This window comes from Streptomyces sp. NPDC003379 (assembly GCF_053589195.1).
Window position 1 is genome coordinate 1 of the sequence record NZ_JBSFRK010000028.1, and the last position, 104,613, is coordinate 104,613.

The following is a 104,613-nucleotide window of genomic DNA, read 5'->3' on the forward strand; positions in this document are numbered from 1 at the left end:
CCCCTCCCCGCCCCCGCGGGCCCCCCCCGCCCCGGGCGCGGGGGCCCCCCACTTGCGGCGGGCGCCCCCCGGCCGCCCCCCCCCCACAGCAGTGGGGGGAGTTCAGGTGATCACCTGAACTCCCCCCACTTGTGGTGTGTGCGACGGCCCGGCTGGGTCACCCGGTCGTGCCGTCGGGCAGGATCCGGCGGAAACCGGCGTACGAGACGAGTGCCTCGGGCAGTTCGACCGAACCGTCCGGCCGGGCGCCCTGCTCCAGGAGCGCGGCCACCGTGCGGCCGATGGGCAGCGCCGAGCCGTTGAGGGTCGCCGCGTGCTCCTTGCGGCCGTCCGCGGTGCGGTGGCGGATGCCGGCGCGGCGGGCCTGGAAGGTGCCGCAGTCGGAGACGGAGGAGATCTCGCGGTAGGAGCCGCTGCCCGGCAGCCACACCTCGATGTCGTACGTCGTCCGGGCCGAGAAGCCGAGATCGCCCGCGGGCAACCGCACGACCCGGTAGGAGAGTTCCAGACGCCGCAGGCACTCCTCGGCGTGCCCGAGCATGAGTTCCAGCTGCGCGGGCGCGTCCTCGGGCGCGCAGACGCGGACCAGCTCCACCTTCTCGAACTGGTGAAGGCGCAGGATGCCCCGGGTGTCCCTGCCGTACGCCCCCGCCTCGGCGCGGAAGCACGGGGTGCGCGACGTGAACGCGTACGGCATCTGGCGGGCGTCCAGGGTCTGCTGGGCGAGCAGGTTGGTCAGCGGGACCTCGGCGGTGGGGATCAGGAACAGTTCGCGGTCGCCGACCTGGGTGGCGAACAGGTCCTCCTCGAACTTGGGGAGCTGGCCGGTGCCGGTCATGGTGTCGCGGTTGACGAGGAACGGCACGGAGTGCTCGGTGTAGCCGTGCTCGCCGGTGTGCAGGTCGAGGAAGAAGTCGGCGAGCGCGCGCTCCAGGCGGGCCCCGGGGCCGCGGCTCACGGTGAAGCGGGCGCCGGAGAGGCGGGCCGCGGCCTTGCCGTCGAAGATGCCGAGCCGTTCGCCGATGTCGGCGTGGTGGCGGGCGTCGGACGCCTCGCACGGGGGCGGGCCGCCGCGGCGCACCTCCACGGCCTCCTTCTCGGAGTCGCCGTCCGGCACCGTGTCGAGGGGGATGTTGGGGATGGCGAGGACGAGGTCGGCGAGTCTCTTGCCCGCTTCCTTGGCGGTGGCCTCGGCCCGCTGGACCTCCGTGCGCAGTGCGCGGGCCGCCTCCTTGTCCTGCTCGGAGGGCGGTCCTGGCCGGCGGTCGCGGGCCGCGCGGTTCATCTCGGTGCGCAGCCGGGTCACCTCGGCCTGGGCGTCGGCGCGGCCGCGGTGGGCCTCGTCGAGTGCGGCCACGTCGAGGTCGTAGCGGCGGCGGGCGAGGCGCCGCACCGCGTCGGGCCCGGACGCGATCAGTTCGCGCGGATCGTGCATGGCTTCTCCTGGGGTCGGGGCTGCGGTGGAGGGAGTAAAGGGGGATGAAGGGGGCTGGGAAGCGCCGAGCCGCCCCCCTGGCGGGGGGCGGCTGCGGCTCCCTGCCGGGGCAGGGGTCGGGGGAGGGATGGGAGCGGGTCCGCTCCGGTGTTCACGCGGGGGCGAGGGCCAGGACGGTGTTCTGTCCGCCGAACCCGCAGGAATTGCTGAGCGCCAGATCGATGGGCATGGAGGTCGCCGAGTACGCGAGCTTGATGTCGACGTCCCGGTCCGGCATGACCAGGTTGGCGACGGGCGGCACCAGTTCGTGCTCGATGCTCAGCAGCGTGAACGCCGCCTCCACCGCGCCCGCCGCCCCCAGGAGATGCCCGGTCACGCCCTTGGTCGAGGTGACCAGCGGATCCCCCTGGAGGGTCCGTTTGATCATCCTCGCCTCGGCGACGTCGTTGAGCGGCGTCGAGGTGCCGTGGGCGTTCACGTGCTGGACGTCGTCCGGGTCCGCCCCGGCGTCGGCGAGGGCCGCGCGGACCGCCGCCTCCACTCCGGCGCCGTCGGGATGCGGCGACGTCATGTGATGGGCGTCAGCGGTGGCGCCGTAGCCGATGATCCGGCCGTGCTGATGCGCCCCGCGGGCCCGGGCGTCCTCGACGCGTTCCATGACGAGGATCCCGGCGCCCTCACCCGCGACGAAGCCGTCCCGGTCGGCGTCGAAGGGACGCGAGGCGACCGTCGGGTCGTCCTCGCGCCGGGACAGGGCGCCCATCTGCGCGAACCCGGCCATCACCAGCGGAGTGATCATGGCCTCGCTGCCGCCCGCCAGGACGACGTCACAGCGGCCGAGGGCGAGCAGGTCCCGGGCCGTGCCGATGGCCGTCGCCCCGGAGGCGCAGGCCGTGGCCACCACCAGGTTGGGACCCGTCGCCCCGAACTCGATGGCCGTCTGACCGGCCAGCATGTTCGGCAGCTGCATGGGCAGCAGCAGCGGCGAGACCCGGTCGGCGCCCTTCTCCCGCAGCACGTGGTGCTGTTCCTCGACCGTGCCGGGACCACCGTCCGCGCAGCCCAGCACCACCCCGACCCGGGCACCGTCCCAGGTCAGCGGGTCGAGCCCGGCGTCCGCGATGGCTTCGCGGGCCGCGACCAGGGCGAACTGGACGAACCGGTCCAGGCGGAGGGCCCGGCGGGCCGTCAGCAGCGCTTCGGGGTCGAAGCCGGGCACACGGCAGGAGATCCGCACCGGGTTGTCCGCCAGTACGGGATCGAACGCCGCGCCCGACCGGCCCTCGCAGACCGCCGCCCAGCTCGGCCCGACCCCGATACCGCCCGGGGTGACGAGGCCGAGCCCGGTGACAGCGATGTCGATGCCGGCCATCAGACCTTCGCGCTCCTCGTCTCCATGAGCGCCACCATGTCGGCCACCGTCTCGGCCTCCAGGAGGTCGTCGTCGCTGACGTCTATGTCCAGTTCGGACTTGAGCAGCAGCGACAGCTCCACCACGGCGAGCGAGTCCAGCTCGATGTCGTCCCTGGTGGCCTCCGGAGTGATGGCCTCGGGGGACACCTTGAGCTTGTTGGACAGGATTTCCTTGAGCTGCTCCAGCATGACGTTCCCTTTCGGAAGGCGTACGCCCTGTGCGGCGTACGGGTCTTGAGGAGGTACCGCCCGGCGCCGGTGGGCGTCAGACGGACTGCACTTCGGGCCAGACGAGCGTCGCGGCCCCCCAGGAGAGCCCGCCGCCGAACGCGGTGAGCAGCACCCGGTGCCCGGCCGTGAGCCGGCCGTCGGCGGCGGACTGGGACAGGAGCAGCGGAAGCGAGGCGGCCCCGGTGTTGCCGACCTGCTCGATGTTGCTGAGCTGCCGCTCGGCGGGGATGCCGAGCCGTTCCGCGACGGAGTCGAGGATGCGGGCGTTCGCCTGGTGGGCCGCGAACCGGTCCACGTCCGCCAGCCGCCAGCCGGACAGCTCCGCCGCCTCCCGCGAGGTGGCGGTCATCCGCTCCACCGCGTGCCGGTAGGTGTCGCGGCCGAGCATCCGGAAGTACTGGTCGCCGGGCTCGGGCACGGTGCCCGACGAACGCTGCCGGGAGCCGCCGGCCGGCACCTCGATGAGGTGGCTCAGCTCGCCGTCGCTGCCGAGGACCAGCGGGCCCACCGCGCCCGGCTCACCGGCGTCCCCGGCTCGCAGGACCACGGCGCCCGCGCCGTCCGCGAAGATCACCGCGGTGGTGCGGTCCTCGGGGTTGACGATGGTGGTGAACGCGTCGGCCGCCACGAGGAGCACCCGCTCGGCCATCCCCGAGGCGATCAGCCCCGACGCGGTGGCGAGCCCGTAGAGGAACCCGGAGCAGACGGCGGCCACGTCGAACGCCGCCACCTGCCCGAGCCCCAGCCGGGCGGCCACCGTCGGCGCGGTCGCCGGGCACGGCTGGTCCGGAGTGGTGGTGGCCAGGACGACGGCGTCCACCTGTTCGGTGTCCGCCGACTTCAGCGCGCGCAGACCGGCCTCCACCGCCAGGTCGGAGGTGGCGGTGCCGGGCGAGACCACGTAGCGCTCGGCGATTCCGGTGCGGGAGCGTATCCACGCGTCGGAGGTGTCGAGGCGCCGCGAGAGCTCGTCGTTGGTCACCAGGTTCGGCGGCACGTAACCGCCGATGCCGCAGATCACCGCCGACCGGCCGAGTGGCCGGGCCGCGCCGCTCATGCGCCCGGCTCCGCGCCGCTGAGGACCTCGACGGGCAGCCCCATGTACGCCATGCGGGACTCGGCCATCTCATCCGTCCACTGCTCGGCCATGTCGTAGCGCTGCTCCGGGGTGGTGTCGAGCATCCTTACGCCGGGCCAGATCTCGTAGTCGCCGATTCGGTCGGCGTGGTCGGCCATGCCCTTCTGGAACAGCTCCTCGCGGTGGATGACGAACTCCCGGTCGGGGATCTCGTCCCAGAGCTTCACCCCGGCCCGCAGGATCTCCATGAGGCGCGGGCGGTACTCGGGGTGGGCGACGACGTGGTCGCGCAGGATGGTGCTTGCCACCGTCAGATGGCGGATCTCGTCGATGGCGGTGCCCCGCGAGATCTCCCCGGTGGCGGGGGACAGCGGGGTCCACTTGCGCTCGCTCAGCTCGGCGGCCGGGGCGAGCACGCCCTCGATGACGATGGCGAACACGGCGACGCCGCCGGCGAAGTCGGCCTGGTCGCGGACGATGTCGAGGGTGAAGTCGACGACCGGGTCCAGGACCCGCTCACGGTAGTCCGCGGCCATCTCGTCGATGTCCTTGAGGAGGGTGCCCGCGGGGTGTCCCAGCTCCACCAGGTGGTTGCGGAAGACGCGGGCGTGCCGTGCCTCGTCGATGAGCTGGGTGGCGTAGAACTCCATCTCGGGCACGCCCGGGGCGAGCGCCACATAGTGGCCGAGCAGCCGTGTGGCGATCTCCTCGGACAGGCCGCGGAAGCCGAACTCCAGGACCAGCGCGTCGCGCAGCGGCCCCGGCGCCTTCAGGAAGTCGGGGACCGTCGCGTCCGCGTGGTGCCCGGTCTCGCCGCGGTCGCGCAGGGTGCCCTGGGCGACGGAGGTGAACCAGTAGGCGAGGTCGCAGTCGTCGGGTCCGAGGGTGAGTTCCTTCGCGCCGTCGAGCAGGCCGGGCGCCTTGTCCCAGTCGGCCTCGGGGGCCACAGAACCGGTCATGATGCCGATGTCTCCTTCGTGGTGCGGGCGGGATGCAGGGCGCCTGCGACGAGGTCGCCCGCGTAGCTGAACAGCGGGGGCCGGCTGTCGGCGGTGGCGCGTACGACGTAGCCGAGCAGCACCTCGCCGTCGCCCGCCCGGTGCGAGGAGTGGACCCGGCACGAGTAGTGGGCGAGCGCTCCGGTCAGGCGGGGCGCGCCGGCGTACGAGTCGGCCGTCCAGGACGTGCCGGCGAACTGGGCGCTGCCGTCGGGCCGCGAGCTGTCCGCGAACCACCGCGCCAGTTCGCCCTGTCCGCCGTCCAGTACGTTGACGACGAAGCGCCCCTCGGCCGCGGCGAGCCGCGCGAACGACGAGCCGGGCCGCAGGGCGACCCCGATGAGCAGCGGCTCGCGCGAGACCAGCGTGACCGTGCTCGCCGTGGTGCCGTGCAGCTGCCCGGCGTGGCCGACGGTCAGCACCGACACGGGCGACGCCAGGTGATACAGCGCCCGGCGGCGCTCCGCGGGGTCCTGGCGCACCGGGCGGCGCAGCGTGGTGAGGGTGCTCATCGCAGGGCCTCCTCACGTGAACGGGCCGCCGGGACGGGCAGTTCGACGATGTGGCCGACCGGCTCCGGGTCCTGGGTGTGACCGACCGGCTTGGGGTGGGCGAGCCCGAGGTCGTCCAGGAGCCGCAGATAGCCGCTCTGGCGCACCGGCTCGAAGGGCAGCGCGAAGGACTTCATGAAGTTGCCGAAGAGGCCGCGGTCGCCGAAGAGATGGAAGGGCAGCACGAGCAGCGCCCACTCGGGACCGATCAGCCAGCACCAGGCCGCGGCCACCGCGGCCTGCGTGATGAGGCTGTGCATCACGTTGTAGAGGACGTAGTACACCTTGGAGATCGGCTTCCCGCCGCTGCGCTTGAAGGCGATCGCGCCGGGGATGTAGCCGATCAGGTCGATGTAGAGGAAGAGCGCGACCGCCGGGATCCAGCGGATCTCGCCGATGTGGGCGATGAGCAGCCCGGTGGAGACCGCGAAGCCCACCAGGTACTCGGCGCGGTGCAGGGAGAACGTCTTCGGCGTCTCGAAGGGATTGGCCTGGTCCATGGTCAGCTCCTGGCAGGGGTCTCAGGCGCCGACGGCGGCGGGCTGCGACAGTTCCATGCCGCCCGCGATCCGCGTGCTCGGGAAGAGACCGGTCAGCGCCCAGGCGACGGTCTCCTTGATGACCCGCTCGGCGATCGGGTCGAGGATGCCCTCCAGGCTCGGGATGCCGAAGTCGAAGTCACCGTCGAAGCGCACCGCGACGTCGTCGCCGTCCTGCGTCAGGGACCACACGCCGACGAAGGAGTCGAAGTCGCCGTCGGACTGCTCGAAGCGGATCACGCCCTGCTCCGGCAGGAAGACGTCGTCCTCGGTCCAGCGCAGCAGACCGCTGCGGAAGTGCAGTTCCCAGCTGGAGCTGCACTTCTCGGCGGGCAGCGTGGCGTGCACCGTGGTGGAGTTCACGTGAGGGGCCAGGTCCGGGTACTTCTCCCAGCGCATCACGGAGTCGAAGACCGTGGAGACCTGCTCCGCGGGGACCACTGCTTCCAGTTCTACGTGCCGCACGATCAGTTACCGCCTTCCGGCATGGTGGCCGCGCCGCGCACGAGGTCGCGGGTGGCCAGGTCGAAGGAGTTGAGGAGGAACTCCACATCGGTGTCGCTGAGGATGGCGGGCGGCGTGAACCGCACCACCGAGCTGCCATTCATGGAGTGGTTGGCGACCACGCCGTGGTTGAAGAGCTCGATCAGCAGCTCGCCGGCGAGACCCGCCTCGACGAGCTCCACGCCGATGAGCAGGCCCTGGCCGCGCACGTCGACGACGAGTTCGGGGATGTTGCGGTACGCGATCTCGGCGATCCGCGGCAGCAGCGCGGCGCCCAGGTCGGTGGCCCGGGTGACCAGGCGCTCCTCCTTCATGGCCCGCACGGCGCCGCGCACCGCGGCCATCAGGAGGGGCTGCCCGGAGAAGGTCGAGGTGTGGACGTAGGGGTCCTTGTCGAAGGGCCGGAACGCCTTGCGGGTGGCGATCGCCGCGGAGACCGGCAGCACACCGCCGCCGAGCGCCTTGCCGGCGAGCAGCACGTCGGGCTGTACGCCCTCGATGTCGGCGCCCCACCACTCGCCGAGGCGGCCGAAGCCGGACTGCACCTCGTCGAGGATCAGGAACCCGTCGTGCTCGCGGACCAGTTCCTCGACCCGCTTCAGATAGCCCTTGGGCGGGATGATGACGCCGCCCTCGCCCTGGACGGGCTCCAGGATGACGCAGACCTCGCCGGGGTGGGCGGCCAGCTCGGCCTCCAGGGCGTCGGTGTCACCGAACGGCAGGTGCTGGAAGTCGGGGATCAGCGGCCGGAACGGCTTCTGGTAGACCTCCTTCGCGGTGGCGGACAGGGCGCCGAGCGTCTTGCCGTGGTAGCCGCCCCGCATGGAGATCGTCCGCTTGAAGCCGCCCGCGCGGGCCAGCTTCAGGCCGGTCTCCACGGCCTCGGCGCCGGACAGCGAGAAGTGCACGCGGTCCAGGCCCTGGGGCATGACGGAGACCAGGGCCTCGGCGGCGCGGGCCACTGTCGGTTCGAGGAGGATGCGGGTGGCGGTGGGGTGCGTGCGGAGCTGGCGCTCCACCTCCTCCATCACGATGGGGTGGCGGGCGCCCATGATGAACACGCCGTAGCCGCCGGTGTTGAGGAAGCGCTCGCCGTCGCTGGTGGTGAGCCAGGCGCCTTCGGAGGCCACCTCCATGTGGCTGCCGAAGAGTTCGGCGAGGGTGGCCCTGCCCTTGCTCAGGTGGGCGCGGTACAGGCCGAGGACCTCCGCCTCGGTGTCGGCCGCGGAGGCCGCGGAGGCCGCGGGCGCGGGGGTTTCCTGCGTTATGGTCACGGATCTCTCACTCCAAAGGAACGGGTGCGGGCGGGGCGGCGGTCAGGCGAGGACCAGCGGTCCGCCGTCGAAGTAGCGCAGGAGCGGCTCGGCGGCGGCGCCCCGGCCGGGCGGGTGGAAGGCGAGCGCCGTGGAGGCGGCCGCCGCGAGGGCGTGGTCGGAGCCGCGGATGAAGTCCAGGCCGCCGAGGAGCTCCAGGGAGCGCGAGGTGATGCGGGGCAGCGCGTTCTGCACGGCGTAGCGGGCGACGAGCACCCGGGCCACCGACGCCTCGTCGCCCGGCTCGGGGCCGATCGCGCGGGCCACGCCCTCGAGCAGCGCCACGGCGGCCTCCAGCTCGACCGCGAGGGCGGCCCGCTCCTGGACGTTGCCGCGCTCCCGCTCCTGGACCTGCTCGACCAGGGCGGCCGCGCTTCCCAGGTAGCCGGCGGTGATGAGCATCTCGAACCAGACGAATCCGGCCGTCTGCAGATCGTCCAGGCGGCGCGGATCGTCGGCCCCGGCGCGTACGACCATGTCCTTCGGTACGAAGACGTCCTCCAGGCGCACCTCGTCGCTCTCGGCGCCGGCCAGCAGTTCGTTGCCCCAGAAGGGGCGGACGGTCAGGCCGGGCGCGTCGGAGGGCACCAGGGCGAGCGCCAGTTCGGGGTCGCCCTCCAGGCCGTGGATGGCGATGCTCGCGGTGAGCAGGCTCATCGAACGGGAGAGGCTGCACGGCTTCTTGGCGCCGGACAGCAGATAGCCGCCCTCGACCGGGCGGGCGGTCACCGCGGGGGTGAGGATGTTCTGCTCGGTGCGGCCCTCGGCCCAGCCGGAGGCCATCACCTGCTGGTCCGGGACGGCCCGGCGCAGCAGATCGGTCTGCGCGTCGGTGAGCCGGCCCTTCTCGACGGCCAGCGAGTAGAGCATGGCGACGGTAAAGTGGTGCATGGACACGGCCGCGACGAGGGAGGGCGACAGGGAGCCGAGGGCCAGCTGGGTGTGGAGGGCGTCCAGCGGCCCCGCGCCGTGCCCGCCGAACCTCTCGGGTATCAGCAGGCCGACCCCGCCGTGGATGCGGAAGAGGTCGATGATCGGGCTGCCGGGCTTCTCCCGTTCGGTGTAGGGGATCTGCTCCAGCTCCTTGAGCAGACCGGGGTGGTAGCGCTCGCAGACGGCCCGAGCGGCATCGAGGGAACGCACGTCAGAACCTCCGAAGGAGAGGGGGCGGAATGGGTCAGTCGTCGAAGGCGCCGAAAACCGCCTGGTAGGGGCTGACGTCGCGCGCGATGCTGACGCCCTGCACGTGGGAGGTCTTGAGCATCGGGTAGTTGGCCTCGCCGAAGGCGCCGCCGGTACGGCCGGTGCCGCCGTGGCTCGGCAGGTACGGCAGGAAGCCGATGTGGGAGTCGTTGACCTTCAGCAGGCCGCCGTTGACGACGCGGCGCACGAAGGTGTCGATGACGTGGTCGGAGCGCGACCACAGGGAGTTGCGCAGCCCGTACTCGTTGGAGTTGACGAACCTGAGGAAGTCCTCCAGGAGCGCGTCGTCGTTGTCGGCCTCCGGCACGATGACGGGGATCAGCGGGAAGAACGTCTCCTCGCGTACGACGTCGTAGGTGCGGGCCCGGTCCAGGCCGTCGACGCGTACGACGGTCGGCTGGAGGAAGACACCGGTCTCCGAAGGGGTGCCGTCGAGTTCCGTGCGGTTGCCGCCGGTGACCAGCTCGGCGCCGTTGTCCAGGGCCTGGCGCAGCAGCCGGAAGAAGCGCTCGCTGCGGCGCACCGGGGAGAGCAGGACGTCCTCCTCCTCGGGGAAGCCCGGCTTGATGGCCTTGACCTGCTCCTTGACCTCGGCGATGAGGGCGTCCGCGACCGCCGGGTGGGCCAGTACGTAGTTGGGCACCATGCAGATCTGGCCGGAGCCGAAGAACGACTCGGTGATGGCCTCGGCCGCCCACTTCACGTCGGCGTCCTTCCACACCACGATGCCGTCGTTGCCGGCCAGTTCGAGGATGGGCTTCTTGCCGTTGGCCACGCAGGCCTGCTCGAAGCGCAGGCCCTCCTGGCTGCCGCCGATGTAGAAGATGTCGTTGATCAGCGGGTCGGTGACCCAGCGGTCCATGGTCTGCTTGGGGTTGCTGCACACCGCGTTCAGGACACCCGGCGGGGCGTCGAACTCCTCCAGGAGCGGCGCGACGATGTCCCGCAGCAGCCACATGGTGGACAGCGCGATGCTGCGCGGCGCCCGGACCACGACGGCGTTGCCGGCCATCAGGGCGAGCACGGAGAGCGCGGCGCTGGGCAGCGGGGCGTTCTGCGGCGGGTTGAAGGCGACCACGCCGTCCGGCTGGCGCTGGAGGATCAGCTTGCGGCCGCCGTACTCCTTCTCGACGCGCATCTGCTTCGTGTACCAGCGCAGGCTGCCGGGGGCGTAGATCTGGAGCAGGCAGCTCAGCTCCCAGCGGGCCAGCTTCACCGGGTGGGATTCGGCGACCAGCATTTCCAGGAACTCGTCCTGGTGCTTGATGAGTTCCTCGCGGAAGCGGGTGCCGAGGCGCATCCGCCGCTCCTGCGGGACGGCCGCCCAGTCCGGCGCCGCGGCGGCGGCGGCCTGCGTGGCCAGGTCGATGGCGGAGTCGTCGGCGATCGCGCACCGTCCCACCACATAGGGGTGGTTGGCCGCGTCGGATTCGGGGTCCTGCTCCAGTGTGCGCTTGAGGCTCACACTGGTGAAGACGTCTTCCAGCAGGGAACGCCCGCTGACGGTGTAGACCCACCCGTCACCCGCGACGTCCTTGCCCGCGATATAGAGGTCGTAGCTCTTGAGTCCGGAGCGTGCCGGAGCACTTTCCTCCTGTATGGCGCCGCGCAGCATTATCAGCCTTTCGGGGTGGGGGTTCTCCGAGTGGATTCCGATCTGGCGATCTGGTGAGCTCTTGTTTCGAAGCATCTCGATCGTGGCAGTCCGATCTGACCCGGCGCTGACGCCGTACTGATCGCCGGTTCCGAACTGATTGAGCCAACCCCCGAAGCGATGCGCGAAAGGGGGACTGAGTGGCGGGCCCAAGTGGTACGCGCGCGACGTCAGTGGGGCGTCAGCCGCCGTTGCTTACATGGCTCCATGTCTCCCGTACACATGACACTTCAGCAATTCAGGGAACTGCCCCGGCCAGAACTCGCCGAAGAAATGGAGCAGCTCCTCGTGGCCAAGTTCCGGGCGAGTCTGCTCATGGACGAGACCGAGGACCTGCCGCTCGACATCAGCTACTTCGACCTCGGTCTCACCTCGCTGAAGCTCACCGAGATGAGGCAGACCCTGGAGGGAATCCTCGACCTCTCCATCAACGCGAACGTGCTCTTCAACGAGCCCACGGTCGGCCGGCTCCTCGACTATCTCGTCGACGCGGTCAGTGATTCCTCGCACGCGACAGCCGGCGCGACACCCGGCACCAACTGATCCACCAGGTCCCGGAGAGAAGGAGACTCGGAATGCCGCACGAGGAATCAGAGAACAATCAGGTGTCCGGCCGGGCGCCCGAACCGATCGCGATCGTCGGCGTCGGCCTGCGATTCCCCGGCGGCAGCAATTCGCTCGACGAATTCGACGCCTTCCTGCGTGAGGGACGCTCCGGCATCGGCCCCATTCCGGGTGACCGTTGGGACGTCGAAGCGTTCACCCCGCAGAGCCCGGACGACAAGGGAAAGATTCACACGACGTCCGGTGGATTCCTCGACCGCATCGACCGTTTCGACGCGGCCTTCTTCAACATCTCCCCGAAGGAAGCCCAGTACATGGACCCCCAGCAGCGCATGCTGCTGGAGACCGCCTGGCAGGCCCTGGAGCACGCCAACATCGACCCGGCGCCGCTGCGCCGCGGCAACGGCGGCGTCTACATCGGCGCCAGCTCCATCGACTACGCCCTCGAACTGGACTCCCTGCCGTACGAGGACCTCGACGGGCTGCTCGCCTCCGGGATCACCATGTTCCCGCTGTCGGGGCGGCTCTCGTACTTCCTCGGCTGGCGCGGCCCGAGCATGAGCATCGACACCGCCTGCTCGTCGTCCCTGGCCGCCCTGCACGTCGCCGTCCAGGGGCTGCGCGCCGGCGAGACCGACATCGCGCTGTGCGGCGGCGTCAACGCCCTGCACCACCCGCGCATCCCGGTGATGTTCTCCAACGCGCAGATGCTGTCCCCCGACGGCCAGTGCAAGACCTTCGACGAGTCCGCCGACGGGTACGCCCGCGCGGAGGGCTGCGGCATCGTCGTACTCAAGAGGCTCTCGGACGCCACCCGCGACGGCGACACGGTTCTCGCCCTGGTCAGGGGCACCGCCGTCGGCCAGGACGGCGACAGTGCCGGCCTGACGGTGCCCAACGGACCGGCGCAGGAGAAGGTGATCCGCTCCGCGCTCGCCGCCGCCGCGCTCGCGCCCGAGGACATCCAGTACGTGGAGGCGCACGGCACCGGCACCCCGCTGGGCGACCCCATCGAGTTCGGCGCCATCGGCGACACCTTCGCCGACTCGCACACCAAGAGCGACCCGCTGCTCGTCGGCTCCGTGAAGACCAACCTCGGCCACATGGAGCCCGCGTCCGGCATCGTCGGCGTCATCAAGGCCGTCCTCCAGATCAGGTCCGCCACGATCTACCCGCACCTCAACCTGGACACCCCCTCGGGCCGCATCCCCTGGGACCTGTACCCGGTGCGGGTGCCCACCGCGTGCGAGCCGTGGAAGGCGCCGGTCCGGCGCGCGGTCGTCAACAGCTTCGGGTTCGCGGGCACGATCGGCGCGGTCGTCCTGGAGCAGCCTCCGACGGCGGTGGCACGGGACAGCGCGCCGGGTGAGGCGCCCGCGACGCCCATGTTCACGCTCTCCGCCAAGACCGCCGCCGCCCTGCGCGAACAGGTGGAGAGCTACCGTCAGTTGCTGGCCGGGGCCCCGGACCTGCCGGTCGACGAGCTCTGCTACACCGGCAACGTCTCGCGCACCCACCACCCGTACCGCGTCGCGGGCCCCGTCACCGACCGCGCCGCGCTCACCAAGCTCCTGGACAAGGCCGCCGACCACGACCACCAGGGCCCGGCCGGTGTCCGCAAGGTCGCGTTCATGTTCAGCGGCCAGGGCTCGCAGTACGCGGGCATGGGCGCCCACCTGTACGAGCGCTTCCCGGTCTTCCGCCGCCACGTCGACGCCTGCGACGGGCTGTTCTCGGCCCACCTCGGGCGCTCCATACGCGATCTGGTCATCGGCACCGCCGACGACCCCGAGGCGATCGACCGCACCGAGTACACCCAGCCCGCCCTGTTCACCCTGGAGTACGCGCTCGCCCAGCTCTGGATGGACTGGGGCGTGCGCCCGAACGTGCTCATCGGACACAGCATCGGCGAGGCCGCCGCCGCCGCGGTCGCGGGCCTGTTCAGCCTCCCGGACGCCGTGACGCTCGTCGCCGCCCGCGCCCGGCTCATGCAGGCCGTGCGCTCCGAGGGCGGCATGGCCGCCGTCGCCGCCCCCGCCGAGGACGTCCTGCCGCTCCTCGAACCCCACGCCGACCTGGCGCTCGCCGCCGCCAACGCGCCCGACCAGTGCGTGATCTCGGGCGGCGCGCAGGCGCTCGCGCAGGTCACCGAGCAGCTGCTCGCCCAGGGGCTGCGCGTCGACCAGCTGGCCGTGTCGCACGCCTTCCACTCGCCGCTCATGGCCGAGGTGTACGACGACTTCCGCGCCGCCCTGTCCGGCATCACCTTCCACGAGCCGGCCATCAGCCTCATCTCCAACGTCACCGGCAAGCTCGCCCGGTTCGCCGAGATCGGCACCCCCGACTACTGGGTGCGGCACATCGGCGAGCCGGTGCAGTTCCTGGCGGGCATCCGCGCCGTGGCCCGGCGCGGGCGCCACGCCCTCGTCGAGATCGGCCCCTCCACCGCGCTGACCGCCCTCGCCCAGCGCTCGCTGCCCGTCGCCGACCACCTGTGGCTGGCCAGCCTGCGGCGGCGCGACCGCGGCGGCGACACCACGCTGCGGGCGCTCGCGGAGTACTACACGGCGGGCCTGCCGGTCTCCTGGGCCGGCTACCACGAGGGCCGCGCCGTCCCGGCCAAGACGGCACTGCCCACCTACGCATTCCAGCGCAAGCGCTACTGGCTGCCCTCCGTCACCCCGCGCAGGGGCGGCGCGCAGGGCGGGACGGCGCACCACCCGCTGCTCGGCACCGAGGTGCAAGTGGAGGGTCACGTACGTGAGTTCGCGGCCGAGTTCACCGTCGAGGAGCTGGGCGCGCTCGCCGACTTCGCCGACGGCGACCGTACGACGCTGCCCGCCGGCGCCTACGTCGACCTGCTGCTCGCGCTCCAGGACGCCGTCCACGGCCACACCCGCGCCGCCGTCCAGGAGCTGCGGCTGCTCGAACCCCTCACCCTGACGGCCGAGACCCCGCTCACCCTGACCACCCGGCTGCGGCCGCGCGCGGACGGCGGCGCCGAGGTGACCGTCCTGACCGTCGCCGAGAAGGAGGGTGACGAGAAGGACGGTGACGAGAAGCGCGGCGAGCGGGTGCACGCGACCGCCGTGCTCGCCGCCGGGCAGGACCAGGACGAGCCGCGGCTCACCGGGCTCGCCATGGAACCCGCCACCCTGGAGAGCGACGCCGAGGACCTCTACACCGACCTCGCCGCGGTGGGCCGCCCGCACGGACCGCGCGCCCGCGCCCTGCTGAGCGCCGGCCGCCACCAGGACGGCGTGTTCACCGGCGAGTTGAGCTGCCGGGGCACCACCGCCGTCGAGCAGGTGCCCGCCGAGCTGATCGAGGCCGCGCTGGAGGCGGCCGTCGCCCTCGACCCCGAGGGCCCGGTGTTCCTCCCCCGGGAGATCACGTCCGTACGTCACTTCAAGAAGCCCCGCGGCGAGCGGCTGAGCGTCGTCGCCCGCGTCGGCACGGAACAGGACCGGCGCCTCGCCGACATCCTGGTCCTGGAGAACGGCACGCCCGTCCTCGAACTCGGCGGCGTCACCCTCACCCGCCCCGAAGACCCGTCCGGACAGCGGCAGTTCCTGCACCGCCCGGAGTGGGTGCGCCGCGCCCTGCCCGCCGTCGCGTCGGGCACGGGGCCCCGGCACGTGCTGCTCCTCGGCCGTCCCGAAGGCGCCGGTATCACCGAGGGCGCCGCTGCCTCCGCCGACGGCGGTCTGCGCGTCACGCCCGTCACGGACCCCACCGCGCTCAAGGCCGCCCTGGAGGACACCTCCGTCACCGACGTCTGCTGGAACTGGCAGCCGCTGCCCGGCACCATGTCCGCCGAGCTGCTGCGCACCGAGTGCGAGCACAACTACCGCGAGCTGCTCGGCCTGCTGACCGTCCTCGACGCCGCAGCCCAGCAGCGGCCGCCCCGCCTCTGGCTGGTCACCGAGGGCGCCCAGCGGCTGCCCGGCGACCGGCCCGGCAGCGGCGCCCACCTCGGCTCCGCCACCCTGTGGGGCTTCGGCAGGGTGCTGCTCACCGAGTCGCCCCAGTACCGCGCGACGCTGGTCGACGTCGAGCCCGGCGGCGACCTGTCGGCGCTGCTCGACGAGTTCCGCGCCGAGGCGCCCGGCGAGTACCAGGTCGCCCTCCGCGCGGGCCGGCGCCACGTCCGCAGGCTGCTGCCCGGCGACTCCACCCGCACCTGGCCCGGCGGCTTCGCCCTGCGCACCCCGGACTCCGGCGACCTCTCCGACCTCTCCCTCGCACCCGTCGAGGACCGCGCCCCCGCGGCCGGCGAGGTCCAGGTGCGGGTCGTCTCGGTCGCCGTCACCGCCGCGGACGCCCAGGCGGCCCTGGACGGCGAACAGTCCGGCGGCGCCGGTCCCGTGCTCGGTTCGCTGGCCGCGGGAACGGTCATCGCGGCCGGTGCCGAGGCCGCGTTCACCGCGGGCGACGAGGTCTGCGTACGCCATGACGGCGCCCTGCGCGCCACCCTCACCGTCCCCGCCGCCGAGGTGACACTCGCCCCCGGCGCGGCGAGCGGCAAGGGGCGGGCCGGGGCCACGGCCTTCCGGCTCGAAGAGATCGGCGAGGCGCTGCGCACCGCGGCCTCCGGTTCCCGCGCCGAGGTCTGGGTGGACGTGCCCGGCGGCCCGGACACCGAGCCCGCGCCTGCCCGCGTCCGCCCGGACCGCACCTACCTCGTCACCGGCGGTCTCGGCGGCCTCGGCCTGGTCACCGCCCGCAAGCTGGTCTCGCTCGGCGCCCGCCACCTGACCCTGGTCAGCCGCGGCGGACGGGCCGCCGAAGAGGCCGCGCCGGTGCTCGCCGAACTGTCCGAGCGGGCGGAGGTCACCGTCGTACGGGCCGATGTGAGCAGCGCCGACGACGTGCGGCGCCTGGCCGAGGAGCTGGCGGCGGGACCCCGCCCTGTCGGCGGTGTCGTCCACGCGGCCGGCTCCTTCGACAAGAAGCTGATCGCCGAGCTGACCTGGGAGTCCATCGACGCCCAGCTGGCCCCGAAGGCGTACGGCGGCTGGCTGCTGCACGAGGCCGCGGAGGAGTTCTTCCCCGACCTCGACTTCTTCGTGACGTACTCCTCGATCGCCGCCGTCCTCGGCGGCGCCACGCAGGGCCACTACGCCGCCGCGAGCGCGGGCCTCGACAGCCTCGCCGAGTGGCGTGGTGTCCAGGGCCTGCCCGGCCTCTCCGTCAACTGGGGCGCCTGGGCCAGGGTCGGCATGTCCGCCCGGCTCGACGAGCAGCTGGCCCAGGAGATCGACCGCAGCGGCGTCCGCTTCTTCTCGCCCACCAGGGCGCTGGACACCCTGGCGCGGCTCTGGCAGCGGCCCGGCAGCCGCCGGGTGGTGGGCGAGTTCGACTGGGCGCGCTATGTGGTGGGCGGCGCCGTGGACGACGCGTTCTACGACCGGCTCGCCCGCCACGACCAGGGCGGCGCGGACGGCACAGGGCTCGACCTCGCCGCGCTGGCCGCCCTGCCGAAGCCGGACCGTACGGCCCTGATCGGCGCGGCCGTGCGCGAGAAGGTCGCCGCCGCCCTGCACATGGACGCCGAGGACGACCTCGACCCGAACGCCGAGTTCGTCTCGCTCGGCCTGGACTCGCTGATGGCCCAGACCGTCAAGGGCGGCCTGGAGACGCTGTTCCGGCTGCCGCTGCCCGCCTCGCTGACCTTCGACCACCCGACGGTGCGCAGGCTCACCGAGTTCCTCGACGGACGTCTGGCCCCGGCCACGCAGCAGCACCCCTGACATCTACTCACCCTCACGACACCCACCGACGATGTCCCATGCAGCGGGGAGAACACAGTGAGCGAGCACACCACCGGAGACTGGACGCTGAACCGCACGTCCAGAGCCCACGCCGGGGGCCGGGCGGAGCACGCGGCGATCATCTGCGAGGGCCGCACCACCACGTACGGGAAGCTGCACCGGGACAGCAACCGCGCGGCCCACGCCCTGCGCGACGCGGGGCTCGGGCACGGTGACCGCGTCGCCTACCTGGGCCGCGAGTCGGAGAACTACTACCTCACGATCCTCGCCTGCGCGAAGGCCGGCGCCGTCCTGGTCCCGGTCAACTGGCGCCTCACGCAGGGCGAGGTGGACCACATCCTGCGCGACTCGGGCGCCGTGCTCCTCTTCGTGGACGACGAGTTCTGGGACACCGCGGAACGCGTCAGGCCGCAGCTCCCCGGACTGCGTACGGTCGTCCGCGTCGACGGCACCGACAGCGAGGGCGAACCGGCGCGCGGCACCGGCCTGCCCGCCTGGTACGCCAGCCACCCCGACACCGACCTGGAGCCGGGCACAGGCCCCGACGACGCGGTGGTGCAGATCTACACCAGCGGCACCACCGGGCTCCCCAAGGGCGCGGTCCTCGCCCACCGCAGCTTCTTCACGCTGCCCGCCGCGATGCGCGAGCACGGCGCCGACTGGCTCGACTGGCTGCCGGACGACATCAGCCTCATCTCGCTGCCGGGCTTCGGCATCGCGGGCATCGGCTGGTTCATGCACACCTTCAACGCCGGTGCGACGAGCGTGGTCATGCCGCAGTTCATCCCGCAGGAGGCGGTGCGGCTGACGCGGGAGCACGGGGTCACCATCACCTTCGCGGCGCCCGCCATGCTCCAGATGATGATGGCCGAACGCGGCGCGGGACCGGCCGCGTTCACCTCACTGCGCAAGATCGCCTACGGCGCGGCGCCGATGTCCGAGACGCTGCTCGAACGCTGCCTGGAAGTCTTCGGCTGCGAGTTCGCGCAGATCTACGCCAGTACGGAGACCGGCAGCGTCGCGGTCTGCCTGCCACCCGAGGCGCACCGCCCCGGCACCGGGCTCCTGAAGTCGGTCGGCAGGCCCTGCCCCGGCAACGAGGTGAAGGTCATCGGCCCGGACGGCGAGACGCTGCCGCCCGGCGAGACCGGCCAGATCTGCATCCGCACCCCCTCCAGGATGCTCGGCTACTGGAACCTCCCCGAGGCCACCGAGCGCACGGTCGTGGGGGAGTGGCTGCACATGGGCGACGCCGGCTACCTCGACGAGGACGGCTATGTGTATCTGCGCGACCGCATGAACGACACGATCATCGTGGCCGGACAGAACATCTACCCCGCCGAGGTCGAGAAGGCGCTCGCCGCCCACCCGGCCGTCGCCGACGCCGCCGTCGTCGGACTGCCCGACCCGCACTGGGGGGAGGCGGTGCACGCCGTCGTCGTCCTGCGGCCCGGGGCCACCGTCAAACCCCGCGAGCTGCTCGTCGCGCTCCGCGGCCACCTCGCCGACTACAAGATCCCGAGCGTCTTCCACTTCGCCGACGACCTGCCGCGCAACCCCTCGGGGAAGATCCTGCGCCGCGCCGTACGGGACCGGCTGACCGCCGAGGCACCCCCGTCGGCCGAGCGCCTCACCCTCCCCGTGCAGCGCCGCACTTCGGCGCGGGCGGCCTCGCTGCCGCCCCAGCGACAGCACGCCTGACGCACCCCCGACGGCCTCCGCCGCACCCACCCCGCACCTCAGCCAGACGAAACGGAGTACCCCATGCAGTCCTTCGCCGGGCCCCTGCGTATCGGCATCCTGTTACCCACCCGGGAGCAGGCCATCAACGGCGCCTACGCGGCCGCCCCGCTCCTCGACTTCGCCCGGCGGGCCGAGGCGCTCGGCTTTGACTCGCTGTGGGCGGGCGACTCGCTGACCGCCAGGCCGCGCCTGGACCCGCTGGTGGTGCTCTCCGCGGCCGCCGCCGCCACCGAGCGCATCACCGTCGGCACGGCGGCGTTCACCCCCGCCCTGCGCCACCCGCTGATCGGCGCCAACATGATCGCGAGCCTGGACCACGTGGCCGCCGACCGGTTGGTCCTCGGGCTCGGCTCCGGATTCCCGATGCCCGAGACCGAGGAGGAGTTCGCCTCCGTGGGGGCGTCGTTCGCCGGCCGGGTGGGGCGGCTCGATGAGATCGCCGCGCTGTGGCGCACCGCCTGGAACTCCGGCGAAGAGGGGCGACCGTCCGACTTCGAGGGGAAGTTCTGGCAGGCCGAACGGCTTCAGAGGCTGCCGAAGCCGGCCTCGCCCGGCGGCCCGCCGCTCTGGCTGGCCGGCAGCGACACCCCGAAGGTGCTCGCCAGGGTCGCCGAGAAGTACGACGGCTGGCTGCCGTTCCTGCCCGACGCCGAGGCGTACGGCAGGGCCCGCGCCCGTATCGCCGAACTCGCCGAGGCGGCGGGCCGCGCCCCGGACGCGGTCACGCCCGCGCTGTACGCGACGGTCACCGTCAACCGCGACAGCGCGGCCGCCAAGGCCGAGCTGGAGCACTACATCGAGCACTACTACGGGCGCTCCCTGGAGCAGATGTCGTCCATCCAGGCCTACGGCTGGGGGAGCGCCGAGAGCTGCGCCGAGTGGCTGGGCGCCTATGTGCGCGCCGGCGCCCGTCACCTCGTCATCCGCGTCGGATCGCTCGACCCGGAGCCGCAGCTGAAGGAGATCGCCGAGGTGCTGCTGCCCGCGGTACGCGCCATCGGGCAGCAGACAACCGTTGGGAGTACACAGTCGTGACCAGTGCCACCGCCACCGCCGCCCTGGGCCAGGAGATGTCCGCCGCGGGCGAGTGGTTCCACCCGGCGCAGCCGTCCGAGGACGCCTCCGTACGGCTGTTCATGCTCCCGCACGCGGGCAGCGGCGCCATCATCTACCGCGACTGGGAGCGGCTGCTTCCCGGCGACATCGCCCCGCAGGCGGTGACCCTGCCGGGCCGCCACAACCGCCGCGAGGAGATGAGTTACGAGGACTGGGACCCGCTGCTCGACGCGCTCCACGAGGCCGTCGTCGACGACCTGGACGAGCGGCCGTTCGCGCTCTTCGGGCACTGCCTCGGCGCGCAGCTGGCGTTCCGCCTCACCATCCGCATGGAGGCGGAGAGCGGCCCCTCACCCGTCCTCGTCGGCATGTCAGGCTGGTCGCCCGAGGGCTTCTTCCAGCCCACGGAGGAGCAGAGCCGGATGCCGGACGCCGAAATGGTCGAGTGGATCAAGAAGCTGGGTTCGTTCCCCGCCGAGGTCTACGACAACCCGGAGATGCTCGCCCTCGTCGTCCCCGCGCTCCGCGCCGACCTGCGCGTCGCCGCGCAGTACGTCGACGACGGCGCGGGCACCGCCTGCCCCCTGGTCTCCTACGGCGGCAAGTCCGACCCGCTCATGGAGAGCCCGGACGCCATGTCGCACTGGGCCGGGCGCAGCCCTCAGTACCTGGGCCACAGCGAGTACCCGGGCGGCCACTTCTACATCGACAGCCACGCGGAGGCCGTCACCATGCACTTCGCCCAGCGGCTGCGGCGGCTTGTGGGCCGGTCATGACCACAGAAGCGGACGTCACGGCGCTGCCGGACACGACCACGGAGCTGTCGGGCACGACCACGGCACCGCCGGGCACGACCACGGCGCCACCCGATGAGGCCACGGCGGCCAAGCCCTCCTACGGGGCGCTCCTGGTCGTCCTGGCCGGTCTCTTCATCACCAACCTCGACTTCTTCATCGTCAATGTGGCGATCCCGTCGCTGCAGAAGAACATGCATGCCACCTCGGCGGACATCCAGCTCATCGCCGTCACCTTCACCATCGGCCTGTCCGCCCTGCTGATCACCGGCGGTCGGCTCGGCGACATCTACGGACGGCGCCGCGTCTACTCGATCGGCGTGCTGCTCTTCACGCTCGCCTCGCTGGCCTGCGGAATCGCCCAGAACATGGGCGAGCTGATCATCGCCCGCGGTGTCCAGGGCGCGGCCGCCGCACTGGTCATCCCGCAGGTGCTCGGCATCCTGACGACCACGTACTCGGGCAAGCACCGGGCCGTCGCGTTCAACGCGTACGGCGTGGCGCTCGGCGCGGCCGCCGTCTTCGGGCAGCTGATCGGCGGGCTGCTGATCAAGGCCGATGTGTTCGGCATGGACTGGCGCACCATCTTCCTCATCAACGTGCCGATCGGCCTGATCGTCCTCGCGCTCACCCCGAAGCTGGTCCCGGAGTCGAAGTCGGAGGGCCGCACCGGGCTCGACCTGGCCGGCGTCCTGCTGGTCACCGCCGGGCTCACCGCCGTCGTACTGCCGCTGGTCATCGGCCGCGAGGAGGGCTGGCCCGTCTGGACGTGGCTGTGCATGGCGGCCGCCGTGCCGCTGCTCGCCGCCTTCTGGTTCAGCCAGCGGCGGCTCGCGGCGGGCGCCAAGTCGCCGCTGGTCAACCCGTCCCTGTTCCGTGACCGCGCGTTCGGCGTCGGGTCCGTCACCATCCTCGTCTACTTCTCGGTGATGGCCTCGTTCTTCCTGGTCCTCGCGCTCTACCTCCAGCAGGGGCACGGGACTTCGGCCCTGAAGTCGGGGCTGCTCTTCGTACCGCTGGGTCTCGGGTTCTTCGTCGCCTCCGCCATGGCGCCCAAGTTCGCCGCCAAGCTGGGACGGCAGGCGCTCGCGCTGGGCGCCCTGGTGGTGGCCGCGGGCGACATCGCCTTCGCGCAGACCGCCTCCCAGCTCGGCACCACGGGCTCGGTCGGCTGGTGCATCCCCGCGATGGTGGTCTGCGGCTTCGGCATGGGCATGGTGGTCGCCCCGCTCACCTCGCTGGTCCTGGAGGGGGTGGCGCCCGAGCACGCGGCGGCGGCCTCCGGGGTGTTCTCCACCGGGCAGGAGATGGGCAACGCCCTGGGCATCGCGGTCATCGGCGTGGTCTTCTTCGACCAGGTCGGCGAGCATCCGTCCGCGCAGGGCTACACCGACGGGTTCGGGTTCAGCCTGTACGTCCAGGCCGGCATCTGCGTACTGGTCGCGGTCCTGGTGCAGTTCCTGCCGCGCAAGGCCGACAAGGTCTGAACAGGGGCCCGACACCGGGCAGTCCACACGGCGGGTGCCCCGGAGCTTTTCGCTCCGGGGCACCCGCCGTTCGCGTGTCGTGAGGGCGTGAGGGCGCGTATTACGGAGACGTTTCCCGGTCCCGCCACGGCAGGGTCGAGATCCGGCCATGAGGATCAGCAGGGCGTCAGAGGAGCATCAGGGCTTTCGGCCAGCATGACGGAAAGGAATCAGCCACAACTCAGGGGGAAATGTCATGACGGTCACTCCTGTCATGCCCGGGATCCAGGAGCGGCTCGCCGCCTGGCCCATGCCGCGCACCTGCCCATACGCGCCACCGGACGCCTACGCCGAACTCCGTGGGGGCGCACCCGTCAAGGTCCGTATCAGGACAGGCGAGGCTTGGCTTGTCACGCGCTACGCGGACGTCCGCGCGGTCCTGACCGACCCGCGTTTCAGCTCGGACGACACCCGGCCCGGATTCCCCGTTCGTATACAACTGCCGCCCGCGCCCCGGGTCATGTCCTTCACGCGCATGGACGGCCCGGAGCACGGACGGCTGCGCCGCATGGCGATGACCGAGTTCACCGCCCGCCGCACCCGCGCGCTGCGGCCCTCGGTGGAGCTCCTGGTGGACCGCCTCGTCGACGAGCTGGAGCGGGGGCCCCGCCCGGCCGACCTGGTGGCGCGCTTCTCCGTCCGGCTGCCCTCCCTGGTGATCGCCCGCATGCTGGGCGTCCCGGAGGCGGACGAGTGCGACTTCACCGAACTGAGCCAGGCCGTCCTCTCGCAGGACGCCACGCCCGAGGAGATCTACGCGGCCTTCGTCGAGATGACGCGGTACCTGGACGAGCTGATCGAGCGCAAGCGCCGCGACCCCCAGGAGGACCTGCTCAGCCGCCTCGTCACGCAGTACGTGGCGACGGACGAGCTCTCCCACGACGACCTGGTGGCGATGGCCCGGCTCTTCCTGGTGGCCGGCCACGAGACCACCGCCCACCAGATCGGCCTCAGCGTGCTCAGCCTGCTGCGCGAGCCGGAGCAGCTGGCGCGGCTGCGCCGCGACCCGGACCTGTTCGCCCCGGCCGTAGAGGAGCTGCTGCGCTACTGGTCCATCACCCAGGACAACCAGGTCCGCGTCGCCGTCGACGACGCGGAGATCGGCGGCGCCCGCGTCGCGAAGGGCGACGGCGTGATCCTGGCCTACCCGAGCGCCAACCACGACGAGACGGTCTTCCCCGACGGCGACCGCCTCGACCTGGAGCGCGACGCGAGCCGGCACATCGCCTTCGGCCACGGCCCGCACCTGTGTCCGGGCGCCTCGCTGGCCCGCATGGAGCTGGAGGTCGCCCTGCGCGCCCTGGTGGGCCGCTTCCCCGGCCTGCGTGTGGCGGACGTCCCCGGGGCGGTCTCGTTCCGCGAGAACACGATCAACTACGGGCTGAACTCCCTGCTCGTGACCTGGTGAGTCGCCTGGTGAGCCACCTGGAAGCCGCCTGGTGGGGCACCTCGCAGGGCGCCTGGTGAGGCCGTCAGCGGTGCGTCAGATCCGTATCAGCACCCGGTGAAAGAGTCCTTCGCAGGTGCTACCAGATCAAGGAGTACGCCCGACATGGCCGACAGCAGCGACGCCGCGGGCCCCACCAGGGCCCTGGTCATAGCCAATCCCGCATCCGGCAGTCACAGCCCCGAACTGGTGCGCGCGGTCCACGAGTTGTGCTCCGCCCACCTGTCCCACACCGAGCTCCACCTCACCACCGCCCAGGGGGACGCGACCGTCTTCGTACGCGGCGCCCTGGAGCGGCCCGAGGGGGCGCCGGACCTCGTCGTGGCCATCGGAGGCGACGGCACCGTCCGCGAGGTGGTGCAGGGCATGGGCGGGACCGCCGGACGGGCCGCGCTCATGGTGGTGCCAGGCGGCACGGGGAACTCGGGGTACAAGATGCTCTGGGGCGAGCGTCCCTGGACCGAGTCCCTCAAGGCGGTGCTCGCCGACTCCGGGGCCGGCGGCAGCGCCCGGCTGCGCCGTCTGGACCTGGCGCGGCTCGCCGAGACCCGCAACTTCGTCTACCTGGGCGCGTGCAGCGGTGTGATCGCCGACGCGCTGATCACCGCGAAGGACATCCCGCTGAGCGGACGCGAGCTGTACGTCCGCGCGTTCACCGAGACCGCCGAGCGCTACGTCCCGTACCCGGGCCGGGTCGTCGTCGACGGGCGGGTGGTGCACGAGGGCCCGACCGTCCTCGCCAACGTGGGGGGCGGCCGCCACCGGGGCGGCCGGTACCTGGTCCTGCCCGACTCGCTGCTCGACGACGGACTGCTGGACGTCTGCGTCATCGGCGACGGCGTCGCCGCCGCCGAGGTGCCCGGACTGACCCTCGACGCGGCGCACATGGGCCATCCGGCGACCGTGTACGCCCGCGGCCGCACGATCACCGTCGAGCGCACCGACGGCGGGCGGCTGCCCCTGGAGCACGACGGTGAGTACCAGCACACCATCGGCTCCTCGGCCACCTTCGAGGTGCTCCCCGGAGCGCTCCCCGCCTGGGCGCCGACGGACCCCGTCTGAGCGCCCGCCCCTGACCGATTCGACCGTACGACCTGTGCCACCCGCACGACCCTCTCGACCAAGGAGACCTCATGAGCGACCTCAGCAACACCGTCACCCGCTACCTCGCCATCTGGAACGAGGCCGACGCCGACAAGCGCGCCGCGGCGATCACCGAGCTGTTCACCGCGGACGCCCCGTACATCGACCCGCTCGCCGCGGTCGAGGGCCACGAGGGCATCGGCGCGGTCATCGCGGGCGCCCGCGACCAGTTCAAGGGCCTCAGCTTCGAACTGATCGGCACGGTGGACACCCACCACAACATCGCCCGCTTCCAGTGGGGCCTGGTGACCGAGCCCGGCGGCGAGCCGATCGCCATCGGCTTCGACGTCGCGGTCACCGCCGACGACGGCCGGATCAAGGGCGTCTACGGCTTCCTCGACAAGGTCCCCGGGGCCTGATCTCCCCGTGGCGGCGGTACGTCATCGGCGTACCGCCGCCACGGCACTCATCGCCCGGCAGCGAAACCGTCCGGGCCCGCACAGGAAAGGCAGGGTGCGTCACATGGCGGCAGTCCTCGCCGAACGGGTGGCCCGGACGCTGTGCGAGCAGTGGGAGCCACCCCGCCAGGCTGCGCCCCGCGCCGCCACGGACACACCGCTGCGCGAACTCTCCCGGTGGGCGGCGCGGCTGCGCCCCCAGGACATCCCCTGCCGGGTCCTGAAGCTCGCCGCGAGCCAGGTCCTCTCGCAGATCGCATCCATCAGGGCGGGCCTCGCCCACCCGCTGGGCCGCAAGCTCGTCGCCGCCTTCGGCCACCCCATGCAGCGCGACCCGAGCGCCGCGGCGGGCGTCTTCGCCGCCCTCGGCTCCTGGCTCAACCTCGACGACACCGCGTACGCCGGTCACCTCTCCAACTCGACCGTCGCGGTGCCCCTCGCCTTCGCGTACGCCCGCAAGCTCGACGGGCTCTCCCTGCTGACCGCCGTCGTGGCGGCCAACGAGTGCGCGGCACGCATCACCGCGTCGGCGACCCTCGGCCCGCTGCGCGGACAGAGCGCCGTGCACACCCACCTCGCGGGCGCGGTGGCCGGGCGGCTGCACTGCGACCGCGCTCCGGCCGCGGAGTGGGAGAACGCCCTCGGCCTGGCCTTCGCCATGCCCAACTGGCCGCTGATGCGCGCCTTCCTGGCCAGCGACGCCCGGCTGTTCAACACCTTCACACCCGTACGCACCGCCATGGACGCCTGTGACGCGGCCGCCGCCGGGCTGCGCGGCGCCCCCGACATCATCGAGCACGAGGACGGCTTCCTGGCCCGCTTCGCGACCGTGCCGCTGCCCCAGGCGGTGGCCAAGGGCCTCGGCAGCCGCTGGCACACCGACACCCTGTCCTTCAAGATGCACCCGGGCGGCCCCGGCATCGACGCCGCGGTGGACTGCGCCACGGAGATCCACCGGGAGCTGGGCCCCATACGCCCGCAGGACGTGGCGGAGATCGTCGTGGAGGCGTCGCTCTACACGCTCTTCGCGGGCGAGCGCGCGGCCCAGTACGTGAACGGCCCCGGGTCACCGCTCGGCGCCCTCGTCCTCGACGTGCCCTACCCGGTCGCCACCACGCTGCTGACCGGGGAGTTCTCGGTGGACGACTTCTCCTCGCCGCGCCTCGACGACCCCGACCGCTGGGCGCTGGCCCGCCGCGTGCGCCTGGAGCACGACACGGGCATGACCCGCGAACTCTTCCTCTCGGACGCGCCGTTCGGTGAGGCCGTGCGTGAGGCGGGCCCGCTGGCCGCGCCCTGGCTGCGCGGCTTCGGCGGCGACGAACTGGTGGACCTGGTCGGCAGCGTCGGCGCGGCCGGCGAAGACTTCACCCGCTCGACGAAGGCGACCGGCGCCCGGGTCACCGTACGGCTGACCGATGGTCGTACGGTGACGCGCGGCCGGCTCATCCCGGTCGGCGCGGCGGGACCCGACACGCGCTCGCGGCACTCGGAGATGGTGCGCGAGAAGTTCCTCGCCGTCGGCGGTGCGCACCAGGTGGCGGACACCGTGGGCGCGCTGCACCGCATGCGGCCGCGCGGGGTGCGCCGCTGGATCGAGGCGGCCTTCCTCGACTGACCGCCCCGTCGGTCAGGGCACCGCCCGGTACGCGGGCAGGAAGACGTCGACGATCTCCTGCACGCGCTCGATGACGTCCTGGCGGTTCGCCTGCACCCAGGAGATGTGCTGGGCGCCGAAGAGCGCGGCCCGCAGCACGCGGGCCAGCGCGGCCGGGTCGGCGGTCTCCAGCGTCCCCGCCTTCCGGCAGTTCTCCAGAAGCTCGGTGAGCAGGTCGGTGAAGCCGACGTAGGGGATCGGCATGTCGGCCTTGATGTACGGGCGTTCGATCTGGAGCCGGGAGCCGGCCTTGATGAAGTCGTCGTCACGGAAGCCGCGGGCCACCGCCATCAGGACGTTCACCACCGTCTCCGGCGAGGACTGGTCGCCGTCCAGGACGGGGGCGATGATCTCGTTCAGCCGCCGGTAGAACTCGTGCGCCACGGTGGCGGCGATCGCCTCCTTGTTGGCGAAGTGGAAGTACACGGCCCCCTTGGTCAGCTCCGCCTTGTCGGCGACGTCCTTGATGGTCACGGCGGGGAAGCCGGTCTCGGCGAAGACCGAGGCCGCCGCGTCGAGGATCGTCCTGCGGGTGTGGAGCGCCCGCTCCTGCTTGAGGTGCGAGGTGTCATCGGCCGAGGTGCCGGTCTGGAGAGGGGACAGCGGTGCCTTGCGTTCGTTGCTCATGGCTTCCATATCGTGCTCGGTCGATCTGATCGGATCGGGGAGTGCGCGCTGGTCCAGCGGGGGGTGTGGCCTATGAGGTGCGCTTTCGGCTACCAGTGCGCCAACTGGTCTTTTTGTATGGGTAGTTGATGGTGACCGAACATGGTTTCAACCCTTGAAATATACCTTCTCGCAGGTATATTAATTCCCACGCCGCAAGGCTTCACACGTCTGTTCTCTGGCAAGAGTTCGTCCTGATTTGGGGGAAGCGTTGTCTCAGAAGTCGGTCGTGCTCATCGATAGTTCCAGAAACCGGGATGCCGGATCAATGGCTCTCACGCCACCTGGCCTCACGTTTCTCAGACCCGTCCCGCGCGAGCTGGTGCACCGCAGCTCGATCGCGGAGGTCTTCGTCACGGACGGCTGTCGTGTAAGCGACAGCCGTTTCTCGATCGCGGCCCAGTGGCCGCGTGACCATGCGCTCTACCACCCCGACCAGCAGGGCATCAGCGATCCGATGCTGTTCGCGGAGACCATCCGCCAGGCCCTCCTCTACGTGGCCCACGAGTACTGCGAGGTGCCGCTCGGGCACCGGTTCGTCGGACGTGACCTGTCCTTCGACATCACCGATCCGGCCGCGCTGCGTGTCGGCGGCGCCCCCGTCCCCGTGGTCCTCGACGCGGAGTGGACCTGGGAGGAGGGCCGTCCCAGGGGGGCGCGGCTCGACGTACGGATGCTCGTGGACGGCAAGCCCTGCGGCATCGGCACGCTGCGGGTCTACGTCATGGACGACAGGCGCTACGGCCTGCTGCGCCGGCTGGCATGGGGCGGCGACGCCCCGCCGGTCCGGGCCGTGGTCCGCGAACCCACCGCGCCGCTCGTGCCGCCGCGCCGCGTGGGGCGGCTGCGCTGGAAGGACTGCGTCCTGGAGCGCTGCTGGCCGGACGGGGACTGGCGGCTGCGCCTCGACCGCGACCACGCGGTGCTCTTCGACCACCCCACCGACCATGTGCCGCTCATGGTCCTGATGGAGGGCTTCCGCCAGCTGGGCCACCTCTGTGTGCACGAGAGAATCGAGGAGCCGCTCGGCGACCGGGCGTTCGCGCTGGTCGGCGCCCAGGTGGAGTGCGCGGCCTTCGCGGAGCTGGACGCGCCGATCAATCTCCTGGTGGAGCAGAGCGTGCCCGGCGCCACGCCGGCGGACGCCTTCCGGCTGCGCGTCGCGGCTCTCCAGGGAGACACCCTGCTGGCCAGGACCGATATGACATGGGCGGGCGTCGGCCCGCGCGACGAGCCACAGCCGGCGGGGCGCCGGCCCGAGCTGGCCTCACTGACCGGGCTTGCCCCGTAGGGCGTGGGCCAGGACGTTCCACATGGCGGCCACCCGGCTGCCCGACTCCGGCCGTTCGGTGGCCGAGCCCATCCAGAACACACCGAAGAACGCGGCCACAAGCAGGTCGGCCACGGCCTTGGCGGACGCCGAGGGCTCCCAGTGCCCCTCCTGTTGCACCTCGCCCACCAGTCGCCGCACGACGGAGTGGGTCTCCTCCAGCAGGCCGGCGGTGACCCCTGAGGCCTGAGCGGTCTCCAGCGTCAGCCGCAGCGCGGCGCGGGCGCGCACATCGCCCTGGAAGAGCTCTCCCAGAGTGAGCATGAGGCTCCGCAGCCGGTCGAGCGCCGGACCGGTGGAGGTCTTCGCCTCACCGAGGGGGAGTTCGACCGCGGCGGCCAGGTGGGTGGAGAGTACGGCGGCCAGCTCCTCCTTGTTGGAGAAGTGGCCGTAGAGGGCGCCCTTCGTCAGGCCGATCTGGTCGGCGATCTTCTGCAGGTTGGTGTTCGCGTAGCCGTATCGCGCGAACTCATAGGCGGCGGCGTCCAGGACGGCGTCGTATGTGCGCAAGGCCCGTGCTTGCTTCGGCAAGGTGCACACCTCCTTCACTGGGGATCGAACGGCGAGGGACCGACGGCGCTAAAGATACGTTCAAGAACGAATTCTAATCGGCCCTAGGGGTGTATGCCACAGATGATTCAGTCACAGAGTTCAGCAGCGGGACATCGGCGCGCCGACGGCCCCGTGCTGCCGCCCGCCGCGGTGGCGAGCGCGGCCAGGTCCGCGGCCGTCCACGCCGGCGGCGCCGAGCGGGAGCGACGGCTGCACGAGGAGACGGCGGGGCTGCTGACCCGCGCGGGATTCGCCCGGCACTTCGTGCCGCGGGCCTGGGGCGGCACGGAAGGCACCTTCGGCGCCCTCCTGGACGCGGCCGCCACGGTCGGCGCGGGCTGCGCGTCGGCAGCGTGGTGCGGCACGCTGTGGGCCGCCCACGGAAGATTCGCCGCCTACCTGCCCCCCGACGGCCAGCGCGACCTCTGGGCGGCCTCACCCGACACGCGGATCACCGCCGTGATGACGGCATCGGGCGAGGCCGTACCCACCCCGGACGGCTGGCTGCTGAGCGGCACGTGGGCGTATGCCAGCGGGGTGGATTTCGCGGACTGGCTGCTGCTTACGTCTATGGAACCGGGCGGGTCTGCTGAAACGGCTGGGCCTGCCGAACTCGCCGGGTCTGCCGGGTCTGTTGGGTCTGCCGGACCCACCGCACCCGTCAGGCCGGCCGGTCCCGCCGCCGAGCAGCCCGAGCAAGGGGCACCCGGCGAACCGGGCGGTGGTCGATGCCGGGTGTTCGCCGTGCCGCGTGCGCAGGTGGCCGTCCTCGATACCTGGCGGGCCGAGGGGATGCGCGGTACCGGTAGCCATACCGTCGTCGTCGAGTCCGTCGCCGTGCCCCGGCACCGCTCCTTTCTCATGGCCGACCTGACCGCCGGTACCCCCGGCCCCGGCCGGGCCAGGTGCCACACCGTCCCCGCCCAGCTCGGCGGCGGCCTCCTCTTCTGCGCCCCCGCACTCGGCGCCGCCCGCCACGCCCTGGAGGCGTGGTCGCAGTGGGCGGCGCGCCGCGCACGTGACCTCCCCGACTCCGCCGCCCTGCGACTGCACAGGGTCCTCGCTCTCTCGTCGGACGAGATCGAGGCCGCCCAACTCCTGCTGCGCGACGCCGCCCAGCGCGCCGACGCCGACGCCTGGACCGCGCGGGACGTCGCGCGGAACCGGCGCATCGCGGCCTCGGTCGTCGGGCTGCTGGCCCGCGCGGTCGAGCGGCTCCACCGCACCGACGTCCGGCCGGACCCGACGGCGGATCCGGGCCCGGACGTCGTCGAACGGTGCCGCCGCGACGTACGCGCGGTGGCGGGCCACCGGATGCTGCGCAGGGAGCAGGCGGCGGTGGACTACGCCCGCAGCGTGTTCTCGGAACTGTCCGAACTCCCCGAACTCTCCGAACTGCCCGCCCTGTCGCAAGTCCCCGCCCCCGTCCCGGCCCGGGACCTGGCCCTGGAGGCACCCCATGCCGACGTCTGAACGCCGCACCAGTACCGGTACCGCGACCCGTCCCCGTCTGGTCTTCTCCGATGTCGACGAGACGCTGATCACCTGCAAGAGCCTCTTGGACTTCCTCGGCTACTACATGGCGGGCCGATACGGCTCCGAGGGAGCGCTCCGCGCGGCCCGTGTCCGCGAGGACCTCGGCGCGAGGACGGCCGCGGGCCTGCCCCGCTCGGAGGCCAACCGAGCCTACTACCGGGCCTGGCGGGGCGAGCCGGTGGCGGCGGTCGAGGAGTGGGCCCGCCGCTGGTTCACCGAACGCAGCGCCGCCGAGGGCTTCTACGTACGCGGTGTCGCCGCGGAGCTGCGCAGGCACCGGGCCGAGGGCGCGAGCATCGCCCTGGTCTCGGGCTCGTTCAGGCCGCTCCTGGAACCGCTGGCCGAGGCGGTCGGCGCCGAGCACGTGCTCTGCGCACGCCTGGAACGGTGCGGCCGGGTCTACACCGGCGCACTCCTCGGCGCCCCGGTCATCGGCGACGAGAAGCGCCGCCTGGTCCGCGAACTGCTCGACCGGTACGAGCACATCGACCCGGCGGACTGCTACGGCTACGGCGACGACCCGTCCGACCTGCCGATGCTGTCGGAGGTGGGGCACGCGGTGATGGTGGGGGCGGTGACGCGCGGATAGGGCTTCGGGGTGCGGACCGACGGGTCTCGCGACTCGGCCCACCACCGGGCGCCCACGCCGAGGTGCCGACCCGCTGCGCCGCGTCGGTCCTCTGCGCCGCGTCGGTCCTCGCCTCGGCCCGCCGCATCTCGGGACCAGGAACTCGCCGTCCGCGACGGCCGCGCGCAGCACCGCCCCCGCCTTGCCCTCCGTACCGGCGTCAGCGATCGCGATGAGGACCGCGAGACCGATGGCGTTGCCCTGCTCCTGGGGCGCGACGCCGCTGCGAGCACAACTGCGGCAGTATCCTCACCGGCGTCTCCAAGCCGACGCTCACCCACCACTGGCGGGTCCTGCGCGACAGCGGCGTCATCCGGCAGCGCCCCTCGGGCCGCGAGAACCTGCTGTCGCTCCGCCGCGACGACCTCGACGCCCGCTACCCCGGGCTCCTCGACTCGATCCTCTCGGCGGCCCGCACGGACGAGGTCTCGGAGAGCTGACACCGCTGAAGGGACCGTCAGCTCACGTCACGGTCAGGCCCAGGTGAGGCGTTGCCCGCCGGGGGACCGGGACCGATATGCAGCCGTGCGCCGTGCCGCCCCTCGTCGAGGTGGGGCAGATTCCCGAGCGGCATCACACCGCCACCGCCTCCGCCAGCCCCGTCTTCGCCCCCGCCCCGCACAGCGGGACCACCGCCGTCCGCTCACCCAGCGCCCCGTCCCGCACGGCCGCCCAGCAGGCCACGCCCGTCGACTCGACGTACAGGCCACGCGCCGCCAGATCCAGTTGGGCCGCCGCGATCTGTTCCTCCGTGACCGTGAAGAAGGCGCCGCCGGAATCACGTACGGCCCGCAGGATCTGGCGCGCGCGGGGCGGGCGCGGGATCGCGATGCCCTCCGCCGCGGTGGCCGCCGCCCCCGTGGCCGCCGACGGCATCTCGCCGACCAGGTCGTCCGCGCCGGCCCGCCAGGCCTCGGCGAGCGGGGCGACCGCCGCGGACTGCACCGCGTACAGCGCGGGCGCCTTCGCGATGAGCCCCGCCGCGTGCAGTTCGCGTACCGCGAGCGCCGCGCCGAGCAGCAGCGTTCCGTTGCCGACGGGCACGACCAGGGCATCGGGGAGTCGGCCGCCGAGGTCCTCCCAGAGTTCGTGGACGTAGGTCTTGGTGCCCTGGAGGAAGTAGGGGTTGTGGACGTGCGAGGCATAGAACGTGCCGGGCGCGTCGGCGGCGGCACGGGCCGCTCGCGCCGCCGACTCCCGGTCGCCGTCGACGACTTCGAGCCGCGCCCCGTGCGCGCCGATCTGCGCCAGCTTCTTCGGCGAGGTCCCGGCGGGCACGTACACGGTGCAGGGGAGCCCGGCCCGCGCGCAGTACGCGGCGACGGCCGTACCCGCGTTGCCACTGCTGTCGGCGATGACGCGGTCCGGGCCGAGGCGCTGCGCGAGGGCGGCGAGCATGACCGCGCCGCGGTCCTTGAAGGAGAGCGTCGGCATCAGGAAGTCGAGCTTGGCGCAGATTCCCCCCGTCAGCTCCACGAGGGGCGTCCGGCCCTCGCCGAGCGAGATCGCGGGAGCGGTCAGCGGCAGGCACTCCGCGTACCGCCACAGTGAGTTGACGCGTGCCGCGAGGGACTTGAGGGGCGCCGGCGTGGGGGAGAAGTCCAGGTCGAGAGGCCCGCGGCAGACGGGACAGGCCCATTCGAGCGAGTCCGCGGCCACGCGGGTCCCGTCGACGGGGCAGAAGCGGCCCGGCAGAGCGGTCGGGGCGGGCGTGGCGGGGGTGGCAGGCGTGGCGGTCATGCGCGCAGGTTAATGCCGTGACCGGGACGGTTCGCGTAGGTGCGTGGTCCACGACCGGGAGGTCGACACCACGCATTCGGAGTCCCTGGACCGCGCCGGGGCTGTCGCCGCGCACGCGGAGTCGCTGGACCGTGTCGGGGCCGTCGCCGCGCACGTCGTATGACCGCCGCGGTCCTGGCACACAGCGTTCCGCTCTCAACCAGCCGTATACCGGCCGTATTTGATGGCGTATCACGTTACCCGTGAGGCAACTGGTGGTGATGGTTCATGAAGGGCGCATGGCAGGCGTGTCATGTCCTGTCGTGACCCTTGTGAGATTCCTATGGATCCGCCAATCTTTCGTCCCGACGGAGGCCGGATCGATTGACATGCCCCTGGCGGGCGCCGCGCCTCCGCGCGTGTGGGCACCACAAAGCACCAATCCCCCACCAGCGCACCACCTATTGAGGAGGACCCCTCAGATGGCAGTGATGCGTCATACCCGCCGAAGACTGGCCGGGATCAGCGCGACAGCGGTCGCGGCCCTCGCCCTCGGCGTCGTCTCCGCCCTCCCGGCCACCGCCGACGCGCGGCAGGCGGAAGGCACGATCGAGAACGCCGGCGCCCCCGGCACGATCAAGAACAGCTACATCGTGAGCCTCGACAAGAACGGCCCGAAGGCCCGCTCCGCCGAGGGCAAGGCCCTCGCCAAGGAGTACGGCGCCAAGATCGAGCGGACCTACGACAAGGCCCTCAACGGCTACGCGGTCGAGCTCACGGAGGCCGAGGCGAAGAAGTTCGCCGCGGACCCGGCGGTCGACGCGGTCGTCCAGAACCGGACGTTCACCGCCTCCGCGACCCAGAACAACCCGCCCTCCTGGGGTCTGGACCGCATCGACCAGAAGACCCTGCCGCTGGACCAGAAGTACACCTACCCGGACTCCGCGGGCGAGGGCGTCACGGCGTACGTCATCGACACCGGCGTCCGCATCACCCACAGCGACTTCGGCGGCCGCGCCTCCTACGGCTATGACGCCATCGACAACGACAACACCGCGCAGGACGGCCACGGCCACGGCACGCACGTCGCCGGCACGGTCGCGGGAACCCTGCACGGCGTCGCCAAGAAGGCCAAGATCGTCGGCGTCCGCGTCCTGAACAACCAGGGCTCGGGCACCACCGCCCAGGTCGTCGCGGGCATCGACTGGGTGACCAAGAACGCGGTCAAGCCCGCCGTCGCCAACATGTCGCTCGGCGGCGGCGCCGACACCGCGCTCGACACGGCCGTACGCAACTCCATCGCGTCCGGCATCACCTACGCGGTCGCGGCGGGCAACGAGTCCACCAACGCCTCGACCAAGTCCCCCGCGCGCGTGACCGAGGCCATCACCGTCGGTGCCACGACCAGCACCGACGCCAAGGCCAGCTACTCGAACTTCGGCAGCGTCCTCGACCTCTTCGCGCCGGGCTCCGCGATCACCTCGACGTGGAACTCCAGCGACTCGGCGACCAACAGCATCTCCGGTACGTCGATGGCGTCCCCGCACGTGGCGGGCGCGGCCGCGATCTACGTGGGCCAGAACCCCTCGGCGACTCCGGCGCAGGTCTCCACCGCGCTGGTCAACGCCTCCTCGACCGGCGTCGTCACCAGCCCCGGCACCGGCTCGCCCAACCGCCTGCTGAACGTGACGGGCGGCACCACGAACCCGCCGGGCCCGAAGTTCACCAACGACACGGACTACGCGATCGCGGACAACGCCACGGCCGAGTCCGCGGTGACCGTGACCGGCGTCCCGGGCAACGCGCCCTCGGCGCTGAGTGTGCCGGTGACCATCCAGCACACGTACATCGGCGACCTCCAGGTCCAGCTGATCGCGCCCGACGGCACGGCCTACACCCTCAAGGGCTACGGCACCGGCGGCAGTTCGGACAACATCAACACCACGTACACCGTGAACGCCTCCTCGGAGACGGCCAACGGCACGTGGAAGCTGCGGGTCAGCGACAACGCGGCGCAGGACACCGGGAAGATCGACACGTGGAGCCTGCAGTTCTAGTTCTGATCCAGTCCTGATCCAGTCCTGATCCAGTTTGATTCAGTTCTGATCCGGTTGTGATCCGCGGTCCCTCGTGAGCGCGTGACTCAGCACCCCTCGTCCTCGCGGTACGGCTCCGGGTCGGTGACCCGGCCGGTCTGCCGCGGGGATGGGGCGGTGCCGACTGCGGCTCCGGGGTTTTTGTCCGTTTCTGTGATAGTTCTTCGGTGTGACGTCCGTCGTGCCACCGCCCGTCGTGGCCCGGGTCCTGCTCCTCGCCGCCGGGCTCCTGAACGCGGCGCTCGCCGTTCTGGTCGCCGCCCCGCTGCCGCGCGTTCCGCTCCTCGTGCTCGTCGCGGCCGCCATCACCTCCTGGGGACTCGTGCTCGTGGCGCCGGGGCTGCTCGGCATCGTCGCCGCCGTGTTCGCCGCCCACCGTCACCCCTGGTGCGCCGGGCTCACGCTGCTCGCCTCCTTCGCGGCCCTCGTCTACGGAGTGATGCCGTACGCCGCCGCGTACGGCACGGCCGCGCGGCATGGCCAACGGGTCTCCCTCGCAAGCTATTTCGACGGTGTCAACTACACCAAGGCGCCCGACCTCGCCCGCACCGTCACGTACGCGCGCGTGGGCGGTGGTCATGGGGCGCACCCCGGGCGGTCGCAGCCTCGCCCCCACCCTCACTCCCAGCCTCGGGCGCGGTCGCAGCCGCAGACGTTGGAGCTGGACCTGTGGGCCCTGCCGAAGCGACCCGGGGTGCGGCACCCCGCCGTCGTCTGGGTGCACGGCGGCGGCTGGAACAAAGGCCACCGCAGTCAGACCCCCGAGTGGAACAGGTGGTTCAACGCGCGCGGCTGGTCCGTCTTCGACATCGACTACCGCCTCGCGCCCCGGGCCACCCAGCTCGACCAGATCGGTGACGTGAAGTGCGCGATCGGCTGGGTCAGACGCCACGCGCGCGTGTACGGCGTCGACCCCGACCGCCTTCTCCTCGCGGGCAGTTCGGCCGGCGGCAACCTCGCGCTCTCCGCCGCCTACACCGACGGTGACAGCCGCGTCCCGGCGTCCTGCGCGGCGCGTGACACCTCCGTCTCCGGGGTCGTCTCGCTCTACGGGCCCACCGACATGCGGCGCCTGATCGCCGGCACCGCGCTGCGCGGCGACCCCATGATCCCGCGCCTGATGGGCGGTTCGGCGGCCACCGCACCGGCCCGCTACCGCCTGGGCTCGCCCGTGCGCATGGCCCGGGGCGACGTGCCCCCGACGCTGCTGCTGCACGGCGGCGCGGACCGCGCGGTGCCCGTGGCGCAGGCGCGCGAGCTGGCGCGGCGCCTGAAGGGATCCGGGGCTCAGGTGGTGTACGTCGAACTGCCGTGGGCCGACCACTGCTTCGACGTGAACTGGGGCGGCTGGGGCAGCCAGATCGCCCGCACGGCGACCGGACGTTTCCTGAGCGCGCTCGATCGTTCGCCATATCCGGGTAAGAGCGCCGCGTAAAGACCTGCGAGGGTAGAAATCATCACTTCGAGTGATTCCTTGGCCTTGGGTTGCAGTCGGCAACCCGCGGTTGCCAGGCTGTTGCTGTCTGTCAACCTGATGGGAGTGGCCAGTGACTTTCGGTGAGCAGCCGGCGTATCTGCGCGTCGCGGGTGATCTCCGCAAGAAGATCGTCGACGGTTCGCTGCCGCCGCACACCCGGCTCCCCTCGCAGGCCAGGATCCGCGAGGAGTACGGCGTCTCGGACACCGTCGCCCTGGAGGCCCGCAAGGTTCTGATGGCCGAAGGGCTGGTGGAGGGCCGCTCCGGTTCCGGTACGTATGTACGCGAGCGCCCCGTCCCCCGCAAGATCGCCCGCACGGGGTACCGCGCGGCGAACGGCGGCTCGACCCCCTTCCGCCAGGAGCAGGCCGCCGACGGCGCGCGCGGCACCTGGGAGTCCCGCAGCGAGCAGGCCGAGGCGAGCGCCGCGATCGCCGAGCGGCTCGACATCCGCGTCGGCGACCGCGTGATGTGCACCAAGTACGTCTTCCGGGACGCCGGGGAGATCATGATGCTCTCCACCTCCTGGGAACCTCTCGCCGTCACGGGCCGTACGCCCGTGATGCTCCCCGAGGAAGGCCCGCTGGGGGGCTGCGGGGTGGTGGAGCGGATGGCCGCCATCGACGTGGTCGTGGACAACGTCGCGGAGGAGGTCGGCGCCCGCCCCGGCCTCGCGGAGGAGCTGACGGCGCTCGGCGGCGTTCCCGGCCATGTGGTCCTCGTCGTCCAGCGGACGTACTACGCCTCGGGCCGCCCGGTCGAGACGGCCGACGTCGTCGTCCCCGCCGACCGGTACCGGGTCGCGTACCACCTGCCGGTGAAGTGAGGGCGGCGGCCCGCCACGTCACGACGGCGGCGTGCTCCAGCTCGGTCGCGCTGAGGGGCGGTACCTCCCGCTCCTGAGCGCGCGGTCGGCCGAGCGCCGCCCGCACGGCGCGCAGGGGGCGCGGCGTCGTGGCCGATTGCGTACCCTTCAGCGCCCCCGGGCGCGTATCTCTTTGTGCAAACTCGTATCCGGTGAGTAAAGGTCGGGCGTAGGCTCGGGCATATGCGGATTGCGGTTTCCTTAGTGATCGAGGCGTGGCGCGCGCCGGGGGCGGCGAGCGGAGGGGCGCGATGAACGACGGGACGGTGGTGCTGCCCTGGCTCGTCATACGGCAGGACGACAACGGCAACCGCTATCGCGTGGGCCGGTTCGCGACGAAGGCAGAGGCCCAGAAGATCGCGGACAGCCTCGACGACCGCGGGCACAAGCAGTTGTACTGGATCGAGAAGCTGAACCAGAACGGCGGCGGGCGCTGACGCCCCTGAGTGACCTCAGGCCGTGCGGCGATCCGGATCCGGCGCGCGGACCCGGGTGTGGTGGTCCAGCAGGCGGGTGAGCAGTCGCACGAGCTGGTCGCGTTCCGCCGGGCTCAGCGGTTCCAGTAGTTCGTCGTGGAGTTCGTCCAGGGCCTTGTCGAGGCGGCGCAGGTGGCGGCGGCCTCGGGGAGAGATCGTGACGACGTTGCGGCGCCGGTCGTCGGGATCGGGCGCCCGTTCGATGAGGTCGCGCTCGGCCAGTTCGTTGAGTACGCCGACCATGTCACTGCGGTAGATGCCGGTGCGCCCGCTCAGCGCGCTCTGGCTGCCCGGCCCGAAATCCTGCAGTGAGGCGAGTACGGCGTAGTGCCACTTGCGGGCGTCGGCCCGGGCCAGCCCTTCGGTGATCAGCCGGTCCGACCGGGTGGTCAGCTGCGACAGCAGTCGGCTCACCCGGCGACGCAGCCTGTCGGGCGTCTTGAGCGCGCCGTGGCCAGGCGTGTCGGGCACGTCCTTCGTGTTCTCCGTGCTCTCCGTGCTCTCCGTGTTCTCGGTGTCCGCGGCTCCCGTTCCGGTCATGGCGCCATCCTATTCCGTTGCGTTAGTACGACTAACGATGTACGGTCGCTCGCGCCGATGACGTTAGTACGACGAACGAACGTTTATCGGTGACTCCAAGGAAGGAAGCTCTTGTCCACCAAGACCAAGACCCTGCAGGTCCCCACCCCTGACGGCCGGGCCGACGCCTTCGCCGCGTTTCCCGACCGTGGCGAGCGGCACCCGGGCGTGCTGATGTACCCGGACGCCTTCGGTATCCGGCCCGCGCTGCGCGAGATGGCGAGCGAACTGGCCGGGCACGGCTACTACGTACTCGTACCCAACTTCTTCTACCGGCACGGCCCCGCGCCGGTGATCGAACTTCCCGAGCACATCGGAGAAGAGGCCCGGACCGCGGCCATCGCCCAGCTGATGCCCTGGATCGAGGAGCACACCGCCGAACGCGCTCTGGCCGACGCCGACGCGTATCTCGGCTACCTCGCCGCCCAGCCCGAGGTCGCCGCCGGACCGGTCGCGGTGACCGGCTACTGCATAGGTGGCCTCCTGGCGACGCGCACCGCCGCGGCCCACCCCGGCCGGGTGGCCGCCCTCGCCGCGTTCCACGGCCCCGTGGGCGCCGACGGGCCCGAGAGCCTGCGCCGCCTCACCGCGGAGGTCCACTTCGGCCACGCCGAAACGGACCTGACGCCCGAGGGGCTGGGTGAGCTCAACCAGGCCCTGGACGCCGCGGGTGTCACCTACACCTCCGAGATCTACCCCGACACCGTCCACGGCTTCACCATGTCCGACACGGACGCGTTCAGCCCCGCCGCGCTCCAGCACCACTGGAACCGCCTGCTCCCGCTCCTGGCTCGCACTTTGACCAGCGACAGCTGAGGCGCCTCCTACGCCGTTCGTGCCACAGGGCGCCCCATTGCGCGGTAAAGGCGCCGGGATATCGGGTATGTGCCCATTAACCACCCGAAACCGGACAGGTTCAGCCCTCTGGTCTGGAAGTGATCGGCGTGATCGAGACCGAAGGCGACTGCGCCGAGTGGGACTTTCCCGCGGACCCAGGCGCCGTCCGCACCGCCCGCTCCGTCGTGCGCGCGCAGCTCGGCGACTGGGGTCTCATGCCCCTCGGTGACATCACCGCGTTGCTCGTCAGCGAGCTGGTCACCAACTCGCTGCGGCACGCCTCCGGCCCCATCGGCGTACGCCTCGTACGCCCTCTCGACCCCCTGGGGAGCCTGCTGGTGGAGGTGTCCGACCCGCTGCCCGACCCGCCCCTGGCCCGCATGGCCGCCCTCGACGACGAGGGCGGACGCGGCCTCCAACTGGTGGCCCGCTCCTCGCGGCGCTGGGGAACGCGGCCGGGCCGCACGGGCAGGACGGGGAAGACGGTGTGGTTCGAGCTGGCGCTGCCGGGTTAGAAGACTGGCAGTGTGCCAAGGGCGTCGCACAAGAGTGGCACGGGCCAAAAAGCGTCGAGTCCGTGCTGTGATCGTGAACGCCGTGTGGGGCCGGTCCGTAGTGCTGGATACTGCGGTCAGCCGTACGCGGCGACCGGTGCCGGACGCGGTGAGCTGGAGGGGACGGTTCGCGTGAGCGAGATACCAGCGAAGGCGACGGAGCCCGAGGGTCCGTCGCGCGACGCGCAGACCAAGTGGCCGCCGGGCGACCGGGCGGTCGGCGGATCGACCGGTGGCGCGGGGTTTGACGGGCGGACTGGTGGCGCGATGGGTGACGGACGGACCGGTGACCCGCCGACCGGCGGGCCGACCGGTGGCGTGAGGGGCGATGGGCCGACCGGTGGCACGGCGGGTGACGGGCGGGCCGGTGGCGCAACGGGTGAAGGACGGGCTGGTGGCGCGGCGGGTGCCGGGCCGGGCGGTGGCGCGGCGGGCGATGGATCGATCGGTGGCGCACGGCCGGGCGGTGGTGCGCCGGGTGCCGGGCTGAGCAGTGGCGCGGTGGGTGACGGGCGGGCCGGTGGCGCGACGGGTGAAGGACGGGCTGGTGACGCCACGGGGGCGGGTCCGGGCGGTGACGCACCGGGCGACGGGCGGGCTCGTGGCACGACGGGTGCCGGACGGGCTGGTGGGGCGTCGGGTGCCGGGCCGGGCGGTGGCGCGTCGGGTGCCGGGCTGAGCAGTGGCACGACGGGTGCCGGGCGGACCGGTGATGCCACGGGCGACGGGCGGGCCGGTGGCGGGGCGGGCCGTGGGTGGATCGGTGGCGGGGCGGGGCATGGGTCCGCAGGTGGGCCGGTTGGTGGGGGTGTCGTTGACGAGACCTGGCAGAGCAGTCCGCCCGGGTCGATTTATGACTACATCAAGGTCGCCTCGTTCTCGATCGGGCCCGACGGTCTCGTCGACCAGTGGAGCGTACGGGCCGAGCGGCTGTTCGGCGTGGCCGCGCGGGACGCCGTCGGCAAGGACCCCATCGAGGCCTTCGTACCGCCCGAGCTGCGCGCCGGCGGCCACCGCAAGATGGCGGAGATCCTCGACGGACGGGAGTGGACGGGCGTCGTCCCCTTCCGTGTGCCCGACGAGGCCGGCGCGGGCGGCATCGGCATGGAGGGCATCGCCGAGGTCTACGTCATGCCGACCGGCACGGAGGACGGCGAACGGGCCGCGGTCTGCATCGTCGTGGACATCCGCGCGCTCCGGCAGATCGAGACGGACCTCGCCGCCTCGCAGGCCATTTTCGGCCAATCTCCCTTCGGCTTCCTGCTGTTCGGCACGGACCTGAGGGTCCAGCGCGCCAACCGCCGCTTCGTCGACGTCTTCGGCGGCGGCGACGAGGACCACCGCGGCCGCACCGTCCACGACTACCTGCCCCGCCACGAGGCCGACCGCATGGCCGCCGCCCTGAAGCGGGTCCTGGAGACCGGCGACTCGGTGACGGACATGCAGATCGTCGGCCCCGCACCCGGCAGCACCGAACGCAGGCACTGGTCGATCAACCTCTACCGCGTGCACAGCGGCTCCGGCCGCCCCATCGGCGTCGCGGGCCTCGGCACCGACGTCACCCGGCGGCACGCCGCCGCCCGCGAGGCCGCCCACGCCCGCCGCAACCTCGCCCTCCTGAACGAGGCGGGCGCCCGCATAGGAAACTCCCTCGACCTGGAGACGACCGCCAGAGAGCTCCTGGACGTCACCGTCCCCGGCTTCTGCGACCTCGCCTCCGTCGACCTGTACCAAGGGCTCCTCGACGGCGACGAGGCGCCGCCCGGCCTCGCCGACGGCAGCGCGGAACTGCGCCGCGTGGCCTTCGCGAGCGCCGTCGCCGACGCCCCGTTCCCGCCGGGCACCGCCCCCGTCGACGTCGGCGCCGTGCACCGCTTCGCGTTCACCTCGCCCTGCGCCGACGCCCTGCGCGCCGCCCGTCCCCGGCTGACCACCGCCGAGCACGACGGGTCCGCGAGCCGCCTCACCGGCGGCCTCATCCAGTCGACGCTCGCCGTGCCGATGGTCGCCCACGACACGGTGGTCGGCCTCGCCCAGTTCTCCCGTACGAAGGGCAGCGAACCCTTCGGCGAGCGCGACCGGGCGCTCGCCGTCGAACTGGCCGCGCGCGCCGCCGTCTGCATCGACAACGCCCGCCTCTACCGCCGCGAGCACGAGCGCGCGCTGATACTGCAACGGTCCCTGCTGCCGCCCGGCGACCCCGAGGCGTCCGGCCTCGACATCGCCTGCCGCTATCTGCCGGGCAACGCCGCCACCGAGGTCGGCGGCGACTGGTTCGACGTCATCGAACTGCCGGGCCACCGCACCGCCCTCGTCGTCGGCGACGTCATGGGGCGGGGCCTGCGCGCCGCCGTCGCCATGGGGGAGCTGCGCACCGCCGTGCGCACCCTGGCGCTCCTCGACACGGAGCCCGCCGAGGTCCTCTCCGCCCTCGACGAGATCGCCCGCGGCCTCGGCAACCCCGCGGGGCCGCAGCAGAGCACCCGCGCGGCCCGCAAGGCGGCGGACGCCGACCTCAGCGAGGTCTACCTCGCCACCTGCGTCTACGCCGTCTACGACGCCGTCACCCGGCGCTGCACCATCGCCAACGCCGGACACCTGCCGCCCGTCCTCGTCGAACCGGGCGAACCAGCGCTCATGCTCGACGTGCCCCCGGGCATGCCGCTCGGCGTCGGCGGCGAGCCCTTCGAGGACGTCGAGGTCGAACTCCCCGAGGGCGCCCTCCTCGCGCTCTACACCGACGGCCTCGTCGAATCCCGCGACCACCCTCTCGACGAGGGCCTGAACGCGCTCGTACGCGCCCTCAACGACGCCCCTCCCGCCCTGGAGGACGTCTGCGACCACATCCTGAACACCCTCGACACCCACCACGGCGAGGACGACATCGCGCTCCTCACGGCACGCGTCGAGGGCCTGCCCGCCGAGCACGTCGGCGACTGGACGCTGCCGCGCGACCTCAAGTCGGTGGGCCGTGCCCGCGAACTGGCCTGTGACCAACTGCGCTCCTGGGACCTGGAGCGGCTCTGCGACACGGCGGAACTGCTGGTCAGCGAGCTGGTCACCAACGCCCTGCGGTACGGCGAGGGAGAGATCAGACTCCGTCTGCTGCTCGACCGCACGCTGGTCTGCGAGGTCTGGGACGGCGGCTTCGTCCAGCCGCGCCGGCGCCGGGCGCGCGACACCGACGAGGGCGGGCGCGGGCTCCAGCTGGTCGGCCTGCTCAGCGCCGGGTGGGGCTCGCGCAGGACACCGCAGGGCAAGACGGTGTGGTTCGAACTGCCGCTGCCCGACGGGGAGAGCGAGCCGATGGACGCGGCGGAGGCACTGCTCAGCCTCTTCTGACGCCCGTCGGTCCGCTGACCCCCGGCGGGCTCACCTGAACCGCTGCTACGGGGCTTTCAGAGCCTGCCGCCTCCGCCGGCCGCCACCGCGCGGAACTTCCGGGAGCGCCGAAGGGATTGCCGTAGCCCCGCACGTCGCGTTCGGCGAGCTGGTGCTCCTGCCGGGCCAGGGGGTCCGCCCACTGGGCCTCGGCGAGCGCGGCCGTGGCTTCGTCCTCCGGGGCCGCCTCCGCCTGGTCCAGGTGGCGCCGGGCCTCCGCCGGCCACGTCCTGGCCTCGCCGGCGACGGCGCCGCGGTGCGTGGTGACGTAGTCCGTGGCCGTGCCGACGGCGCTGCGCGCGGTGAGCAGGGCCGGGCGAGCAGGTCGCGGGAGCGCCGGTCGCTGACCTCGCGCTCCCGGGCGCACGCCAACGCCGCGTCGAGCGCCGCGTCGGCCTCCGCCACACGGCGCGGGGCCGCGACGGCGCGGGGCCGCGATCGGATCGTGGGGCCCGGCGGCCGCCCGGCCCCGCACCTCGGCGATCACCGTCTCCGCACGCGTGACACGGCCAGGCGCCGTTCGGCCCGCGCGCAGCGCGCGACGATCTCGTCCAGCATGCGGCGCCGGGTCGGTTCGTCCTCGGGGAAGGCGTCGTCCAGCTCCTGCCGCAGCAGGAACGCCGCGGCCAGTTCCGACTGCGCGTACGCGAGCGCCTCACCGAACGGCTTGGCCGCGTCCTCGCCGAACCGGGCGGTCGCGAAGCCGAGTTCCTCGGTGCTGGTGCGGATCGCGTCGTCGGTCTCGACGAGCAGCAGACGGGCCTGCTTGTCGAGCTCGGGCAGCGGGGTGAGGTCCTTGCCCGCGCGTGCGCCTGCGCGTGCGCCCGTGCCTGCGCCCATGCCCCCGCCCCGGCCGCCGCCCGGTGTCGTACGCGTAGTGAACCGCTTCTTCCGCCGCCTGTACGCGACCGCCGCGGCGACCACGACCGCGCCCGCCGCCAGCACGGGCAGCACCAGATCACCGGCGACCGAGTCACCGTCGCCGCCGGGGTCGGCCGGGCCGGGGGTGATGGAGGGGGGCCGCGCGTCGCCGGGCCGCGGGTCGCTGTCCATGGAGTAGGCGAACTGCCGGTCGTGCGTGGCCACGGCGAGCAGCAAGTCTTCCAGGCCGAGCCCGTTGCGCCCGGCGGTGGCGTCCGCCCGGTCGGTGATCTGGCCGGTGCGGGAGAGCGTGACGGGGTCCTCGGCGAAGGCGGGCGGCGCGGGAGACAGCAGCGGAGCACAGGCGAGCAACACGGCCACGGCGACCGTGGCTGCCCGCGAGGCTCTGGACGGGGGCGGCGTCACATTCCGGAGCGTATGGCCCCATTCGGGGTGCCGCGACCGGGGAGTGACCGAACCCGGCGGCGTCAGGACGTCACGGCGTCACGGCGTCACGGCGTACTCGTGAACGAGCGGCGGTAGGAGCGGGGCGGCACCCCGCGGCGGCGCACGAACTGTTCGCGCAGGACGGCCGCGCTTCCGTATCCGACGCGGTGGGCGATCTCCTCGACCGGCAGGTCCGTGGTCTCCAGGAGCTCCTCGGCGCCGCTCAGCCGCAGGTTCCGCAGCCAGGCGTGGGGAGTGGTGCCGGTCGCCGCGGTGAAGCGGCGGGCGAAGGAGCGTTTGCTCATCATGGCGCGCCGGGCCAGCTCCGCGACGGGAAGCGGCTCGTGGAGGTTCTCGCGGGCCCACGCGAGCACCTCCACGAGCCGCTCGTCGCGGCTGTCCTCGGGGGCGGGGGCGGCCAGGTACTGCGCCTGCCCGCCGTCGCGGTGGGAGGGCAGCACCACGTCCCGCGCGACCGCGTTGGCCATCGCCGCTCCGTGCTCCCGGCGCAGCAGGTGCAGACAGAGGTCGAAGCCCGCGGCGGCTCCCGCGCCCGTGACGACGCGTCCTTCGTCGATGTAGAGGGCGTCCGGTTCGACGGTGACGTCCGGGTGGCGGCGGGCGAGCAGCTCGGCGAACCGCCAGTGTGTCGTGGCCCGTCGGCCGTCGAGCAGTCCGGCGGCGGCGAGCGCGAAAGCGCCGACGCAGTGCGCCGCGACCAGTGCGCCGCGCTCGTGCGCGGCCGACAGCGCTTCGAGCACGGCGGCGGGTGGCGGCGTGCGGAAGTCCGCCCAGGGCAGGGCGATCACCAGATCGGCGGAGGCGAGCCGGTCAAGGCCGTGCGTGACGGTGAGCGGTACGCCGACGTCGGTGGCGACCGGGCCGGGCCGGTCGGCGCAGAGGACGAGGTCGAAACCTGGCGCTGCCTCGCCGTGCCGAGCGAAGACCTCGGTGACGATGCCGACGGCGAGCAGGCCGACGCCGGGCGGGGTGTAGGCGGCGACGGTCATGAAGGGAGGCACATGCGACACACGCGCAGTGTGGCACTGACGTGTGGCACTGACGCGTGTTGGCGAGCGTGAGCGTGGCACCAATCCTGCGATCAGCGGCAGCTGTGCCACTCGTGGACGATCCGCCCACCCGGAAAGATCAAAGCCATGACAGACGCACCGCTCGGCCGCAGCGCCGTATACACGATCCTGACCACCGGTTACGTCGGCTCCACCGGCCCCGGAGTCGCCGCAACCGTCTCCTACGTGGCCGACGCCGGCCGGCATGTGATCTTCGACCCGGGCATGGTGGCGAGCCGTGACCACATCCTCGCGCCGCTCGCGGAGTTGGGGCTCGGCCCCGACGACATCACGGACGTGGTGCTCAGCCACCACCACCCGGACAACACCATGAACGTGGGCCTGTTCGGACGGGCCCGGGTGCACGACCACAAGGTGGAGTACCTCGGCGATCAGTGGCGGAACCGCGACGCGGAGGGGTACGAACTCACCCCGTCGCTCCGGCTGATCCGCACCCCGGGCCACAGCTTCGAGGACATCACGCTGCTGGCGGGCACGGACGCGGGCGTGGTGGCCTTCGCGGGCGACCTGTGGTGGCACGCGGACGGCCCGGTGGACGACCCGGTGGCCCCCGACCGCGAGGTGCTGCGCGCCTCCCGGCTCCGGGTGATAGCCGCGGCGGACCTGATCGTGCCGGGTCACGGCGGCCCGTTCAGGCCCGACGGGACCACGCCACGCTAGCCGCCCTGACGGACCACCAGGAAGCGGAGCCGCAGCGCGTGGCGTACGGCGACACGGCAGCGGACGAATCCCGGTTCCGCCGCGTCCATCACGCCTGGGAAACCCGCGAGGACGAACTCCTGGACGCCCTGACCGAGGGCACGCTCTGCGTCAGCTCCAAGCTCCAGCAAGCCGCCCTTCTCCGGCGCCCCCAGCGTGGAGTTGCCCGCACGCCGCCCGTGAGCCTGGCCGAGGCAGGTGCGCACCTCGGCCCGTACCGGGCCCGGGGCGGAGGCGAGGAGCGCGGCGCGACACCCCTCGGAGGCGGGCCCGCCACCCCGCCACCGTCGCGAAAATCAGCTCCGACATCGCGGCAGCACCCGGTGGGGACACGGCGGCGTCCGCGGAACGGCAGGGCAGCGCGTGCAACCGCCGCAGCAACCGCCCGATCAGCATCCCGGCCTCCGCCGCAGACACCGCGCCCCGCGTCGCCGCCTCGCCCGTCCGGACCTCCGGGACGGGATATCCCCTCTCCCAGAGCTACGTCATCACGGCGGCCTCACCCGAGACGTCACCCCCGCCCCCACGCCAACAACCCCGGCAGCTCCGCCGTCCTGTCGTTGTCGCTGGGGCGCAGGCCGGTCTTGGTGCGGTTCTTCCAGGTCATCATGACGAGCGGGGTGTCGCCCTTGCCGATGGTCACCTTCGAGCCCGCGTAGCGCTCGCCGGAGGCCGTCTTCTCGCGCAGGGCGGCGGCGGTGGTCTCGGCCGCCTTCTTCGACGCGGTCCGCGCGCAGAGCCTCTCCGAGGAGGAGGTGCCGTCCTTGCCGAGCCGTCCGCCGATCGCGAAAAGCACGGCGTCCGCGTCCTCCCGCTTCGAATGGAACGTCGCTTCGTACACGTCACCGAGGCAGTCGGCGACCGCCGCGTACGCCTTGTCGTCGCGCAGGGACGTGCCGGGCGCGGAGAGGCCGAGCCTGACGTCCGAACGGTTGGTGACACGGACCGAGTCGGAGACCTCGTAGGTCCCCGCTTCACCGCCCTTCTTGAAGCGGGTGCCTCCCTCCGTGTCCGCCGCCTTGTAGCCCTGCTTCCTCATCGCGCGCCCGACCGCGTCCGCGTCGAACTCGCCGGTCAGCAGCGAACTCCGGCCGACCAGCACGGACGCCCGCACATCTTTCTCGTCGAACCCCCAGTCCGCGCGGATGTTCCCGCCCGTGTAGCCGCTCTGCATGACTTCGAGGATGCCGAAGCCCTCCAGGCCGCGGTAGAGCGACGGGTCCTTGGCGAGGAGCCGGCGCACGGTCCGCACGTCCCGGTACGTGACCGCCTGGTCGGCGGCCGAGGCCGGGACCGCGTCGAGCGCACGCTCCAGCCCGGTGCCTTCGCCGCCCTCACCGTCACCGTCACCGCCGGGCAGGGAGCAGCCGGCCACGCCCACGCTCAGCGCGCCGGTGAGCAGCACGGCCACGCAGGGACGGACGGTGCGGGAAATTCGCATGCGCGGCAGTGTGGCACAGGGGCCCGGGCGCCCGGCGGGCGGCGCGGGAGCGGAATTCCCACCCCGGACCGAGGGCCCATGCGCGCGCCCCGCGAACCTCGCCCCACGAACCTCGCCCCGCAGACCTCACCCCGCGAACTCCACCTCCGGATACCGCTTCGAAGGCCCCGTCAGCAGTCCGTCGTCCTCCCCCTTCAGCCACCGGTCGAAGAACGAGACCACGTAGGCCCGCTGAGCCGCCACCGCCCGCGCCGGGACGACCGTGCCTATGTGCTCCTCGACGGTCGCTCGGTCCACCCCGGCCCCTGGCAGCAGCGCGGTCAGGTCGGTGTACGTCTGGTGCCGCGAGCCCCGCAGCGTGAGGTTCCGCTTCCAGCCGGTGCTGTGGGACCAGAACGCGCGCCAGGACGGCTCGGTCGTGCGGTCGCTGCCCTCCCGGCCCATGAGCAGGAACGGGCGGTCCAGGCCGTGCCGCGCGACCGGCATCAGGTTGGTGCCGTTCGGCTCGGGGTTGAACTCCAGCGTGCCGTCCAGGTCGATGCCCGCCTTGACCCTACGGTCCTCGTACATCGTCTGCGCGGCGGCGATCCCGCCCGCGGAGTGGCCGAACATGCCCACCCGCCGCCGGTCGACCACCGCGGACAGGCCGTGCGGGAGCGAGCCGAGGCGGTCGAGGACGAACCTGGAGTCGGCGACCCGGACGTCCAGCGTCTTCTTGAGCAGGGCGGACATGGTGCCGTTCCGCTGCGCCTCGGCGAGCGCCTCGCGCAGTGGCCCGTCGTCCTTGACCGAGCCGTCGGGGAACTGCACTCCGGGGTTCTCATAGGTGTGGTCGACGGTCACCACGACATAGCCGCGGCTCGCCATCTCCTCGACCAGCGCCGTGCTCCACGTGCGCGGGTCGCCCGCCCCCGCCGCGTACACCAGCACGGGGCGCCGCCCACCGCGGGTGTCGGCCGGGGCTCCCTCCCGGGCGTGTGTCCGCAGGGCCGCGAAGTCGAGGGCGCCCTCCGGGATGCCGTGCGGCGAGGTGGCGCCCCAGCGGGCGGCGGCGCCCGGCGCCATGTAGCGAGCCCGGGGGTGTCCCCCGCCGGAGCCGGATCCGGGAGTGTGCGCGGCCGGGTACCAGATGCTGATCATCAGCTCCCGGTACGGCTGCGAAGGCACCCACGGGTCGTGCCGCGACCGGTCGACGAGCCGGGCCGACACGGTCCCCGTCGCGTACGGCCCGGTGGGCGCGGGCAGGCGGGCGGCGGCGCCGGTTGCGGGCGCCGCCGGGGCCGCAGCCGCGGGCGCGGGCAGGGACAGCGTGGCCGTCGCGAGCCCCGCGGCCGCGAGCCCGACGAGCGAACGACGGGTCAGGGAAGCACGAGAAGTCATGCCTCCATGCTGATCGTCACCGCCCCTTCGCGACCATGGGGGAAACCACGGAAATCCCGGCTGGGGGATTACCCCCACAATTCCCGGGGCTGTCTACTCCGCCCGCCGCCGGATCTTGTTCCCCAGCCACACCAACGGGTCGTACTTCCGGTCAACGGCCCGCTCCTTCAACGGAATCAGCGCATTGTCCGTGATCTTGATCCCCTCGGGGCACACCTCCGTACAGCACTTGGTGATGTTGCAGTAGCCGAGCCCGTGCTCGTCCTGCGCGGTCCGCTTGCGGTCGAGGCCGGTCTCCGCCGCCGCGTCCAGCGGATGCATGTCCAGCTCGGCGACCCGCATCAAGAAGCGCGGCCCGGCGAACGCCCCCTTGTTCTCCTCGTGGTCGCGCACCACATGGCACGTGTCCTGGCACAGGAAGCACTCGATGCACTTGCGGAACTCCTGCGGCCGGTCCACGTCGGCCTGCTGCATGCGGTATTCGCCGGGCCCCAGCTCCGCGGGCGGAACGAAGGAGGGGACCTCGCGCGCCTTCGTGTAGTTGAAGCCGACGTCCGTCACCAGGTCCCGCACCACGGGAAAGGCCCGCAGCGGCGTCACCGTGATGACCTCGTCGCGCTCGAAGACCGACATGCGCGTCATGCACATCAGCCGCGGACGGCCGTTGATCTCCGCCGAGCACGAACCGCACTTGCCCGCCTTGCAGTTCCACCGCACCGCGAGGTCCGGCGCCTGGGTGGCCTGGAGGCGGTGGACGATGTCGAGGACGACCTCGCCCTCGTTGACCTCGACCTTGAAGTCCTCCAGGTCACCACCGTCCGGATCCCCGCGCCAGACCTTGAATCGCGCGTCGTACGAACTCACTCGTACAGCTCCTCTTCAGCCAGGTACTTGACCAACTCCTCCTTCTCGAAGAGGGCGAGCAGGTCCGGGCGGATGGGCTCGGTCGTCACGCGGACGAGGTCGATCTGACCGCGTACGGGATCGGTGGCGGCCAGACCGCCGGTCGGGTCGACGAGCCGGCAGAGCAGATTGGCGCGCCGCCACTCGCGGCTCATCGCCGGATGGTCCTCACGGGTGTGGCCGCCGCGGCTCTCCGTGCGCTCCAGGGCGGCCCGCGCGACGCACTCGCTGACCAGCAGCATGTTGCGCAGGTCGAGCGCGAGGTGCCAGCCGGGGTTGAACTGGCGGTGCCCCTCGACCCCGGCCCGCCGCGCCCGCACCCGCAGTTCGGCGAGCTTCTCCAGGGCCTGCTCCATCTCGGCCTCGCGGCGGATGATGCCGACCAGGTCGTTCATGGTCTGCTGGAGTTCCTGATGGAGGGTGTACGGATTCTCCGGCGTCGCCCCGTCCTCGGGGCCCTCCGCGCTGAACGGCCGCAGCGCCTCGGCCGCCGCGGTGTCCACCTGCACCTCGTCCACCGCGGGCCTGCTGTCGGCGGCGAGCCCGGCGGCGTACCGCGCCGCGTGCAGCCCCGCGCGCCGCCCGAAGACGAGCAGGTCGGACAGGGAGTTGCCGCCCAGCCGGTTGGAGCCGTGCATGCCGCCCGCGACCTCGCCCGCGGCGTACAGCCCCGGCACGCGGTGTGCGGCGGCGGTGTCGGAGTCGACCGCGATGCCGCCCATCACGTAGTGACAGGTGGGCCCGACCTCCATCGCCTCGGCGGTGATGTCGACGTCCGCCAGCTCCTTGAACTGGTGGTACATGGACGGCAGCCGCCGCTTGATGACCTCGGCGGGCATGCGCGTCGACACGTCCAGGAAGACACCGCCGTGGGGCGAGCCGCGGCCCGCCTTCACCTCGGAGTTGATGGCCCGCGCGACCTCGTCACGGGGGAGCAGCTCGGGGGGACGGCGGTTGTGGTCCGGGTCGTCGTACCAGCGGTCGCCCTCCTCCTCCGACTGCGCGTACTTCTCCTTGAAGACGTCGGGGACGTAGTCGAACATGAACCGCTTGCCCTCGGAGTTCCTGAGGACCCCGCCGTCGCCGCGCACGGACTCGGTGACGAGGATGCCCTTGACCGACGGGGGCCAGACCATGCCCGTCGGGTGGAACTGCACGAACTCCATGTTCAGCAGGGGCGATCCGGCGAGCAGCGCGAGCGCGTGGCCGTCGCCCGTGTACTCCCACGAGTTCGACGTCACCTTGAAGGACTTGCCGATGCCGCCCGTCGCGAGGACCACGCTCGGCGCCTGAAGGACGAAGAAGCGGCCCGACTCGCGGTCGTAGCAGAACGTCCCGCTGACCCGGTCCCCGTCCTTCAGTACGCGCGTGACCGTGCACTCCTGGAAGACCTTCAGCCGCGCCTCGTAGTCCCCGAACTCGCGGAAGTCGTCCTGCTGCAGCGAGACGATCTTCTGCTGGAGCGTGCGGATCAGTTCGAGGCCGGTGCGGTCGCCGACGTGCGCGAGGCGCGGGTACTCGTGTCCGCCGAAGTTGCGCTGGGAGATCCGTCCGTCCGGCGTACGGTCGAACAGGGCGCCCCACGTCTCCAGCTCCCAGACCCGGTCCGGCGCTTCGCGGGCGTGTAGTTCGGCCATCCGCCACTGGTTGAGGAACTTGCCGCCGCGCAGGGTGTCACGGAAGTGGACCTGCCAGTTGTCGCCGGAGTTCACATTGCCCATGGAGGCCGCGATGCCGCCCTCGGCCATCACCGTATGGGCCTTGCCGAACAGCGACTTGCAGATCACGGCCGTACGAGCGCCCTGCTCACGCGCCTCGATCGCGGCCCGCAGACCGGCGCCCCCGGCCCCCACCACGACGACGTCCCACTGCTGTCGCTCCACTTGAGACATCAGAACAACCTCGGATCGTCGAAGGCGCCGGACGCGATCAGATACACGTAGAAGTCGGCGAGCGCGACGCTCACCAACGACGCCCAGGCGAGGAGCATGTGCCGTGCGTTCAGTTTTCCGACCCACTGCCACATGCGGTAGCGGACCGGATGCTTGGAGAAGTGCTTGAGCTTTCCGCCGACGATGTGCCGACAGGAGTGGCAGGAGAGCGTGTACGCCCAGATCAGCACGATGTTGACGAGGAAGACCAGCGTGCCGAGGCCCATGTGGCCCCACTCGTAGTGCTCGTCGCGGAACGTCAGCACGGTGTCGTACGTGAGGATGCCCGCGACCGGCACCGCCGCGTAGAAGAAGTACCGGTGGATGTTCTGGAGCACCAGCGGGAAGCGGGTCTCACCGGTGTACTTCTTGTGCGGCTCGGCGACCGCGCAGGCGGGCGGTGACGCCCAGAAGCCGCGGTAGTAGGCCTTGCGGTAGTAGTAGCAGGTCAGCCGGAAGCCGAGCGGGAAGATCAGGACGAGCAGCGCGGGGGACAGGCCCCACCAGCTGCCGAAGACCTCCCAGTTGGGGCCCGAGCGCATGGGCGCGCAGTTGTCGGCCAGGCACGGCGAGTAGAACGGCGAGACGTAGGGCGCCTGGTAGTAATCCGCGTTCGCGAAGGCCCGCCAGGTCGAGTAGACGACGAAGGCGAGGAGCCCGGCCGCGGTCGCCGCGGGCGCCAGCCACCAGCGGTCGGTGCGCAGGTGGGCAGCGGCGATCGAGGCGCGCGTGCCGTCGCGCACGCCGCCGCCGGGGGCCGTTCCGCTCTTCGGTTGAGGTTCCGTGCCGGTGGCCAACGAGGCTCCACTCCTTCGTCCTCGGGTACCTCGGGTCGGTCGTGCGTGAGGGGTCGGCGGGGCGGTGGGTCAGGGGGCGCGGCGGTCCCGGCCGCCCAGGCCCTCGTCGTCGATGTCCCCGGCGTTCGTCCACAGCGAGCTGTCGTACGGCGTGTCGGGAATGGTCACGAGGTCGGTCCTGCGCGGCTCCTCGCGGGGAGCCGGTGGCGTGGACGTGGCGCGCAGCAGGGCGACGCTCTCGCGAAGCCGGTCGGTGTCGGTGCGCACCCGGCGTACGTCGACGCCCGCCACCTGGTCACCGGCCTGTTGCTCCAGCCTGCCGACGGTGCGGACCAAGTCGTCGACGCAGCGCTGTACGGCCGCCAATTCATCGTGCAGAGCCATGACTTGCCCTCACTTCGGGGTGTGCGGTGGCAACGCTCATGCGCCTGCGAGTGTCGCGCGCCACATCCCGGCTTGTGAAGAGATCTGCGTCGATTGACGGATCAGGGGCGGTGAATGCGCCGGAACACGCGCCTATCGCGCCGATCTCGACCACCGCCGACCGGCCCGGCCCATTGGGCCGCACGAGTGGCATCCGCGCGCCTCCACGCCGTGCCTCCGCCGCGCCGCCCGTCCGGTCACCTTCAGTGGGGCCATAGATGTGATCAGCTCCATATACCGCCAAACGTGATCAAACCCGGCCCGGTCCTGGTAGCGGGCGGCCGGGCGAGCCCCGGACCCCGGAGGTACCACCCATGTCCCACGACCGCGTCAGGGTCAGATCTGTCGTGTTCCTCGCGACGGGGGTGCTGGCCCTGCCCACCCTCGCCGGATGCAGCTCGAACGACGAGGCGGACCGGCCGGCCGCGGGCCAGGACATCGCCCCCGCGGCCCGGGACATGGTCGCCGACGGCGGGACCATGAACTGGGCGATCGACACGCTGCCCGAGACCCTCAACACCTTCCAGTCCGATGCCGACGCTGGCACCTCGCGGATCGCGGGCGCGGTCCTGCCGTCCCTGTTCCGCCTCGACGCGCAAGGCAGGACGGAGCGCAACGCCGACTTCCTGGAGTCGGCGAAGATCGTCGAACGCGAGCCCCGGCAGGTCGTCCTCTACAAGCTCAACCAGCAGGCGGTCTGGAGCGACGGCCGGGAGATCGGCGCCGACGACTTCGCCGCGCAGTGGCGGGCCCTGTCCGGCAAGGACACCGCGTACTGGACGGCCAGGAACGCCGGCTACGACCGCATCGAGAAGATCGAGCGCGGCGCGAACAACCTGGAGGTGCGGGTCACCTTCGGCAAGCCGTACGCGGACTGGCGCTCCCTCTTCTCACCGCTGTACCCGAAGCAGATCATGGGCGTCCCCGACTCCTTCAACGACGGCGCCCGCCGCAAGTTGAAGGCGACCGCGGGCCCCTTCGCGCTCTCGGACATCGACCGCAAGGCCGGCGAGGTGACGCTGGTGCGCAACCCGCGCTGGTGGGGGCGCCCGGTCAAGCTCGACAAGCTGGTGCTGCGCCAGGTGACGCGCGCCGAGCGGGCCGAGGCGCTCGCCAGGGGCAGGGTCGACCTGGCCGAGATCGACGCCACGGAGGCCGGGCGGATCTCGCTCGCCGTCCGTGACAAGGGGGAGCAGGGTCCGCTGACCCACGGCCCCGGCACGCAGCTCACGCCCGCCAGGGCGCTGCGCTCCTGGGCGATCGCCAACGGCTCCGACGAGGAGGCCGCGACGGCCGAGGTCCGGGTCCGCCAGAAGACCCGCAAGGCGGTCAGGAAGTACGCGACCGAGCAGGCGGGCCTGACCGGCTACGTGGTCCGCAAGTCCCTGGAGCCCGCCTACACCCAGCTCGCCCTCAACGGCTCCGAGGGCCCGCTCGCCGACGACCGGGTGCGCCGCGCGGTGGCCCGCGCCCTGGACCGCGAGGAACTCGCCGAGGCGGTACTGAAGCCGCTCGGCCTGCCCGCGAAGCCGGTCGGCAGCCATCTGGCCCTCGCCGGGCAGGAGGCGTACGCGGACAGCAGCGGGGCCCTCGGCGAGCAGGACACCGCGGAGGCGCGGGCGCTGCTCGCGGACGCCGGATGGACGCCGGGCGGGGCCCTCAAGGAGAAGCTGAAGGACAAGAAGACGAAGACGGCGGGCGGAGAGGGCGACGCGGAGTCGGACGAGGCGGAGTCGGAGGAGTCGGAGTCGGACGACGCGGAGGAGTCCGGTTCGGGCTCCGGTTCGGGCTCCGGCTCGGGCTCGGGCTCGGGCTCGGGCTCCGGCTCGGGATCTGGGTCGGGATCCGGCTCGGGCTCGGGCTCCGGCTCGGGGTCCGGGTCGGGCTCGGGCTCCGGCTCCGGGTCCGGGTCGGGCTCCGGCTCCGGCTCCAGCTCGGGGTCCGGCTCGGGCTCGGGGTCCGGCTCGGGCTCGGGCTCCGAGTCCGGGTCGGCGCCAGACCAAGGCTCCGCACAAGGCGCGGGCCGCCGCTCCGGCCAGGGCTCCGACGACGGCACCTACATCGTCGGCCAGGACGACGGCAAGCCCGCCGACAACAGCACCCCCGTGCTCGCCCCCGCGCCCGCCGCCGCCCACCAGAAGGCCGCGCTGACCCGCCAGGCCGACGTCCTGCGGCGGCCGGGCGAGGCCGAGGCGGACAAGAGCAGGGCGGACAAGAGCAGAAAGGATCCGGCGGACCACACCGGGCAGAGCGCCGGACAGCACGGCGACCGGCAGTCCGCGGCCAGGTCGAGCTCCAGGGACCAGGCCAAGGGCGGCGCCCCGGGCGCGTACGCACCCAAGGGCACCGCCGCGCCCGCCGCCGGCGGACCGCTCGGCAAGGACGGCAAGCCCCTCACCCTGCGCTTCGTGCTGCCCTCCGGGGACGGCTCGGAGCCGCTGCGGGCGGTGGCCGACCGGATCTCGCGGATGCTGGAGAAGATCGGCGTGCGCACGGAGACGTCGAAGGTCGCCGACACCAGCTACTTCAAGGACCACATCGCGTCCGGCCAGTACGACCTCGCCCTCTACTCCTGGCCCGCCTCGGCCTTCCCGGCCACCGACGCCCGGCCGATCTTCGCCAAGCCGATCCCGGCCGCCGACGGTTCGCTGAACGTCGAGCAGAACTACACGCGCGTCGGCACCGACCACATCGACCAGCTCTTCGACCAGGCGCTGGGCGAACTCGACGAGGAGACGTCCCGCTCCCTGGTGAAGAAGGCGGACGCCCGCATCTGGGCGGAGGCGGGCTCCATCCCGCTCTACCAGCGCCCCCAGCTGATGGCGGCCCGCCCGAACCTGGCCAACGCGGGAGCCTTCGGCTTCCAGGCCCCGCACTACGAGGACATCGGCTTCCTGAGGCCGGACGTCAAGCCGTCGGGCTCGCCCTCGGCGGAGTGACGGAGGGCCCCGTCCGCGAGTGACCCACGTCGCGTCCAAGTGACGTACACCATCTCTTCACGGGACCGACGCTCAGATTCCGCTCAACTCCCTTGCCCGTCGGCCACCCCGGCGGGCAAGGTCGTACCAACCCCATTGACCTGCGGTTTCACCCCTGACACCCCTGTCCGGAACGTCCGCTCGCGGCTGCCCGCAAACCCCCCGCGGAGGCCGCCTCCGCGCGGGCCACGTAGACTGGGGTAAGGCCGTGGCGTGTTGTCTGCCCGGCAGGGCACGCGTACCGGACCGTACGCGCCGCCGTCCACGTCTTCCCGGGAGAAGCGCAGCTGTATGCCCACGCGCCATGACATTCGTAACGTCGCCATCGTCGCCCACGTCGACCACGGCAAGACCACGCTGGTCGACGCCATGCTCAAGCAGGCCGGTGCCTTCGCCGCGCACGCAGCGGAGTCGCTCGACGACCGCATGATGGACTCGAACGACCTGGAGCGTGAGAAGGGCATCACGATCCTGGCGAAGAACACCGCCGTCAAGTACCACCCGAAGGACGGCGGCGACCCCGTCACGATCAACATCATCGACACCCCCGGCCACGCCGACTTCGGTGGTGAGGTCGAGCGCGGCCTGTCGATGGTCGACGCGGTCGTGCTGCTCGTCGACGCCTCCGAGGGCCCGCTCCCGCAGACTCGCTTCGTGCTCCGCAAGGCGCTCTCCGCGAAGATGCCGGTCATCCTCTGCATCAACAAGACGGACCGCCCCGACTCCCGGATCGCCGAGGTCGTCGACGAGACGTACGACCTGTTCCTGGACCTGGACGCGGACGAGGAGCAGATCGAGTTCCCGATCGTCTACGCGACCGCGCGTGACGGCGTCGCCTCGCTGACCAAGCCGGAGGACGGCACGGTCCCGCAGGACAGCGACAGCCTGGAGCCGTTCTTCACGACGATCCTGGAGCACGTCCCCGCTCCGGAGTACGACGAGTCGGCCCCCCTCCAGGCCCACGTCACCAACCTGGACGCCGACAACTTCCTCGGCCGTATCGCGCTCTGCCGCGTCGAGCAGGGCGAGCTGCGCAAGGGCCAGACCGTCACGTGGATCAAGCGTGACGGCACCCAGCAGAGCGTCCGCATCACCGAGCTGATGATGACCGAGGCGCTCACCCGCAAGCCCGCCGAGAAGGCCGGCCCCGGTGACATCTGCGCCATCGCCGGTATCGCGGACATCATGATCGGCGAGACCCTCGCCGACCCCGAGAACCCGATCGCGCTGCCCCTGATCACGGTCGACGAGCCGGCGATCTCCATGACGATCGGTACGAACACCTCGCCGCTGGTCGGCAAGGGCGGCAAGGGCCACAAGGTCACCGCCCGCCAGGTGAAGGACCGCCTGGACAAGGAGCTGATCGGTAACGTCTCGCTCCGCGTCCTGGACACCGAGCGCCCCGACGCCTGGGAGGTGCAGGGCCGCGGTGAGCTGGCGCTCGCCATCCTCGTCGAGACCATGCGCCGGGAAGGCTTCGAGCTGACCGTCGGCAAGCCCGAGGTGGTCACCAAGGAGGTCAACGGCAAGGTCCACGAGCCGATCGAGCGCATGACGATCGACTCGCCCGAGGAGCACCTCGGCGCCATCACGCAGCTGATGGCGACCCGCAAGGGCCGCATGGAGACCATGACGAACCACGGTTCGGGCTGGATCCGCATGGAGTGGATCGTGCCGTCCCGCGGCCTCATCGGCTTCCGTACGGAGTTCCTGACGCAGACCCGCGGCACGGGCATCGCGCACTCCATCTTCGAGGGCCACGAGCCGTGGTTCGGCGAGCTGAAGACGCGTAACAACGGCTCGCTGGTCGCCGACCGCTCGGGCACGGTCACGCCGTTCGCGATGATCAACCTCCAGGAGCGCGGTGTCATCTTCACCGAGGCGGGCACCGAGGTGTACGAGGGCATGATCATCGGTGAGAACTCGCGCGCCGACGACATGGACGTGAACATCACCAAGGAGAAGAAGCTCACCAACATGCGCGCCGCGTCGGCGGACTCCACGGAGAACGTGGTCCCGCCGCGCAAGCTGTCGCTGGAGCAGTCCCTGGAGTTCTGCCGCGACGACGAGTGCATCGAGGTGACCCCGGAGACCGTGCGCATCCGCAAGGTCGTCCTGGACCAGAAGCAGCGCGGCCGCACCGCGTCGCGCGCCAAGCACAGCTGACGCCCCCTCACCGCCGGAGGGTAAACCTCCGGTGGTGCGTCAGGGACGTATGAGGCCGGTTTCCGCCGCTCCCACGGGAGTTGGGCGGAAGCCGGCCTCTCGCGTTTCCGCTGGCGGTACGGTGTGGCCACGGTCCCGCCACTGTCGCGTGAAGACGTCCGCGGCAACTCCTTTTTGACCCCGGAGCGTCCGTTATACGGACGTCACTGACCGTTAGATGTGTAACACGTCCGTTTCGCAACCATCTATCTCGGATCGGTTTGTCCGGATTTTGGAAGTTGTACGTGCCAGGTGTGATTGAACCGAGACCAAAAGGGTGTGGTCGACCGGTACCGCATGGCTAATAGTTGACCGCGTATAGCTCGGGTCAATGGGTCACGCGCTGTGGGGAGCGCCGACTCACGAGCACACTGGGGTACTGGATCTTCGCCGTCAGGGGTGTCGGCGCGATCACACGTACCCCCTCTTGTAGTGAACAGTGGACTCATGAGGAGGAACCCCATGCGTGGTGCCAAGAGCGCCAAGTGGGTCGCGATAGCCGGTGTTGTGGCGTTGACTGCCACCGCTTGTGGCGGCGGCAGCGACAGCAGCGACAACAGCAACCGCAAGGTCGACCCCAAGGGGATCGTCAGCTACGCCAACGGTGAGCCGCAGAACGCTCTGCAGCCGTCCAACACCATGGAGGCGTACGGCAGCGTTGTCATCGACGCGCTCTTCACCGGGCTTGTCCACTATGACAAGCAGGGCAACATCACCTACGAGAACGCCGAGTCGGTCACGCCCGACAAGGCGAACAAGGTGTGGACCGTCAAGCTGAAGCAGGGCTGGAAGTTCCACAACGGTGAGGCCGTCACCGCCAAGTCGTACGTGGACGCCTGGAACTGGGCGGCCGACCCGGCCAACGCCCAGCAGAACAGCTCCTGGTACCGCGACATCGTCGGCTACGACGACGTCCACCCGGAGAAGGGCAAGGCCAAGAAGAAGGCCATGTCCGGCCTGAAGGTCGTCGACGACAACACCTTCACCATCTCGCTCAAGACGGGCATCCCGTACTACGCGTACAAGCTCGTCTACAAGCCCTTCTTCCCGATGCCCTCGGCCGCGCTGAAGGACCCGAAGAAGTACGGCGAGGCCCCGGTCGGCAACGGTCCCTACAAGTTCAAGAGCTGGGACCACAAGAAGTCGATCCAGGTCACCGCCTGGTCCGGCTACCAGGGCGAGGACAAGCCCAAGAACGGCGGCATCAACTTCAAGGCGTACACGACGCCGCAGGCCGCGTACAACGACCTGCGCTCGGACAACGTCGACACGATGCCGCTGATCCCGGACAGCGAGCTCGCCAACTTCAAGCAGGACTTCGGCGACCGCGCCATCGAGCAGGACTTCTCGGCGATCAACACGGTCAACCCGGCGTTCTACAGCAAGACGTTCAAGGACATGGACGTCAAGGTCATCCAGGGCCTGTCGATGGCCATCGACCGTGACACCATCGCCAAGACCACCTTCGCGGGTACCCGCGAGTCGGCCTCCGGCTGGGTCGCCAAGGGCGTCAAGGGTTACAAGGCCGGCGCCTGTGGCGAGTACTGCAAGTTCAATCCCGAGAAGGCCAAGCAGTTCGTCAAGGACGGCGGCGGCGTTCCCGGCAACAAGCTCACCATCCAGTACAACGCCGACCAGCCGCACAAGGGCTGGGTCACGGCGGTGTGCAACTCCATCACCAAGTCGACCGGCGTGAAGTGCGTCGGCGACCCGAAGACCGACTTCCAGGCCGACACCGAGGTGCGGGACAAGAGGCAGGTCAAGGCGATGTACCGGTCGGGCTGGGTGCTCGACTACCCGTTCAACGGCAACTTCCTCGCCGACCTCTACGGGACCGGTGTCGACGGCAACAAGGGCGAGTTCTCCGACAAGAAGTTCGACGAGCTGACCAAGAAGGCCGACGCGGCCAAGACGATCGACGAGTCCGCGGAGCTGTACCAGGAGGCCGAGAGGGAGCTGCAGAACAGCTTCCCCGGCATCCCGCTCTGGTACAACAAGACGCTCTCCGCCCACTCGAAGAACGTGAAGGACGTCGTGTTCGACCAGGCCGGTGACCCCGTCCTGTCCGACATCAAGGTCTTCAAGAAGTAGTCGACGGACGCCAGTTCCCGAAGCGACGCCCGGTGACCCCGGGCGTCGCTTCGGGCGGCTCCGGATTGGACGGAGGCACCAATGGGGCGTTACGTCGCACGGCGACTGCTCCAGATGATCCCGGTTTTCATCGGGACAACCCTGCTGATCTTCATCATGGTCAACGTGCTCCCCGGCGACCCCGTGCGGGCGCTGTGGGGCGACAAGCCGCCGGACCCCGCGCAGGTCGCGCAGATCCGGCACGACCGTGGTCTGGATCTGCCGCTCTGGCAGCAGTATCTGCACTACATGGGCGGACTGCTGCAAGGGGACTTCGGCAACACCATCGCCGGTAACCGGCCGGTGCTCGACGAGATCACCCAGGCCTTCCCGGTCTCGGTACGACTGGCCTCCATGGCCTGGACGTTCGAGCTCATCGTCGGCATCACACTCGGTGTCCTCGCCGGCATCAAGCGCGGTCGGTTCGTCGACAACACCGTCACCCTCTTCACGCTCCTGGTGATCTCCGTCCCCATCTTCGTGGTCGGCCTGCTCTTCCAGCTCTTCTTCGGAAACGAACTGGGGTGGATCACACCCACGGTTCAGGACTCCGAGAACATGGGCCAGCTGATGGTGCCCGCGCTGGTGCTGGGCATGGTCGGTCTCGCCTATGTGGCCCGCCTGACCCGCACCTCGATCGCGGAGAACCGTCAGGCGGACTACATGCGCACCGCCGTCGCCAAGGGACTGCCGCGCCAGCGGATCGTCACCCGGCACCTGCTGCGCAACTCGCTGATCCCCGTGGTCACCTACCTCGGCACCGACGTCGGCACCCTGATGGGTGGCGCGGTCATCACCGAGGGCATCTTCAACGTGACGGGCGTCGGCAACCTGCTCTTCCAGGCGCTGGCCCGCCGTGAGGGCCCGGTCATCGTCGGTGTCGTCACCGTCCTGGTGCTGGTGTACCTCGCAGCCAGCCTGATCGTCGACCTGCTTTACGCGGTCCTGGACCCGAGGATCCGTTATGCCTGATCTGACCAAGACCTCGACCACGGAAGAGACCGCGGCGGCCCAGGACGAAGTCGTGGCAGGCTCCGCGGTCTCCGCCCCGGTGTCGACGGGCAAGCCGCGCAGCCTCTGGGGCGACGCGTGGCGCGAACTGCGGCGGAACCCGCTCTTCGTGATCTCGGCGATCCTGATCCTGGTCCTGCTTCTGGTGGCGGCCTTCCCGGGCCTGTTCACCGGTACGAATCCGGAGTCCGGCGACCAGGTCAACCACTTCCTGGGCAAGCCCGAACTGGGCCACTTCTTCCAGGCCGAGTGGTTCGGCTACGACAGGACGGGCCGCAGCATCTACGCGCGTGTCGTCCACGGCGCGCGCAACTCCATCCTCGTCGGCGTCGGCGTGACCCTGCTGGTCACCTTCTTCGGCGGCCTGTGCGGCATGCTCGCCGGCTACTTCGGCGGCTTCTGGGACAGCCTGATCTCGCGTCTCATCGACGTGTTCTTCGGCATCCCGTTCCTGCTCGGCGCGATGGTCGTCCTGAACTCCTTCACCGATCGGACCGTCTGGGTCGTGATGGGCGCCCTGGCCTTCCTGGGCTGGACGCAGATCGCCCGCGTGATGCGCGGCGCGGTCATCACCACCAAGCACGCCGACTATGTGGTGGCGGCGCGCGCGCTCGGGGCCGGGACGAAGCGGATCCTGTTCCGCCACATCCTGCCGAACGCGCTGGCTCCGGTGATCGTCGTGGCGACCATCTCGCTCGGTACGTACATCGTGGCCGAGTCGACGCTGTCGTACCTGGGCCTCGGCATCGGCGACGGCGCCATCTCGTGGGGCGGCGACATCTCCGACGCCACGCAGGACATCCGCAACAACCCGCACACGCTGATCTTCCCGGCAGGGATGCTGAGCATCACGGTGTTGGCGTTCATCATGATGGGTGACGCCGTACGCGAAGCCCTCGACCCGAAGCTGCGCTGAGGGAGGCGTTTAACGTGACCAGCATCGACATCAAGACAGACTCGATCCCCGCCCCCCGCTCGGGCGAGGAGAAGAGCGGCAGGCTCCTGGACGTGAAGGACCTGCACGTCGAGTTCCACACCCGGGACGGTGTGGTCAAGGCCGTCAACGGCGTCAACTACAGCGTGGACGCGGGCGAGACGCTCGCCGTCCTCGGTGAGTCGGGCTCCGGCAAGTCCGTGACGGCCCAGGCCATCATGGGCATCCTCGACATGCCGCCCGGAAAGATCCCGCAGGGCGAGATCCTCTTCCGCGGCCAGGACATGCTGAAGATGTCCGGCGAGGAGCGCAGGAAGATCCGCGGCCGCAAGATCGCGATGATCTTCCAGGACGCGCTGTCGTCCCTCAACCCCGTCCTCTCGGTGGGCTACCAGCTCGGCGAGATGTTCCGCGTGCACGAGGGGATGGGCCGCAAGCAGGCCAAGGCCAAGGCCATCGAACTGATGGACAAGGTCAAGATCCCGGCCGCCAAGGAGCGGGTGAACGACTACCCGCACCAGTTCTCCGGCGGTATGCGCCAGCGCATCATGATCGCGATGGCGCTCGCCCTGGAGCCGGACCTGATCATCGCGGACGAGCCCACCACGGCGCTCGACGTGACGGTCCAGGCCCAGGTCATGGACCTGCTCGCGGAGCTTCAGCGCGAGTACAACATGGGCCTGATCCTGATCACCCACGACCTCGGCGTCGTCGCCGACGTCGCGGACAAGATCGCGGTCATGTACGCGGGCCGCATCGTCGAGACGGCCCCCGTCCACGAGCTGTACAAGCGCCCCGCGCACCCGTACACCCGTGGCCTTCTCGACTCGATCCCGCGCCTGGACCAGAAGGGCCAGGAGCTCTACGCGATCAAGGGCCTGCCGCCCAACCTGCTCAAGATCCCCAGCGGCTGTGCGTTCAACCCGCGCTGCCCCAAGGCGCAGGACATCTGCCGCACGGAGATCCCGGCCCTGGTGCCGGTCGCCGAGCAGGACGGCGCGGAGCTGCCGGGCCGCGGCAGCGCGTGCCACTTCTGGAAGGAGACGATCCATGGCTGAGCCGAAGAAGCTCGCGCCCGAGGAGCCGCAGGACGCGATGCCGAACGTCTCCGAGGTGGAGCTGGTCGACGTCGCCACCGAGACGGAGGCCGTGGCCGCCATCGAGGCCCCGGTCGAACGCGGCGAGCCGATCCTCCAGGTCCGCAACCTGGTCAAGCATTTCCCTCTCACCCAGGGCATCCTGCTCAAGAAGCAGGTCGGCGCGGTCAAGGCGGTCGACGGCATCTCCTTCGACCTGTACCAGGGCGAGACGCTGGGCATCGTGGGCGAGTCGGGCTGCGGCAAGTCCACGGTCGCCAAGCTCCTGATGACCCTGGAGCGGGCCACCGCCGGCGAGGTCTTCTACAAGGGCCAGGACATCACCAAGCTGTCCGGGCGCGCGCTGAAGGCGGTCCGGCGCAACATCCAGATGGTGTTCCAGGACCCGTACACGTCCCTGAACCCCCGTATGACGGTGGGCGACATCATCGGGGAGCCCTTCGAGATCCACCCCGAGGTGGCCCCCAAGGGTTCGCGGCGCCAGAAGGTCCAGGACCTCCTGGACGTGGTCGGCCTCAACCCCGAGTACATCAACCGCTACCCGCACCAGTTCTCGGGCGGCCAGCGCCAGCGCATCGGCATCGCGCGCGGCCTCGCCCTCAACCCCGAGATCATCATCTGCGACGAGCCGGTCTCGGCCCTGGACGTCTCCGTCCAGGCCCAGGTCATCAACCTGATGGAGAAGCTCCAGGACGAGTTCAACCTCTCCTACCTCTTCATCGCGCACGACCTGTCGATCGTCCGGCACATCTCGGACCGCGTGGGCGTGATGTACCTCGGCAAGATGGCGGAGATCGGCTCGGACGAGCAGATCTACGAGCACCCGACGCACCCCTACACGCAGGCACTGCTCTCCGCGGTCCCCGTCCCGGACCCGGAGGCCCGCGAGGGCCGCGACCGGATCATTTTGACGGGTGACGTCCCGTCGCCCGCGAATCCCCCTTCCGGCTGCCGCTTCCGCACCCGCTGCTGGAAGGCGGAGGACAAGTGCGCCAAGGAGACCCCGCTGCTCGCCATCCCGGAGCGCTTCAAGGGGCAGGACACTCCGGCCGCGCATGAGTCGGCGTGTCACTTCGCGGAGGAGAAGAACGTCGTGCACGCGGCGTGACGTCACTGGCCTGAGTCCGGTACGAGATCGAAGGCGCCCCCTGCCGTCATGGCCGGGGGCGCCTTCGCGTGTAACAACCTGTGGTCGCCGGGCGTGTATCAGTCAGAAGCGGGCGACAGCGCACGTGGAAGAAGGCAGACGGGGGAAACACGATGGCGACGCGGTCGGAAGGCTCCGCCGAGTTCGACGCGTTCTACGCCGCGACGGCCAAGCGCCTGATCGCCACGGTCTATGCCATGACCGGGGACCTGGCGGAGGCGGAGGACGCGGTGCAGGAGGCGTACGTACGGGCCTGGCAGCGGTGGGAGCGGCTGACCGGGGAAGGGGATCCGCTGCCATGGGTGCGGACGGTGGCCTCGCGGCTGGCCATCAGCACGTGGCGCCGGACGCGGAACAGGCTGCGGGCGCAGGTGCGTCACGGGGTGGCGGCCGACGTACCGGAACTCTCGGCCGACCGGGTGGCGCTGGTCGAGGCGCTGCACCAACTGCCGTCGCAGCAGCGCCGGGCAGTGGTCCTGCACCACCTCCTGGATCTCCCGGTGGAGCAGGTCGCCCGCGAGACGGGCTCCACCAACGGCGCGGTCCGCACCCGGCTGAGCCGGGCCAGGAAGGTCCTGGGGGAGCGGCTGTCCGACACATCCGCGCCCACATCCGCGCCCACATCCGCGCCCACATCCGCACGCACTGCCGAGGGGGCGGCCAGCCATGGCTGAGGTCAAGGTCGAGGAACTGCTGGACGAGGTCACCGTACGGATGCCGAGCGGCGCGGAACTGCGGGCGCGGGGCCGCAGGCGGACGGTACGGCGACGGGCCGCGCTGGTGGCCGCGGCGGTGGCGGTCACCGGAGGGGCGCTGGCCGTGGCGGCGCTGCCCGGGGGTGGTGAGAAGGGCTCGGACGTACGCCCCGCGGCCACGCCCACGTCTACGTCCACGTCCACGGAGAACCCCTTCCTGGTGGACGGCATGGTGCGCCTGCTGCCTCCCGAGCGGATGCCGGACCACGGGAAGTGGCGGTGGACGGGCGACGAGGAGGAGACCATGGAGAACCACCCGCTGCCGAGGGTCGGGGAGAGCGACAGCTGCCCGCAGTCGTACGCCGCACGCTCGGCGCCCGATCAGACCCAGTACGGCACGGAGTACTACAGCGACAAGGGGGCCACGGCGAGGCACCGCGTCACGTCGTACGAGAGCGGGACCGTCGCGCGGCGCGAGGCCGCCCTCCTCGACGAGGCGATGACGGAGTGCGGTCTCAAGCGGCACGGCGAGGGGGCGGACGGCTACTGGTCCGGCACGACCAAGTCGTCCTCCTGGCTCAGGGTGGAGGTCGAGCGCTGGGGGAAGTGGGTCTCCGTGGTGGAGGTGGAGGCCGAGGAGTCGACGACGGAGGGGCCGTCCTCCTAGCCTATGGGGCCTATGGGGCCCTTGGGCCCGACAGGAAGAGAAGCCAGAGCCATGATCCGGTCTCCGCTCCCAGCGCCGCCGACCTTCTCCACGCCGGAGATGAACCGGCAGGCCGACAGGCCCGTCGACTCCCTTGCCGTGGCCACCGGTTAGGTCTCGTACTGGACGACACCGGCCTAAGCCTTCGGTACTTCGATGGCCGCGTCCCTTCCGGGGCGCGGCCGTTCGTCGTGCCTGTGTCTGATGCTGCCGGGTCGGCCCGCGGGCTAGCCGACGAAGGTGATCTGGATCGGTGCCACTCTCATCCTTGTATGGCAGATGAGGAGCACCACGAGGGTGCTGCTGGTCTCCAGGACTCGGATGACGCCGTCGTCGTGCCCGTACGGATGGGTGGACGCCAGGGGGCCGACTGAGCATCGACCAAGGCGGCGGCCAGCTCGATCACGCAGCGCCCTTCGAGTCGAGGTCGGCGGCTTCCCCGAGTTCGGCGGCGGATACGCGGACGAACTCGGGAGGCAGATCGCCGTGCCGCTCCACGTGGTCGCGGACTTCGACGGCTCGCTCGTAACCAGCGGTGAGCTCCTCGGCCACCTTCTGCCACTTGGCCGTGACGGAGGGGAGATCGTCTATCGGCGCCAGCTTCACCTCGGACAGGAACCGCATCCGGGTGGCCGGAGCGGGAATGGCCTCGGCGATACGCGCGATGTTCCACGGCTCGGTGGTGCTCATGTCCTGGCTCCTCGGTTCGGTACGCCGATGTGGCCTCTGTTCCTCAGCGTAGCGGCGGGCCCTCGGGCACGGCCGGGCCTGTGGACAACTCACCCGGGTGCCCCCAGCTCGAACCAGGTGGCCTTGCCCCGGCCGGGCCCGTGCCCGCAGATGCCCCAGGCGTCGGCGCCGTACGAGATGAGCCGCATGCCGCGGCCGGACTCGTCGTCCTCGGCGGGCGTCCGGCAGACGGGCAGCCCAGGAGCCTCGTCGTGGATGAGGACCCGGAGCCGGCCACTGCCGGGCCCGCCCGGCTCCGCCCACCCTGCGAAGAGGCTCACCGGGGCGGTACAGGCCTTGGCGGCGCAGGCGTTGATGGCGTTCGTGACGGCCTCTGAGGTCAACAGAACGGCGGTCTCCGACAGTTCGGTACGCCCCGCAGAGGCGAGGAGGGTACGAACGGTCTCCCGTGCGGTGCGGACCCAGACGGGGTCGGGTGGGAAGGCGAGGGTTACGTCGGTGGAGGAAGGTGGGTCGTCCATGGGGGGCTCCTTAGGAGTGCACTCCGGTGACCGAGTCCGTCAACCCCGTTGTGGGCGCGGGGCTTTCGGTCGAAGCGCCGCGTTGTCGTGTTGCCACAACCGTAGGAAAAGGTTTTCCGATCGGGCAACCATTTCTCCCTGAAGCCACTCGCGTGGGTGACTTGCGCTTCGGTTGGTGGACGGTGCGGAGCAAGGTCGGCAGACTGCCCGCAACTGTGAGGAGGAGTGCATGGCGCCACGGAGTCATCCCAGCGAACGGCAGCGACGGCTGGGAGCTGAGCTGCGCAAACTGCGCAACCAGGCCGGGCTGTCGGGAGATCAGGCGGCGGTGATCCTTGATGCCGACCGCGCCCGGATCAGTAACATCGAAGCCGGGCGGATCGATGTCTCGCGTAACCGCCTGTACAAGCTGTTGCGAGAGTACGGCTGCCCTCTGGGTCCACTCTTCGACGGGCTGATGGAGATGGCAGGGGAGCTGGGAAAGGGCTGGTGGGATGAGTACCGCGACGTTGTCGCCCCTTCCGGTATCGACCTAGCAGAACTGGAGTCGCGGTCCCATCGCATCCGCATACATGAACCCCTCTTCATCCCGGGGATGTTGCAGACCGCTGACTATGCGCATGCGGTGATCTCTTCGCTTGAGGGGGAGTCGGCGCCGGTGGACCGCTACGTGAAGTTCCGGCTCGAGCGGCAGAGGATCCTGAGGAACGGATCCGTCGGCGGCTATCACGCAGTGATCCACGAATCGACGCTGCGAGTACGAGTGGGCGGAGCCAAGACCATGCGCAAGCAACTGCTCCGCCTGATCGAGGCTGCCCGGCTACCGAACGTCACGGTGCAGATCTTCCCGTTTGAGGCTGGTGTCTACGCAGCGTTCAGTCGGCCGTTCATCCACTTCGGTGGTGCGACGGGGGAGCTCGACACGGTGTACCTGGAACACCCGTTGAGCTCCGTTTTCCTGGGGGATGGAGACCGCACGGACGAGTACGCAAGAATGTTTGAACAGCTCAGCTCGCTTGCGCTGGCCCCCGTAGATCCGGAAGCCACGCCTGAGTCCCATGAGTCGCAAGACTCGCTGAGCTTGATCCAGCACGTGATGTACAGCCTGTAGAAGGAGCCAGATGCCCCAGCTCAATTGGCAGAAGTCCTCGTTCAGCACTGGTGGCTCAGGCGAATGCGTCGAACTGGCGCCCGGCCCCGCCAACCGAATCCACCTCCGTGAGAGCGACCGTCCCGCCGAGGTCACCACCACGTCGCGCGATGCCTTGGCGGAACTTTTCGGCGCCATCAAGCGAGGCCGTATAGGGGGCGTCACGTGAGGCAACACAGATGGCAGAAGTCCTCATTCAGCACGGGTGGCGAGGGCGAATGCGTCGAGTTGGCGAGCGGCCCCACCGGTCACATACATGTCCGCGAGAGCGACCGCCCCGACGAGATCGCCACGGTGGCTTCCGGCGCCCTGTACGGACTCCTTCGCGCCCTCAAGGCGGACGGAAGCCCCGGCCTCCGTGCGTGACCTGGCCCTGCGCCCCTGGAGGGAAGAGGACGCGGCCACCGTACTGGCGGCCTTCTCCTCGCCGGAGATGGCGCGGCAGGCGGACGAGCCCGTCGGCGACGCGGAGGACGCGGCCCGTTGGATCGCCCGCCGCACGGCCGAGCGGACCGTCGGATCGGCGTACGCCTTCGCCGTGGAGGACGAGAACGGCACGGCCCTGGGCAACGCCTCGGTCGGCGCGGTGAACCGAACCCACGGCACCGGCTGGGTGTCGTACTGGACGGCGCCGGACGCGCGGGGCGGGGGCGTGGCGGCGTACGGGTGCGGGGCCGTGGCGCGTTGGGCGTTCGGCGAACTGGGGCTGTTCCGACTCGAATTGGGCCACCGCACCAACAACCCCGCCTCGTGCCGCGTGGCTCACGCAGCCGGCTTCGCGCCGGAGTGCGTACAGCGTCAGAAGCTCGTGTACGACGGGATCCGCTACGACGTAGAGCTGCACGCACGGCTGGCCTCGGACGCCAGCTCTCCGTAACGCCGGAAGTCGGCGGTCTCCACCGTCCAGGGGCCGAACGGCACCACGTCTCCAAAAATGTACGGCTCCCTGCTCCGGTATCGGCCCGCGCACGGCTCGCACGGCTCGGAGTGCACCTCGATCGTGCCGGTCCGCGGATCGACGATCAGGTAGTGGCCGATGCCCATGGCCGGATACTCGTGGGCTCATCATGACGAGGAACGGTCCGGATGCGCCGATCTCGACCTTCCAGCCTCCTTCGAGGTGCTCGGCATACGTCGTGAGCTCCTCGGCGATCGCGCGCATCTTGGCGTACTCCATGCCTTCAGCGTAGTGAGGGCGGACTTGCCCAGAGCTCACATGGGCGGTGACCGCGGTCGTACCGCGCCCGAAGGCCACTGCGCGTCGGCGTCGAGCGCGTCGAAGAGCAGGGCGTGGCGGGGCCCACCGAGTGGGGGAGTCGGACCGCGCCGGGCGTACCGGCGGTGGGATGTGCGTGTGCGCTCGTCACCGCGTGATGCTCCAGGCGTCCCCCGCCGCCCGGCCGCCGCGGAACCGGCCGCGCCCCGCTCGGGTCAAGGGGGAGGGCGGGCCGGTTCCGGGTGCGGGGTCCGGCGTCGGAGGGGGGACGGGGACCTGCCTGGGAGTGAGGGGGCGGCGGGCGGGTCAGAGGGACTTGCGGGCTGCCGGGACCGACAGTTGGGTCGAGTCCTCGGGGTAGTGGCATGCCGTCAGGTGGCCCTCGCGGTTGCCGTCGATCCGGACCAGCGGCGGGTCGTCCGTCGCGCACTTGTCCGTCGCCTTCCAGCAGCGCGTGCGGAAGCGGCAGCCGGAGGGCGGGTTGACGGGGGACGGCACGTCACCCGTGAGCAGGATGCGCTCGCGGCGCGGCACGTCGTCCGCCGTCGCCTCGGGGACGGCCGAGAGGAGCGCCTTCGTGTACGGGTGGCGAGGGTTCCCGTACAGGTCCTCGCGGTCCGCGATCTCCACGATCCGGCCCAGGTACATGACGGCGACCCGCTGCGAGAAGTGCCGGACCACCGCCAGGTCGTGGGCGATGAACAGGAACGCGATGTTCAGCTCCTTCTGGAGCTTCTGCAGCAGGTTCACCACCTGTGCCTGGATCGAGACGTCGAGCGCCGAGACCGGTTCGTCCGCCACGATCAGTTTCGGCTCCAGGGCCAGTGCCCGCGCCACCCCGATGCGCTGGCGCTGGCCGCCCGAGAACTCGTGCGGGAAGCGGTTGTAGTGCTCCGGGTTGAGGCCGACCGTTTCGAGGAGCTCGCGGACGCGGGCTTCCCTGCCGCCCGCCGGGGTGATGCCGTTGACCTCCATCGGGCCGGAGATGATCTTGCCGACCGTCTGGCGCGGGTTCAGCGACGCGTACGGGTCCTGGAAGATCATCTGGATCTCCGAGCGGACCGGCGCCAGCTGCTTGCGGGAGGCGTGTGTGATGTCCTTCCCGCGGTAGGAGATCTTCCCGTCACTCGGCTCCAGGAGGCGCGTGATCAGGCGGCCCGTCGTCGACTTGCCGCAGCCGGACTCGCCGACCAGGCCGAGGCTCTCGCCCTCGGCGACGGTGAAGTCCAGGCCGTCCACCGCCTGCACGGCGCCGATCTTCCGCTTGAACGGGAACCCGCCCATGACCGGGAAGTGTTTGGTCAGCCCGCTGACATCCAGGAGAGGAGTGGGAGTGGTGCTGCTCATTGTCGTGAAGTCCCGTCTCTTGTACGTCAGTCGGCGGCGCGCGCGCCGCGCCCGGTGTCGCCCGCCAAGTCCGCGGCGTCCGCGGCATCTGCGGTGCCCGCCAAGTCAGCGGCGGCGTCCGCGACCCCCGCGAAGTTCGCGAAGAATTCCGACCGCTGCTCGGCGCCGAGGTGGCAGGCGGCGCCCCGTCCCCCGGTCAGTTCGAGGAGCGGCTGCTCGCCCGAGCAGCGCCCGCCGCCGACCTGCTCGGTGAACGCGCACCGCGGGTGGAAGCGGCACCCGGAGGGCGGGTTGAGGAGGCTGGGCGGAGTCCCGGGGATGGGGGAGAGCGGTACGTCCACCGGGCCGTCCAGGGACGGCATCGAGCCCAGCAGGCCCCAGGTGTAGGGGTGCTGCGGGGCGCGCAGCACCTCCTTCTTCGTGCCGCGCTCCACGCACCGGCCGCCGTACATCACCAGCACGTCGTCCGCGATGTCGGCGATCACGCCTAGGTCGTGGGTGATGAAGATGATCGACGTGCCGAACTCCTGCTGGAGGTCCTTCAGGAGGTCCATGATCTGGGCCTGGACCGTCACGTCGAGCGCCGTCGTCGGCTCGTCCGCGATCAGCAGCGCCGGATTGCAGACCAGCGACATCGCGATCATCGCGCGCTGGCGCATGCCGCCGGAGAACTGGTGCGGGTAGTCGTCCACGCGCAAGTCCGGCTGGGGAATGCCGACCTTCGTCAGCATCTCGATCGACCGCGCCCGCGCCTCCTTCTTGGAGGCCCCGGTGTGCTTGCGGTACGTCTCACCGATCTGCCGGCCGATGGTGTGGTACGGCGACAGGGAGGCGAGCGCGTCCTGGAAGATCATCGCCATCTTGTTGCCGCGGAGCTTCTCCAGCTCCCGCTCGGTGGCGGTGAGAAGCTCCTGCCCGTCGAGCAGGACCTCGCCGTCGATCGCCGTGCTGTCCTTGTGGTGCAGGCCGAGGATGGCGAGGTTGGTGACGGACTTGCCGGAGCCGGACTCGCCGACGATGCCGAGGGTCTTGCCCTTCTCCAGGTCGAAGTCGAGGCCGTCCACGGCCTTGACCATGCCGTCCTCGGTGGAGAAGTGGACGCGCAGATCGCGTACGGACAGGAAGGGGGTGCTGCTCATCAGATCTCTCTTCCTGAGCCCTAGGCGAGGCGTACGCGCGGGTCGATGAGGGCGTAGACCGCGTCGACGATGATGTTGAAGACGACGATCGCCGTGGCGGCGACGAGGACGACGCCGAGCAGCATCGGCAGGTCGCTGGTGTTGACCGCCCTGACCGACAGGTCGCCGATGCCGTGCAGCGCGAACGTCTTCTCGGTGATGATCGCGCCGCCCAGGAGTACACCCAGGTCGAGGCCGAAGATCGTGACGATCGGGCCCATCGCGCCCCGCCAGGCGAAGCGGAAGAAGACCGAGCGGGCGGAGAGGCCCTTGGCGCGTGCCGTGCGGACGTAGTCCTCGCTGAGGGTCTCGACCAGCTGGGAGCGGGTCATACGGGTGTAGTTCGCCGTGAAGATCAGCGAGAGGACCATCCAGGGGATCATCAGGCCGGAGAACCAGGCGCCCGGATCCTCGCTGAAGGGTGTGTACTGCGGCCGGTTCAGCCACTGGAGCTGGTAGGTGAAGAGGTACACGGCGAAGACGCCGACGACGTAGATCTGCAGCGACGACGCGATCAGCGAGGCGGACGAGGCGATCTTGTCGAGCATCTTGCCCTGCTTGACGGCGGCCAGCATGCCGGTGCCGACACCGAAGATGACGAAGACGAAGGCCGCGCCCAGCGAGAGCGAGACGGTGGTCGGGAAGCGGTCCAGGATCGTGCCGAGGACCGGCTCGCGGTTGCGGAAGGAGTAACCGAGGCACGGCGAGGGGCAGTTGCCGAACGAGGCGTAGTCACGGCCGACGAACAGGCCCTGGAACCAGTGCCAGTACTGCACCGGCAGCGAATCGGCGATCCCCAGGTTGTGCCGCACCAGGTCCAGCGTCTCGGGGGAGCAGACCTTGCCGCAGGCGAGCCGTGCGGGGTCGCGCGGGGCGGCGTAGAAGAGGATGAAGACGAGAACGCTGATGATCAGCAGGATCACCGCGCCACCGACGATGCGGCGAAGGAGGAAGCGGAGCATGGCAGTTGGTTTTCCTGACGGATGCCGTGGGTGAGGAGGGGGCGGGGCGGACCTCCCTCAGGGAGTTCCGCCCCGCCACGAGGGCCGGTCGTCAGGCCTTGACGTACGTCTTGTAGATCAGCGTCGCGGCGAACTGCGGGTCGTGCTGGGCGCCGCCGACCTTGGAGCCGTGCAGGTAGAAGCGGCGCTGGTAGGTCTCCGGGATGATCGGCACGACCTCTTCCATGATCCGCTTGTCCAGCTCGGCCCAGGCCTTGCCGGCCTCCTTCTGGTCCGAGATGACCGCGTTCTTCTTGATCGCCTCGTTGATCCAGTCGACGTCGGTCTGCGAGATGTTGTTCTGGCCGTCGCCGATGGCCTCACCGTCGAAGAGCGGCTGGATGAGGGTGTAGGCGGTCGGCCAGTCCGGGGACCAGCCGAACCACATGACGTCGAACTTGTTGTCGATGCGCTGGGCCTGGTCGTAGTAGTCCGTCGAGTTGAGCGGCTTGATGACCGGGTCGAAGCCGGCGGCCTTGAGCGCGTTCTCGATGACGACCTTGGTCTTGTCGTACGTGGGGCGCTGCGGGAAGGCGTAGACGATCTTCTGTCCGAGCTTGCCGGCCTTCTTCAGGAGGGCCTTGGCGCGCTCGGGGTCGCCCTGCGGCTTCTTCAGCTTGCCGAAGACGTCGTACTTCTCGCGGCCGATGATGTCGGGGCTCAGGATGGTCGTCGCCAGGTCACCCGCGGACTCGCCGCCGTAGATCCGGCGGATCTGCTCCAGCGGCCAGGCGATGTTGAGCGCCTTGCGCACCTCGACGTCGGTGATGCGCTTGGTGTTGATGGCGTAGTAGTACGTGCCGGAGGACAGGCCGTTGAAGGACCGCTTCTTGACGGCCGGGGTGGTGAGCACCTTCTGCATGCGCTCGGCCGGGATCGGCTCGTAGATGGCGATCATCTGCTGGTCCTTGCCCTGGTCCGCGATGAAGCGGTCGCAGGAGTCAAGGCCCGTCGGCCCGAACTCGAATTCGAAGCTGTCAGGGTAGGCGTTGCGGATCGGGTCGGTCTTCGGGTCCCAGTGCTTGTTGCGCGTCAGCGTCAGCGACTTGTCGATGGAGCGGTGCTTGACGATGTACGGGCCACAGGAGAAGGGCGTCTTGTCGTACTTCTCCTTGGTGTCGTGCTTCACGGGCACCGGGGAGTACGAGGTCATCGCCAGGGTGAAGTTGAAGTCCGGGCGGGCTTCCTTCAGCTTGAAGGTGATCGTCTTCTTCGCCTTGTCGATGACGATCGAGTCCAGGTGGTCACCGCCGTACGGGCCCTTGTAGCCCTCGCGCCACTTGGCGCCCTTGCCGGTCAGCGCCATCTGGACGTACGAGGCACCCTCGGTGACGAAGGAGGCCCAGGAGCGCTCGAAGCCGTGGCGGACGTCCTCGACGGTCAGCTCGCTGCCGTCCTGCCACTTCAGGCCGTCCTTCAGCGTGAAGGTCCAGGTCTTGTTGCCGTCGGAGGCCTTGCCCGCGTCGGTGGCGAGGTCGCCGACGAGGGTCATGCCGCCCTTGGGGTCGATGTAGTAGCCGGTGAGGGCGCGCGCGAACAGCATGGCGACCGAGGAGTTGTACGCGAAGTAGATGCGCTGCGGGTCCATGTGCGACACGTCGTCCTCGGCGACGCCGTAGATCGTGCCGCCCTTCTGCGCGCCCGCGACCTCGGGGGCCGGGCCCTTCGAGTCGTCCGCGGTGCCGATCTTGACGTGGGCGCCCGTGTACTCGGTGGCGCCACCGTGCTTTCCTCCGTTGCCGCCTCCGGAGCCGCCGCTGCTGCACGCGGAAAGGACCATCGATCCGCCCGCCGCGACCGAGGTCGCGACGACGAAGTTTCTGCGGGAGAGAGACATGTGGCTACCAACCCTGATTGTCGAAGAAGAGGAGCGGAGGGAACGGCCCGGCACTGCCCCGTCGCAGGTGCCCGGCCCGGGGAGTGTCAGCGTTTGGTCTTCGGGTCCAGCGCGTCGCGCACCGAGTCGCCGAGGAGGTTGAAGGCGACGACGAAGATCACCATCGCGATGCCGGGGAAGGCCATGTACGTGATGTCCTGCTCGTACACCTCGGAGGCGCGCTGGATCATCACGCCCCAGTCCGGAGTGGGCTCCTGAAGGCCCACGCCCAGGAAGGCGAGACCGGCCTCCGCGGTGACGAACATCGGCAGGGCGAGCGTGGCCTGGATGAGGATCGGCGTCCACAGGTTGGGAAGCAGTTCCTTGAAGATGATCCTGGCCGGCGAGGCACCGGTCACCTTCGCGGCCTCCACGAACTCCCGCTCGCGCAGGGCCAGCACCTCACCGCGGAGCAGCCGGGCGATGGAGGCCCAGCCGAAGGCGGTCATCACCGCGATCAGGCTGGTGACCGTCAGCCAGGTCGGCGTCCTGTCCTCCGGGGCGACGACCACGGAGATCATCACGGGCCAGAAGGCGATGAAGAAGAGCGTCGAGGGGAAGGCCAGGAGGATGTCGATGACCCGGCCGATGAAGTAGTCGGTCTTGCCGCCGAGGTATCCGGCCGTGATGCCGACGGCGATGCCGATGAGCGTCACGAGGAGCGTGGTCGCCGCGGCGATCAGCAGCGAGTTGCGCATGCCGTACAGCAGGAAGGTCAGCACGTCACGGCCGAGTTGCGGCTCGATGCCGAACCAGAACTCGCTGTCGATGCCGCCGTTTGGCTTGATCGGATAGCTGAACTCGTTGAACAGGCTCGGGTCGTTCACCCCGTACGTCGTGTACGGATCCTTCCCGTACACCTTCGAAATCAGCGGCGCGCAGAGCGAGATGACGAAGAAGAAGAGCACGACGCACGCGGCGATCACGCCCGACTTGTCCCTCTTGAACCGGGTCCAGGCAAGCCGACCCGGCGAACGGCCCTCGCCGCCCCGGTTCTTGGGCGAGGAGGGGATGCCGTCGGTTTTGTCCGTCACTTCAAGCGTGGCGGCGGCGGCGGGAGTTGGCGAGGTCATGGCGCTCCAGGCCCGGAGGGGGACATCAGGTTTCCGCAGGACAAGCAGGCACCTACGGGCTAGGCGCGACTTTCGCAAGGCGTTTCCCACGCGGTCAATGAATGTTCGGTCGCCTTGATGGTCTCTTGGGGTTCTTGGTCAAGGCTTTGCGCAATAAAGGACATGACATTGCCTTGGCGTAATCAAGCGTGATGGACAAGGCGAGGCTATTTTGGGCAAGCCAGGCAATGTGTCCGATATTCGGGCGCAGCTGTCTCGAAATGCGTACGTCCGGATGGGCTCGGAGTCGACTCGGAGTGGACTCCGGGTGGGCCTGGACTCATACGGGTGGGGTAAATGTGCGGTTCATACCGCCTGAGGCGATATTTGGCGGTAAGCGAGTCGGATCACGGTGAAAGCCCGGAAGAGGAGGACTCCATGCGTGGAGCCACGCACGCCAAGTGGGCCGCATGCGCGGTGACCGTCGCCCTCGCGGCCACCGCCTGCGGCGGCGGGGGAGGCGACGGCGGTGGCGGTGGTGGCGGCGACGGCTCCGGCATCGTGAGCTCCTCGTGGGGCGACCCGCAGAACCCGCTCGAACCGGCGAACACCAACGAGGTCCAGGGCGGCAAGATCCTCGACATGATCTTCCGGGGTCTCAAGCGGTACGACCCGAAGACCGGCGAGGCCAAAGACATGATCGCCGAGTCCATCGAGACCAAGGACGCGCAGAACTTCACGGTCAGGATCAAGGACGGCTGGACGTTCAGCAACGGCGAGAAGATCACCGCCAAGTCCTTCGTGGACGCCTGGAACTACGGCGCGAACCTCAAGAACAACCAGAAGAACGCCTACTTCTTCGGCTACATCGAGGGCTACGACAAGGTCCACCCGGAGAAGGGTGACCCGAGCGCCAAGACGCTGACCGGGCTGAAGGTCGTCGACGACAGGACGTTCACCGTCAAGCTCACCCAGAAGTTCTCCACCTGGCCCGACACCCTCGGCTACCCCGCCTACGCGCCGCTGCCCAAGGCGTTCTACGACGACCACGACGCCTGGATCTCCAAGCCCGTCGGCAACGGGCCGTACACCGTGGACTCGTACACCAAGGGCTCGAAGATGTCCCTGCGGAAGTGGGACGCGTACCCGGGCGAGGACAAGGCACGCAACGGCGGTGTGGACATGATGGTCTACACCGACAACAACACCGCCTACACCAACCTGATGGCGGGCAACCTCGACCTCGTCGACGACGTGCCCGCAGCGCAGCTCAGGAACGCCAAGAGCGACCTCGGCGACCGGTACATCAACACCCCCGCGGGCATCATCCAGACCCTCGCCTTCCCCTTCTACGACAGCAAGTGGAACAAGCCCGGCATGGAGAAGGTCCGTCGGGGCCTGTCCATGGCGATCAACCGCGAGCAGATCACCGAGAAGATCTTCCAGAAGACGCGGACCCCCGCCACCGACTGGACCTCCCCGGTGCTCGGCGAGGACGGCGGCTACCAGGCCGGACTCTGCGGCGACGCCTGCGAGTACGACGCCGCCAAGGCCAGAAAGCTGGTCGAGGAAGGCGGCGGCATCCCCGGCGGGCAGCTGAAGGTCACGTACAACGCGGACACCGGCTCCCACAAGGAGTGGGTCGACGCCGTCTGCAACTCCATCAACAAGGCGCTGGAGAAGGACAAGGCCTGCGTCGGCAACCCCGTCGGCACCTTCGCGGACTTCCGCAGCAAGGCCTCCCGGCAGGAACTCGACGGGGCCTGGCGCGCGGGCTGGCAGATGGACTACCCGCTGATCCAGAACTTCCTGGAACCGAACTACTTCACCGACGCCTCGTCCAACGACGGCAAGTTCTCCGACAAGGAGTTCGACAGGCTCGTCGGTGAGGCCAACGCGGAGACCGACAACGCCAAGGCCGTCGCCAAGTTCCGGGACGCCGAGAAGATCCTCGCGAAGCAGATGCCGGCCATCCCGCTCTGGTACCAGAACGGCAGCGCGGGCTACTCCGACAAGGTCTCCGACGTCTCGCTCAACCAGTTCAGCGTGCCGGTGTACGACCAGATCAAGGTCGACTGAGACGCCGGAGGCGGCCATGGGACGTTACGTGATCCGGCGTCTGCTGCAGATGATCCCGGTCTTCGTCGGCGCCACGCTGCTGATCTTCCTGATGGTGAACGTGATGGGCGACCCCGTCGCGGGCCTCTGCGGCGACCGCCAGTGCGACCCCGCCACGGCCACCCGGCTGAAGAAGGAGTTCGGCCTCGATAAGCCGGTGTGGCAGCAGTACCTGACGTACATGGGCAACGTCTTCACCGGTGACTTCGGCACCGCCTTCAACGGCCAGAAGGTCACCGAGCTGATGTCGGCCGCCTTCCCGGTCACCATCCGTCTGACCCTCGTCGCCATCGTCTTCGAGATCGTCATCGGGATCTCGCTGGGCGTGCTCACCGGACTGCGGCGCGGGCGCCCGATCGACACCGGCGTACTGATCCTCACGCTCGTCGTGATCTCCGTCCCCACCTTCGTGACCGGCCTCGTGCTGCAACTGCTGCTCGGCGTCAAGTGGGGCGTCATGAAACCGTCCGTCTCCAGCGAGGCGCCCTTCGACGAACTCCTGATCCCCGGGCTCGTCCTCGCCTCGGTCTCCCTGGCCTACGTGACCCGTCTGACCCGCACCTCCATCGCCGAGAACCGGCGCGCCGACTACGTCCGCACCGCCATCGCCAAGGGCCTGCCCCGGCGCCGCGTCATCACCCGGCACCTGCTGCGGAACTCCCTCATCCCCGTGATCACCTTCATCGGCACGGACGTCGGCGCGCTGATGGGCGGCGCGATCGTCACCGAGCGGATCTTCAACATCCACGGCGTCGGCTTCCAGCTCTACCAGGGCATCCTGCGCCAGAGCACCCAGACCGTCGTCGGCTTCGTGACCGTCCTCGTCCTGGTCTTCCTGCTGGCCAACCTCATCGTCGACCTCCTGTACGCCGTACTCGACCCGAGGATCCGCTATGCCTGAACCCCATCAGCCGGAGCGCGCGATCGCGGCGACCGGTGCGGGCGGCGCGATGGACCTCGCCGCGAGCGAGGCGACCTCGCTGAACAAGCCGGGGAAGCCGGAGAACGGCCCCGGCGGACCCGACGGCACCGGCCCCTCCGCCCCCGCCCGCAGCCTGTGGTCCGATGCCTGGCGGGACCTGCGGCGCAACCCCGTCTTCATCGTCTCGGGCCTGATCATCCTCTTCCTCGTCGTCATCTCGCTGTGGCCCTCGCTCATCGCCACCGGCAACCCACTGGCCTGCGATCTCGCCAACGCTCAGAAGAGCTCCACGCCCGGTCACCCGTTCGGCTTCAACGAGCAGGGCTGCGACGTCTACACCCGCGTCGTCCACGGCACCCGCGTCTCCGTCACCGTCGGCGTGTGCGCCACCCTCGGCGTCGCCCTCCTCGGCAGCGTCCTCGGCGGTCTCGCCGGGTTCTTCGGCGGGGCGTGGGACGCGGTCCTCTCGCGCATCACCGACGTGTTCTTCGCCATCCCCGTCGTCCTCGGCGGCCTGGTGCTCCTCTCCGTGGTCACCAGCTCCACCGTCTGGCCCGTGGTCGGCTTCATGGTGCTGCTCGGCTGGCCGCAGATCTCCCGCATCGCGCGCGGCTCCGTCATCACCGCCAAGCAGAACGACTACGTCCAGGCGGCGCGCGCGCTCGGCGCCTCCAACTCCCGGATGCTCCTGCGCCACATCACGCCGAACGCCGTCGCCCCCGTGATCGTCGTCGCGACCATCGCGCTGGGTACGTTCATCGCCCTCGAAGCCACGCTCTCCTACCTCGGCGTCGGGCTGAAGCCACCGACCGTCAGCTGGGGCATCGACATCTCGGCCGCCTCCCTGTACATCCGCAACGCCCCGCACATGCTGCTCTGGCCGGCCGGCGCGCTGGCGGTCACCGTGCTCGCGTTCATCATGCTCGGCGACGCGGTGCGCGACGCCCTCGACCCGAAGCTGAGGTAGGCGCCCATGGCATCCACGGCACCCACGGCACCCACGGTCCCCCTGCTCGAAGTGCGCGGCCTGCACGTGGAGTTCCGGACGAGGGACGGCCTCGCCAAGGCCGTCAACGGCGTCGACTACGCCGTCAGCGCGGGCGAGACGCTCGCCGTGCTCGGCGAGTCCGGCTCGGGCAAGTCCGTGACCGCCCAGGCCATCATGGGCATCCTCGACACACCGCCCGGCAGGATCACGGCGGGCGAGATCCTCTTCCAGGACAGGGACCTCCTGAAGCTCAAGGAGGACGAGCGGCGCAAGGTCCGCGGCGCCGGCATGGCGATGGTCTTCCAGGACGCGCTGTCGTCCCTGAACCCGGTGCTGAGCGTCGGCGAACAGCTCGGCGAAATGTACGTCGTCCACCGGGGCATGTCGCGGAAGGACGCGAAGGCCCGGGCCATCGAGTTGATGGACCGGGTGCGCATCCCGGCCGCCAGGGAACGCGTCGGCCAGTACCCGCACCAGTTCAGCGGCGGCATGCGCCAGCGCATCATGATCGCCATGGCGATGGCCCTGGAGCCCTCCCTCATCATCGCGGACGAGCCGACCACCGCCCTCGACGTCACCGTCCAGGCGCAGGTCATGGACCTCCTCGCGGAGCTCCAGCGCGAGCTGAACATGGGCCTGATCCTCATCACCCACGACCTCGGAGTCGTCGCGGACGTGGCCGACACCATCGCCGTCATGTACGCGGGCCGCATCGTCGAGAAGGCCCCCGTCCACGAGCTCTACCGGGCGCCCGCACACCCGTACACCCGCGGTCTGCTCGAATCCATCCCGCGCCTGGACCAGAAGGGCCAGGCCCTCTACGCGATCAAGGGCCTGCCGCCGAACCTCATGCACATCCCACCCGGCTGCCCCTTCCACCCCCGCTGCCCCCTGGCCCAGGACGTCTGCGTCACCGAGGACCCACCGCTCGCGCGCGTCACGTACGAAGGGCTGGCCGCCGAGCGCAGGAGCGCCTGCCACTTCTGGAAGGAGACGATCGATGCCGCACGGTGAACCCGGGCACGAACCGATCCTCCAGGTACGCGGCCTCGTCAAGCACTACCCGCTGACCCAGGGCGTCCTCTTCCGCAAGCAGGTCGGCGCGGTCAAGGCCGTGGACGGCGTCGACTTCGACCTCGTCCAGGGCGAGACCCTCGGCATCGTGGGCGAGTCGGGCTGCGGCAAGTCGACGGTCGCCAAGATGCTGGTCAACCTGGAGCGGCCCACCGCGGGCGAGATCCGCTACAAGGGCGAGGACATCACCAAGCTCTCCGGCCGGGCCCTGAAGGCGGTCCGCCGCAACATCCAGATGGTCTTCCAGGACCCCTACACCTCGCTGAACCCGCGGATGACCGTCGGCGACATCATCGGAGAGCCCTACGAGATCCATCCCGAGGTCGCTCCGAAAGGCTCGCGGCGCCGGCGGGTGCAGGAGCTCCTCGACGTGGTCGGGCTCAACCCCGAGTACATCAACCGCTATCCGCACCAGTTCTCCGGCGGCCAGCGCCAGCGCATCGGCATCGCGCGCGGCCTCGCGCTCAGACCCGAGGTCATCGTCGCCGACGAGCCGGTGTCCGCGCTCGACGTCTCCGTCCAGGCGCAGGTCATCAACCTCCTGGACCAGTTGCAGGACGAGTTCGACCTGAGTTACGTCTTCATCGCCCACGACCTGTCGATCGTGCGGCACATCTCGGACCGGGTCGGCGTCATGTACCTCGGCCGGATCGTCGAGACCGGCTCCGACGAGGAGATCTACGAGCATCCGACGCACCCCTACACGCAGGCACTGCTCTCCGCCGTGCCGGTCCCCGACCCCGAGGCGCGCGAGCACCGGGAGCGGATCATCCTCAGCGGTGACGTGCCCTCGCCCGCCAACCCGCCGTCGGGCTGCCGCTTCCGTACGCGCTGCTGGAAGGCGCGGGAGCGGTGCGCCCTGGAGGTGCCGGCGCTGGCGGTGCCCGCGGAGTTCCGGTACGAGGGCGGGCCCGCGGCGCACGACTCGGCCTGCCACTTCGCCGAGGAGAAGCAGGTCGTGCCGTAGCCGGGGCCCGCGGAGCCTCTCAGGTGAGGTCCAACGACCGCTTGAGGAAGTCCACTTGGAACAGCAGCAGGTTCTCCGCGATCTGTTCCTGCGGCGTCATGTGCGTCACGCCCGTCAGGGGCAGGACCTCGTGCGGGCGGCCCTCGGCGAGCAGGGCCGAGGAGAGCCGCAGGGAGTGCGCCACCACCACGTTGTCGTCGGCCAAACCGTGCACGATCAGCATCGGGCGGTGCGGTTCGGCCGCCTCGACCAGGCCGTCGTCCCAGACCAGCGAGTTGTGGCGGTACGTCTCAGGGGTCCGGGTCGGGTCGCCCAGGTACCGCTCCTCGTAGTGCGTGTCGTACAGCCGCAGGTCCGTCACCGGCGCGCCTACCACCGCCGCGTGGAAGACGTCGGGGCGGCGCAGCACGGCCATCGCCGCGAGGTAGCCGCCGTAGGACCAGCCGCGGATCGCCACCCGGTCCAGATCCAGGGGGTACTCCCCGGTCGCCGCGAGGGCGTGCAGGGCCTCGACCTGGTCGTCGAGTGTGAGCGTGAGGTCGTTCTTGATCGACTTCTCCCAGGCGGGGGAGCGGCCGCGCATGCCGCGGCCGTCCGCCACGATCACCGCGAACCCCTGGTCGGCGAACCACTGCGAGGTGAGGAAGACGCCCTGCGCGCTCTGGACGCGCTGTCCGTGCGGGCCGCCGTACGGATCGAGCAGTACCGGAAGTGGCCCGTCCGCCGCCTTGTAATCAGTGGGTAGCAGGACGGCGCACGGAATCCGCCGCGTGCCCCCTTCGGTCAGCGTCACGCGCGGCGTGAGCCCCGGGCGCTGGGCGTGTGAGGCGACGGTGGCCACCTGCTTGCCGTCGCGCAGCACCCGCACCTGAGCGTCGGAACGGTCCAGGGTGGCCGAAACGAGCACGGTGAGACCGCCCGCGCGAACCGCCGAATGGACACCGGGTTCCCGCGACAGGCGTTCCACACCCAGTTCGTTGACGCGGTAGACATGCACCTCGCCGGTCTCCGGATCGGCCGCGCCCGCGCCCGCCGACGCCGAGACGAGAATGTCCTGCTCGGCCACGTCGAGGACCGCGCGGACGTGCAACTGCGGACCGGTCAGCGGCCGTTCCCCCCAGACGAGGACCCGCGCGCCGCCCTCGTCGACGATGCGCACCAGCTTGCCGCTGGGCGACCAGGAGGGGGCTCCGGGGAAGAGCTCCAGCCAGTCGGGGTCCTCCTCGGCGTGCACCATCCGCGTCGAGCCGTCCTCGGGGTTCACCGCGAGATACAGCTGACTCTGCTGGTCACGGGCCTGCACGAGCAGCAGCGGGGCGCCGTCCGACGACCAGTGCACCCGGGCCAGATAGGGGAAGCGGACCCGGTCCCACAGCACCTCGGTACGCGATCCGTCCAGGCCGAGGACGAAGAGGCGTACGTCCGCGTTGGCCGTGCCCGCCGCCGGATACGCGATCGTCGTGGGCTCGCGGTCCGGGTGCGCCGGGTCGGCGATCCACCAGCGCCGGACGGGGGCGTCGTCGACGCGCGCGACGAGCAGCCGGTCGGAGTCGGGCGACCACCAGAAGCCGCGGTGGCGCGCCATCGACTCCGCCGCGACATGCTCCGCCAGGCCGTACGTGACGCTCGCCTCGTGGCCGGATTCCGGCTCCGCCAGCGCCCTGTCCCCCTCGCCGTCGGCGCCCGTCACACGCAGGGCGCCCCCGGAGACGTACGCGACATGCCGGCCGTCGGGCGAGGGGCGCGGGTCGATCACCGGGCCCCGCGCGGGAAGTTGGCGCGCCGTGCCCGCGCGCAGCTCCGCCGCGAAGAGCCGGCCCGACAGCGCGAACGCCGCCAACTCCACCGCGGCGTCCGTCGCGTACTCCACGATGCCCGCTCCGCCCTCCCGGCTGCGCTCGCGCCGCGCGAGCTCGCGCGCCGACAGCCGCTCGGCCGCGCCGCCGAGCAGCAGGGCCGGATCGGCCGCCACGCGCTCGACGACACCGTCCGCCAGGTCCAGGACCCAGAGCTGATGCACCCGGTCGGTACCGGAGGACGAGCGCAGGAAAACGACCCGCGAACCGTCGGGCGCCACCGTGAACGCACGCGGCGCGCCGAGGGTGAACCGCTGTGTACGGGCGTTGTGTCGCGGAAAGGAGAGCCGCTGTTCCTGGCTTCCGTCGGGCCTGCGGATTCCGGGGTTCTCGGTGGTCATCCCCCGACCCTATGGCGCATGCGCCCCCCTGTGCTGCCGTGCTCCGAGTCATGCGTCCGCACGGATAGTTATGATCCGTAGCGCTTGGTGGGTATGAACCTGCTGGCGTCCGCACTGGGTTACGGCAACGACTTGGAGGTGACCGCCGTGGCACTCTCGATTTCGGCGGTGGTGCTGCTGGCGATCATCGTCTTCTTGCTGGTCAAGAAGTCGGGACTGAAAACGGGGCACGCTGTCGTCTGTACGCTGCTCGGCTTCTACCTGGCGAGTTCGTCCATCGCGCCGACGATCAACGAGCTGACGACGAACGTGGCGGGGATGATCGGCGACATCAAGTTCTGACCCGTCCTCGCGGTCCTCGTAGGGAGGTTCCGCGGGGCCTCGTAGGGTGGTCCCATGACGGAACCGCCCGCCCGGCGCCTGCTGCTCGTGCACGCGCACCCCGACGACGAGTCGATCAACAATGGCGCGACCATGGCCAAGTACGCGGCCGAGGGCGCCCATGTCACGTTGGTCACCTGCACGCTGGGCGAGGAGGGCGAGGTCATCCCGGCCGGGCTCGCCCACCTCGCCGCCGACCGCGAGGACTCCCTGGGCGCCTGGCGCGTCGGGGAACTGGCCGCCGCCATGAAGGAGCTGGGCGTCACCGACCACCGCTTCCTCGGCGGCGCAGGCCGCTACCGCGACTCCGGGATGATGGGCACCGAGCAGAACCACCGGCCCGGCGCCTTCTGGTCGGCCGACCTCGACGAGGCGGCCGCCCACCTCGTCGAGGTGATCCGCGAGGTCCGGCCGCAGGTCCTCGTCACATACGACCCCGACGGGGGGTACGGCCACCCCGACCACATCCAGGCACACCGCGTCGCCATGCGCGCCGCCGACCTCGCGGCCGACCCCGCCTTCCGCGGTGACCTCGGGCAGCCGCACACCATCGGCAAGATCTACTGGAACCGCGCGCCGCGGTCCGTGGTCGAGGAGCGCTTCCGGTGGATGGCGGGGCCGCTGCGGTTCTCGCCGTTCACCACGCCCGCCGCCGTCGCGGATGTGCCGGGAGTCACGGACGACGAGCGGATCACGACGGAGATCGACGGCGGGCCCTTCAAGGCGGCCAAGGCGGCGGCGATGCGGGCCCATGCCACGCAGATCACGGTGAGCGAGCCGCTCTTCGTCCTCTCCAACGGTCTGGCGCAGCCCATCTTCGATGTGGAGTACTACGAACTGGTGCGGGGAGAAGCGTCGACACAGGGCCCGGCTCCTGAGGCGGACCTGTTTGCGGGACTCGAAAGGGTGACGGATGTGGCTGAGGTGACCGCGCTGTGAGTACACGATCTCGTGCGTCGTCCTCGGGCTCCGCTCCGACTCCGTCTCCGTCGTCGGCGGCGGCGCCCGCGGCGCCCGCCGGGAGCTTCCTCGCGCAGCCGCTGAGAGCGGGCCGAGTCGCCGCGTACGCCGGACTGTTCGTGCTCGGCGCCGTCGTGGGCGCCGCGGGCGCGCTCGTCCAAGGCGGCTTCTTCCCCGCCGGGCTGCTGCTCGCCCTCCTCGGCGCCGCCGGTGCCTTCTACGGCGGGGCAAGGGCGGTCGGCACGAAGGCGGGGGCCGTCGCGCCCGCCGCCGGCTGGCTGGTCGCGGTCATGCTGCTCACCGCCACCAGACCCGAGGGGGACTTCCTCTTCGGCGCGGGCCTCGGCTCGTACGGCTTCCTGCTCGGCGGAATGGCGGTGGCTGTGATGTGCGCCACGCTCGGGCAGCGACCGCAACCGGGCGGGTACGCCGCCCGACTTGGCAAGTGACGTACCACTTCGGCCCGTCTTCCGCACGGGTTTGACGCCCGTCGCAGGAGGAGCGCCGACGGCGGCCAGTATGGTGGTGCGGCCGCCGAGCCTCCCCCAACCTCCGGCCGGGGGGACCCCGGACGAGGTGAGACGGGCGGCGGAGTCAACCAGGAGAACCTGCCTTGAGTCGTGAAACTGACAGTTCGTCCTCCGGGCCCCAGGGGCGCGGTGGAGCCGCATACCCCTCGGGGACGCCGCCGTACGGCTCCTCCGCGCAGGGCGCAGCCGCTGACGGCGCGGACGGCCGGCGGCGGCAGGCCGCCGACGGGCGGCCCGGCGAGCCCGAGACCCAGACCACGCTGACCACGCGCATCCGGATCAACATCCCCGGGTCGCGGCCCATCCCGCCGGTCGTCATGCGTACGCCCGTCGGTGACGAGGGCGGCTCGCGCGGGGACGCCGCGCAGGCGGACGACGAGAGCCGCCGTGATGTCGCCGCGCCGGGGGCGCCCGGTGCGAGAGAGGCGGGTGGCGCGATGGGTGCCGCTTCCGGTGGGGCCGGTGGAGACTTTTCTTCCGGTTCCCGTTCCGGCTCCGGAACCGGCGGTGGTGCCGGTGCCGGTGCCGGTTCTGGTTCCGGTGCGGGCTCCGCTCCGGGTGAGGGCGGCGCGGGAGGTTCCGGCGCCGCCGAGGAGAAGACCAGCGACTGGTTCGCCCCGCGCAAGCCCGCGCGGGGCGAGAGCGGCGCGCCGGGCGGCGCGGCCGCGGCCCCGGGCAACGGCGGCCCCTCGGCAGCCGGTTCGGGCGGCTCGGGCGGCCCGGGTGGTTCCGGTGGCCCCGGTGGCCCCGGCACGGGTCCCTTCGACGTATCCGGTGCCGTCGCGTCGGGCCCCCTCGGCGCGGGCGCTCCCCAGGGCGGCGACCCGACGCGGGGCGACCTGCCGTACTTCGCCGGAGGCCCGGGCGCGGGCCCCGGCGGCTCCCAGGACTCCAGGGGCCCCGCCGGCCCGACCGGCGGCCCCGTCACCGGCGACAGCCCGCTCGCGTCGCCCACGCAGGGCGCCCGCCCCTCGGGTCACGGTGGCCCCGCCAACCCCGCCGGACCTCCGCCGCGTTCCGGCGCCATGAGCGACGACACCGCGATCCTCACGCCGCAGAAGCCCGGCCCCGTCTCGCCGCCCCCCGGCGGCCCCGGCTCCCTGCCCGGCGGCCCCGGCGCCCCCACGCCGGGCGGCAACGTCTCCGGGGAGACGCTGACCAGCGGCATTCCCGTCGTGCCGCCCGCGCACGACACCTCTCCGTTCGCCCACGGGCCGCAGGGCGACGGGCCGATGGCGCACACCCCGCCGAAGCTGCCCGAGCCGGTGCGCTCCGACGTGCCGCCCGCCCCGAAGCCCGCCCGGAAGTCCGCGCCGAAGAAGAAGGGCCGCAACAAGCTGGTCCTCCTCGCGGTCGCCGTGGTCGTCGTGGCCTGCGGGGCGTACGGAGCGGGCCTGCTGATGAACCACGCGGATGTGCCGAAGGGCACCACGGTGCTCGGCGTCGACATCGGCGGCGGCACCCGCGACGAGGCCGTCAAGAAGCTCGACGAGGCCCTCGGCGAGCGCGTCGCCAAGCCCCTGAAGCTGTCGGTCGCCGGTGAGCAGGTCGCGCTCAAGCCGGACCAGGCGGGCCTGACCCTGGACAGCCAGGCCACCGTCCGCGCGGCGGCGGGCAGCGACTACAACCCCGTCTCGGTGGTCGGCTCGCTCTTCGGCAACCAGCGTGTCGTCGAGCCGGTCATGCCCGTCGACGAGGAGAAGCTGGCGGCCGCCCTGGAGCGCGCCGCGGGCGGCTCCGGCTCGGCACAGGAGGGCACGGTCAAGTTCGAGCCCGGCGAGGCCGTCCCCGTCTACGGCAAGGTCGGCAAGGGAATCGACGCCAAGGCGTCGACGGCGGCTGTCGCGGACGCGTACAAGAAGCAGGTCGAGACGGGCAGCGCGGGCACGGTCCAGGTGCCGGTCACCACGCGCAAGCCGACGGTCTCCAAGGCCGAGGTCGACAAGTTCATGACCCGCTTCGCGAAGCCGGCGATGTCCGCCAACGTCACGATCAAGGCGGGCGCCAAGTCGATCCCCTTCGGCCCGGCGAGGTCCCTGCCGAAGATCCTGGAGACCAAGGTCGCAGGCGACGGCACCCTCCAGCCGCACTACAACCTCGAAGAGCTGAGGAAGCTGTACGGCAACGTCTTCGACGGCATCCTGATCCAGCGCGGCAACGGCGACAAGACGCCGGTCCAGCCGACGGACGTGGCGGGCGCCATGAACAAGGCGCTGATCGGCAAGACGCCCGCGGAGCGGATCGGCGTGATCGAGACGAACGCCAGCTAGTACGGGTACTGGTTCGAGTAACGGGTCCGGGATGACAGAGATGACAGATGTCATCCCGGACCCCACACACACGACACTGCCCCCGTCGTCCGCCGCCGCCGACGATGGATCACATGACAGCAGTGACCTTCACAGAGGTGACCAAGAGCTACGGCGACGTCCGCGCCGTGGACGGCCTCACGCTCGACCTCCGCCCCGGCGAGACCGTGGCGCTCCTCGGCCCGAACGGCGCGGGCAAGTCCACCACCCTCGACCTGCTGCTCGGCCTGCGGCGGGCGGACAGCGGCACGGTGCGGGTCTTCGGGACCTCACCGCGCGAGGCGATCACCGCGGGCCGGGTCGGCGCCATGCTGCAGAGCGGCGGCCTGATGGGCGGGGTCACCGTGCGCGAGCTGGTGCGGCTCGCCTGCGATCTGCACCCGAGGCCCCGCCGGATCGGTGACGTGCTCGCCCACGCGGGGATCACCCAGATCGCCGACCGCAAGGTCGACAAGCTCTCCGGCGGCCAGGAGCAGCGCGTGCGCTTCGCACTCGCCACGGCCGGGGCGAACGACCTGATCGTCCTCGACGAGCCGACCACCGGCATGGACGTCACCGCCCGCCAGGCGTTCTGGGCCACCATGCGGGAGCAGGTGGACCAGGGCCGCGCGGTCCTGTTCGCCACGCACTACCTGGAGGAGGCCGACGCGATCGCCGACCGCGTCCTGGTCCTGCACCGCGGCCGCCTCCTCGCGGACGGCACCGCCGCCGAGATCAAGGCGAAGGCGGGCGCCCGCAAGGTCTCCTTCGACCTCGCGGAGACCGACACGAAGAGAGACGCGGAGACAGGCGCGGAGACAGGCGCGGAGGCCGACGCGGCGCTGACCAAGCGGCTGCGGGAGGTGCTGCCCTGCCTGACGGCGCTGGACATCTCGGGCCGCACGGTCCGCCTGCAGTCCACCGACGCCGACGCCACCGTGCACGCGCTGTACGGACTCGGCGTGTACCCGCGCAACCTCGAAGTCGCCGGGCTCGGCCTGGAGCAGGCGTTCGTGGCGATCACCGAGGCCGAGGAGGCCAAGACCCGATGACGAACGCTCTGGCCTCGCGGGGCCTGATCAAGCTGGAGATCACCCGCGCCCTGCGCAACCGCAAGTTCCTCTTCTTCTCCGTCATCTACCCGGCGATGCTCTTCCTGATCATCGCGGGCACGCAGGGCGGCGCCGACAAGGTGCCGGACTCCGGCCTGTCCGTGCCCGCCTTCATGATGGTCTCGATGGCGTCCTTCGGCGCCCTCACCGCCGTCCTGATGGGCAACAGCGAGCGCATCGCGAAGGAGCGGGAGAGCGGCTGGGTGCGGCAGTTGCGCCTGACGGCGCTCCCCGGGCGCGGCTACGTCCTGGCGAAGACGGCGAGCGCGGCGGTGGTCAGCCTGCCGTCCATCCTCGTGGTGTTCGCCGTCGCCGCGGTCTTCAAGGACGTCCGCTTCGAGGCCTGGCAGTGGCTGGCGCTGACCGGCGCGATCTGGGCGGGCAGCCTCTGCTTCGCGGCGCTCGGCGTGGCGATCGGCTACCTCGCGTCCGGCGACGCGGTCCGCCCGATCACGATGATCGTCTACTTCGGGCTCTCCCTCCTCGGCGGCCTGTGGATGCCCACGACGACGTTCCCGCAGTGGCTGCGGGACGCGGCGTCCTGGCTGCCCACGCACGCGTACGCTGCGCTCGGGCAGGCCATCGAACTGGGCGAGGCCCCGCACGCGAAGGACGTCACGCTGCTGGTCGCCTACTTCCTCCTCTTCGCGGGCGGCGCGGCGTGGCTGTACCGGAAGGACACACTGAAGGCGTGAGCGAGACCCACCGCGCCGAGGACGCGCGCGACACCGGCCGCTTCGGAGACGCCCATCCGTTGCTCAGCTTCGGGCGGCCCGTCATGGGCCGCCGCCAGATCCTCGCCAAGGCGCTCTGGATCGGCGTCTGGCTGGTCTTCCTGGCGAGCCCGGTGCGGGACCTGGTGACGGCCGAGCGCGGCGGCGCGGCCACGGCGCTCGGCTGCCTCGGTCTTACGGCCTTCGCCGTCTGCTACCTCTCGCTCGTCTTCCGCTTCACCTCGAAGGTGCTCGACCGGCGTGCGGTGTGCGTGTCGTTCGCGGCGCTGCTCGTCCTGGCCGTCGTCCTCGCGTACAGCTTCGGCAGCGACTGGCTCGGGCTCTTCGTCTACGTCTCCGTGTCCGCCGGGGCGGTGCTGCCGATGCGGCACGCGGCCTGGGTCGTCCCCGCGGTCACCGCCGTGATGGTCGGCGTGGGCCTGCGTACGGACAGCCTCCAGGACCTCCTGGGGAACCTCGCCGTGCTCAACGTCCTCATCGGGTTCGCGATGAGCGGCGTACGCCGGTTGGTCCGTACGACGGTCCAGCTCCGTGAGGCGCGGGCCACCGTCGCCCAGCTGGCCGCCAATGAGGAGCGGCTGCGGCTGGCGAGGGACCTGCACGACCTGCTCGGCCACTCGCTCTCCCTGATCACGCTCAAGAGCGAGCTGGCCGGGCGGATGCTGCCCGACCACCCCGACAAGGCCGCTCAGCAGGTGGCCGACATCGAGCAGGTCAGCCGCCAGGCCCTGGTGGACGTGCGCGAGGCCGTCTCCGGCTACCGCAGGCGCACCCTGGCCGGCGAACTGGCGGGCGCCCGCACGGCGCTGTCCGCCGCGGGCATCGAGGCCGACATCCCGCTGGAGGCGCCCGCCGAACTGCCGGAGGAGGAGAGCGAGGCGGCGCTCGCCTGGGCGCTGCGGGAGGCCGTGACCAACGTCGTACGGCACAGCGGCGCCCGGCGCTGCACGGTGACGTTCACGGCACGCCAGACCCTGGTGGGGCCGTCCCTCGAACTCTCCGTGGAGGACGACGGGACGGGCGGGCCGGGCGGCCCGGCCGCGGGCAACGGCCTGACGGGCCTCGCCGAGCGCGTGGAGGCGGTCGGCGGCGCCCTGGAGACGGGTCCGGGGGCCCGCCGCGGCTTCCGCCTGGCGGCCCGCGTCCCGCTGGCCGGGGCGGCCGTAGGATCCCCCTCATGAGCAGCGAGGACGGCCACGGAGTGGCGGACGGCGGGAGCGGCGTGATCAGGGTGCTGCTCGCCGAGGACCAGTCGATGGTCCGCGAGGCCCTCGCCGCCCTCCTCGGCCTGGAGCCGGACATCGAGGTGGTCGCCCAGGCGGCCCGCGGCGACGAGGTGCTGACGGCGGCGCGCGACCACGACGTGGACGTGGCGCTGCTCGACATCGAGATGCCCGGGATGACCGGCATCGAGGCGGCGGCGGGACTGCACGCCGAGTTCCCCGCGTTGAAGATCGTCATCCTCACCACCTTCGGCCGCCCCGGCCATCTGCGCAGCGCCATGGAGTCCGGCGCCGACGCGTTCCTGGTCAAGGACGCCCCCGCCGCCCAGCTCGCCGCGGCGGTGCGCAGGGTCCTCGCGGGGGAGCGGGTCATCGACCCGGCGCTGGCGGCGGCCGCCCTCGCCGGGGGCGCGAATCCCCTGACGGACCGCGAGCGCGAGGTCCTGCGCGCGGCGGCCGACGGCGCCACCAACGCCGAACTGGCCGCCACCCTGCACCTCTCGCCGGGCACGGTCCGCAACTACCTCTCGACGGCGATCCAGAAGCTCGCCGTCCGCAACCGCGCGGAGGCGGTCAGGGCCGCCCGCGACAAGGGCTGGCTCTGACCGGCGGACCGCCCGCCCGCTCAGTTCAGCAGCGCCCGCGCGCCCCGCGCCTGCCGCCGCGCCCGGTCCGCCGTCGCCGCGTCCTCACCGTCCACCTCATCGGCGTACGCGTCGAGCTCGCGCGCGCCCACCAGATAGTCCCCCTTCTGTACGAGGAGTTGGGCACGGTCGTAGCGCAGCCGGGGCGGCGGCGACGGCAGGAGCAGGGAGAGCTCGATCGCCCAGAGCGAGACGTCGCAGCGCTCCGGGCGGGGCGCGGCCCAGGCGCGGATGTTGTTCAGGACACGGCCCAGGATGTCCAGCGGGCCCGCGGGGCACAGCATCGACGGCGCGAGCGGCGCACCGGTGGCCGCCACGACGAGCAGCTCCACGTCCGTGCGGGTCAGGACGCGCCCGCCCGCGAAGGGGTCGGCGAGCACCTGATCGTCCGGGGCGCCGAAACCGACGACGAAATGCCCCGGCAGCGCCACACCGTGGACCGGCGCCCCGGCGCGCCGCGCCACCTCCATCCACAGCACCGAGAGCAGGATCGGCAGCCCTCTGCGGCGCCGCAGCACCTCGTGCAGGAGGGAGGACTCCAGGCGGTGGTAGTCACCGGGTCTGCCCCTGAAGCCGCAGCGCCCGCCGAGAAGTTCGGCGAGGTCCCTGGCCCAGGCGCGGGCGTCGTCGGCGCCGCAGGACCGGTGGCCGTGCGCGGCCTGCTCCGCGAGGCGTGCGATCAGGCGCCGCGCCCGGTCGATGCCCTCCCTGTCGAGGGAGGGGTCGGCCTCCGCGCCGATCAGCAGGCACAGCAGCGCGAGATCGGGCCGCGGGGCCCCGGCCTCGGCCGCGAACAGCCGCCGCCACTCGGTGGTTTTGGGGAGTCGGGGATGCATACGTCGGTGTTGCCCGGTCGGCCCGATCGATACGTCGGTCAGGCGCGGCCCGCGCCCGCCCCGCACGCTCAGTTCAGCATGGCCCGCGCCGCGCGCGCCTGCTGGCGCACCCGGTCCGCCGTGGTCGGCTCCACCGCCGTCACCACATCGGCGTACTCGTCGAGCTCCGCCGCGCCACCGAGGAAGTCGCCGCGCTGGACGAGGAGTTGCGCCCGCTCGTACCGCAGTCGCGCCGGGTGCGCGGGCAGCAGCAGGGAGAGGTCGAGGGCCCACAGCGCGACCTCCGAGCGCTCGGGGCGCGCGGCCGCCCAGGCGCGGATGTTGTTGAGGATGCGCTGCACGATGTTCAGCGGGTCGGCGGGCGTCAGCATCGACGGCTGGACGCCGGTGCCCGCGGTCCCCGCCACCAGTAGCTCCGCGTCCTGCCCGGTCAGCAGCCGCCCCCCGTCGAACGGGTCGGCGAGCACCTGCTCGTCGCGGGGCCCGAAGCCGACCACGAAGTGGCCCGGCAGCGCCACCCCGTACACCGGGGCGCCCGCCCGCCGCGCCACCTCCATCCACACCACGGAGAGCAGGATCGGCAGCCCCCTGCGGCGCCGCAGCACCTGGTGCAGGAGGGAGGACTCCAGGCGCTGGTAGTCGCCCGGCGTCCCCTCGAAGCCGCACTGCTCACCCAGCAGTTCGGCCATCGCGGACGCCCACGCCCGCGGCCCGCCGGGGCGGAACGGCAGCAGCCCCGCGAGCCGGTCCAGCTCGATGTCGGCGGCGTCGATTCCCGCCTCGTCCAGGGAGGGGTCCGCCTCCGCGCCGATCAGCAGACACAGCAGGGCGAGTCCGGGCCGTTCGGACCGTGCCTCTTCGGCGAACCGCCGCCGCCATTCGCCGGACTCCGCGTGCATACGTGCCTCGTGTCTCATGCCCTCGCCGGGCGCTGTTGCCGTGCCGTGCCGTGCTGCCCCGCCGGGCCGCCGTGCTCGGGCCCCGCGTTGCGTGTGCCCGGCCGGGCCGCTCCCGCTCAGGCCCCGCCGTGCCGGTAGTGGTGATAGGCGTGGTGCGCCGCGAAGCCAAGCCGGCCGTACAGCGCCCGCGCTCCGTCGTTGCCGTCCTCGACCTGCAGCCAGGCCGCCGACGCGCCGTCGAGCAGGGCCCGCCGGGCCAGCGCGGCCATCACCGCGGTGGCGAGCCCCTGCCGCCGGTGCTCGGGGTCCACCTCGACCGCCATGAACCCCGCCCAGCGCCCGTCCACCACGCACCGCCCGATGGCCGCCGTGGAGTCACCGCTCCCGGGCACGGAAGCGAACCACACCGAGGGCCCGCTCGCCAGCACCTTGGGCACATGAGGTGCCGACTCCGCGGCCCGCCCGTACCGCCGCAGCCAGCTCTCGTCGCAGGACCGGGACAGGTCTACGCGCGACACGTCCGCGTCCAGATCCGCGACCGGCGCGAGCCCGCCGATGTGCAGCTCGGCGCTCACCTCGCGCTCCCAGCCGCGCGCCTCCAACCCGGCGCAGAGCAGCTCCTGCGTGCCCTCGGCGCCCGTCGCGGTCTGGACGTAGGCGGGCAGCCCCCGTGCCGCGTACCAGTGACGTACGTACGTCAGTGCCTCGTCCAGCGGCCGTCCCGGATCGCCCAGCGGCAGCACCGAGTTGGCCCGCCGCGTGAAGCCGGCGGCGGCCCGCAGCTCCCAGTCGCCGAGCCGCTCGCTCTCCACCGGCTGCCAGGCCCGTGCGGAGACCCGCGCCAGCTCCTCGTACGAAGCGGCGGGCCCCCGGCGGCGAGCGGGCGCCGCCGGCACCACCTTGCCCGCGACCAGGGTGTGTTCCGGAATGCGGACGCTCTCGCCGGTCCGCCGTGTGATGAGCACCACACCACCGTTCCACGATGTGAGAACACCCACCGTGTCGGTGAACTTACCGTCGGCTGAACCCTCTTCGCTCAGGCGCCGCACCGACACCCTTTTCCCCACGTCAGCAGGGGTGATACGCACCTCAAGCCGTCCGCCCGCAGTGAATTCCACAGCTCTGTCCGCCCCTCCTGTTCGGATCTTGCCCGGGAACGGAGATACTAGGTGCGGGCATCGACGACGCCGCGCTCCCGCGCGCCAGGCGAGCGGAGCCTGAAGACGGCCCGCCAACGCCCGTATCGAGGAGGAACGACAGCGTGACCTACGTCATCGCGCAGCCTTGTGTCGACGTCAAGGACAAGGCGTGCATCGAAGAGTGCCCGGTCGACTGCATTTACGAGGGCAAGCGGTCCTTGTACATCCATCCGGACGAATGCGTCGACTGCGGAGCCTGCGAACCGGTCTGCCCGGTCGAGGCGATCTTCTACGAGGACGACACTCCGGAGGAGTGGAAGGACTACTACAAGGCGAACGTCGAGTTCTTCGACGAGCTCGGTTCGCCCGGTGGCGCGAGCAAGCTCGGTCTGATCGAGCGCGACCACGCCTTCATCGCCGCACTGCCGCCGCAGAACCAGTAACGGCAGCCTGAGCGCCGCCCCGGTCCCGTACGGCACGTCCAGCCGTACGGGACCGAGGCATTTCCACCGAGGCGCCCCGGGCAATCCCAACGAACAAGCGCACCACGGGAGTGAGCACGTGTCCGCAGTCTCCGATCGGCTTCCCGCCTTCCCCTGGGACAAGCTGGAGCCCCACAAGGCCACGGCGGCCGCGCACCCGGGCGGCATCGTCGACCTGTCCGTCGGCACGCCGGTCGACCCGGTCCCCGAGCTGATCCAGAAGGCCCTGGTCGCCGCCGCCGACTCGCCGGGCTATCCGACGGTGTGGGGCACCCCCGAGCTGCGCGACGCGATCACCGGCTGGTGCGAACGGCGCCTCGGCGCACGGGGCATCACCCACCGTGAGGTCCTGCCGGTCGTCGGCTCCAAGGAGCTGGTGGCCTGGCTCCCCACACAGCTGGGCCTCGGCCCGGGCGACGTGGTCGCCTACCCGCGGCTGGCCTACCCGACGTACGAGGTGGGCGCGCGCCTGGCCCGTGCGGAGTACGTCTCCTACGACCCGGAGACATTCGCGGCTGCCGCCGTGGGGACCGACCTTGACCCGGCGAACCTCAAGCTCCTGTGGCTCAACTCGCCCTCGAACCCGACCGGTCGCGTCCTGTCCAAGGAAGAGCTGACCCGCGCCGTCGCCTGGGCGCGGGAGCACGGCGTGCTGCTCGTCAGCGACGAGTGCTACCTGGAGCTGGGCTGGGAGGCCGACCCGGTCTCGGTCCTGCACCCGGACGTGTGCGGCGGTTCGTACGAGGGCATCGTCGCCGTCCACTCGCTCTCCAAGCGGTCGAACCTCGCCGGCTACCGCGCCGCGTTCATCGCCGGTGACGCGGCCGTCCTCGGCGATCTCCTCCAGATCCGCAAGCACGGCGGCATGATGACCTCCGCGCCGACCCAGGCCGCCGTCGTGGCGGCGCTCGGCGACGACCAGCATGTGCGCGAGCAGCGGGAGCGGTACGCGGCCCGGCGCACCGCCCTGCGCGACGCCCTGGTGAAGCACGGCTTCCGCATCGAGCACAGCGAGGCGAGCCTGTACCTGTGGGCCACGCGCGACGAGTCCTGCTGGGACACCGTCGGCCACCTCGCGGAGCTCGGCATCCTGGTGGCGCCCGGCGACTTCTACGGCCCGGCGGGCGACCGCTTCGTGCGTGTGGCGCTGACGGCGACGGACGAGCGGGTGGCGGCGGCGGTCGAGCGCCTGGCGTGACACCCGTACGTTCTTCATGATGTTCGTACGCGCATGACGAGGGCCCGGAGCCAGTGGCTCCGGGCCCTGTGTGCGGGTGCCGGGTGATCAGCCGAGCGGCAGGTTCTTGGGCGGCACGTCGGTGGCCAGGCCGCCCTTGCCCACCGCGTCGGTGGGCAGACCGGCACCGGTGGCCGTGCCCGCCGTGTCGCCGAGCACCTGGCCCGCGCTGCCGGCGACGTCACCGGCGGCCTTCTGTGCGGCGGGGGCCGCGGTCTTGGCGCCCTGGCCGACGACCTTGCCCGCGGTCGGGACGGCCTTCTTCACGGTCTTTCCGCCGGTGTCACCGGCGGCCTTGGTGGCGGTCTGGGCGGCGCCGTCGACGGTGTTGCCCACGCCGTCGCCGTCCAGGGCGGTCAGCCCGCCCAGCTCGGGGGCGGCAGGCAGGCCAACGGCGCTCGCGGAGCCGGCCGCACCGACCACGGAGGCTGCGCCAGCCGCGCTGAGCAGCGCGGCACGGGCGATCCGACGGGTCAGGGGGAGGGACATGATGCTCCTTCAGACGGGGGAGAACGTTGGGTGTCCAGGGGTGTCCAGCCGGATCGGCTCCGGCGTCCCGGCCGGATGGCTTCCGGCGTTCGGACGCCGTGACTACCGCTCGAAGCCCGCGAAAGTTGCGGTGCGCCAACGTAAAGAGTTGGTAATGCGTCGCATTATCGGCTCCGGATAAAAACGGGCAAAAAGCTCTTCGGCCGGATGCGCTGCTGAATCCTTCATCCCCTTCGCCCGCAAGGGATGTGGCGTGGACGCGAAGCGGGAGCGGAGAAGCCGGGCGGCTCGTCCGTCCGCGGTGATCGCCGTCCCCCGATCGGGCGACGCGCCGCACTACTGCCCAGTGACGATTCGGACCTCGTCCGCGGCGCCGCCCGGCCCCGCGGCCCCGTCCGTCCGCGCCTCGCGCCACGACCCCGGACCCGAGGCGTGCCACTCACGGCCGCCGTACGACACGCTCTCCACCCGCAGCGCCGAGGCCTGCGCCACCGCCCAGTGCGCCAGCTCCCAGCCGCGCCGCGGCGCCCTGCCGTCGGCCGCCGCCGTGGCGGGCACCGGGACCGTCACCGTCCGCCCCCGCACGTCGGGCCGCACCTCGCGGCCGAAGTCCCGCACGAGCGCCGCCCGCACCTTCGCCGGGCCACCCGGGCCCGTGCCCGGACGGCCCTCGCAGCTGAAGGTGGCGGGCGCGCGGCCGGTGAGCGCGGCGGCGAGCAGTAAGGCGTCCGGCTCGTGCTTGGCGTAGGCCTGCGGATAGCCGCTGCGCTGCACGCGCTGCGCGGCGACGGTCAGCGGCAGCCTCGAATAGCCGGGGACCTCGGCGAGATGCTCGTAGAAACGCCCCGCCGAGTACGCCGGGTCCATGATCTGACGCTCGTCGCCCCAGCCCTGCGTGGGCCGCTGCTGGAAGAGGCCGAGCGAGTCCCGGTCGCCGTGACGGATGTTGCGCAGCCCCGACTCCTGGAGCGCCGTCGCCAGGGCGATGGTCACGGCGCGCTCGGGCATGCCGCGCGCGGTGCCCACGGCGGCGACCGTCGCGGCGTTCTGCGCCTGCTCCGCCGTGAACTCGTACGACGCGCCGTCGTCGTTCGCCGACACCACCGTGCACCGGGGAGCGGGCCTGCCCCCGTACACGTACTGCACCGCCACATAGCCCGCGACGGCGAGCAGCACGACGACCGCGGCCGTGAGACGGCTGAGACGGCCGCGCCGGAGGAGGGTGGGGGGCTCAGGCACGCGTCCAAGGTACTGGAGTCCACTGACAGGCCGACGCGCCCTCCGCGGTTCCTCTGGAGTTAGGGTCTTCCGCATGTCCCAGACCCCGCTTGACCTCACGCTGGACGCCGCCGAGCTCACCGCCCGGCTCGTCGACTTCCCGTCCCCGAGCGGCTCGGAGAAGGAGCTCGCCGACGCCATCGAGGCGGCCCTGCGCGGCCTTTCGCACCTCACGGTCGACCGGCACGGCAACAACGTGGTGGCCCGCACGAACCTCGGCCGCGCGGAGCGGGTCGTCCTGGCCGGGCACATCGACACGGTGCCGATCGCGGACAACGTGCCGTCCCGCCTGGACGAGGACGGCATCCTGTGGGGCTGCGGCACCTGCGACATGAAGTCGGGCGTCGCCGTCCAGCTGCGCATCGCCCAAACGGTGACCGCACCCAACCGCGACCTCACCTTCGTCTTCTACGACAACGAAGAGGTCGCCGCCCACCTCAACGGCCTCGGGCACGTCGCCGAGGCGCACCCCGACTGGCTGACGGGCGACTTCGCGGTCCTCCTGGAGCCGACCGACGGCCAGGTCGAGGGCGGCTGCCAGGGCACGCTGCGGGTCCTCCTCAAGACCAAGGGGGTGCGGGCGCACTCCGCGCGCGCGTGGATGGGCTCCAACGCCATCCACGCGGCCACCCCGATCCTCACGAAGCTCGCCGCCTACGAACCGCGCAAGCCGTTCGTCGAGGGCCTCCAGTTCCACGAGGGCCTCAACGCCGTCCGCATCGAGGGCGGCGTCGCCACCAACGTCATCCCCGACGAGTGCACCGTCACCGTCAACTTCCGCTACGCCCCGGACCGCAGCGAGGAAGAGGCCCTCGCCTTTGTACGCGACTACTTCGCGGACTGCGGCGTCGACGAGTTCATCGTCGACGACCACACGGGCGCGGCCCGCCCCGGCCTCACCCACCCGGCCGCCGCCGCGTTCATGGCGGCCGTCGGCGGCGAGGCCCGCCCCAAGTTCGGCTGGACGGACGTCTCCCGCTTCAGCGCGCTCGGAGTGCCCGCGGTGAACTTCAGCCCCGGCGACCCGCTGCTCGCCCACAAGATCGACGAGCGGGTCAAGGCCTCGCTGATCCCGGAGGCGGAGGAGCGGCTGAGGGCCTGGCTGACCGCCTAGGCCGGTGGGGCTGCCGGTAGCGGACATCCCGAGGTCCCTCGGGCGTAACCCGCGTAGACCTACGCTGTGAGTCACGCACGCATGGAGGGAGCAGACGATGACCAACCCCGAAGGCCCCGCTGCCAGGAAGCGTCCCGAGGAGCAGCGGCTCGGCCCGGTGCTGCGCCGCCGCGACAAGGTACAGGCCGGCACCACCGATCAGCGTCTCCTCGACTCCGACGGCCCCTCCGAGTGGGTGCACACCGACCCCTGGCGGGTGCTGCGCATTCAGTCCGAGTTCATCGAGGGCTTCGGCACCCTCGCCGAACTGCCGCCCGCGATCAGCGTCTTCGGCTCGGCGCGTACGGCCGCGGACTCTCCGGAGTACGCGGCCGGGGTGGAGATCGGCAAGGCGCTCGTGGAGGCCGGCTTCGCGGTCATCACGGGCGGCGGGCCCGGCGCGATGCAGGCCGCCAACCAAGGCGCGGTCGAGGCGAAGGGCACCTCCGTCGGCCTCGGCATCGAGCTCCCCTTCGAGCAGGGACTGAACCCCTACGTAGACATCGGCGTGAACTTCCGCTACTTCTTCGTCCGCAAGACGATGTTCGTGAAGTACGCGCAGGGGTTCGTGGTGCTGCCCGGCGGCCTCGGCACCCTGGACGAGCTCTTCGAAGCGCTCACCCTCGTACAGACCCGCAAGGTCACACGCTTCCCGATCGTCCTCTTCGGCTCGCAGTACTGGAGCGGTCTGATCGACTGGCTGAGGAACACGGTCATCGCCCAGGGCAAGGCCTCCGAGGCCGACCTGCTCCTCTTCCACGTCACGGACGACGTGGAGGAGGCCATCTCCCTGGTGACCAAGGAAGTCGGCAAGTAGAGCTCTCCGAAGGCTCAGGCAAGCCCCCGGCGGGCGACCGCCGGGGGCCGGTGTCCCGCGATCGTCGCGACCATGACCATTTCTCCGTGCCGCGCTCGCACCGCTCGGCGCCGGGGCGCCTCGCGGGCTTCGCACGGCTGTGCCGGACTCCGTCCGGCCGCGCCGGGGTGCGCTCTCCTCAGGCCAGTCCTCGCCGCGCGACGGCGGGAGTGCGGTGTCCCGCGATCGTCGCGACCATGTCCAGCACCTGCCGGGTCTCCGCGACCTCGTGGACGCGGTACACCTGCGCGCCCAGCCACGCCGAGACCGCCGTCGTCGCCAGCGTGCCGATCACGCGCTCCTTGACCGGCTTGTCCAGCGTCTCGCCCACGAAGTCCTTGTTGGACAGGGAGACCAGCACGGGCCAGCCCGTCCCGGTCATCTCGCCGAGCCTGCGGGTGGCCTCGAGGCTGTGCCGGGTGTTCTTGCCGAAGTCGTGCCCCGGATCGATGAGGACCGACTCGCGCGGCACGCCCAGTGCGACCGCGCGCTCGGCCAGGCCGACCGTCACGCGCAGGATGTCGGCCATCACATCGTCGTACGTGACGCGGTGCGGCCTCGTCCGCGGCTCGGCGCCGCCCGCGTGCGTGCACACCAGGCCCGCCCCGTACCGCGCGGCGACCTCCGCGAGCTTCGGGTCGACGCCGCCCCACGCGTCGTTCAGCAGGTCGGCGCCGGCCTCGCAGACCGCCTCGCCGACGTCGTGCCGCCACGTGTCGACGCTGATCACCACGTCGGGGAACCTTCTGCGCACCTCGGCGACGAAGCCCACCGTGCGGCGCGCCTCCTCCTCTGCCGTCACCTCCTCGCCGGGGCCCGCCTTGACCCCGCCGATGTCGATGATGGCGGCGCCCTCGGCCACCGCCTGCTCCACCCGGGCGAGCGCCGGCTCGTCGCGGAACGTGGCGCCCTGGTCGTAGAAGGAGTCCGGGGTCCGGTTGACGATCGCCATGATCACCGGCTCATGCGCGTCGAACTCGCGCCTGCCAAGCCTGAGCATCCCCTGTGGCCCTCCTGGGTCCTTGTCGCGGTTCGGCCGCCTGCGACCTTAACTGTCACAGGCGCATGGCACGATCGGACCCTGACAGTTTCAGCACGGGAGTCGAGCGTGGGGGCCTGACGACATGGTCTTGTTCTTGTTCCTGGTCATCGCCCTGGTGGTGGTGGTCGGCGCGGTCACCCTCGCCGTCGTCGGCGGCGGCGAGAGCGCGGCCCTGCCCGACGCCCCGCCCGAGCGGTTCACCGACCCGCTGCCCCACGACCGGCCGCTGCGCCGGGCCGACGTCGACGAGCTGCGCTTCCCGACGACCCTGCGCGGCTATCACATGGCGGACGTGGACGACGCCCTCGAACGCCTGGGCGCGGAGCTGGCCGAGCGGGACTCCCGCATCGCCGAGCTGGAGTCGGCCCTCGCGGGCGCCCAGGCCACGGCGGTCGCGGGCCGAGCCCTCTTCGAGGGGTACGGACCACGCGAGAACGATCACAAGGACGGCGACGACCAGTGAGCATGGAAGCAGGCGCGCTGGCGGGCCCGGACGGCGGCCTGCGCTGCCCCTGGGGCCTGTCCACCGAGGACTACGTCGCGTACCACGACCAGGAATGGGGCCGCCCGGTCCACGGCGACGACGCGCTCTACGAGAGGCTCTGCCTGGAGGCCTTCCAGTCCGGCCTCTCCTGGATCACGATCCTGCGCCGCCGCGAGGGCTTCCGCGCTGCCTTCGCCGGCTTCGAGATCGCCTCGGTCGCCCGGTTCACGGACGAGGACCGGGAGCGGCTCCTCGCCGACCCGGGGATCATCCGCAACCGCGCCAAGATCGACGCGACCCTCGCCAACGCGCGCGTGCTCGCCGACTGGCCCGAGGGTGAACTGGATTCGCTGATCTGGTCGTTCGCCCCCGACCCCGCGTCCCGCGAGGCGCCCAAGGCGCTCTCCGACGTGCCCGCGATCACCGACGAGTCCCTGGCCCTGTCCAAGGCCCTCAAGAAGCGCGGCATCCGCTTCGTCGGCCCCACCACGGCGTACGCCCTGATGCAGGCCTGCGGCCTGGTCAACGACCACCTCGCGGACTGCGTGGCCCGCGAGGCGGCGCTTCCGGCACAGGCCCTGCCTAGCGGCCCAGATACTTCGGCTTCTCCTTGGCGATGAAGGCCTGGACGGCGATCGAGTGGTCCTCCGACGCGCCCGCCCTGCCCTGGAGCTCGTCCTCCTTGTCCAGCGCATCGTCCAAGGAGTGCTCCGCCGCGTAGCCGAGGGACTCCTTGAGCGCCGCGTACGCGAGCGTCGGCCCCTCCGCGAGGGTGCGGGCCACCTTCACCGCCTCGGCGGCCAGCTCGTCCGCGGGTACGACCTTGTTGGCGATGCCCAGGTCGTACGCCTCCTGGGCGGTGATGTTGCGCGGGAAGAGCAGCAGGTCGGCGGCGCGGCCGGGGCCGACCACGCGCGGCAGCGTCCAGGAGACGCCCGAGTCGGCGGTCAGGGCGACCCCGGCGAACGAGGTGTTGAACCTGGCGGTGTCCGCGACCACGCGGTAGTCGGCGGCGAGCGCGAAGCCGAGGCCCGCACCGGCGGCGACGCCGTTGACCCCGGCCACGACCGGCTTCGGCATGCCCGTCAGCGCCCGCACGATGGGGTTGTAGTGCTCCTTCACCGTGCTCATGGTCAGCCCGGTGCCCGCCTCGCAGTCCGCCGCGAGGAAGCCGATGTGCTCCTTCAGGTCCTGCCCGACGCAGAAGGCGCGCCCGGTCGCGGTGAGCAGCACCGCCCGCACGGCCGCGTCGGCGGCGGCCGCCCGCACGGCCTCCCGCAGGGCGACCTTCGCCTCGGTGTTCATGGCGTTCATCGCCTCGGGACGGTTGATCGTGATCGTCGCGAGTCCGTCGCTCACCTCGTAGAGCACGCTGTCGGCCATGGTGGTCCCCTCCGCTGGTCCAGTACGTGGACATCAGCATGACGGAGATCATCGGGGTCCGGCACGAGGCCGGATATGTGACCTGCGTCAAAGAATTTCTGGTCTGTGAGGCCTATGAGGCGGCGAAGTATCGCAGCCACATCGCCGAATTGGGTGGTTTTGCGGACGCGCGTTGCTCAAGCGATGCCGACCGATGTTGGTCATCGGGTCCTGCCATGCGGGATAATGGCCTGGAAGCAATGTGTTCGATGCCGGTGACACCTGGGTTGTCGGCTGCGATGAGCTGGTTTCAGGAAGGGGAACGAGCATGGCGGCCATGAAGCCGCGGACGGGCGACGGCCCGCTCGAGGTGACCAAGGAGGGGCGGGGCATCGTCATGCGCGTTCCGCTCGAAGGCGGCGGACGACTTGTCGTCGAACTGACTCCGGACGAGGCCGAAGCACTCGGCGACGCCCTGAAGAAGGTCGTCGGCTGACGCGGAAGCGCGCACAAATTTTCACTGCCCCGCCCGCTCGACGATGTCGTTGCCGATGCCCCGGCCGCCCAGCGTGAACGCCGTCTTGTCGCCGCTGT

95 protein-coding genes are annotated in these 104,613 nt (G+C 71.2%); 55 read left to right on the forward strand and 40 right to left on the reverse strand.

The window, feature by feature from the left end:
- Nucleotides 1-157: 157 nt before the first annotated feature.
- The 11 genes from serS to ACWDVB_RS25635 form a co-directional block, all read right to left on the reverse strand.
- A complete protein-coding gene (gene serS, locus ACWDVB_RS25585; RefSeq protein WP_451519591.1) occupies nt 158-1,435 on the reverse strand; it encodes a serine--tRNA ligase in 1,278 nt (425 codons plus the stop codon).
- Nucleotides 1,436-1,586: 151 nt separating this feature from the next.
- Nucleotides 1,587-2,807: a beta-ketoacyl-[acyl-carrier-protein] synthase family protein gene (locus tag ACWDVB_RS25590; protein WP_451519592.1), complete on the reverse strand. Its 1,221-nt coding sequence runs from the start codon at nt 2,805-2,807 to the stop codon at nt 1,587-1,589.
- On the reverse strand, nt 2,807-3,037 hold the full coding sequence (locus ACWDVB_RS25595) for an acyl carrier protein (RefSeq protein ID WP_055530471.1): 231 nt from the start codon (nt 3,035-3,037) through the stop codon (nt 2,807-2,809). The genes ACWDVB_RS25590 and ACWDVB_RS25595 overlap by 1 nt, the downstream gene beginning before the upstream one ends.
- Before the next feature lie 76 nt (nt 3,038-3,113).
- Nucleotides 3,114-4,136 carry a beta-ketoacyl-ACP synthase III gene (locus tag ACWDVB_RS25600; protein WP_451519593.1) on the reverse strand — a complete coding sequence of 341 codons (1,023 nt, stop codon included), beginning with the start codon at nt 4,134-4,136 and terminating at the stop codon, nt 3,114-3,116.
- Complete coding sequence (locus ACWDVB_RS25605; RefSeq protein ID WP_451519594.1) at nt 4,133-5,116, reverse strand: VlmB-like protein; 984 nt, start codon at nt 5,114-5,116, stop codon at nt 4,133-4,135. The genes ACWDVB_RS25600 and ACWDVB_RS25605 overlap by 4 nt, the downstream gene beginning before the upstream one ends.
- Nucleotides 5,113-5,667: a flavin reductase family protein gene (locus ACWDVB_RS25610; RefSeq protein WP_451519595.1), complete on the reverse strand. Its 555-nt coding sequence runs from the start codon at nt 5,665-5,667 to the stop codon at nt 5,113-5,115. The genes ACWDVB_RS25605 and ACWDVB_RS25610 overlap by 4 nt, the downstream gene beginning before the upstream one ends.
- Complete coding sequence (locus tag ACWDVB_RS25615) at nt 5,664-6,206, reverse strand: hypothetical protein (RefSeq protein WP_451519596.1); 543 nt, start codon at nt 6,204-6,206, stop codon at nt 5,664-5,666. The genes ACWDVB_RS25610 and ACWDVB_RS25615 overlap by 4 nt, the downstream gene beginning before the upstream one ends.
- 21 nt (nt 6,207-6,227) lie before the next feature.
- Nucleotides 6,228-6,710 (reverse strand): SRPBCC family protein, encoded by a 483-nt coding sequence (locus ACWDVB_RS25620; RefSeq protein WP_451519597.1) that lies wholly within the window; start codon nt 6,708-6,710, stop codon nt 6,228-6,230.
- A 2-nt stretch (nt 6,711-6,712) separates the two neighbouring features.
- A complete protein-coding gene (locus ACWDVB_RS25625) occupies nt 6,713-8,023 on the reverse strand; it encodes an aspartate aminotransferase family protein (protein ID WP_451519598.1) in 1,311 nt (436 codons plus the stop codon).
- 42 nt (nt 8,024-8,065) lie between these two features.
- The gene (locus ACWDVB_RS25630) at nt 8,066-9,205 is read right to left on the reverse strand and encodes an acyl-CoA dehydrogenase (RefSeq protein WP_451519599.1); all 1,140 of its coding nucleotides are present in this window, start codon (nt 9,203-9,205) and stop codon (nt 8,066-8,068) included.
- 34 nt (nt 9,206-9,239) lie between these two features.
- Nucleotides 9,240-10,880, reverse strand: a complete 1,641-nt coding sequence (locus ACWDVB_RS25635; RefSeq protein ID WP_451519600.1) for an aldehyde dehydrogenase family protein — start codon at nt 10,878-10,880, stop codon at nt 9,240-9,242.
- Nucleotides 10,881-11,141: 261 nt separating this feature from the next.
- Between ACWDVB_RS25635 and ACWDVB_RS25640 the strand changes: the two genes are divergently transcribed.
- The 10 genes from ACWDVB_RS25640 (at nt 11,142) to ACWDVB_RS25685 (ending at nt 26,982) form a co-directional block, all read left to right on the forward strand.
- Entirely contained in the window at nt 11,142-11,462 is a 321-nt protein-coding gene (locus ACWDVB_RS25640; RefSeq protein ID WP_451519601.1) for an acyl carrier protein, read from the forward strand.
- Between the two features lie 32 nt (nt 11,463-11,494).
- Nucleotides 11,495-17,236 carry a type I polyketide synthase gene (locus ACWDVB_RS25645; protein ID WP_451519602.1) on the forward strand — a complete coding sequence of 1,914 codons (5,742 nt, stop codon included), beginning with the start codon at nt 11,495-11,497 and terminating at the stop codon, nt 17,234-17,236.
- Nucleotides 17,237-17,293: 57 nt separating this feature from the next.
- Entirely contained in the window at nt 17,294-18,958 is a 1,665-nt protein-coding gene (locus tag ACWDVB_RS25650; protein ID WP_451519603.1) for a fatty acid--CoA ligase, read from the forward strand.
- A 63-nt stretch (nt 18,959-19,021) separates the two neighbouring features.
- The gene (locus ACWDVB_RS25655; RefSeq protein ID WP_451519604.1) at nt 19,022-20,035 is read left to right on the forward strand and encodes an LLM class flavin-dependent oxidoreductase; all 1,014 of its coding nucleotides are present in this window, start codon (nt 19,022-19,024) and stop codon (nt 20,033-20,035) included.
- A 35-nt stretch (nt 20,036-20,070) separates the two neighbouring features.
- On the forward strand, nt 20,071-20,832 hold the full coding sequence (locus ACWDVB_RS25660) for a thioesterase II family protein (RefSeq protein ID WP_451519606.1): 762 nt from the start codon (nt 20,071-20,073) through the stop codon (nt 20,830-20,832).
- Complete coding sequence (locus tag ACWDVB_RS25665) at nt 20,829-22,337, forward strand: MFS transporter (protein ID WP_451519605.1); 1,509 nt, start codon at nt 20,829-20,831, stop codon at nt 22,335-22,337. The genes ACWDVB_RS25660 and ACWDVB_RS25665 overlap by 4 nt, the downstream gene beginning before the upstream one ends.
- 235 nt (nt 22,338-22,572) lie before the next feature.
- Nucleotides 22,573-23,784, forward strand: a complete 1,212-nt coding sequence (locus ACWDVB_RS25670; protein WP_451512560.1) for a cytochrome P450 — start codon at nt 22,573-22,575, stop codon at nt 23,782-23,784.
- Nucleotides 23,785-23,928: 144 nt separating this feature from the next.
- Nucleotides 23,929-24,885 carry a diacylglycerol kinase family protein gene (locus tag ACWDVB_RS25675; protein ID WP_451512561.1) on the forward strand — a complete coding sequence of 319 codons (957 nt, stop codon included), beginning with the start codon at nt 23,929-23,931 and terminating at the stop codon, nt 24,883-24,885.
- Between the two features lie 71 nt (nt 24,886-24,956).
- Nucleotides 24,957-25,325 (forward strand): nuclear transport factor 2 family protein, encoded by a 369-nt coding sequence (locus tag ACWDVB_RS25680; protein WP_451512562.1) that lies wholly within the window; start codon nt 24,957-24,959, stop codon nt 25,323-25,325.
- Nucleotides 25,326-25,428: 103 nt separating this feature from the next.
- Nucleotides 25,429-26,982 carry an MmgE/PrpD family protein gene (locus ACWDVB_RS25685; protein ID WP_451512563.1) on the forward strand — a complete coding sequence of 518 codons (1,554 nt, stop codon included), beginning with the start codon at nt 25,429-25,431 and terminating at the stop codon, nt 26,980-26,982.
- Between the two features lie 12 nt (nt 26,983-26,994).
- Here ACWDVB_RS25685 and ACWDVB_RS25690 read toward each other — a convergent pair whose 3' ends face one another.
- Nucleotides 26,995-27,648: a ScbR family autoregulator-binding transcription factor gene (locus tag ACWDVB_RS25690; protein ID WP_451512564.1), complete on the reverse strand. Its 654-nt coding sequence runs from the start codon at nt 27,646-27,648 to the stop codon at nt 26,995-26,997.
- A gap of 307 nt (nt 27,649-27,955) precedes the next feature.
- Between ACWDVB_RS25690 and ACWDVB_RS25695 the strand changes: the two genes are divergently transcribed.
- Nucleotides 27,956-28,978: a ScbA/BarX family gamma-butyrolactone biosynthesis protein gene (locus tag ACWDVB_RS25695; RefSeq protein WP_451512565.1), complete on the forward strand. Its 1,023-nt coding sequence runs from the start codon at nt 27,956-27,958 to the stop codon at nt 28,976-28,978.
- Here the strand turns inward: ACWDVB_RS25695 and ACWDVB_RS25700 are convergent.
- Entirely contained in the window at nt 28,955-29,557 is a 603-nt protein-coding gene (locus tag ACWDVB_RS25700) for a TetR family transcriptional regulator (RefSeq protein WP_451512566.1), read from the reverse strand. The two genes, ACWDVB_RS25695 and ACWDVB_RS25700, sit on opposite strands and share 24 nt — an antisense overlap.
- 93 nt (nt 29,558-29,650) lie before the next feature.
- Between ACWDVB_RS25700 and ACWDVB_RS25705 the strand changes: the two genes are divergently transcribed.
- Both ACWDVB_RS25705 and ACWDVB_RS25710 read left to right on the forward strand, forming a co-directional pair.
- Nucleotides 29,651-31,042: an acyl-CoA dehydrogenase family protein gene (locus ACWDVB_RS25705; protein WP_451512567.1), complete on the forward strand. Its 1,392-nt coding sequence runs from the start codon at nt 29,651-29,653 to the stop codon at nt 31,040-31,042.
- Nucleotides 31,029-31,694, forward strand: coding sequence for an HAD family hydrolase (locus tag ACWDVB_RS25710; protein ID WP_451512568.1), 666 nt, complete (start codon nt 31,029-31,031; stop codon nt 31,692-31,694). The genes ACWDVB_RS25705 and ACWDVB_RS25710 overlap by 14 nt, the downstream gene beginning before the upstream one ends.
- A gap of 612 nt (nt 31,695-32,306) precedes the next feature.
- On the opposite strand, the gene ACWDVB_RS25715 is transcribed toward ACWDVB_RS25710, so the two are convergent.
- Nucleotides 32,307-33,473: a threonine synthase gene (locus ACWDVB_RS25715; RefSeq protein WP_451512569.1), complete on the reverse strand. Its 1,167-nt coding sequence runs from the start codon at nt 33,471-33,473 to the stop codon at nt 32,307-32,309.
- Between the two features lie 461 nt (nt 33,474-33,934).
- Between ACWDVB_RS25715 and ACWDVB_RS25720 the strand changes: the two genes are divergently transcribed.
- The 4 genes from ACWDVB_RS25720 to ACWDVB_RS25735 all read left to right on the forward strand — a co-directional run bounded on the left by ACWDVB_RS25720 (nt 33,935) and on the right by ACWDVB_RS25735 (nt 38,327).
- Nucleotides 33,935-35,509 carry a S8 family peptidase gene (locus tag ACWDVB_RS25720; protein WP_451512570.1) on the forward strand — a complete coding sequence of 525 codons (1,575 nt, stop codon included), beginning with the start codon at nt 33,935-33,937 and terminating at the stop codon, nt 35,507-35,509.
- Nucleotides 35,510-35,717: 208 nt separating this feature from the next.
- Nucleotides 35,718-36,983: an alpha/beta hydrolase fold domain-containing protein gene (locus ACWDVB_RS25725; RefSeq protein ID WP_451512571.1), complete on the forward strand. Its 1,266-nt coding sequence runs from the start codon at nt 35,718-35,720 to the stop codon at nt 36,981-36,983.
- Between the two features lie 112 nt (nt 36,984-37,095).
- A complete protein-coding gene (locus tag ACWDVB_RS25730) occupies nt 37,096-37,851 on the forward strand; it encodes a GntR family transcriptional regulator (protein ID WP_451512572.1) in 756 nt (251 codons plus the stop codon).
- A 290-nt stretch (nt 37,852-38,141) separates the two neighbouring features.
- Nucleotides 38,142-38,327, forward strand: a complete 186-nt coding sequence (locus ACWDVB_RS25735) for an SPOR domain-containing protein (protein WP_451512573.1) — start codon at nt 38,142-38,144, stop codon at nt 38,325-38,327.
- A gap of 15 nt (nt 38,328-38,342) precedes the next feature.
- Here the strand turns inward: ACWDVB_RS25735 and ACWDVB_RS25740 are convergent, their stop codons facing one another.
- The gene (locus ACWDVB_RS25740) at nt 38,343-38,906 is read right to left on the reverse strand and encodes a MarR family winged helix-turn-helix transcriptional regulator (RefSeq protein ID WP_451512574.1); all 564 of its coding nucleotides are present in this window, start codon (nt 38,904-38,906) and stop codon (nt 38,343-38,345) included.
- Between the two features lie 111 nt (nt 38,907-39,017).
- Between ACWDVB_RS25740 and ACWDVB_RS25745 the strand changes: the two genes are divergently transcribed.
- The 3 genes from ACWDVB_RS25745 to ACWDVB_RS25755 all read left to right on the forward strand — a co-directional run bounded on the left by ACWDVB_RS25745 (nt 39,018) and on the right by ACWDVB_RS25755 (nt 43,678).
- Nucleotides 39,018-39,761, forward strand: a complete 744-nt coding sequence (locus tag ACWDVB_RS25745) for a dienelactone hydrolase family protein (RefSeq protein WP_451512575.1) — start codon at nt 39,018-39,020, stop codon at nt 39,759-39,761.
- A 119-nt stretch (nt 39,762-39,880) separates the two neighbouring features.
- The gene (locus tag ACWDVB_RS25750) at nt 39,881-40,297 is read left to right on the forward strand and encodes an ATP-binding protein (protein ID WP_451512576.1); all 417 of its coding nucleotides are present in this window, start codon (nt 39,881-39,883) and stop codon (nt 40,295-40,297) included.
- Between the two features lie 84 nt (nt 40,298-40,381).
- Nucleotides 40,382-43,678, forward strand: coding sequence for a SpoIIE family protein phosphatase (locus ACWDVB_RS25755; protein WP_451512577.1), 3,297 nt, complete (start codon nt 40,382-40,384; stop codon nt 43,676-43,678).
- On the opposite strand, the gene ACWDVB_RS25760 is transcribed toward ACWDVB_RS25755, so the two are convergent.
- From ACWDVB_RS25760 to ACWDVB_RS25770, 3 genes are all read right to left on the reverse strand, one after another.
- Nucleotides 43,665-44,084: a hypothetical protein gene (locus tag ACWDVB_RS25760; RefSeq protein ID WP_451512578.1), complete on the reverse strand. Its 420-nt coding sequence runs from the start codon at nt 44,082-44,084 to the stop codon at nt 43,665-43,667. The two genes, ACWDVB_RS25755 and ACWDVB_RS25760, sit on opposite strands and share 14 nt — an antisense overlap.
- 116 nt (nt 44,085-44,200) lie before the next feature.
- The gene (locus ACWDVB_RS25765; protein ID WP_451512579.1) at nt 44,201-45,004 is read right to left on the reverse strand and encodes a hypothetical protein; all 804 of its coding nucleotides are present in this window, start codon (nt 45,002-45,004) and stop codon (nt 44,201-44,203) included.
- 86 nt (nt 45,005-45,090) lie between these two features.
- A complete protein-coding gene (locus tag ACWDVB_RS25770) occupies nt 45,091-46,035 on the reverse strand; it encodes a GlxA family transcriptional regulator (protein WP_451512897.1) in 945 nt (314 codons plus the stop codon).
- 147 nt (nt 46,036-46,182) lie between these two features.
- On the opposite strand from ACWDVB_RS25770, the gene ACWDVB_RS25775 reads away from it, so the two are divergent.
- Nucleotides 46,183-46,776, forward strand: coding sequence for an MBL fold metallo-hydrolase (locus ACWDVB_RS25775; RefSeq protein ID WP_451512580.1), 594 nt, complete (start codon nt 46,183-46,185; stop codon nt 46,774-46,776).
- On the opposite strand, the gene ACWDVB_RS25780 is transcribed toward ACWDVB_RS25775, so the two are convergent.
- From ACWDVB_RS25780 to ACWDVB_RS25810, 7 genes are all read right to left on the reverse strand, one after another.
- Nucleotides 46,773-46,946: a hypothetical protein gene (locus ACWDVB_RS25780; protein ID WP_451512581.1), complete on the reverse strand. Its 174-nt coding sequence runs from the start codon at nt 46,944-46,946 to the stop codon at nt 46,773-46,775. The two genes, ACWDVB_RS25775 and ACWDVB_RS25780, sit on opposite strands and share 4 nt — an antisense overlap.
- Nucleotides 46,947-47,326: 380 nt before the next feature.
- On the reverse strand, nt 47,327-48,256 hold the full coding sequence (locus ACWDVB_RS25785; RefSeq protein WP_451512582.1) for a hypothetical protein: 930 nt from the start codon (nt 48,254-48,256) through the stop codon (nt 47,327-47,329).
- A 126-nt stretch (nt 48,257-48,382) separates the two neighbouring features.
- Nucleotides 48,383-49,636: an alpha/beta hydrolase family protein gene (locus ACWDVB_RS25790; RefSeq protein WP_451512583.1), complete on the reverse strand. Its 1,254-nt coding sequence runs from the start codon at nt 49,634-49,636 to the stop codon at nt 48,383-48,385.
- A 93-nt stretch (nt 49,637-49,729) separates the two neighbouring features.
- Nucleotides 49,730-50,500 carry a succinate dehydrogenase/fumarate reductase iron-sulfur subunit gene (locus ACWDVB_RS25795; protein WP_451512584.1) on the reverse strand — a complete coding sequence of 257 codons (771 nt, stop codon included), beginning with the start codon at nt 50,498-50,500 and terminating at the stop codon, nt 49,730-49,732.
- On the reverse strand, nt 50,497-52,431 hold the full coding sequence (locus ACWDVB_RS25800) for a fumarate reductase/succinate dehydrogenase flavoprotein subunit (protein ID WP_451512585.1): 1,935 nt from the start codon (nt 52,429-52,431) through the stop codon (nt 50,497-50,499). The genes ACWDVB_RS25795 and ACWDVB_RS25800 overlap by 4 nt, the downstream gene beginning before the upstream one ends.
- A complete protein-coding gene (locus ACWDVB_RS25805; RefSeq protein WP_451512586.1) occupies nt 52,431-53,267 on the reverse strand; it encodes a hypothetical protein in 837 nt (278 codons plus the stop codon). Before ACWDVB_RS25805 ends, ACWDVB_RS25800 begins: the two co-directional genes overlap by 1 nt.
- 69 nt (nt 53,268-53,336) lie before the next feature.
- Complete coding sequence (locus ACWDVB_RS25810) at nt 53,337-53,651, reverse strand: hypothetical protein (protein WP_451512587.1); 315 nt, start codon at nt 53,649-53,651, stop codon at nt 53,337-53,339.
- A 353-nt stretch (nt 53,652-54,004) separates the two neighbouring features.
- On the opposite strand from ACWDVB_RS25810, the gene ACWDVB_RS25815 reads away from it, so the two are divergent.
- The 9 genes from ACWDVB_RS25815 (at nt 54,005) to ACWDVB_RS25855 (ending at nt 66,554) form a co-directional block, all read left to right on the forward strand.
- Nucleotides 54,005-56,629 (forward strand): ABC transporter substrate-binding protein, encoded by a 2,625-nt coding sequence (locus ACWDVB_RS25815; protein WP_451512588.1) that lies wholly within the window; start codon nt 54,005-54,007, stop codon nt 56,627-56,629.
- Nucleotides 56,630-56,959: 330 nt separating this feature from the next.
- Complete coding sequence (gene typA / locus ACWDVB_RS25820) at nt 56,960-58,834, forward strand: translational GTPase TypA (protein WP_451512589.1); 1,875 nt, start codon at nt 56,960-56,962, stop codon at nt 58,832-58,834.
- A gap of 501 nt (nt 58,835-59,335) precedes the next feature.
- On the forward strand, nt 59,336-60,964 hold the full coding sequence (locus tag ACWDVB_RS25825) for a peptide ABC transporter substrate-binding protein (protein WP_451512590.1): 1,629 nt from the start codon (nt 59,336-59,338) through the stop codon (nt 60,962-60,964).
- 81 nt (nt 60,965-61,045) lie between these two features.
- A complete protein-coding gene (locus ACWDVB_RS25830) occupies nt 61,046-61,975 on the forward strand; it encodes an ABC transporter permease (RefSeq protein WP_451512591.1) in 930 nt (309 codons plus the stop codon).
- Nucleotides 61,968-62,930 carry an ABC transporter permease gene (locus ACWDVB_RS25835; protein WP_451512592.1) on the forward strand — a complete coding sequence of 321 codons (963 nt, stop codon included), beginning with the start codon at nt 61,968-61,970 and terminating at the stop codon, nt 62,928-62,930. Before ACWDVB_RS25830 ends, ACWDVB_RS25835 begins: the two co-directional genes overlap by 8 nt.
- A 23-nt stretch (nt 62,931-62,953) precedes the next feature.
- Entirely contained in the window at nt 62,954-64,006 is a 1,053-nt protein-coding gene (locus ACWDVB_RS25840; protein WP_451512898.1) for an ABC transporter ATP-binding protein, read from the forward strand.
- Entirely contained in the window at nt 63,999-65,153 is a 1,155-nt protein-coding gene (locus ACWDVB_RS25845) for an ABC transporter ATP-binding protein (RefSeq protein ID WP_451512593.1), read from the forward strand. The genes ACWDVB_RS25840 and ACWDVB_RS25845 overlap by 8 nt, the downstream gene beginning before the upstream one ends.
- A gap of 152 nt (nt 65,154-65,305) precedes the next feature.
- Nucleotides 65,306-65,866 carry a SigE family RNA polymerase sigma factor gene (locus ACWDVB_RS25850; protein WP_451512594.1) on the forward strand — a complete coding sequence of 187 codons (561 nt, stop codon included), beginning with the start codon at nt 65,306-65,308 and terminating at the stop codon, nt 65,864-65,866.
- The gene (locus ACWDVB_RS25855; RefSeq protein ID WP_451512595.1) at nt 65,859-66,554 is read left to right on the forward strand and encodes a hypothetical protein; all 696 of its coding nucleotides are present in this window, start codon (nt 65,859-65,861) and stop codon (nt 66,552-66,554) included. Before ACWDVB_RS25850 ends, ACWDVB_RS25855 begins: the two co-directional genes overlap by 8 nt.
- Nucleotides 66,555-66,995: 441 nt before the next feature.
- Here ACWDVB_RS25855 and ACWDVB_RS25860 read toward each other — a convergent pair whose 3' ends face one another.
- Both ACWDVB_RS25860 and ACWDVB_RS25865 read right to left on the reverse strand, forming a co-directional pair.
- Complete coding sequence (locus tag ACWDVB_RS25860; RefSeq protein ID WP_451512596.1) at nt 66,996-67,283, reverse strand: hypothetical protein; 288 nt, start codon at nt 67,281-67,283, stop codon at nt 66,996-66,998.
- A gap of 89 nt (nt 67,284-67,372) precedes the next feature.
- Nucleotides 67,373-67,804, reverse strand: a complete 432-nt coding sequence (locus ACWDVB_RS25865; RefSeq protein ID WP_451512597.1) for an ATP-binding protein — start codon at nt 67,802-67,804, stop codon at nt 67,373-67,375.
- Between the two features lie 229 nt (nt 67,805-68,033).
- On the opposite strand from ACWDVB_RS25865, the gene ACWDVB_RS25870 reads away from it, so the two are divergent.
- The 4 genes from ACWDVB_RS25870 to ACWDVB_RS25885 are packed head-to-tail and all read left to right on the forward strand — an operon-like array spanning nt 68,034 to nt 69,831.
- Nucleotides 68,034-68,915, forward strand: coding sequence for a helix-turn-helix domain-containing protein (locus ACWDVB_RS25870; RefSeq protein ID WP_451512598.1), 882 nt, complete (start codon nt 68,034-68,036; stop codon nt 68,913-68,915).
- A gap of 10 nt (nt 68,916-68,925) precedes the next feature.
- Nucleotides 68,926-69,123 (forward strand): DUF397 domain-containing protein, encoded by a 198-nt coding sequence (locus ACWDVB_RS25875; protein ID WP_451512599.1) that lies wholly within the window; start codon nt 68,926-68,928, stop codon nt 69,121-69,123.
- Nucleotides 69,120-69,320: a DUF397 domain-containing protein gene (locus tag ACWDVB_RS25880; RefSeq protein ID WP_451512600.1), complete on the forward strand. Its 201-nt coding sequence runs from the start codon at nt 69,120-69,122 to the stop codon at nt 69,318-69,320. Before ACWDVB_RS25875 ends, ACWDVB_RS25880 begins: the two co-directional genes overlap by 4 nt.
- The gene (locus tag ACWDVB_RS25885; protein WP_451512601.1) at nt 69,313-69,831 is read left to right on the forward strand and encodes a GNAT family N-acetyltransferase; all 519 of its coding nucleotides are present in this window, start codon (nt 69,313-69,315) and stop codon (nt 69,829-69,831) included. The genes ACWDVB_RS25880 and ACWDVB_RS25885 overlap by 8 nt, the downstream gene beginning before the upstream one ends.
- A 645-nt stretch (nt 69,832-70,476) precedes the next feature.
- On the opposite strand, the gene ACWDVB_RS25890 is transcribed toward ACWDVB_RS25885, so the two are convergent.
- The 5 genes from ACWDVB_RS25890 to ACWDVB_RS25910 form a co-directional block, all read right to left on the reverse strand.
- Nucleotides 70,477-71,517 (reverse strand): ABC transporter ATP-binding protein, encoded by a 1,041-nt coding sequence (locus tag ACWDVB_RS25890; protein ID WP_451512602.1) that lies wholly within the window; start codon nt 71,515-71,517, stop codon nt 70,477-70,479.
- A 26-nt stretch (nt 71,518-71,543) separates the two neighbouring features.
- A complete protein-coding gene (locus ACWDVB_RS25895; protein ID WP_451512603.1) occupies nt 71,544-72,656 on the reverse strand; it encodes an ABC transporter ATP-binding protein in 1,113 nt (370 codons plus the stop codon).
- A 20-nt stretch (nt 72,657-72,676) separates the two neighbouring features.
- Nucleotides 72,677-73,657, reverse strand: coding sequence for an ABC transporter permease (locus ACWDVB_RS25900; RefSeq protein WP_451512604.1), 981 nt, complete (start codon nt 73,655-73,657; stop codon nt 72,677-72,679).
- A gap of 91 nt (nt 73,658-73,748) precedes the next feature.
- Nucleotides 73,749-75,533, reverse strand: a complete 1,785-nt coding sequence (locus ACWDVB_RS25905) for an ABC transporter substrate-binding protein (RefSeq protein WP_451512605.1) — start codon at nt 75,531-75,533, stop codon at nt 73,749-73,751.
- Nucleotides 75,534-75,619: 86 nt separating this feature from the next.
- Entirely contained in the window at nt 75,620-76,645 is a 1,026-nt protein-coding gene (locus tag ACWDVB_RS25910) for an ABC transporter permease (protein WP_451512606.1), read from the reverse strand.
- A gap of 417 nt (nt 76,646-77,062) precedes the next feature.
- Between ACWDVB_RS25910 and ACWDVB_RS25915 the strand changes: the two genes are divergently transcribed.
- Genes ACWDVB_RS25915 through ACWDVB_RS25935 form a run of 5 tightly spaced genes read left to right on the forward strand, consistent with a single transcriptional unit; the run spans nt 77,063 to nt 82,693 of the window.
- A complete protein-coding gene (locus ACWDVB_RS25915) occupies nt 77,063-78,703 on the forward strand; it encodes a peptide ABC transporter substrate-binding protein (protein ID WP_451512607.1) in 1,641 nt (546 codons plus the stop codon).
- A gap of 16 nt (nt 78,704-78,719) precedes the next feature.
- Nucleotides 78,720-79,643 (forward strand): ABC transporter permease, encoded by a 924-nt coding sequence (locus ACWDVB_RS25920; protein ID WP_451512608.1) that lies wholly within the window; start codon nt 78,720-78,722, stop codon nt 79,641-79,643.
- Entirely contained in the window at nt 79,636-80,631 is a 996-nt protein-coding gene (locus ACWDVB_RS25925) for an ABC transporter permease (protein ID WP_451512609.1), read from the forward strand. The genes ACWDVB_RS25920 and ACWDVB_RS25925 overlap by 8 nt, the downstream gene beginning before the upstream one ends.
- A 6-nt stretch (nt 80,632-80,637) precedes the next feature.
- Nucleotides 80,638-81,666, forward strand: coding sequence for an ABC transporter ATP-binding protein (locus ACWDVB_RS25930; protein WP_451512610.1), 1,029 nt, complete (start codon nt 80,638-80,640; stop codon nt 81,664-81,666).
- Complete coding sequence (locus ACWDVB_RS25935) at nt 81,653-82,693, forward strand: ABC transporter ATP-binding protein (protein ID WP_451512611.1); 1,041 nt, start codon at nt 81,653-81,655, stop codon at nt 82,691-82,693. Before ACWDVB_RS25930 ends, ACWDVB_RS25935 begins: the two co-directional genes overlap by 14 nt.
- Before the next feature lie 19 nt (nt 82,694-82,712).
- On the opposite strand, the gene ACWDVB_RS25940 is transcribed toward ACWDVB_RS25935, so the two are convergent.
- Nucleotides 82,713-84,890 (reverse strand): prolyl oligopeptidase family serine peptidase, encoded by a 2,178-nt coding sequence (locus ACWDVB_RS25940; protein WP_451512612.1) that lies wholly within the window; start codon nt 84,888-84,890, stop codon nt 82,713-82,715.
- A gap of 147 nt (nt 84,891-85,037) precedes the next feature.
- Here ACWDVB_RS25940 and ACWDVB_RS25945 point away from each other — a divergent pair, with 147 nt between their 5' ends.
- The 8 genes from ACWDVB_RS25945 to ACWDVB_RS25980 all read left to right on the forward strand — a co-directional run bounded on the left by ACWDVB_RS25945 (nt 85,038) and on the right by ACWDVB_RS25980 (nt 92,723).
- On the forward strand, nt 85,038-85,232 hold the full coding sequence (locus tag ACWDVB_RS25945; protein ID WP_062779883.1) for a hypothetical protein: 195 nt from the start codon (nt 85,038-85,040) through the stop codon (nt 85,230-85,232).
- A 54-nt stretch (nt 85,233-85,286) separates the two neighbouring features.
- Nucleotides 85,287-86,210, forward strand: a complete 924-nt coding sequence (gene mshB, locus ACWDVB_RS25950) for an N-acetyl-1-D-myo-inositol-2-amino-2-deoxy-alpha-D-glucopyranoside deacetylase (protein ID WP_451512613.1) — start codon at nt 85,287-85,289, stop codon at nt 86,208-86,210.
- Between the two features lie 101 nt (nt 86,211-86,311).
- Complete coding sequence (locus ACWDVB_RS25955; protein ID WP_451512899.1) at nt 86,312-86,680, forward strand: DUF6113 family protein; 369 nt, start codon at nt 86,312-86,314, stop codon at nt 86,678-86,680.
- Nucleotides 86,681-86,844: 164 nt separating this feature from the next.
- Nucleotides 86,845-89,031, forward strand: coding sequence for a hypothetical protein (locus tag ACWDVB_RS25960; RefSeq protein WP_451512614.1), 2,187 nt, complete (start codon nt 86,845-86,847; stop codon nt 89,029-89,031).
- A gap of 104 nt (nt 89,032-89,135) precedes the next feature.
- The gene (locus ACWDVB_RS25965; protein ID WP_451512615.1) at nt 89,136-90,101 is read left to right on the forward strand and encodes an ABC transporter ATP-binding protein; all 966 of its coding nucleotides are present in this window, start codon (nt 89,136-89,138) and stop codon (nt 90,099-90,101) included.
- Nucleotides 90,098-90,856: an ABC transporter permease gene (locus ACWDVB_RS25970; protein WP_451512616.1), complete on the forward strand. Its 759-nt coding sequence runs from the start codon at nt 90,098-90,100 to the stop codon at nt 90,854-90,856. The genes ACWDVB_RS25965 and ACWDVB_RS25970 overlap by 4 nt, the downstream gene beginning before the upstream one ends.
- Nucleotides 90,857-90,939: 83 nt before the next feature.
- Nucleotides 90,940-92,076, forward strand: a complete 1,137-nt coding sequence (locus ACWDVB_RS25975) for a sensor histidine kinase (protein WP_451512900.1) — start codon at nt 90,940-90,942, stop codon at nt 92,074-92,076.
- Nucleotides 92,073-92,723, forward strand: coding sequence for a response regulator transcription factor (locus tag ACWDVB_RS25980; protein ID WP_451512617.1), 651 nt, complete (start codon nt 92,073-92,075; stop codon nt 92,721-92,723). Before ACWDVB_RS25975 ends, ACWDVB_RS25980 begins: the two co-directional genes overlap by 4 nt.
- A gap of 20 nt (nt 92,724-92,743) precedes the next feature.
- Here the strand turns inward: ACWDVB_RS25980 and ACWDVB_RS25985 are convergent, their stop codons facing one another.
- The 3 genes from ACWDVB_RS25985 to ACWDVB_RS25995 form a co-directional block, all read right to left on the reverse strand.
- Entirely contained in the window at nt 92,744-93,598 is an 855-nt protein-coding gene (locus ACWDVB_RS25985; protein WP_451512618.1) for a transglutaminase family protein, read from the reverse strand.
- A gap of 68 nt (nt 93,599-93,666) precedes the next feature.
- Nucleotides 93,667-94,497, reverse strand: coding sequence for a transglutaminase family protein (locus tag ACWDVB_RS25990; protein ID WP_451512619.1), 831 nt, complete (start codon nt 94,495-94,497; stop codon nt 93,667-93,669).
- Nucleotides 94,498-94,613: 116 nt separating this feature from the next.
- Complete coding sequence (locus tag ACWDVB_RS25995) at nt 94,614-95,615, reverse strand: GNAT family N-acetyltransferase (protein WP_451512620.1); 1,002 nt, start codon at nt 95,613-95,615, stop codon at nt 94,614-94,616.
- Nucleotides 95,616-95,758: 143 nt separating this feature from the next.
- Between ACWDVB_RS25995 and fdxA the strand changes: the two genes are divergently transcribed.
- Nucleotides 95,759-96,079 carry a ferredoxin gene (gene fdxA, locus ACWDVB_RS26000; protein WP_451512621.1) on the forward strand — a complete coding sequence of 107 codons (321 nt, stop codon included), beginning with the start codon at nt 95,759-95,761 and terminating at the stop codon, nt 96,077-96,079.
- Between the two features lie 118 nt (nt 96,080-96,197).
- Complete coding sequence (locus tag ACWDVB_RS26005; protein ID WP_451512622.1) at nt 96,198-97,316, forward strand: bifunctional succinyldiaminopimelate transaminase/glutamate-prephenate aminotransferase; 1,119 nt, start codon at nt 96,198-96,200, stop codon at nt 97,314-97,316.
- Nucleotides 97,317-97,403: 87 nt separating this feature from the next.
- Here the strand turns inward: ACWDVB_RS26005 and ACWDVB_RS26010 are convergent, their stop codons facing one another.
- Together ACWDVB_RS26010 and ACWDVB_RS26015 are read right to left on the reverse strand one after the other, a co-directional pair.
- Entirely contained in the window at nt 97,404-97,844 is a 441-nt protein-coding gene (locus ACWDVB_RS26010; RefSeq protein WP_451512623.1) for an ATP-binding protein, read from the reverse strand.
- A 336-nt stretch (nt 97,845-98,180) separates the two neighbouring features.
- Nucleotides 98,181-99,083 (reverse strand): heavy metal transporter, encoded by a 903-nt coding sequence (locus tag ACWDVB_RS26015; protein WP_451512624.1) that lies wholly within the window; start codon nt 99,081-99,083, stop codon nt 98,181-98,183.
- A 73-nt stretch (nt 99,084-99,156) separates the two neighbouring features.
- Between ACWDVB_RS26015 and dapE the strand changes: the two genes are divergently transcribed.
- Together dapE and ACWDVB_RS26025 are read left to right on the forward strand one after the other, a co-directional pair.
- On the forward strand, nt 99,157-100,236 hold the full coding sequence (gene dapE, locus ACWDVB_RS26020) for a succinyl-diaminopimelate desuccinylase (protein ID WP_451512625.1): 1,080 nt from the start codon (nt 99,157-99,159) through the stop codon (nt 100,234-100,236).
- A 97-nt stretch (nt 100,237-100,333) separates the two neighbouring features.
- Entirely contained in the window at nt 100,334-101,092 is a 759-nt protein-coding gene (locus ACWDVB_RS26025; RefSeq protein WP_451512626.1) for an LOG family protein, read from the forward strand.
- A gap of 178 nt (nt 101,093-101,270) precedes the next feature.
- Here ACWDVB_RS26025 and folP read toward each other — a convergent pair whose 3' ends face one another.
- Entirely contained in the window at nt 101,271-102,131 is an 861-nt protein-coding gene (gene folP / locus ACWDVB_RS26030; protein ID WP_451512627.1) for a dihydropteroate synthase, read from the reverse strand.
- Nucleotides 102,132-102,255: 124 nt separating this feature from the next.
- Here folP and ACWDVB_RS26035 point away from each other — a divergent pair, with 124 nt between their 5' ends.
- A complete protein-coding gene (locus tag ACWDVB_RS26035) occupies nt 102,256-102,636 on the forward strand; it encodes a DivIVA domain-containing protein (RefSeq protein WP_451512628.1) in 381 nt (126 codons plus the stop codon).
- A 2-nt stretch (nt 102,637-102,638) separates the two neighbouring features.
- Nucleotides 102,639-103,277, forward strand: a complete 639-nt coding sequence (locus tag ACWDVB_RS26040) for a DNA-3-methyladenine glycosylase I (protein WP_451512901.1) — start codon at nt 102,639-102,641, stop codon at nt 103,275-103,277.
- On the opposite strand, the gene chcB is transcribed toward ACWDVB_RS26040, so the two are convergent.
- Complete coding sequence (gene chcB / locus ACWDVB_RS26045) at nt 103,240-104,040, reverse strand: 2-cyclohexenylcarbonyl CoA isomerase (RefSeq protein ID WP_451512629.1); 801 nt, start codon at nt 104,038-104,040, stop codon at nt 103,240-103,242. The two genes, ACWDVB_RS26040 and chcB, sit on opposite strands and share 38 nt — an antisense overlap.
- 38 nt (nt 104,041-104,078) lie before the next feature.
- On the opposite strand from chcB, the gene ACWDVB_RS26050 reads away from it, so the two are divergent.
- Nucleotides 104,079-104,360 carry a hypothetical protein gene (locus ACWDVB_RS26050; protein ID WP_451512630.1) on the forward strand — a complete coding sequence of 94 codons (282 nt, stop codon included), beginning with the start codon at nt 104,079-104,081 and terminating at the stop codon, nt 104,358-104,360.
- Nucleotides 104,348-104,515: a DUF3117 domain-containing protein gene (locus tag ACWDVB_RS26055; protein WP_009997451.1), complete on the forward strand. Its 168-nt coding sequence runs from the start codon at nt 104,348-104,350 to the stop codon at nt 104,513-104,515. The genes ACWDVB_RS26050 and ACWDVB_RS26055 overlap by 13 nt, the downstream gene beginning before the upstream one ends.
- Nucleotides 104,516-104,613: the final 98 nt, after the last annotated feature.

Bases quoted from the DNA above. Each gene is read 5' to 3' on its own strand.
- ACWDVB_RS25635 (WP_451519600.1), bottom strand. From the start codon at position 10,880: ATGCTGCGCGGCGCCATACAGGAGGAAAGTGCTCCGGCACGCTCCGGA.
- dapE (WP_451512625.1), top strand. From the start codon at position 99,157: ATGTCCCAGACCCCGCTTGACCTCACGCTGGACGCCGCCGAGCTCACC.
- ACWDVB_RS25915 (WP_451512607.1), top strand. From the start codon at position 77,063: ATGCGTGGAGCCACGCACGCCAAGTGGGCCGCATGCGCGGTGACCGTC.
- ACWDVB_RS25770 (WP_451512897.1), bottom strand. From the start codon at position 46,035: ATGACCGTCGCCGCCTACACCCCGCCCGGCGTCGGCCTGCTCGCCGTC.
- ACWDVB_RS25735 (WP_451512573.1), top strand. From the start codon at position 38,142: ATGAACGACGGGACGGTGGTGCTGCCCTGGCTCGTCATACGGCAGGAC.
- ACWDVB_RS25905 (WP_451512605.1), bottom strand. From the start codon at position 75,533: ATGTCTCTCTCCCGCAGAAACTTCGTCGTCGCGACCTCGGTCGCGGCG.
- ACWDVB_RS25615 (WP_451519596.1), bottom strand. From the start codon at position 6,206: ATGGACCAGGCCAATCCCTTCGAGACGCCGAAGACGTTCTCCCTGCAC.
- serS (WP_451519591.1), bottom strand. From the start codon at position 1,435: ATGCACGATCCGCGCGAACTGATCGCGTCCGGGCCCGACGCGGTGCGG.
- ACWDVB_RS25685 (WP_451512563.1), top strand. From the start codon at position 25,429: ATGGCGGCAGTCCTCGCCGAACGGGTGGCCCGGACGCTGTGCGAGCAG.
- ACWDVB_RS26055 (WP_009997451.1), top strand. From the start codon at position 104,348: ATGGCGGCCATGAAGCCGCGGACGGGCGACGGCCCGCTCGAGGTGACC.
- ACWDVB_RS25590 (WP_451519592.1), bottom strand. From the start codon at position 2,807: ATGGCCGGCATCGACATCGCTGTCACCGGGCTCGGCCTCGTCACCCCG.
- ACWDVB_RS25675 (WP_451512561.1), top strand. From the start codon at position 23,929: ATGGCCGACAGCAGCGACGCCGCGGGCCCCACCAGGGCCCTGGTCATA.
- ACWDVB_RS25670 (WP_451512560.1), top strand. From the start codon at position 22,573: ATGACGGTCACTCCTGTCATGCCCGGGATCCAGGAGCGGCTCGCCGCC.
- ACWDVB_RS25980 (WP_451512617.1), top strand. From the start codon at position 92,073: ATGAGCAGCGAGGACGGCCACGGAGTGGCGGACGGCGGGAGCGGCGTG.
- ACWDVB_RS25595 (WP_055530471.1), bottom strand. From the start codon at position 3,037: ATGCTGGAGCAGCTCAAGGAAATCCTGTCCAACAAGCTCAAGGTGTCC.
- ACWDVB_RS25975 (WP_451512900.1), top strand. From the start codon at position 90,940: ATGGGCCGCCGCCAGATCCTCGCCAAGGCGCTCTGGATCGGCGTCTGG.
- ACWDVB_RS26050 (WP_451512630.1), top strand. From the start codon at position 104,079: ATGACGGAGATCATCGGGGTCCGGCACGAGGCCGGATATGTGACCTGC.
- ACWDVB_RS25925 (WP_451512609.1), top strand. From the start codon at position 79,636: ATGCCTGAACCCCATCAGCCGGAGCGCGCGATCGCGGCGACCGGTGCG.
- ACWDVB_RS25800 (WP_451512585.1), bottom strand. From the start codon at position 52,431: ATGTCTCAAGTGGAGCGACAGCAGTGGGACGTCGTCGTGGTGGGGGCC.
- typA (WP_451512589.1), top strand. From the start codon at position 56,960: ATGCCCACGCGCCATGACATTCGTAACGTCGCCATCGTCGCCCACGTC.
- ACWDVB_RS25640 (WP_451519601.1), top strand. From the start codon at position 11,142: ATGACACTTCAGCAATTCAGGGAACTGCCCCGGCCAGAACTCGCCGAA.
- ACWDVB_RS25655 (WP_451519604.1), top strand. From the start codon at position 19,022: ATGCAGTCCTTCGCCGGGCCCCTGCGTATCGGCATCCTGTTACCCACC.
- ACWDVB_RS25665 (WP_451519605.1), top strand. From the start codon at position 20,829: ATGACCACAGAAGCGGACGTCACGGCGCTGCCGGACACGACCACGGAG.
- ACWDVB_RS25845 (WP_451512593.1), top strand. From the start codon at position 63,999: ATGGCTGAGCCGAAGAAGCTCGCGCCCGAGGAGCCGCAGGACGCGATG.
- ACWDVB_RS25910 (WP_451512606.1), bottom strand. From the start codon at position 76,645: ATGACCTCGCCAACTCCCGCCGCCGCCGCCACGCTTGAAGTGACGGAC.
- chcB (WP_451512629.1), bottom strand. From the start codon at position 104,040: ATGGCCGACAGCGTGCTCTACGAGGTGAGCGACGGACTCGCGACGATC.
- ACWDVB_RS25865 (WP_451512597.1), bottom strand. From the start codon at position 67,804: ATGGACGACCCACCTTCCTCCACCGACGTAACCCTCGCCTTCCCACCC.
- ACWDVB_RS25695 (WP_451512565.1), top strand. From the start codon at position 27,956: ATGGCTCTCACGCCACCTGGCCTCACGTTTCTCAGACCCGTCCCGCGC.
- ACWDVB_RS25940 (WP_451512612.1), bottom strand. From the start codon at position 84,890: ATGACCACCGAGAACCCCGGAATCCGCAGGCCCGACGGAAGCCAGGAA.
- ACWDVB_RS25855 (WP_451512595.1), top strand. From the start codon at position 65,859: ATGGCTGAGGTCAAGGTCGAGGAACTGCTGGACGAGGTCACCGTACGG.
- ACWDVB_RS25860 (WP_451512596.1), bottom strand. From the start codon at position 67,283: ATGAGCACCACCGAGCCGTGGAACATCGCGCGTATCGCCGAGGCCATT.
- ACWDVB_RS25790 (WP_451512583.1), bottom strand. From the start codon at position 49,636: ATGACTTCTCGTGCTTCCCTGACCCGTCGTTCGCTCGTCGGGCTCGCG.
- ACWDVB_RS25740 (WP_451512574.1), bottom strand. From the start codon at position 38,906: ATGACCGGAACGGGAGCCGCGGACACCGAGAACACGGAGAGCACGGAG.
- ACWDVB_RS25690 (WP_451512564.1), bottom strand. From the start codon at position 27,648: ATGAGCAACGAACGCAAGGCACCGCTGTCCCCTCTCCAGACCGGCACC.
- mshB (WP_451512613.1), top strand. From the start codon at position 85,287: ATGACGGAACCGCCCGCCCGGCGCCTGCTGCTCGTGCACGCGCACCCC.
- ACWDVB_RS25890 (WP_451512602.1), bottom strand. From the start codon at position 71,517: ATGAGCAGCACCACTCCCACTCCTCTCCTGGATGTCAGCGGGCTGACC.
- ACWDVB_RS25680 (WP_451512562.1), top strand. From the start codon at position 24,957: ATGAGCGACCTCAGCAACACCGTCACCCGCTACCTCGCCATCTGGAAC.
- ACWDVB_RS25645 (WP_451519602.1), top strand. From the start codon at position 11,495: ATGCCGCACGAGGAATCAGAGAACAATCAGGTGTCCGGCCGGGCGCCC.
- ACWDVB_RS25720 (WP_451512570.1), top strand. From the start codon at position 33,935: ATGGCAGTGATGCGTCATACCCGCCGAAGACTGGCCGGGATCAGCGCG.
- ACWDVB_RS25935 (WP_451512611.1), top strand. From the start codon at position 81,653: ATGCCGCACGGTGAACCCGGGCACGAACCGATCCTCCAGGTACGCGGC.
- ACWDVB_RS25710 (WP_451512568.1), top strand. From the start codon at position 31,029: ATGCCGACGTCTGAACGCCGCACCAGTACCGGTACCGCGACCCGTCCC.
- ACWDVB_RS25660 (WP_451519606.1), top strand. From the start codon at position 20,071: ATGTCCGCCGCGGGCGAGTGGTTCCACCCGGCGCAGCCGTCCGAGGAC.
- ACWDVB_RS25605 (WP_451519594.1), bottom strand. From the start codon at position 5,116: ATGACCGGTTCTGTGGCCCCCGAGGCCGACTGGGACAAGGCGCCCGGC.
- ACWDVB_RS25825 (WP_451512590.1), top strand. From the start codon at position 59,336: ATGCGTGGTGCCAAGAGCGCCAAGTGGGTCGCGATAGCCGGTGTTGTG.
- ACWDVB_RS25990 (WP_451512619.1), bottom strand. From the start codon at position 94,497: ATGCACGCGGAGTCCGGCGAATGGCGGCGGCGGTTCGCCGAAGAGGCA.
- ACWDVB_RS25775 (WP_451512580.1), top strand. From the start codon at position 46,183: ATGACAGACGCACCGCTCGGCCGCAGCGCCGTATACACGATCCTGACC.
- ACWDVB_RS26040 (WP_451512901.1), top strand. From the start codon at position 102,639: ATGGAAGCAGGCGCGCTGGCGGGCCCGGACGGCGGCCTGCGCTGCCCC.
- ACWDVB_RS25875 (WP_451512599.1), top strand. From the start codon at position 68,926: ATGCCCCAGCTCAATTGGCAGAAGTCCTCGTTCAGCACTGGTGGCTCA.
- folP (WP_451512627.1), bottom strand. From the start codon at position 102,131: ATGCTCAGGCTTGGCAGGCGCGAGTTCGACGCGCATGAGCCGGTGATC.
- ACWDVB_RS25785 (WP_451512582.1), bottom strand. From the start codon at position 48,256: ATGCGAATTTCCCGCACCGTCCGTCCCTGCGTGGCCGTGCTGCTCACC.
- ACWDVB_RS25835 (WP_451512592.1), top strand. From the start codon at position 61,968: ATGCCTGATCTGACCAAGACCTCGACCACGGAAGAGACCGCGGCGGCC.
- ACWDVB_RS26035 (WP_451512628.1), top strand. From the start codon at position 102,256: ATGGTCTTGTTCTTGTTCCTGGTCATCGCCCTGGTGGTGGTGGTCGGC.
- ACWDVB_RS26010 (WP_451512623.1), bottom strand. From the start codon at position 97,844: ATGTCCCTCCCCCTGACCCGTCGGATCGCCCGTGCCGCGCTGCTCAGC.
- ACWDVB_RS25610 (WP_451519595.1), bottom strand. From the start codon at position 5,667: ATGAGCACCCTCACCACGCTGCGCCGCCCGGTGCGCCAGGACCCCGCG.
- ACWDVB_RS25930 (WP_451512610.1), top strand. From the start codon at position 80,638: ATGGCATCCACGGCACCCACGGCACCCACGGTCCCCCTGCTCGAAGTG.
- ACWDVB_RS25895 (WP_451512603.1), bottom strand. From the start codon at position 72,656: ATGAGCAGCACCCCCTTCCTGTCCGTACGCGATCTGCGCGTCCACTTC.
- ACWDVB_RS25815 (WP_451512588.1), top strand. From the start codon at position 54,005: ATGTCCCACGACCGCGTCAGGGTCAGATCTGTCGTGTTCCTCGCGACG.
- ACWDVB_RS25715 (WP_451512569.1), bottom strand. From the start codon at position 33,473: ATGACCGCCACGCCTGCCACCCCCGCCACGCCCGCCCCGACCGCTCTG.
- ACWDVB_RS25600 (WP_451519593.1), bottom strand. From the start codon at position 4,136: ATGAGCGGCGCGGCCCGGCCACTCGGCCGGTCGGCGGTGATCTGCGGC.
- ACWDVB_RS25965 (WP_451512615.1), top strand. From the start codon at position 89,136: ATGGATCACATGACAGCAGTGACCTTCACAGAGGTGACCAAGAGCTAC.
- ACWDVB_RS25705 (WP_451512567.1), top strand. From the start codon at position 29,651: ATGATTCAGTCACAGAGTTCAGCAGCGGGACATCGGCGCGCCGACGGC.
- ACWDVB_RS25920 (WP_451512608.1), top strand. From the start codon at position 78,720: ATGGGACGTTACGTGATCCGGCGTCTGCTGCAGATGATCCCGGTCTTC.
- ACWDVB_RS25985 (WP_451512618.1), bottom strand. From the start codon at position 93,598: ATGCATCCCCGACTCCCCAAAACCACCGAGTGGCGGCGGCTGTTCGCG.
- ACWDVB_RS25870 (WP_451512598.1), top strand. From the start codon at position 68,034: ATGGCGCCACGGAGTCATCCCAGCGAACGGCAGCGACGGCTGGGAGCT.
- ACWDVB_RS25970 (WP_451512616.1), top strand. From the start codon at position 90,098: ATGACGAACGCTCTGGCCTCGCGGGGCCTGATCAAGCTGGAGATCACC.
- ACWDVB_RS25900 (WP_451512604.1), bottom strand. From the start codon at position 73,657: ATGCTCCGCTTCCTCCTTCGCCGCATCGTCGGTGGCGCGGTGATCCTG.
- ACWDVB_RS25850 (WP_451512594.1), top strand. From the start codon at position 65,306: ATGGCGACGCGGTCGGAAGGCTCCGCCGAGTTCGACGCGTTCTACGCC.
- ACWDVB_RS25810 (WP_451512587.1), bottom strand. From the start codon at position 53,651: ATGGCTCTGCACGATGAATTGGCGGCCGTACAGCGCTGCGTCGACGAC.
- ACWDVB_RS26025 (WP_451512626.1), top strand. From the start codon at position 100,334: ATGACCAACCCCGAAGGCCCCGCTGCCAGGAAGCGTCCCGAGGAGCAG.
- ACWDVB_RS25830 (WP_451512591.1), top strand. From the start codon at position 61,046: ATGGGGCGTTACGTCGCACGGCGACTGCTCCAGATGATCCCGGTTTTC.